Raw genomic sequence first — 99370 nt, forward strand, 5'->3', positions numbered from 1 at the left:
ACACCATGACCTGCCTGACCGCCCTGCTCCCCGCCGCCCAGGGCGTCGCCGCGTACGCCGCGTTGTGCCGGGACGCCGACACCGCCCGCTCGAACGGGGATCACCGGTCCCGGGGCCAGGTCATGGCAGACACCCTCGTCGAACGCGTCACCGGCACCCCCGGCGGGATCAACGGGGTCCAGATCCAGCTCGTCATGACCGACCACACCCTCCTGCAGGCCGGCGCCGAACCCGCACGGCTGCCCGGCTACGGCACCATCCCCGCCGAACAGGCACGAACCATCGCCCTCACTGGCGGATCCCCCGTGGCCACGGCCCCGGCGGCTGGGCCGGCGGGTGCGGAGGAACTGAAGCTGTGGGTGCGCCGGCTCTATACCGCTCCCGGCACCTGCGAGTTGGTGGCGATGGACTCCACAGCCCGGCTCTTCCCGGCGGGGTTGAAGCGCTTCCTCCAGGTCCGGGATGACACCTGCCGGACCCCCTACTGCGACGCCCCCATCCGCCACCACGACCACATCGCCGCCTGGCACGACGGCGGCCCTACAAGCACCCGTAACGGGCAGGGCCTCTGCGAAGCCTGCAACCACACCAAAGAAACACCAGGATGGACCGCACAAACTGTCCCCGGCCCGCGGCACACGGTAGCGACCTGCACCCCAACCGGCCACATCTACCACTCCACCGCACCACCACTGCCCGGCACCGGCATGGGTAAGCGGCTCAAGGAACAGCTTCTGCACGGGGAGTCCTCCCCACCCTGCCCTCCGGCACGAACCCTCTCCGTCCAGGTCCTGGGGCGGGTCCTGCCCTCCAAACCGGTCCGGCGTCCGGCTGAACCGGAACGACGACATAACGAGCTTCGGACCAGGCGAAGGGAACGCGCCGCCCCATAAAAGCTGCGCCATGGAACGCGGCTGCTCAATTCCACCACCCCGCCCGGGCAGCCTGACAACTGCGCTTTAAACAGCTCCACCCCGGAAGGAACCATGGGTTCCTTCCGGGGCAGAGCTGCCACACGCCGTCGGACGTCTGTAATGAGGAGGCACCATACAAACGGTCCGGAGCCGTGTCGGCGGGGTGGGGACTAGCTGCTGATGGCGGACTTCATTTCATCGGTCGCCTTCTTGCCGGCATCCTCCGGGGACAGCCGTTCAAAGAGGACTTCGGAGGTGTAGCGCTTGATGATTTCCTGGATGGCGCCCGCACCCTTCGGCGGCGGCGCCGGCGCCTCGCCGAGTTCGTCCTTGATCTGGTCGATGAAGTTGACCACCTTGACGTCGGCGGGGGTCAGTTTCGGCTGGATGGCTGCCCGGACCTCGGAGTTGGGGTAGACGCCGCGGTCTGCAAGCAGGGCCTCGCCGGCCTTGACGTTGTTGGTGAGGAAGTTGATGAACTTGGCGGTTTCCTGCGGGTGCTTGGTGCGCGATGATGCTGACCAGAACTGTGAGGCCTTGTACCAAAGCTCGGTGTCCGCGGATGATCCGGTCTTGGTGGGGAACCGCAGGATCTTCAAGTCCCCGCCGCTCGCCTTTTCGAGGGCCGGGGCCTGGTTGGACCACCAGAAGGCCATGCCGTTCTTGCCTGTTGCCAGTCCGCTCTGGTCGAGCGGTGCAGCCTCGGCCTCCACCACCTCGGATGCGGATGGCACTGCCTTGTCCTTGCTGAGCTTCTTCAGGAAGGCCCACCACTCGGTGATGTCGCCCGGCTCGAAGCCCAGCTTGCCGTCGGACGTATACAGTGACTTGCCGTCCTGCCGGAGCCAGACTCCCAGGGAAGCCTCGTCCGTTCCGTAGGCCGCCGCGCCATAGGTTCCCTTGGGCGACTTTGCAGTGATCTCGGCGGCGATGCGGCCAAAGTCTTCCCACGTCCACTTGGTGTCGTCCGGAAGTGGGACTCCGGCAGCCTGGAAGACGGCGGGGTTGGCCAGGATGGTTGCGGCATTGATGCCGGCGGCGATGCCGGTCAGGCCTTTTTCGCCCTTGCCTGCGTTCAGTGCTGCCTCATCCAGCTTGGACGTGTCGATGTCGTACTTGGACAGGTCCAGAAGGGCACCCCGGCTTGAGTATTCCGTGATGTACTTTTCGTCCATCTGGATAATGTCGGGGGCATCGTTGGCCGCCACCTGCGTGGCCAGTTTGTCCCAGTAGCCGCTCCAGTCCCCAAACTCCGGCTTGATCTTGATCTTGGGGTTTTCGGCCTCGAACTGCTTGATTGCTTCCTGCGTGAGCTGCGCGCGCTTATCACCGCCCCACCACGAGAAGCGGAGCTCGACGGTGCCGTCCGCACTTTGCGGTGCGGCTCCTCCACCGCAGGCACTGAGGGCCATAACGGCGGCGACGGCGGCGGCAACCGCGCCGGCCTTGCGGGTCCGGACACTGCGGGTGTGGGCACCGCGGCGTTGGGGGTCAGGGCCTGAAGCGGGTGCCCCTGCTGTTTGCTTGGCAGCAGATGCAGGACGGGGAAAAAGCGGCACTGTGTACTCCGATCTTCGTTGATCCAGGTGCGGGTGATGGGTCTCAGCTGTGTGGTTGAGGGGCAAAACTCGGCGGCGGGACAGCAGCCTCCCGGCTGTGCGAAGGTTCCTGAAAGCGCTTTCTGGTACAGATACTATAAGTTCAATACTTGTAATACAAGATGCGTCGTGGCCGGAACCGGAAATGTCTTGCCCAACGGCAAACGGCCCGCCACCAGGGCGGGCCGTTCAGACCGGGATTGTCTTTGAGGGTTACTTGATGCCCGTAGTCGCGATGCCCTTGATGAGGAACCGCTGGCCAAAGAGGAACACCAGGAAGACCGGCAGCAGCGAGACGATGGACATGGCAAACAAGGAACCCCAACTCGTGGCCGACTGGGAATCCACGAAAGCCCGGAGGGCCACCGGAACGGTGAACATGTCCGGATCCGTGAGGTAGATCAGGGCACCAAAGAAGTCGTTCCAGGTCCAGATGAAGGTGAAGATGGTGGTGGTGGCCAGCGCCGGCACCATCAGCGGCAGGATGACCCGCAGGAAGATGCGCGGATGGCCGGCACCGTCAATTCGTGCAGCTTCATCGAGTTCGCGTGGAATACCGCGGATGAACTGAACCATGAGGAAGACGAAGAACGCGTCCGTGGCCAGCAGCTTGGGCACCAGCAGCGGCCAGAAGGTGTTCACCCAGCCGATCTGCGAGAACAGGATGTACTGCGGGACGATCACCACGTGGAACGGCAGCATGATGGTGAGAAGCATGATGCCAAAGAACAGCTTCTTTCCCGTGAACTGGAGCCGGGCAAAGGCGTAGGCGGCCATGGAACAGGAAACGAGGTTTCCCAGAATGGAGCCGATCACCACGATGGCCGAGTTCAGCATGTAGTGGCCAAAGGGGTGGGTCAGGGCTGACCAGCCGGAGGTGTAGTTGCTCATTTCCAGGCTGTTGAGCCAGAGGCCCGGCTCCCGGAAGATCATCTCGTTCGGCCGCAGCGACGACACCACCATCCACAGGAGTGGATAGATCATCAGCGCGCCGGCCAGGATCAGGATGCCGTGCTTCATGAGTGATTTGCCCCGCTGGGCCCGGCTGAAGGCCAGGGTTCCCCGGGACTCGCGGACCCGCGGCTTGCGGTTGTTAGGCTTGCCGGCACCCGCGGTCTTCTTGTCCGCGGCGGGCAGCGTCTCCAGGTTAGTCGTCATAGAAAACCCAATACTTAGAAGCGATGAAGTTGATGGCGGTAAAGACGCCGATGATGAGCAGCAGCACCCACGCCATGGCGGACGCGTAGCCCATGTCGAACTGGCCGAAGCCCTTTTGGTACAGATACAGGGTGAAGAACATGGTGGAGTCCGAGGGCCCGCCATTGCCGCCGGAGACGATGAACGCCTGCGTGAAGGACTGGAAGGACCCGATGATCTGCAGCACCAGGTTGAAGAAGATGATCGGGCTCAGCATCGGCATGGTGATCCGCCAGAACTGCTGGAGCGTGCTGGCGCCATCCACCTTGGCGGCCTCGTAGTACATGGCGGGAATCTGCCGCAGGCCTGCCAGGAAGATGATCATGGGTGCGCCGAACGTCCAGACGTGCAGCAGGATGATCGATCCCAAAGCGGTGCTGGGGTCCGAGATCCAGCCCGGACCCTGGATCCCGAACATGGCCAGGACCTGGTTGACCAGGCCCGTGGTGCCAAATATCTGCTTCCACAGGATGGCCACGGCGACGGATCCGCCCAGGAGGGACGGCAGGTAGAACACCGAACGGTAGAACGGGAGGCCGCGGAGGCCCTTGTCCAGCACGAGGGCTATGAGCAGTGCAACGGCGAGCTGCAGGGGGACGCCGACGAAGACATAGGTGAAGGTGACCCGCAGGGAGTTGTGCAGTCGGGCGTCACTGAGCATGCGGGTGAAGTTGTCCAGCCCGGTCCATTCCGGCGGCTGGAGCAGGTTATAGTCCGTGAAGGACAGGTAGAGCGACATCAGCATCGGGCCGATGGTGATGGCCACCAGGCCCACCAGCCATGGCAGCAGGAAGATGTAGGCGGCCTTGTTGTCCCGCCTGTTGGCCTTCTTTTCCTCGGCGGTGACTCTGCCCTTCCGCCGGGTGATGGAGCTGAGCTCACTGATGGCGCTCACCGAAGCTGCTCCGTCCGAGACAGGCACACTGCGTCCGGCACCAGGGCCGGACGGTGCGTCCTCGGGATGTGTTTTGCGGCCATGTGGTCTCCTTTGGTCATCGTGGCCTCCACGTTGCGGTCATCGCCAGGCGAAGGGGTATGCGGCACCTCCGGCACGGTCAGCTGCTGCCGGGAATGGCTGCGGATTCCGGCGCCGCGGGTGCCTTCGAAAATGCGGCTCCGTACCAAAGTAAACGCTTTCTTGACTCCTGTATAGCCCTTTGTTAGTTTTTGAGAAACCGTTTTCTGCTGGACGCATCACTCCACCCTAAATGAGAAGCCGAGGGGCACAACAATGAAGTTTGGTCTCAGAAAATCCGCCGTCGGAGTAACCGGCGCCATTGCCGCCCTGGCCATTGCCCTGACCGGCTGCGGCAACAGTCCCCAGGCGGGAAAGGTGGGGACGGCGGAAGATCCCGTCACCATCCGGTTCGCCTGGTGGGGCAATGACTCCAGGGCCAAAACCACGATGGAGGTCATCAAAGCCTTCGAAGCCGCCAACCCCACCATCAAGGTCCAGGGCGAAAACACCGAATACAGCTCCTACTGGGACAAGATGGCCACCCAGATCGCAGGTGGAACAACGCCCGATGTCATTGCCATGAGCGGCGCTTACCCCAGTGAGTACGCCAGCCGCGGCGTCCTGCTGAACCTGGACAAGGTCAAGGACCAGATCGACACGTCGAAGTTCGCGGAAGGCACCGTGGACCTGGGCAAAATCGATGGCAAGCAGTACACCATCACCGCAGGCGTCAATTCCATGTCGATGGTCCTGGACCCCAAGGTGTTTGAAGCGGCAGGCGTCCCCATGCCGGATGACGAAAAGTGGACCTGGGACGACTACGCGCAGATCGCCGCCGAGATCACCAGTAAATCCCCTGCCGGCACGTTTGGCACCACCCCCATGGCCAACGACTCCTTCCTTGCGGTCTGGGCCCGCCAAAACGGCGAGGACCTCTACACCGACGACGGGAAGAAAATGGGCATCAGCGAGGACACCCTGACCCGCTGGTTCGAGCTCAACAAGAAGCTGATGGATACCGGCGGCGCCCCTTCCGCATCACAGACGGTGGAGGACGGGTCCGCGCAGCCCGAGATGACCCTGATGGGACAGGGAAAACAGGGCATGAAGATCTCCTGGAGCAACCAGATGACGTCCTATTCCGGGGCGCCCCTGGTCATGGCCAAGCTGCCCGGCGAAAGCAAGCAGCCCGGCGCCTGGCTCCGGTCCTCGATGGAATACGCCATCTCATCCAAGTCCGCACAGCCCAAGGAAGCGGCCCTCTTCATCAACTACCTGGTCAACAACATGGACGCCGCTTCAAAAATCAAGAGTGACCGCGGCATGCCCGCCAACACCGAACTCAAGGCCGGCATCACTCCCCTGCTGAAGGAAACCCAGCAAAAGGAAGCCGCCTACCTGGACCGCATCGCCGCCCTCAAAGTCCAGGCCCCCAAGCCGTTCCCGGCGGGATCATCGGCAACCATGGAAGTTTTGAACCGTTACAACACGGATGTACTCTTCGGGAAGATCTCTCCGCGCGACGCGGCCAAGGGCATGATCTCCGAGGTAAACCAGAACCTCTCCTGACCGCAGCGCCCCACGGCGGCAGCAGGCAGGACCATCACCGAAAGGAGCCGGCCACCATGACTCCAGCACGGCCCAGCGCCATCGCGGGCTATAACGACTGGCCGGCCTACGTAAGAAACAACCCGCGCCATCAGGCCCCAACCGCCGCGGCGCAGGAGCTTTCGGACGCGCTGGGCGTACCGGGCGCGGGCGCACTGCCGGAGGTCACGGTGCACTGGGAGGAAACGTACGACGGCGCCACCACCTCCCAGCTCAGCTGGCAGTTGGGTTTCGGGCCACGGACCACGGGCTGGCTGGTGCGGCCGGCTGGACGTCCTGGTCCCCTGCCGGGCGTCCTGGCTCTCCACTGCCATGGCGGCAACAAGTTCGGCGGCGCGGACCGGCTGGTGGACCTCCCGGAAAGCCACCCGTCGGCGGCCGCCGCCCGTGCCGGGCTCTATGACGGGCGGGCCCTGACCACGGAGATCGCCCGCCGCGGTTTCGCAGTGCTGGCCCACGACACCTTCGCCTGGGGCAGCCGCAAATTCGACCTCTCAACGCCGCCGTGGCGGACCGCCGCCGCAGCGGCGGCGAGGCAGGCGCAGTGGCGGGAGGACGGCGTCGTACCCACCGACGCGGACCAATACAATGCCGCCGCCGGCTTCCACGAGGACACCGTGGCCAAGGCCGCAGGCCTGCTGGGCACCAGCCTGGCCGGCATGGTGGCGTACGACGACCTCGCAGCCCTGGAAATCCTGGCAGCCCTGCCCGGGGTCGACCCGGAGAACCTGGGCTGCATCGGGTTCTCGGGCGGAGGTGGCCGGTCGCTGGGCCTGGCAGCCCTCAGTCCCCGAATCCGGGCCGCAGTGGTGACCTGCATGATGACCACCTTCGAGTCCCTCCTCCCCGCCTACCTGGATGCGCACTCGTGGCTGCTGCAGACCCCCGGGCTGTGGAGGCTGGGCGATTGGCCGGAGCTTACCGGCCGGTCAGCGGCCGCCCGGTTCCTGGTGCAATACGCCCTGGCGGATGAGCTCTTCCCGGAGGACGGGATGCGCCAGGCGCACCACCTGCTGGAATCCCTGCACGCCGGTACGGACAAGTACACAGGCGCCCTTTGGCCCGGGGGGCATATCTTCACTGGGCCCATGCAGGACGAAGCACTCGAATTCCTGGCCCACACCCTGGCCCTCCGGCCCACCTACAACACATCCCAAGGACCGTTATGACCACACAGCACTCCGCCGCCGCGGACCAGCCGCTGCAGCAGGCCGCTTCCCCAGCCGTCCCGCGGGTAGCCCTGGTGGGCGTGCACGGCTTCGGCGAGCGCCACCTTGCCAACCTGTCCCGGCTCGAACAGGCCGGCGCCCTGGAACTGGTGGCCGTCGCCGATCCCAACCCGCCGCAAGCCGGCACCCTCGCCGCCCCGGTGGCTGTGTTCCCCGACTTGGATGGACTGCTGGCCGCCCGGCCGGGGGTCGACGTCGTCATCATTGCCACGCCCATCCAGACCCATGCCCCGCTGGCGGTAACCGCGCTGGAAGCCGGGATGGACGTCTACGTCGAGAAGCCGCCTGTGGCCTCCCTGGCACAGTTTGAAGAGGTCCTTGCCGCTGCCCGGAAAAATGGGCGGCTGGTCCAGGTTGGCTTCCAGAGCCTGGGGTCCCACGCGTTGCCTGCCATCACGGAGATGCTGGCTGCCGGGGATGTCGGCACCGTCCTGGGCATCAGCGCCACCGGCCAGTGGCTGCGGACCAAGGCGTATTTCAAGCGCTCGCGCTGGGCCGGGAAGCGCACCCTGGACGGCACCGATGTGGTGGACGGCGTGGCAACAAATGCGCTGGCCCACGCCGTTGCCACTGCACTCCACGTCGCCGGCGCCCGCACCCTGGCAGATGTGGCCTCCGTGGAAACAGACCTGTACCGGGCCCACGGGACCGAAAGCGACGACACGTCCGTACTCCGCATCCGCACGGCCAACGGAGCCACGGTGCTGTGCGCCCTGACCCTCTGCGCCCCGGAACAGCTGGACCCCACCGTGACCGTCCACGGAACCCTGGGCGACATCACGCTTTCCTACACAAAAGACGAGGTGGTCATCACCGCTGCCGATGGCGAACGCCGCGAGACATATGGCCGCACCGACCTCCTGGAGAACCTGCTGGACGCCCGCGCCACCGGGGCGCCGCTCCTGTCCGCGCTGCAGGACACCGGCGCCTTTACCGCCGTCCTCGAAGCCATCCGCACCTCCCCCGCGCCCGCCCCGATCGACCCCGGATCCATTTCCTGGGAAGGCGCGGGCGACGACGCCCACCCCGTGGTCCACGGCATCAGCGACCTCATCGGACGGGCCGTCAAAGCGCAGGCAACGTTCGCCGAGCTCGGTGCCCCGTGGGCGCGGGCCATTCCGCCCGTCCGCACAATGACCGTGGACGGACGGCCGGTGGCGGACTGCCAGGATGGCAGCCACATCCGCGCGGTCTCCTCCCCGCGGCCCTACCTGCACCCCGTCAGGACCCTGGGCGGCACCGTGGTGACGGACCACCAGCCGCTGGACCACGTATGGCACCTTGGTGCCGGCGTGGCCCTGCAGGACGTGGACGGCGTGAACTTCTGGGGCGGCCGCACCTATACCCGGGAGGCCGGAGCGTACGTCTGGCGCCCGGACCACGGCACCATCAGCGCCACGGCCGTACAGCAGACCGATGCGGCCGGCGGGCACGGGGGCACGCTTCAGGAAACCCTGAGCTGGAACGGCCCGGACGGCGCCCCGATCCTCCTGGAGGAACGCTCCTGGGCGTGGTCCGGCGTCGCGCCCTCCACGTGGCGCCTGTCCCTCGACTTCGCGCTGTCCCCTGCCGGCAGTACGCCTGTCAGCCTGGGCAGCCCGGGCTCCAATGGCCGCTTTGAAGGCGGCTACGGCGGCTTCTTCTGGCGCCTGCCGGCCTGCGACGCCGTCACTGTCTGGACGCCCGATGGCAGTGGCGAGGCGGAGACCCACGGCAGCGTCACGCGCTGGCTCGCGTGGTCGGGAACGTTCGACGGCGGCCCGGCCACCCTGGTGTTCGTGGCCCCGGAAAGCTGCACGGATCCGTGGTTCGTCCGTGTGGAGGGCTACCCGGGCGTAGGCCAGTCGCTGGCATGGGACGCGCCCGTCATCGCCCAACCAGGCGAGCAAGTCCGGCGGAGCGTCACCGTTTTTGTGGCCGACGGCAACCTGGCCACAGCGGATATCGAAGCACTGATCAACCACCAGGGGGACCCGTCATGACCCAGACAACAACCGCAGCCGCTCCCCCGCAGGAGGCACGCCTGGCTCCCGGGTCACCGGCGGACCGCGCCGTCAAGCGCCAACGGGTGGTGGACATCCTGGACGCCGCCGGGCGCGATTCGCTGCTCCTCACCACCAATACCGCGTTGACCTGGTACCTGGACGGCAGCCGGGTCCACATCAGCCTGGCCGGCGATCCGATCGCCGCCGTGCTGGTGGACCGGGACGGCGACCACCTGGTGACGTTCAACAACGAAGCCGGCCGCATCGCCGCAGAGGAGCTCCCGCTGGGGGTCAACCTGCACACCGTTCCCTGGCACGCCAACCTCCACCAGGCCGCCGCCGCGCTTGGCACTGGTTCCCGGCCACCCCTGGTCGAAGGCGATGTCGCTGCCCAGCTGCGGGCCGCCCGCCAGCAGCTCCTCCCGGCGGAGAGTGCCCGGTACTCGCTGCTTGGCGCCGAGCTGGCCGGCATCATGACGGACGTCCTGTCCGCCGCCCGTCCGGACACCACGGAATTCGGCCTGGCCTCGGCGCTGGCCGCCCGCGTGGTGGCGGCCGGCGCCGAACCGCTGGTGCTGCTGTGCAACGGCAGTTCCCGCAGTGGCTTCCGGCATCCGCTGCCGACGCACGCACCCCTCGGCCGGCGCGCCATGGCGGTCGTGTGTGCCCGCCGGGACGGCCTGGTTGCCAACATCACCCGCTGGGTAAGGTTCGACGCCGGCACCCCGGAAGAGCGCGACGCCGAGGCCCGCATCGCCGCAGTGGAAGCGGACATTTTCGACGCCACGGTTCCGGGGTCGCGGCTGGACAGGATCTTTGGGGAGATCCAGTCCGCCTACGTTCGGCACGGTTTCGGGGCGGAGCAGTGGGAGCAACACCACCAGGGTGGTCCTGCCGGTTATGCAGGACGCGACCCCCGGGTCACCACAGATGTCTCCGACACCGTGGTGCTGGACCAGGCCTTCACCTGGAACCCGTCCGGGCCCGGCGTCAAGATCGAGGACACCGTGCAGCTCACGGAGTCCGGGCTTCACGTCCTCACCGTGGACCCGCGCTGGCCGGCAGCCACGGTGAACGGCCTGGACCGGCCCCTCACCCTGCAGCTGTAGGCAGGCCGCCAGGCACACAGAAAACCCCGGGACCGAGGTCCCGGGGTTTTCCGTTGGTGGTTGGGCTTACGGGTTCCTGGGCCTAGGGAAGCCGCAGTTCGCCGTCCACGCGGCGCGGGACGCGCAGGGGGTTGGCCTCCCGCAAGGCCGGGTGCAGCACTTCTTCCGGGGCGTCCTGGTAGGCCACCGGGCGCTGGAACCTGCGGACCGCCGTGGCGCCCACGGACGTGAACAGCGAGGTTGTGGCCGGGTACGGTCCGCCGTGCTGCTGGGCCCAGTTGACGGCAACGCCCGTGGGCCAGCCTTCGAACAGGACCCGTCCGGCGAGTCCGGCGAGCTGCTCCACCAGGGCCGCGATGTCCTCGCCGGGCTGGGCATGGAGTGTGGCGGTCAGGCTGCCCGGCACCTTGGCCAGGACGGCGGACAGTTCCTCCTGGTCCGCATACTCGATCAGCATGGTGGTGGGGCCGAAGCACTCCTCCAGGAGCTGCTCCGGGCGTTCCAGCACCTTTGCGGCAGTGGTGGAGAAGACCACCGGCGCCGCACCGTTGGCCGCAGCATCCTGGTCCACGGTGCCGCCCACCACGTCCACGCCGTCCACCGACGCAAAGCTGCGCAGGCCGTCCGGGTAGGCCTCGGCGATGCGGCTGGTGAGCATGCCGTGGGCCGGCTTATCCTTGCTCGCCTCCGCAACGTGTGCTGCGAACCCCGTCCCGGCAGGGATGAACACGACGCCCGGCTTGGTGCAGAACTGGCCCGCGCCCAGGGTGAAGGAGCCAGCCAGCCCCGCGGCAAGTTCGGAGGAGCGGGCCTGCAGGGCTGCCGCGGTGATGACCACGGGGTTCAGGCTGCCCAGTTCCCCGTAGAACGGGATGGGGTCGGGGCGTGAGGTGGCAAGGTCGAACAGGGCACGGCCGCCGGGGATGGAGCCGGTGAAGCCCACGGCCTTGATGGCAGGGTCCTGGACCAGGGCTGTGCCTACCTCGCGGCCGCTGACCAGCGCGAACAGGCCCTCGGGTGCACCGGCGCCGCGCAGGGCCCCGGACACGATTTCAGCGGTGCGTTCCGACAGGCGTAGGTGCCCGGAGTGCGCCTTGACGATCACGGGGCAGCCGACGGCGAGGGCTGAGGCGGTGTCTCCGCCGGCCACGGAGAAGGCGAACGGGAAGTTCGACGCAGAGAAGACGGCAACGGGGCCGATGGGCTTGAGGATCCGGCGGAGGTCCGGCTTTGGCGGGGTGGCTGACGGATCCGCGTGGTCGATGATGGCCTCCAGGTAGGAGCCCTCGGTGATCACGCGGGCGAACAGGCGCAGCTGCCCCGTGGTCCGGGCCACCTCCCCCGTAAGGCGCGGCACCCCCAGGCTGGTCTCGGCGTCCGCAATGTCCACCAGCTCGGCGGCGTTGGCATCCAGGGCGTCCGCTACCGCGTTCAGCCAGCCGGCGCGTTCGGCGTCGGTCGCCGCGGCGGAGGTCCTGGCCGCTTCCGTGGCGGCAGCGGTGAGCTCGGACAGGGAAAGGGTTGCAGTTGTCACGTCAGGTACCTGTTCGTCGTCGTTCGGAAAGTAGTGGTCACAGCGCCTCCCGGAAGCGGAGTCCCAGCCCCTGCCGGTCCGCCGTCGCCAGCCTGCTGTTATTGAACCGGACCGGTGACGGGCCGGCCAGGAGGCCAAGCTGTTCGAAGGATGCCTCCTCGACGTCCTCCACCATGGTGGGCTCCGCCAGGGTCAGGGCCAGCTGCCCGGACAGTTCCGGCAGCAGGTGCGGCATGACCTTGATGCTGTGGGTCCGTGCCAGCTCCACGATCCGCCGGAACGGGGTGATGCCACCCACCCTGATGATGTTGGGCTGGATGATGTCCACCGCCTCCGCCTCGATGAAATCGCGGAACCGGTAGATGGTGTGCAGGTTTTCGCCCAGGGCTATGGGCACCGGCGAGTGTTTCCGGAGCCTCCGGTAGGCCCAGAGGTCGTCCGCGCGGAGGGGTTCCTCCAGCCAGTCCAGCCCGTACCCGGCGAGGACGTCCAAGGCGCGGAGGGTGGTGGGCAGGTCCCACCGCTGGTTCGCATCGATCATGAGCCGGCGGTCCGGGCCCAGCACGGTGCGGACGGCGGCAACCCGTTCTGCGTCCTCACGGAGGTCCGGCTTGCCCACCTTGATTTTCACGGCTCGGTGGCCTGCGGCGACCCAGCGTTCGGTCTGTGCCACGAGCTCCTCCAGCGTGTAGTGCAGGTTCACCCCGGAGCCGTACACCTCCACCGAGTCCTGCCGCTGGCCGAGGAAGCCGGTCACCGAGGTGCCGGCACTGCGCGCCTGCGCATCCCAGAGGGCCAGGTCCACGCCTGCCATCGCGATGGTGGTGAGTCCCCCGCCACCGGCCTCGTGCAGCCGCTTCCACAGCGCGTCCCACACCGGCTCCGGCGCAGCCGGAAGGCCGGTGACAAAAGGTGCGATGTCGCAGTCCAGCAGTGCCTTGACTGCCTGGGGACCGATGGTAGGTGTCCAGGAGAAGCCAAAGCCCGTGCCGCCGTCGTCCGTGTGAAGCTCGGTGGCGATGACGTGGTTCTCCGGCGCCTCCACACCCCAGCTGCGGCGCAGCGGAACGGTGAGGAGCCTGGTGGACAGTCCGGTGATGCGGGGAACGGTGCGGACGGTTTCCGCCGCCGGTGCGCTCATCAGCGGCCGGCCAGCTCGTAGCCCCTGGCGAGGATGGCCTTGAGCTCCACCAACTGCTCCCCGCTGGGATCCACCAGCGGCGGCCGGACGGACCCGACGGGAAGTCCACCCAGCCGCAGGCCGGCCTTGATCAGGGAAACGCCGAACCCGGGCGTCTGGTCGCGGAGGCGTACCAGGGGTGCGTAAAAGCCCTCGAGCAGGGCGTTGCGGCGGTCCTCGTCCCCGGAGACGTAGGCGTCGTAGTAGGCCTTGGCGATTTCCGGGGCCATGGCAAACGCGGCCGAGGAGTACAGCGGGATGCCCAGCCCGCGGTAGGCGCCCTGCGTCAGCTCGGCGGTGAGCAGGCCGTTGAAGAATGCGAAGTCTTCCCGGCCGGAGGCCCTGACCGCGGACACGATCTCCTGGGCCAGGCCCACATCGCCCAGGCCATCCTTGAAGCCGATGACCTTCGGATTGGCAGCGAGCTTGGCCATGGACGCGGCGGTGAACCTGGCGTTGCCGCGGTGGTAGACGATGACCGGCAGGCTGCTGGCATCCGCCACGGCCTCGATGTACGCCACCAGCCCGTCGGTGGGTCCGGTTACCAGGTAGGGCGGCAGTACCAGGAGGGCGTCGGCGCCGGCCTCCTCGGCGGCGCGGGCGGCGGCGAGGGCGTGGCCCAAGGGTCCGCCGGCACCGGCCACCACGGGGACTTTTCCGGCGACAACCTCCACGGCAGCCGCCACGACGGTGCGGACCTCGTCGATGCTGAGGGCATGGAATTCGCCAGTGCCGCAGGCGGGGAACACGCCGCCCGGTCCGAAGGGAAGCCTGGAGCCGATGTGTTCCTTGAGCAGTTCCACGTCAACGGCGCCTTCGGCCGTGAACGGGGTGACAGGGAAGAACAGTACGCCGTCGAATTTCATGGTGTCTCCTTGCCTCCGCCGCCGGCGGTAACCAGGGCGGTGGCCTCGTCGTTGAGGGTGGGCGTCAGTTCGGTGCGCCAGCTGCGCCTGGGCTGCCAGCCCAGCAGCTCCCGGGCCTTTGCTATGGAAAAAGCGGGGCTGGTGCCGGTCAGGCCGGAGCTCAGCGCGTCGCTTCCCGGGAGGAATGCGGGCATCAGCTCCGCGAGCGGCGCCGTTGCGAGCGCGTCAGCTGCCCCCACGAAGAAGGTTTCCCCGTTGGGAATGTCTTCCATCTTCTGCAGCAGCACGTCCAGGAAGTCCGCAACGTCCCGCGCATCCACATAGTTGAACAGGGCCGGCGCGGAGAGGGCCGGGTCGGCGAGGCGTTCGGCGAGGGTGTGCCCCTGCTGCGTCGGGGCCCCTTCCCATTCTTCCGGCGAGATCACAAAGCAGGGCCGGAACGCTGCATAGCGGATCTTCTCCCCCTGGGCGGCGGCGAACATCTGCACGGTTTGTTCGGCAATGTGCTTGGACAGCGCGTAGGCGTTCCAGGGCTTTGGCGGCGTGCGCTCGTCCAGCGGGAACGACGGCGGCAGCCAGCCGGCCGGGCAGCCGTAACCAAGGACGGTGGGGCTGCTGGCCGTCACCACCTTGGGGACGCCCAGCTCCGTCGCCGCACTGATGACGGCGAAGGCGAGCCGGGTGTTGGTGGCGAAGATGACGTCCTCGGGCGCACTGAACGGTACGGCGATCGCCGCAAGGTGGATGACGGCGTCGGGCCTTGACGCCCCTATCAGCCGCAACGCCTCACCAGGGGCAAGAAGGTCGGCGGTTTCCTGCACGACGCCGGGCGGCAGCAGTTCCGCGGGCACGGCCTCGCGGTCCACCGAGATGACGTGGTGGCCGGCCTGGGCCAGCCCGGCCACCACGCTGCGGCCCAGGCGGCCGGAGCCGCCGGTGACAAAAATCCTCATGGTCTTCCCCTACTTCCCGCGGCGGAGATCGACGCCGAGGTCCAGGTCCTCGACCCGTACGGGCAGCGACGTCTCCAGGGACCGGTTCCCGGCGATGCCCACAGACACAGAGCGCAGCCCGTCCAGGTAGCCGGAGGGGCGGCCCAGCGGGTCTTCGCCCGGACCGTTGAAGAGGTCGGAAAGCAGCAGTTCGTCGCCGCCGCCGTGGCCGCCCTCGCCGTTGATGATGGGCACCTCATAGGCAGCGTCCCAGTGGCGTTGGACCACCAGGCGCTCGCCGTTGCGGCGGACTGCGTCCTCTTCCTCAACCGGCGTTGCGCTCGGGTCCACCACGGTCTTCTGGTCGGTGCTGTGCCGGACGGCGGCACGTTCCACCACTTCAAGCTCGGCGCGGCCCTCGGTTCCGTTGACCGCGACCCGGTAGCCCTCCCAGGGGCTGTGGGCATTCAGGGAGTAGCTCAGCCGCGGTCCGCCCTGGTATTCCACCACCAGTGCCAGGTTGTCCTCGATGGTGATGCCACCGGTGAAGACATCCTGGTCGCGGCGGTAGCCGTCGTAGTGCTCGTTGTCCAGGAACAGCGCTTTGAGCCGTTCATCTTCCCTCAGGTCCAGCGCAAAGGGGTCCTTATCCGCAGTCGGGGCATCGGCGTCGGGCGTTCCGCGTTCGGGGCGGGGTCCAAGCCCGCGCTCGGCAGCGTTCTTGTCGCCATAGAACTTCAGCCCACCAGAGGCGAAGACCCGCTCCGGCACGTCGTCGATCCACCAGTTGACCAGGTCGAAGTGGTGGGAGGCCTTGTGGATGAGGAGGCCGCCGGAGTTCTTCTTTTCGCGGTGCCAGCGGCGGAAGTAGTCCGCGCCGTGCACGGTGTCCAGGACCCAGCTGAAGTCGACGGAGGTGACCTTGCCGATCACGCCGCTTTGGATGATTTCCTTCAGCGCGCTGTTGCGTGGCGAGTAGCGGTAGTTGAAGGTGACCACCACGTTGCGGCCGGTCTCGTGGACGGCGTGGACGATGCGGCGGCAGCTTTCGGCGTCAATGGTCAGGGGCTTTTCGACGACGACGTCCGCACCGGCCCGGAGCCCTTCCACGATGTAGTCGGCGTGCGTGTAGTCCGGCGTGGTGACGATGATGCGGTCGATGTTGTTCGCCTGGACGAAACCGGTGAGCTGGGCAGGGTCGAACGACGCCACCGGTCCGGGCGCGCCCAGTTCCTGGATGAGCTTCTGGTAGAACTCCACGCGTCCGGGGTTCACGTCCGAGAAAGCCACCAGCTCGGCGGTATCCGCGTGCTTGCCGTAGATGGCACGGATGTACATCTCGGAACGGCCGCCGGTGCCGATCAGGGCAATCCGGGCTTTCCCGCCCTTCCGGGCGGCGGTGCCTGCAGCGGCAGCGGTCTCAGCGCCGGCGGCTCTGCCGGTCTCTGAAGCAGCTGCGGCCGACGTGGTCTCGGCTGTGTTGACCATTGGGGTCCCTTTCGAAAAAGCTCATGTCCCGCGGTGGGGCGGCGGTGTTCCGGCAGCGGTACTGTGCTGCACCGTGGCGGAGGGCTGAGAAAGCGTTTTCTCATTGCTCTATAAGAGTTTTATCAACCTGTCGGCGGATCCGTCAACCACTTCCAGAAAAGGAAGAAAGCGGTTTCCTGACCTTCCGCATGCAGCACCGGCACCGCCGCCGGGAAAACGGCTGGGAAAAGGATAGAAATCGGTTTCCCACTCCCGTATATGCTGTCTTCCAAAGCACCTGCCATGAAGGCCGGGGCCCCTGGACGCCAAGCAGTCCCGGGGGGCGCCGGCCGACGGCGCAAACGAAGGGTTCCCTATGGCCAGGAAATCGGCAAGCGGCCGGATCGGCATCGCGGATGTCGCCGTCAAGGCGGGAGTCTCCCACGCCACCGTTTCGCGTGTCATGAACGGCAACTTCACCGTGGACCCGGACATCGCGGCCAGGGTCCGGGCGGCAGCCGCAGAGCTGAAGTACCAGCCCAACCCGGTGGGCCGCAGCCTGGCGCTGGGCAAGACGGACACCATCGGCATCGTGGTCCCGGACCTGGCCAACCCCACGTTCCAGGCGATCCTCCGCGGCCTGAGCCGGGCCGCTGCGCAGGACGGCTACCGGGTCCTCATTGCAGACTCGTTTGAAGTGTCCAGTGAGGAATCCATCCTGGCGGGTGAAGCGCGGCGGCGCTGCGACGGGCTGGTCCTCTGCGCCCCGCGCATGACTGACGCGGAACTCGAGGAGATTGCACCCTCACTCCACCCGCTGGTGCTGATCAACCGCACCACCACGGCGCCGGGAGTCCCCAGCCTGGTGGTGGACTACGGCCAGGGCGTCCAGGACATCGCCGAACACCTGGTGGAACTCGGCCACACCCGCCTGGCCTTCCTGGCCGGCCCGCCCCGCAGCGCCTCCAACGAGATGCGGCTCAAAGGCCTGGAGACATTCAAGGCAGCCCACCCCGAAGTGGACGTCACCATGCTGGAGGGCGGATCGGACTTCGACACCGGACATGGGGCCGTGGATGCCGTCCTGGCCAGCGGGGCCACCGGAATCCTGGCCTTCAATGACCTGGTGGCCATGGGCCTGATGAGCGGCCTCCATGAGCGGGGCCTGGACGTCCCCGGCGACATCTCGGTGACGGGCTTCGATGACATCCCCTTTGCCAGATATACGACGCCGGCGCTCACCACCGGCGCCGTCCCCATCACCGAGCTGGGCGAGCAGGCATGGCACCAGCTCCGGGCGCTGATCCGCAAGGAAGGGAACGACACCCCCGGCGGCCGCTACCAGCCGCGCCTGGAAGTCCGGGCCAGCACGGGACCGGCAAAGGCGCCGCGCAGCACGGTCCACGGCTGACACCTAGGCAGCCGGCGGCTTCAGGAGCACATCAATGAACTCGCGCAGCCCGTCCGCCACGTCCACGTCCTTGTCGTAGAGCCACTGCAGCTGCAGGCCGTCGGAGACTGCCACCACCAGCTTGGCCAGGTCGCCGGCGGGCAGGTCCGAGCGCGCCACCCCGGCAGACTGGCGGCGTTCAATGTCTGCCGCCAGCACGTCAACCACCTCGGCGTAGCGCTCCTTGAAATAGGCGTGCGAATCGTGCCCCGGGTCATTGGCAGTGGCTGACGCCACGGCATACAGCGTGGTAAGCCCGGGCTCACGGCGGTTCCGCTCCGCGGAGCGCACCATCAGCGCCAACCCTGCCTCCTCGGCGCCCATTGCCGCGAGGCTGCGGCGGTCCCGCTCGGCCAGGACCGCCGTCAGCAGTTCCTGCTTGCCCCGGAAGTAGTGGAAAAGGGTGGCTTCCCTGACCCCCACCAGCTCTGCCACGCGCTTCAGCGCCGTGCCTTCAAAACCTTCAGTCGCGAAAACGTCCGTAGCCGTTTGGATGATCTGTTCGCGGCGTTCCGCTCCCTTGGCGTACTGGCCGCGCGGCTTTGATGAAGGCATCAGGCCAGTGTATTTCACGTGGAATCGACAAAACCTAGTCAGACTCGGTTTTTACCGGTACCATCTTTCGCAGGGCCCAATGGAGGGCCACTTTTTGTCAGGAGGCACCGTGGCCGTCAAGACCATCACCGGGGATTCAGCAGGGTTGCCTGCCGGAATCCCTTCAAGCAGCATTTCACCGTCCAGCACTGTTTCAGCCGCTCCCTCCGGAGCGCCCACCCGGACACCCCGCGCCTACGTGATCGGCATGCCCATTGCCAGCGCCGGGCTTTGGATGGCCGTTCTCGCTCCGGCCCTGGTGGTGCTGGCCATCAAAGTTTCAGAAATCACCACACCGGAAACGCGTGCAGGTGCGCTCAGCCTGGTGGCCGGCGTCGGAGCCCTCATTGCGCTCCTGGCCAACCCCTTCTTCGGCCGGTTAAGTGACCGCACAACATCCCGCTTCGGCATGCGCAAGCCGTGGATCGTGGGCGGGTCCCTGATTGGACTGGCATCCCTGGTCCTCCTGGGCTCCGCCACCAACGTCACCGGCGTCATGGTTGCCTGGGTCATCGCCCAGCTCGGCTTCAATGCAGCGCTGGCGGCCCTGGTAGCCACGCTTCCGGACCAGACGGCACCCGCCGAACGCGGCCGCCTCTCAGGACTGATCGGGATGACCCTGCCGGTGGGCCTGGTCGCCGCCGCGTACTTCGCCCAACTGTTCGACAACGCTTTCCAGATGGCGGTGGTCCCCGGCGTCGTAGGGACCGCCGTGACGCTCATCTTCGCGTTCACCTTCAAGGACCGTGTACTGACGGAAAAGCCGGCCCCGCTGAACCTGAAGGAAATTGCCGGCTCCTTCTACTTCAACCCCCGCACCTACCCCGGCCTCGGCTGGGCCTGGTTCACCAAGTTCCTGGTGTACGTCGGCTACTGCGCCGGACTGCTCTACCTGCCCTACTTCTTCGCCGACCACCTGCACGTAGCAGAAACCGCAGTCCCGGCCCTGGTCTTCCAGGCCACCTTGGTCAGCTCGGCCGGAACCGTGGTCACCAGCATCGCCGGCGGCTGGCTCAGCGACCGGATCGGCAAACGCAAAGCCATGGTCATCGCCTCCGCCATCATCATGATGGCTGGCCTGATTGTCATTGCCACCAGCAGCACCACGGACCAGGTCCTGGTGGGACAGGCCCTGGCCGGCCTGGGCCTCGGCTGCTTCGGGGCGGTCGATGTGGCCCTCATCGCGGACCTCCTGCCCGGGAGCCAAAGCGAGAACGCCAAGACCTTCGGCGTCTTCAACATCGCCCAGGCCCTGCCCCAGTCCCTGGTACCGGCCATCGCCTTCCCCGTCATCACCCTTGGCGGCTACCCCGCCCTCTTCATCGGCGGAGCCGTCGTCGGCATCATCGGCGCCGTCCTCGTCACCCGCATCAAAGGAGTCAAGTAAATGAATCCCACGCTCTCCCCCGCCGTCACTGCTCCCCCCGCCGGTTCACCGGATGCCGAAGCGCGCCTCCTTGACCTGGCCAAGAGCCTCACCCTCGAAGAACAGATCCAGCTGCTGACCGGCGCTGACGTCTGGGCAACCCACTCCCTGCCCTCCATCGGCCTCTCCCGCGTGGTCATGTCCGACGGCCCGGCAGGTGTCCGCGGGGAAGACTTCGACGAGCGGCACGACTCCGTTTCCCTGCCGTCGTCGTCTGCCCTGTCCGCCACCTGGAGCGTGGAGACCGCCCGCCGCTACGGCCAGGTCCTGGGCCAGGAGGCTCGCCGCAAGGGCGTCCACGCAGTCCTGGGCCCCACCATCAACCTGCACCGGTCCCCGCTGGGCGGCCGCCACTTCGAGTGCATGAGCGAGGACCCCCGCCTGACCGCCACCATGGCGGCAGGGTACGTTGCCGGCGTCCAGTCCATGGGCGTAGGGGCAACACCCAAGCACTACATTGCCAACGAGGCTGAAACCGAGCGTTTCACGTCCAACTCAGTGGTGGACGAGCGCCCCCTGCGCGAGCTCTACCTTGCAGCCTTCGAGGACGCCGTCACCGAGGCCCGCGCCTGGCTGGTGATGAGCTCCTACAACTCCATCAACGGCACCACCGCCAGCGAAAACGACCTGCTGAAGACGCCACTGTCCACCGAATGGGGCTTCGACGGCGTCGTCGTGTCCGACTGGACCGGTGTCCGATCGGTGGAGGCCGCCAACGCCAACCAGGATCTGGAGATGCCCGGGCCGGTGGGCCACTGGGGACCCAAGCTGCTGGCCGCCGTGAACGATGGCCGCGTGAGCAGGTGCGCGATCCTTGAAAAGGTGGTCCGTATCCTGCGGCTCGCCGCCCGCGTCGGCTCCCTCGAGGGCGTCTCCCCCTCCGTCACGGAACTGCCGGCACCCCTGAATGCCGCCGCCGTCGCCCGCGAAGTGGCCGTGCGCGGCGCTGTGCTGGTGCGCAACAAGGACAGCCTGCTGCCGCTGGATCCGCAGGCGCTGGCGAGCGTCGCCATCAGCGGCCACAACGCGGAGGAGGCCCGCACCCAGGGCGGCGGCAGCGCCACAGTCATGCCCAAGCAGAACATCTCACCGCTTGAAGGCCTGCGCGCGGCGCTGCCCGAAGGCGTCCGCGTCAGTTACGCCCGCGGCGCCAAGGTGGCGGAAGGCCTGCAGCCCTTCCCCCGCACCTCGCTGCACAACCCCGTATCCGGCGTGCCCGGCTTGCGGGTGACCTTCCTGGCCGGCGACGGGACCGTCATCTCGGGTGAGGACCGGCTGGCGTCGCACCTGATCTGGTTTGGCGTCGGCATCCCCGAGGGCGCAGCGGCCATCCGGATGGAAACGGAGTGGACCGCGCCGACGGCCGGCATCCACCACCTGGGCATCGGCACCGTCGGCCGGGTCCGCCTGTCCCTGAACGGTGACGAGGTGTTCAACGGCGGGCTCGAGGATGACACCGACGTGCTCGGCGCGGCCCTTTTCGACCCGCCCAAGACCGTCCACCCCGTCACCACCGACACCGCCGGGGACGCGGTCCGCATTGAGGCCGTATACGACCTCCCCGCGGACCAGGTCATCCCCTTCACGGCCATCCTCCTGGGCGAGGAAACGGTGGTGGACGACCCGCAGGCAGAGATCGACGCCGCGGTGGAGGCTGCTCGGACCGCCGATGTGGCGGTGGTGGTGGTGGGAACCAGTGCCGCCATCGAATCCGAGGGCTTTGACCGCAAGGACCTGGACCTTCCAGGCCGGCAGAACCAGCTGGTGGAAGCGGTGGCGGCGGTGAACCCGCGCACCGTGGTGGTGGTGAACTCCGGCTCGCCCGTCCTCATGCCATGGCTGGACAAGGTGGGCGCCGTCCTGCTCGGCTGGTTTGGCGGCCAGGAATTCGGCCGTGCCATCGCCGACATCCTGCTGGGCGTCGAAGAGCCGGGCGGCCGCCTTCCCACCACCTGGCCTGCGGCCCTGGCCGACGTCCCGGTCCTGGACACCACCCCGGTGGACGGCAAGGTGGTGTACTCCGAGGGCATCCACGTCGGCTACCGTGCCTGGCTCAAGCAGCAAGCTTCGGGCGGTGCCGCACCGGCCCTTCCCTTCGGCTACGGCCTGGGCTACACCACGTTCGAGCTCGGCGCCCCGCATGCGCGGGAGTCGGTCCCGGCCGGCGCCGACGTCGTCGTCCACGTTCCTGTCCGCAACACCGGCAGCCGGTCCGGCCGTGAAGTAGTGCAGGTGTACCTGGACCGGCCCGTATCCGCTGTGGAACGGCCTGTCCGCTGGCTGGCGGGCTACGCGGGCACCCACCTGGCGCCGGGCGGCACCGAGAGTGTGGAAGTCCGGATTCCGGCCCGCTCCTTTGCGCATTACGACGGCGGCTGGCAGTTTGAGCGCGGCACCTTCCGGATCCTCGTGGGCCGTCATGCCGAGGACGACTTCCAGGAATTGGCGATCGAGGTCCGCTAGCCCACTGTGCCGGGCTGGGCGGGGTTATCCCTGCCCAGCCCGGCTTCTTTGTAGAACCCTTTGATATGGCCCGACACCAGCTCCGCCGCCCGGCCGCCGTCGCCGTTCCTGACCGCAGCCAGGATGGCGTGGTGCTCGGCGTGCAGGCGCGAGGCAGTTGCCTTCCAGTCCGGCAGGTTGCCCGTCAGTTCCGCGGCGTACCCCTGGATGGATTCGCGGAGCGAGCCCATCATGGCGCTGACCACTGCGTTGCCTGCGGCGTTGGCCAGGGCCAGGTGGAACCGGACATCGAGGGCCAGGAATTCGCCCACGGGCAGGCCTTCCGGAGCGTCCATCGCCGCCAGGAGCGTGGCCGCATCCTCAAGCTGCGGCGCATCCCGTCGGGCCCTCGCAGCAGCCCACGACTCCAGCAGGACCCGGGTCTCCACAATGTCCGCCACGGGCAGGTGCTGGGTGGCCACGTGCAGCCGAAGGGCTGAGCCGAGGGCGGCGGTGGGATCCGAGATCACCACTGTCCCGGCATCCGGGCCGGAGCCAACGCCGGACCGCACCACGCCCATGGCTTCAAGAATCCGGATGGCCTCCCGCACGGAGGTCCGGGAGACCTGGAGCTGTTCTGCCAGCGCGCGCTCCGCCGGGAGCCTGCCGCCTACGGCCAGGTCGCCGGCTGACAGCCGATCCTCGATCCAGTGCAAAACCAGCTGGTGGGTGCGCATACCAAAAATAGTAGTTGATGTGGTTGGACCACATGTCCTAGAGTGTGGTTGGACCATAGGAGGACCCATGACCCACACCATCCAGCCCAACAACCCGGAGGCTACCCCGGCTCCGGAGGCCACGGACGTCCCCGCAGCCCCGGCACCTGCCAAGGCTCCGTCGTCGGCTGCCCTTCCCGGTTTGGTGCCTCCAGCACTCAAGCGCCGCGTCCCCAAGTACTCGGACCTGGCGCCCCTGATGCAGTTCAAGAAGCCCGGATTCAGCAAGGCTGCCCGGCTGCAGCGGGCCAGCACCATTTGGGAACTCCGCGACATCGCCAAACGCCGCACCCCGAAGGCGCCCTTCGACTACACGGACGGCGCCGCCGAAGAGGAAATCACCCTCCGCCGCGCCCGCCAGGCTTTCCTGGACATCGAGTTCCGTCCGGGCATCCTGCGGAACGTCTCCAGCATCGACCTCAGCACCGAGATCCTGGGCAAGCCGTCGCGGCTGCCGGTCGGCATCGCCCCCACCGGCTTCACCCGGATGATGCAGTCCGAGGGCGAGTACGCCGGCTCCCAGGCCGCGGAAGCCGCCGGCATTCCCTACACGCTGTCCACCATGGGCACCGCCTCCATCGAGGATGTGGCCGCCGCCGCGCCCAACGGCCGCAACTGGTTCCAGCTGTACCTGTGGACGGACCGGGACCGCTCGCTGGAACTGATCGAACGCGCTGCCAGGGCAGGCAACGACACCCTCATGGTCACGGTTGACACCGCCGTGGCCGGTGCCCGGCTCCGGGACGTCCGCAACGGTATGACCATCCCGCCGGCGCTGACGCTCAAGACCGTCCTGGACGCCTCCTACCGGCCGGCCTGGTGGTTCAACTTCCTGACCCATGAGCCCCTGACGTTCGCCTCACTGTCCCGCTACACCGGCACGGTGGCGGACCTGATCAACTCGATGTTCGATCCCACCCTGACCTTCGGGGACCTGGACTGGCTGCGGGAAACCTGGAAGGGCAAGCTGGTTGTCAAGGGCATCCAGACGGTGGAGGACGCCCGCCGCGTGGTGGATCACGGCGCCGACGGCATCATCCTGTCCAACCACGGGGGACGCCAGCTGGACCGGGCCCCTATCCCGTTCCATCTGCTCCCCGAGGTCAAGCAGGCCTTCGCTGCGGACAACGCCACGGCGGCCATCATGCTGGACACCGGGATCATGAGCGGCGCGGACATCGTGGCGGCGCTGGCCCTGGGCGCCGACTTCACGCTGATCGGCCGCGCCTACCTTTACGGACTGATGGCCGGCGGCCGCGCAGGCGTGGACCGGACCCTGCAGATCCTGGAAAAGGACATGGCCCGCACCATGGCCCTCCTGGGTGTCAGCCGCGTTTCCGAACTCACCCCGGAGCACGTGCGGCTGCTGGCCAGGTAGGCCCTGCTTCTTCCGGCCGGGCCCTACTTCTTGCGTCCGAATTTCGGCAGGTTGGGGAGGCTGGCCAACAGGTCGGCCGCCTTGGTGGCCGCCCGGCCAACGGTGCGTCCGATCTGCTGCGGAACGGTATCGTCGCTCAGCGGGGCGGCTGTCCCGCCGGGAATCACGACGGCGGGGCTCAGCTCGGTGCCTTCCCGCACCAGCAGGGGCGCGGGGACCTCTTCCCGGGGTTTCTGCGTCACCGCCGGCTGCGCCGCCCTGGGGGCCGGCGGCAACGAAGCGGCCGCAGCGGCAACGCCCTCCTGCAGGTGGGCGGGGACTTCCGGGGCGGCCTCTGCCTGCGCGGCGGGTGACGGGACTGCTGCTGACTGGTCCGCGCCGGACGGTGCGGCGGCGGCGCTGCCGGCGGTGCCGACGTCGAACGTTTCCAGCCAGCTGGCGATGCCTTCCAGCGGTCCCCGGTTCAAGGCGTAGTAGCGCTTCTGGCCCTGCGCCCGCATGCTGACCAGCTGCGCTTCACGGAGGACTTTCAGGTGCTTGGAAATGGTGGGCTGGCTCGCCGCCAGTTCCTCCACCAGTTCCCCCACGGCTTTATCTCCTGCCCGAAGGGCCACCAGGATGTCCCGCCGGGTGGATTCCGCTATGACGGCAAATACGTCGTCTGTCACCATGCCTCCCACCCTAGCGACATATACGTCTAAAGGCATCAACTATTTCGGCGGCGCGAAGTTCCGGCTTGACTAGTCGAACCAGGGATCCAGTCCGTGCAGCGGGAACACTGCCTTGCGGGTGGCCATGACGGTGCGGTCCACGGCGTCATTGGGGTCGAAGCCCACCTCCCAGGACCGCCACCAGAGCTCCACGTCATCCCCCATCAGGGCGGGCGCTTCCCTGCCGAACTTCTCCATCACGTACTGACGCCAGTCCGCCGGCACGGGGGTCCGCAGCGGTACCGGCCGCCCCGCGGCGATGGCCACCAGGTGGCTCCAGGCCCGTGGCACCACATCCAGCACGTTGTAGCCTCCGCCGCCGGTAGCGATCCAGCGGCCGCCGCAGTACCTTTCGGCCAAGTGCCCGACGGCGTTCGCTGCCTCGCGCTGGCCGTCCACGCTGAGGTTGAGGTGCGTGAGGGGGTCGCTGCGGTGCGAGTCGCAGCCGTGCTGGCTCACGATCACCCCGGGTTCGAAGGCACCCACCAGTTGCGGCACCACGGCGTAGAAGGCGCGAAGCCAGCCGGCGTCGGACGTTCCTGCAGGCAGGGCGACGTTCACGGCCGTCCCCTCCGCCACGGGGCCGCCCACCTCGTTGGCGAAGCCCGTGCCAGGAAAGAGGGTCAGCCCCGTCTCGTGCAGCGAGATCGTCAGGACCCGGGGATCGTCCCAGAAGATGTTCTGCGTGCCGTCGCCGTGGTGCGCGTCGACGTCGATATAGGCCACCTTGCCCACCCCGCCGTCGAGCAGTTTCTGCACGGCAAGGGCGGCGTCGTTGTAGATGCAGAATCCGCTGGCGCGCTCCCGGGCGGCGTGGTGCATGCCGCCGCCGAAGTTCACCGCGTGGACAGCCGAACCATCCAGCACGCGCTGGGCCGCCAGCAGCGAACCGCCGGCCAGGCGCGCCGCGGCCTCGTGCATGCCCGCGAATGCCGGATCGTCCTCGGTTCCCAGCCCGCGCGACTCGTCCGGCCGGGAAGGGTCCGTACTGACCCGGCGGACTGCTGCAACGTAATCAGCGGAGTGGACGGACTCCAGTTCCGCGTCCGATGCGACCTCCGGGGCTGCAAGGTCAACGTGGTCCAGGTCGAAGAGCCCCAGGCTGCGGGACAGGCGCGCGGTCAGGTCCATACGCTCGGGCGCCATGGGGTGGCCGGGCCCAAAGTTGTAAGCTGTCATGTCAGGACTCCACGCCACCATCGTTGGCGGCGCGGGCTGGCTGAGTCCGGGCAGGTATGTCATCAATCACAGGCTACCCGAGCCCGCGCTGCCGCCGGCCCGGCCATGGCGCGGGCTTTAGTGGTTTACTACTGAAGGAAGCCGTTTCAACCGAGGAAAACCCACACATGACGCAAAGCCAGTCGAGGCCCCGGACTCCGGCCCCCTGGCACCCCCCGGCGCAGGAGCGGGAGGGCCTCTGGATCTTCACGCGGCTGCGCGACTTCATTGACGACATCGCCAACACCTCCCCCGCACGGCTGGCACTGACCGCGTTCGCCGCTGTGTGCACGGTATTCACCTTCCTGCTGTCCCTGCCCGTATCGTCGGCTGACGGAACACCCACCCCCATCCACCAGGCGCTGTTCACGGCCGTCTCAGCCGTGTGCGTCACGGGGCTCACGGTGGTTTCGACGGCGATCCACTGGTCCTTCTTTGGCCAACTGGTAATCCTGGTGGGCATCTTCATCGGCGGCTTGGGCACGTTGACGCTGGCATCGCTGCTGGCGCTCATGGTGAGCAAGCGGCTGGGTGTGCGCGGCAAGATCATTGCCGCGGAATCCATGAACAACGCCGGCCGCCTGGGCGAAGTGGGCACGCTGCTGCGGATCGTCATCACCACTTCCGTAGTCATCGAGGGCACCCTGGCGCTCGCCCTGGTCCCGCGGTTCCTCACCCTGGGCGAACCGTTCTGGCAGTCTGTCTGGCACGGCGTCTTCTATTCCATTTCGTCGTTCAACAACGCCGGCTTCACGCCGCACTCGGACGGCATCGTGCCCTACGAGACGGACCTGTGGATCCTGATCCCCCTCATGGTGGGGGTCTTCCTGGGCAGCCTGGGGTTCCCGGTGGTGATGGTCCTGCAGCAGAACGGCCTGAACTGGAAGAAGTGGAACCTCCACACCAAGCTCACCATCCAGGTCTCCCTCATCCTGCTTGCCGCGGGCACACTCCTGTGGGCCCTGATGGAGTGGGACAACGCCCGGACCATCGGGCCGATGGCCATCGGCGACAAGATCACCCATTCCCTTTTTGCCTCGGTCATGACGCGTTCGGGTGGATTCAACCTGGTGGACCAGAATCACATGGAATCCACCACCAAGCTGCTGACTGACGCGCTGATGTTCGCAGGCGGCGGGTCGGCGTCGACGGCGGGCGGCATCAAGGTGACCACCATCGCCGTGATGTTCCTGGCCATCGTTGCCGAAGCCCGCGGCGACGCCGACGTTAAGGTGTACGGCCGGACCATCCCGCAGGGCACCATGCGGGTGGCCATCTCCGTGATCGTTGCCGGCGCCACGCTTGTTTCCGTCTCCGCCTTCCTGCTCCTGCAATTCAGCGGCGCATCACTGGACCGGGTACTGTTTGAGACGATTTCGGCCTTCGCCACGGTGGGCCTGAGCACCGGCCTCAGCGCGGAGGTTCCGCCCGAGGGCGTCTACGTACTGACAGCCCTCATGTTCGCCGGCCGCGTGGGCACCGTGACCCTCGCCGCTGCACTGGCCCTGCGCCAGCGCAGCCAGCTGTACCACTACCCCGAAGAGAGGCCGATCATTGGCTAGTTCCACAGACGCCCCCCGGCGCCCCGCCCACAATGCTCCGGTACTGGTCATCGGGCTGGGCCGCTTCGGATCATCCACCGCGGAGCAGCTGGTCAAGCAGGGCCGGGAAGTGCTCGCCATTGAACGGGACCGGAACCTGGTGCAGAAATGGGCACCCCTCCTGACCCATGTGGTGGAGGCTGATGCCACCAACATCGACGCACTCCGCCAGCTGGGCGCCCAGGAGTTCAGCTCCGCCGTCGTGGGCGTGGGCACCTCCATTGAGTCCTCGGTTCTGATTACCGTGAACCTGGTGGACCTGGGCATAGAGCACCTCTGGGTCAAGGCCATCACTCCGTCGCACGGCAAGATCCTGACCCGGATCGGCGCGAACCACGTCATCTACCCCGAGGCCGACGCCGGAGTCCGCGCCGCGCACCTGGTCTCCGGGCGCATGCTGGACTTCATCGAGTTCGACGACGACTTTGCCATCGTGAAGATGTACCCGCCGCGGGAGACCGTGGGCTTCACCCTGGACGAGTCAAAGGTCCGCTCCAAGTACGGCGTGACCATCGTGGGCGTGAAGTCCCCGGGTGAGGACTTCACGTACGCCCGGCCCGAGACCAAGGTGTCCTCCCGGGACATGCTCATCGTCTCCGGCCACGTGGACCTGCTGGAGAGGTTCGCGGCCCGGCCGTAGCCGGGCCACGCCTGGGAATCAGCCGAGCTGCCTGGTGATCTCCGCTGCCCGGTCGGCGGCGGCACGGGCGCCGGCGGCAATGATCGCGGGGATGCCCTGTTCGTCAAAGGTGGCAATGGCGCGTTCGGTGGTGCCGTTGGGGCTGGTGACGGCCTTGCGCAGCGCTGCGGGATCTGCCCCGGGCTCGGCCAGCATGAGGCCGGCGCCGGCCACTGTTTCGCGCGCCAGCAGGAGGGACAGCTCCCGGTCCAGGCCCAGCTCTTCCCCTGCGGACGCCATGGCCTCGGCAAGGTAGAACGCGTAGGCAGGACCGGAGCCGCTGATGGCCGAGAGCGCATCCACCTGCTCCTCGGGGACCTCAACCACGGTTCCTGCGCCCTGCAGCATGTCTTTGACCATCTGGAGCTGCTCCGGGGTGCAGTGCGTGCCCGGCGAGACCGAGACGACACCGCGGCCCAGCTTCGCGGGAGTGTTGGGCATGGTCCGGATCACCGGCTGCCCCGCGGGGAGTGCAGCCTCCAGCTGGGCGATGGACACGGCCGCAGCCACACTGACCACCACAGTGTCGGGCGAAAGGGCCGGGCTGATTTCTTTTGCCAGGTCCGCGATGCCCACGGGCTTGACGCCAAGTATGACTACGGCAGATCCCTTGGCGGCCTGTTTGTTGTTGTCAGGTTCTTCCTCGCCGGCGATGGCGGTGATCCCGTGGTACCGCTCGGCCAGTTCCGCGGCGCGACCGGCGCGGCGGACCGTGGCCACCACATCCCCCGGGTCCTTCCCCGCCTCCAGCAGGCCGCCAAGAATGGCTTCGTTCATGGATCCACAGCCAAGGAATGCGATTCGGTTGCTCATGCCTCCATCATTGCAGTTGCGAGGCATTCACAGGCAACTCCCATCTTCAGCGCAGGCAGCACACAACTTGGGGTCCTAACGTAGTTATTACCTCATTGAGGGTGCGAGTGATGCGGCAGGCATGGGGATGCCTGCCAAGGGCACCGGTGGCACGGCAGCAGGTTTTCCCCCATTTTCCTGTTGCCGGCCCCGGTGCTTCCGCTTTTAATGAACCTGCTGCGAAGCAGGCTGGACGCCTGTGGCTAGACTCCTGCGTCCACCGGCCGGGAAGCGGCAACATGGGGCGCCGGCTCCAGAGGTCCGGCAAAGACCAGCTGGTCCAGGCGCCGCAGGATGAGCCCTTCGCGGAGCGCCCAGGGGCAAATGCGGAGCTTCTTGAACTTGAACATTTCCAGGGCTGCCTCGGCCACCAGAGCGCCGGCAAGGAGCTGATGGGCGCGCGCCTCGGAAACACCGGGAAGGTGCAGCCTGTCTTCCGAACTCATGGCCGAGATCCGCTGGGTCCAGATGCCCAGGTCCGAGGCGTGCAGTTCCCTCTTAACGTAGGGTCCTTCCGCACTGGGGGCGGCACCGGCGATCCGGGCCAGGGAGCGGAAGGTCTTGGAGGTTCCGGCCACCACGTTTGCCCGGCCCAGGCCGTCGAATGCGCGGACGGCAGGTTTGAGCGTGGCCCTGATGTACCGCCGCAGTTCCTTGACGCTTTTGGCCGACGGTGGATCCTCGGCGAGCCAGTCCCTGGTGAGCCGGCTGGCGCCCAGCGGCACCGAGGTGGCTACTTCCGGAAGTTCGTCCTGGCCAAAGGCCATTTCAAACGAGCCGCCGCCGATGTCCAGGTTCAGGATGGGACCGGCTCCCCACCCATGCCAGCGCCGTACAGCGAAGAAGGTCATGGACGCCTCTTCGCTGCCGGTGAGTTCCTGGAGGGTCACCGTGGTTTCGTGCTTGACCCGGGCCAGGACGGCTGGGCCGTTGGTGGCCTCGCGGATGGCCGAGGTACAGAACGCCAGCAGGTCCTCGGCCTTGTGGCGCGCCGCGAATTCCCAGGCTTCCAGCACGAACTCGGTCAGCTCGTGCTGGCCCTCGTCGCTGATGCTGCCATCCGGTTCCAGGTACTGCACCAGGGACAGCGGCCGCTTATGGGACGCGAACGGGACCGGCTGCGCGCCCGGGTGGGCATCCACCAGGAGCAGATGGACAGTATTGGAACCAATGTCGAGGACGCCTAGACGCATGGGGACATTATTGCTCGTCGGCGCGCTTGAAGTCGCGCCGGATGTTGGCGACGCCCTCGGGGTTGATCTCGAAACCGTAGGCTGCGCCGGGGTTGATCACCATGCCCAGCTCATCGCCGATATTGGCGATGATGGCAGCGCCCTGCGTGCCCAGGACGTTGGGGGCGGCTTCCAGGTACTGCTGGTCCACCCGGCTGGGGTGCGAGAAAACGGCAAGGACGGGGTCGCCGTCGGCGTTGGCAAGGACCAGGGGCTCCACCTGGGAGTCGATGCCCTCAACCGTGTCCGAGCTGATGATGTAGACCTCGCTGTTGAGGAAGGACAGGATGACGTCCACCGGGTCGGCGTCGGGCTGTCCGCCGGTGGCGAGCTTCTCCTCGAGGTCGTTGAGCGGCTGGAGATCCGTGTGCGCGGGCTGTTCAGTCATTCCCCTAGCCGATCACGATACGGTGGCCGGCGCAAACGCGCCGGCCACACGCCTACTTCTTGGCCGTTGCCTTCTTCTTCGCGGGCGCCTTGCGGGTGGCGGTCCGCTTGACCGGGCCCTTGGCGCGCTTCTCTGCCAGCAACTCCACGGCCTGTTCCCGTGTGAGTTCCTCCAGCGAGGTGGCACGGGGAACCGTGATGTTGGTGATGCCGTCGGTGATGTAGGGCCCGAACCGGCCCTCCTTCACCACGATGTTCTTCTCGGATACCGGGTCCGGGCCGAACTCCGCCAGCGGCGGCACCGCGGCACGGGCGCCGCGCTGCTTGGGCTGCGAGTAGATCTCCAGGGCCTGTTCCAGGGTGATGGTGAAGATTTCCTCTTCGGAACCAATGGAGCGGGAGTCAGTCCCCTTCTTCAGGTAGGGCCCGAACCGGCCGTTCTGCACCGTGATGAGGTTGCCTTCGGCGTCCTCCCCCAGTGCCCGGGGCAGGCTCATGAGCTGGAGCGCCTCGTCCAGGGTGACGGACTCCACGGTCATCGACTTGAAGAGCGACCCCGTGCGGGGCTTTGCCTTGACGGGCTTCTTCGGCGGCTTGGGCTTGCCGTTCTTGTAGTACTCCACCGGCTGGTTGGCCAGTTCCTCGTCGGTCATCTCAGGGATGATCTCGGTGACGTAGGCGCCGTAACGGCCGTTCTTGGCCACCACGGTGTGTCCCGTATGCGGATCGGCGCCGAGCACGCGTTCTTCCGGGGCCGCCGTCTCCATCAGCTCGATGGCCTTGGCCGCGGTCAGCTCATCCGGAGCCAGGTCCTCGGGCACGTTGGCGCGCGCCGATTCCACAATCTCGCCCGTCTTCGGGTCCACCACGGCGGCAGAGCTTTCCAGGTAGGGACCGAACTTGCCCACCCGGAGCGTGATCTCGTCGGTGATTGGGATCGAGTTGATTTCCCGGGCATCGATCTCGCCCAGGTTGTTGACGATGCTCAGCAGGCCCGGATCGGAATCCTCGCCGAAGTAGAAGTGCCGCAGCCATGAGGCGCCGGCTTCCTGTCCGTTGGCGATCTTGTCCAGGTCGCCTTCCATGTCGGCGGTGAACTCGTAATCCACGTAGTCGGAGAAATGCTGCTCGAGGAGCCGGATGACGGAGAAGGCGATCCAGCTGGGCACCAGGGCTGAACCCTGCTTCCGGACGTAGCCGCGGTCCTGGATGGTGGAGATGGTGGAGGCATAGGTGGACGGGCGGCCGATGCCCTTCTTCTCCAGCTCCGCGGTCAGCGATGCTTCCGTGTAGCGCGGCGGCGGGGACGTCTCGTGGCCCACGGCCTGGATGTCCGCGGCCGTCAGGGAGTCATCCTTGGCCACATTGGGCAGCCGGCGTGCTTCGTCGGAGTCGTCGTCGCCGCGGGTCTCGTCCTTGCCTTCCTCGTAGGCGGCGAGGAAGCCGGGGAACGTTATCACGGTGCCGGAGGCGGAGAATTCCGCGTCCCGGCCATCTGCGGAGACGGCACCCAGGCGGATGGTGGCCGTTGAACCCTTGGCGTCGCCCATCTGGGAGGCGACCGTACGCTTCCAGATGAGCTCGTACAGGCGGAACTCGTCGCCGGAGAGCTGCTTGGCGACCTGGGCAGGCGTGCGGAAGGAGTCACCGGCGGGGCGGATGGCCTCGTGCGCTTCCTGGGCGTTGGCGGCCTTGTTGGAGTAGACGCGCGGCGACTGCGGAATGTATTCGGGGCCGTACAGTTCGGAGGCCTGGCGGCGGGCTGCCGTGATGGCCTCATCGCTCAACGCGGACGAGTCCGTACGCATATAGGTGATGTAGCCGTTTTCGTACAGCCGCTGGGCGATCTGCATGGTGCTCTTGGAGGAGAAGCGCAGCTTGCGGCCGGCCTCCTGCTGCAGCGTGGAGGTGGTGAACGGTGCGGCGGGACGGCGCGTGTACGGCTTGGTGTCCACCGAGCGGACGCGGAAGTCGGCGTTCTGGAGGCCTGCCGCCAGGGACGTTGCCAGTTCCTCGTTGAGGTGGGCCACGTTCCGGGACGTGAGCTCGCCGTTGTCATTGAAGTCGCGGCCCGTGGCCACCTTGGCGCCGTCCACGGCGGCCAGCTTGGCCTTGAACGAGCCGGACTCGGCGCCGAACTGGCCGGTCAGGTCCCAGTAGGAGGCAGCCTTGAAGGCCATGCGTTCGCGTTCGCGGTCCACCACCATGCGGGTGACCACGGACTGCACGCGTCCGGCGGACAGGCCGCGGGCCACCTTGCGCCAGAGGACGGGTGAGATTTCGTAGCCGTAGAGGCGGTCCAGGACGCGGCGGGTTTCCTGGGCGTCCACCAGGTCCTGGTCCACGTCGCGCAGGTTGCCCATGGCGCGCTGGATGGCTTCCTTGGTGATTTCGCCGAACGTCATCCGGTACACCGGGACCTTGGGCTTGAGTACTTCCAGCAGGTGCCACGCGATGGCCTCGCCCTCGCGGTCCCCATCGGTTGCGAGATAGAGTTCGTCGGCGTCCTTGAGCGCGGCTTTGAGCTCGGTGACCTTTTTCTTCTTGTCCGGGGACACCACGTAGTAGGGCTTGAAGTCGTGCTCGATGTCGACGGCGAACTTGCCGACGGAGGTTTTCTTCAGCTCGGCAGGGAGTTCGGACGGCTGCGGCAGGTCCCGGATGTGACCAATGGAGGCCTCTACGATGAAGCCCTCGCCGAGGTACTTGGCGATGGTCTTGCTCTTGGCCGGAGACTCCACAATCACGAGTTTCTTGCCGGTTTTGGCCTTGCTTGGCACGGTGCTCCTACAGAAAAAGGTTGCTGGGGCAGATGAGCCCATGTTCGCCTAGTTCACCATATTTTGGGGAATCGTGCGCATTCATGTGGAAAAGACGGGGCTCTGTTGAGGGCTTGAGGGGGCTTATTCCAAGGCGGGATTTCCGGCCGGGACCAGGAAGCCGTCACGGACCAGGTTGGCCACGTCGGCGAGCAGCGCACCCTGGAAAGTCCCGGCGTCGAACCCCTCCCCGCCGCCCAGGAGGGCCTCCAAAGCCCCGGCGATCTGCCCGGCGGCGAGGTCGCCGTCGCAGGCGGACACGAAGCCTGCCAGCTCCGTGCTCATCAGATTGGTGCGGCGCAGCCCGGCACCCTGCCGGAGCAGGATCACGCCGGGGTGTTCGGCGCCCGGGCGCTGGTGGCGCTCCTCGGTGACGTCCTCCGCCACGAGCAGGTGCGTGGCCGCAAGGTCATGCGCGGCGAGCCAGTCGGCGCGTTCGACGGCGGCACCCAGGTGGGGGCCGATGGGCTGCTCGATGGGGTACGTGATTTCCTCGAAGCGGCTGATGGCGGCAGCGCGGCCGTCAGCGGGGCGGCGCAGCCAGACCATGCCGAAGCCGATGCCGGCAACATCCCGGGACCCGAAATCGGCAAGGTACTGGGCATAAGACTCCCGGTAGTGCTGCCGGTCCCGGGACTCCGAGGCGTCCCGGAGCCAGGTTTCGGCGTACTGTTCCGGGCTGACCTCTTCACGCTGGATGAACCAGGCGTCCGTGCCCTGCCGCACCCAGGATTTTGGCCGCTCCTCCCAGCTGCTGCCGGCGGCGACTTCCCAGTTGCCCAGCATCTGGGCCCAACCGCCGGGCGCCAAAACGTCGGGCAGGCCCGCCACCAGGGAGGCCACGATCCCGTCGCCCGGGAGGCCGCCGTCGCGGTAGGTGAACTGGTCCGCCGCGTCCTCGCCGGCACGGCGCGGGGTGATGACGAACGGCGGGTTGGAGACCACCAGGCCGAACTGCTCCCCGGCCACCGGCTCCAGGAGCGAACCCAGTCGGAGGCTGACCCGGCCTTCGAGGTGGTCCGGGTCGACGGACAGCGCCTCCGCGTTGAGCAGGATGTTGAACCGCGCGTACGCCAGGGCACGTTCGGAGATGTCGGTGGCGGTCACATGCTGGCAGTGGTGCAGCAGGTGGAAGGCCTGGATGCCGCACCCTGTCCCCAGGTCCAGCGCGCGCTCGGTGTGGCGGCGGATGGTGGTCTGCACCAGGGTGGTGGATGCCTGCCCGATGCCCAGGACGTGGTCATGCCGGAGCACCCCGGCCTGCTGGTGGGCGGCGAGATCGCTGGCCACCCAGAGCTCCGCGCCGCCGCTGCCGTCCTCATTCTTGTCCCAGCCGTACGGCCGGAGGTCAGCTTTCGCCGTAAGGAACCCGGAGCCGGGGACGGGCTGCACCAGCCCCAGTTCAAGGAGACCGTCGGCCCCGGTGCCCGGCAGTGCGGCGTCGAGCGTTTCCTTTTCCTGCGGCTCTGCGAGGAGCCACAAGCGGACGACGGCGGCCAGCGGCGCCGTGCCGTTGTCGGCCCGCACAGCATGCTCAACAGCGAGCACCGCGGGGATGATCTGGTCCCTGTTCAGCGCGGCCGAGGCCGCCGGGCCCAGCAGCCGTGCCACGCCGTCAAGCGTGTAGTCCAGCCCGCGCAGGTCCGCGGCGAGGGTGGAAAGCAGCGCGGGGAGGTCGCTGCGGGGAGCGTCGGCGGTGTTTCCGGCGGTGAACTCATAAGGGGATCCAGGCATCGCTCAAGTTTAGTCCGGCGTGGCTGCGGGGTACGGTGGTCACATGCCTTCCCGCCTTCCCCTCCTTCCGCGCGCCCGCACGGCGGCCGCTGTGGTCCGCCGTTCGCTGCCGGTGACGGTGGTGGCCGCGGCTCTCTGCCTAACCGTGGCGGGGTGTTCACCCGTGAACTCGGTGGAGAATGCGGATGTTCCCAAGTGGCGGGCCACCGCCCTGCCCTCTACGCCGGCGGGTGTTGTGCTCCAGGATTCGGGGAAGATCCTCAACCGGAACCGCATTGTGCAGGAGGCCGCCAGGGTGCCCGCCGGCAGCTATGTACTCACGGCGGTGTGCGAAGGGACCGGCAAAGCCTTCTTCGCCGTGTCCCTGGACGGCAAAGCCGTGACGGAAGCAGGAGCAGCCTGCAACGGCCGGCAGGAAACCACCAAAATAACGCTGTCCGCCACCGGACGGGTCGAAATCAGCAGTTCCAGCGTGGACGCTCCGCTGCTCTACGCCTACCAGCTGGCACCGGCGAAATAAGCCCTCTTCCGGCTCTGGCCCGCCGCCCGCTGCGGGCTTAGAGTCTGACTATGCCCAGCGTGCGGGGAATCTCCGCGCCCCTTCCCGAAGGGACAGCACGGGCGCTTCTGGCACCGAAGCCGGGAGCCGCCGTCGCCCTTGGACTGGTGCTTGCGGCAGGTGCACTGGCCGGCTGCGAATATACGTACGACGACGGCAGGGCCGGCAGCGCGCAGGGCACCGGGACTGCTGCCCCGGCGCCTGCGTTTACCCGCGACCCGCTGCAGCAGGATCCGGTGGGCGCGGCGGAGCTGGGTGACTGGGTGTCCCGGGCCCTTCCGGGTACCACCGGTCCCGTGGTCCAGGCCGACGCCGGGCTCCTGGCTGCCGGGGAGGACCGGCTGGTCGCGTCGCCGGTGCTGGACACCGGGACCTATATTTTGTCCATCGCCTGCCGCAGCCAGCGCCGGGTGACCTTCACGGTCCGCACCGAGACCCTCACCTTGGTGGACCTTGCCCTCCGGTGCGGCATCAACCGCGAGAACGTCATTTACCTGTCAACGGACAGTGTCCTCACGGTCCGGGTGGAGGCGAGGACCGCGGCGAACTACGCGTTCCGGGTGCACAGGCTCTAAACCGGGACGACGGGCGGGCATCACGCTCCCCCAGCCCGGTTGCGGTGGGGCTCAGGCCGCCGCGCAGCCGTCCGGGCAGCGGAGCGTCTCCGGGCTGGCGGCGCACTCGGCGCAGTACAGCGTGAGGGTGCGGCAGCTCGGGTTGGAGCAGTTCTCGAATTTGCTGGTGGGCGCCGAGCAGCGGGCGCACTGGCCGATGGTCTTGGCGTCCTCGCTGAATTCCAGGTGCATGCGCTTGTCAAAGACGTACAGCGAGCCCTCCCAGAGCCCCTGGTCCTTGAAGGCTTCGCCGTACCGGACGATCCCGCCGTCGAGCTGGTACACCTCTTTGAAGCCGCGGTTCACCATCAGGCTGGAGAGCACCTCGCAGCGGATGCCTCCGGTGCAGTAGGTCACCACGGGCTTGTCCTTCAGAGAGTCGTATTTGCCGGACTCCAGCTCCTTGATGAAGTCATGGGTGGTGGCGACATCCGGTACCACCGCGTCCTTGAACCGGCCAATCTGCGCTTCGAAGGCGTTCCGGCCGTCGAAGAACACCACGTCCCCGCCTTCCTGTTTCCTGGCTTCCACGAGCTCGTGGAGCTCCTCCGGCTTGAGGTGTTTTCCGCCGCCCACCACGCCACCGGCGTCGACCTTGAGTTCGCCGGGCGCGCCGAAGGAGACAATCTCGTCCCGCACCTTCACGCTGAGCCGGGGGAAGTCCGCCGCGCCGCCGTCGGACCATTTGACGTCGATTCCCCGGAACCCGGAGTACTCGCGGGTGGTCTTGACGTACTGTTTGACGGCGCCGATTTCCCCGCCCACCGTGGCATTGATGCCGTCCTTGGAAATGAGGATGCGGCCGGTCAGTCCCAGCTTTTCGCACAGGGCACGCTGCCAGAGGCGGACGGCGTCCGGGTCAGCTATGGGGGTAAAGCCGTAAAAGAGCACAATCTTGTTCAAAGCCACGTATTTAAGGGTACCGGCTGCTTTAAGGTCAGCGGCTGCGCTGCAGGGCCGGCCCGGGTCCACGTGCGGCGGCCCGGCGTATCACAATTGCATAAGCACTTCGGCACCCCCTGTTGCTTGTGATCGGGCTGGAATAGTGTTCTTGCCATGAGCCCGGAAACCCTGGTTGAAGACATCACTGGCCTGCTCGAAGTGTGGGTTGCCGGCTGGGCCGGATGTCGCGGCTACCGGACCTCCACGGAGGGCCGTTTCCCCGCTGCGCTCCGCTCTGACACCAGCGGCGAGTGGGAAATTTTCGCGTCCGAACCCACCGATGACGAGTTCGCCGCCCTCGCGGCCAGGACTGCGGAATCCCCGGCGCGGGTACTGACCATTCTTACCAACGACCCCTCACGGTACGCCGCCCTGGCGGCCCGTAAAGGGCTGAACGTCACGTCCGATTCGCAGACGATGATGATCGTGGACATGGAGACGCAGGACGCCGAGGACCCCTGGCTGTCCGACGACGACCTGAGCCTGTCCACGTACGAGCAGGACGGCGTGCATTACGCCGAGGTCCGCTCCGGAGAAGCCCTCGCGGCCAGTGGCAGGGTGTTCGTGGTGGGTGACACCGCAGTGTTCGACAAGATCATCACCGAGCCGGCGTTCCAGCGCAGGGGCCTGGGCAGTTTCATCATGCGTGCGCTGGCGGCCCAGGCCTTCGGGCACGATGTCCGCGCCGGTTTGCTGCTGGCGTCCCTGGACGGGCAGAAGCTCTACTCCCATCTTGGCTGGACCACGGTGGCCCGGGTCCTGATGCTCTCGGCATCTCATGACGGGGCGGACCTCTCCCTGAGCTGAACGGGTTCAGCTGGGCCTGCCGTTTGTTTTCCCCGTTGGCGAACCTCGGGCGGGCGGCACAGTTACGGGTGGAAGAATGGTGGGGTGAACCCCCACGACTCCCTGATTCCTTTGCTGGGCCGCGGCCCGGAACCGGAACAGCTGCGTCATGTCCGCACCATACCGGCGCGGGAGGCAGTCCACGCGCCCTGGCCTGAATGGGTTCATCCGGACATTGCTGCGGCGTACGGGACGCTGGGCATCCTTGAGCCGTACCGGCACCAGGTTGACGCGGCCGATGCAGCGCATTCGGGCCAGCACGTTGTGGTGGCTACCGGCACTGCGTCCGGAAAGTCCCTGGCGTACCAGCTGCCGGCGTTGGATGCGATCCACCGGTCCGAACTCCGCGTGCTCGCGGACCCGGGCAAGATTCACGACGACGGCGCCGTCACCCTTTACCTCTCCCCCACCAAGGCGCTGGCGGCGGACCAGCTGAACGCCATCCGCGCCCTGAAGCTGCCCACGGTCCGGGCGGAAACTTACGACGGCGATACCGATCCCTCCGCCCGCCGGTGGATCAGGGACCACGCCAACTTCATCCTGGCCAACCCCGACATGCTGCACTTTGGCATCCTTCCCAACCACGCGTGGTGGGCCGGTTTCTTCCGCCGCCTTCGCTACGTCATCGTGGACGAGGCGCACAGCTACCGGGGCGTGTTTGGCTCACACGTGGCCAACCTGATGCGGCGGCTGCGCCGGATCTGCGCCTATTACGGTGCGGGAACGGCGTTCCCCGAGCCCGTGTTCATCGCTGCCTCCGCCACCGCGTCCGAGCCCGATGTCTCCTTTTCCCGCCTCATCGGGGCCCCCGTCAAGGCGGTGTCCCGCGACTGCTCGCCGCACGGGGCCACCACCGTGGCGCTGTGGGAACCGGCGCTGACCGAGGTCAGAGGGGAGAACGGCGCGAAGGAGCGGCGGACGGCCGTGGCCGAAACCTCCGATCTGCTGGCCAATCTGGTATCCGCCCGGGTCCGCACCATCGCCTTCATCAAGTCCCGCCGCGGCGCCGAGACCATCTCCGCGATTACCAAGCGGCTCCTCGACGAGGTGGATCCCAGCCTCCCGCAGCGGGTTGCCGCCTACCGGTCGGGGTACCTGCCGGAGGAACGCCGGGCGGTGGAGAAAGCGCTGCGTTCAGGCCAGCTGCTGGGTGTTTCCAGCACGTCTGCGTTGGAACTCGGGATCGACATCTCGGGCCTGGATGCCGTCCTGGTGGCCGGCTGGCCCGGTACGCGGGCATCGCTGTTCCAGCAGATCGGCAGGGCCGGCCGGGCGGGCCAGGATGCCATTGCGGCCTTCGTGGCCAGCGATGACCCGCTGGACACTTTCCTGGTGAACCATCCCGAGGCCATCTTCGACGTGTCGGTGGAGGCGACGGTCTTCGACCCTTCCAACCCCTATGTTCTGGGCCCGCACCTGTGTGCGGCAGCCGCCGAGCTTCCCTTGGGGCCGGGCGAGCTGGACCTCTTCGGGCCCACCGCTGAAATGCTCCTGGACCGGCTGGTTGCCCAGGGCTACCTCCGGCGGCGGCCCGCGGGCTGGTTCTGGACCCACTCGCAAAGCGCGGCGGGGATGGTCAACCTGCGGGCAGACGGTGGGGGCCCGGTCAGCATCGTCGACGCCGAGACGGGTTCCCTCCTGGGGACCATGGACTCGCCGCAGACGCACTACCAGGCACACACCGGGGCCGTGTATGTCCACCAGGGCGACTCCTATGTGGTGGAGGACCTGAATGAAGACGACCACTGCGTGATGGTCCGCCGGGCCAACCCCGACTACTACACGACGGCACGCGACGTAACCCAGATCGAGGTCCTGGACACCCTGCGGACCATGCAGTGGGGCGACGTGACCGTCCACTTCGGCGACGTGAAGGTCACCACCCAGGTTGTCTCTTTCCAGCGCAAGGCCCTGATCTCCAATGAGGTCCTGGGCGAGGAGCCGCTGGAACTCGGTGCACGGGAGCTCTTCACCAAGGCGGTGTGGTTCGTGGTGGACAACCGTTCGCTGACCGGGGCCGGCCTCATCGAAGCGCAGTTCCCGGGCGCCCTGCATGCCGCGGAGCACGCCGCGATCGGACTTCTGCCGCTGGTGGCCTCCAGCGACCGGTGGGACATCGGCGGGGTCTCCACTGCCCTGCATGCCGATACCGGGGTGCCCACCATTTTCGTGTACGACGGGCACCCCGGCGGAGCCGGCTTTGCCGAACGGGGATTCGACAAAGCCATGGTCTGGCTGGCAGCGACCCGCGATGCCATCAAGGCCTGCGAGTGCGATGCCGGCTGCCCGTCCTGCGTGCAGTCCCCAAAATGCGGCAACAAGAACAACCCGCTGGATAAGGCCGCCGCGGTTACCCTCCTGGACGTGCTGCTCAAGGACGCCACAGAAGCCACGCCGGTGGATCTGGAAGCCAGGAGCTGATTCCCCGCCCGGAGACGTGCCCTTCGATGACCCATCTCCCCCGATTCCCTGGCCCTACGGCGGAGGTCCTGCCCGGGCCCGTCCCGTCGCGGCACCCAGCAGTGCGCGCTCCCCGAGCTCAGTGCGCACCTCAATCGTCTGTCCCGGGCCCGCTGAGCAGCTGAGGACCGTGGCGGAGTGCCGCGCCGCCACCTCAACGGCCACCGCGCAGGGATCCCCCGTGGTGATGCCGCGGAGGGCATCCGCCGCGGCGAGAGCTGCCAGGTCCGCTGCTGCTGCCGCCCTGCTCGCGAGCACGGCTGACTGGGCCAGCAGCAGCATGACGGCCATGGCCGTCATGACCACCAGCGCCAGCCCCGCGGCCAGGACCGTTCCCGACCCACGTTCGCGGCCATCTGTGGCGCCTTGTGGACTCTGACCGGGACCAAAATTCCGCCGCCCTCCCCGGGCGTACCGGCGTCTTGTGGCGTGCCGGCGCCCGGGTGCAGCACGACCGGACCCAGCACAGGGATGGCCGGTCCCAATCGTGGGGTGTCGCCGCCCGTGGTCACCCATCACCTGACGCCCCCGGCATCGCCCGATCCGTCGCCGCTGCCGGCGGCGCCGGTCCCCGCAGTCTCGCTGCGTGTTGAGGCACGGGCGGTAAGGGTCCATGGGATGGAAGTTCCCAGGGGTCCGGGCACCCGGTCAGTGACCGTGACCCTGAACCAGCCACCGTCGGCGGCAACTGTCGCGGACGCCGAACTGCCGGCGAGCATCCTGACGGTCCGTTCCACGGCTGCGGGGTCATCGCCCCTGGCCACGGCCCTGGCGCCGGCCCGGGCTCCCTCTTCAATACGCAGCTGAGTCATGCCCGCGGCGGCTCCGGCGAGCAACATGGCCAGGAGTGCCAGCACGGCCGGCAATGCCACGGCGAACTCTGCCGTTACGGTGCCGCGGGCGTCGCCCGTCTTGCCTGCCTGTTCCTGGTGACCGTAGCTGGAGCCCACACCGCCGGTCACCGCTTCAAGAGTCTTCCGGGACGTCAACAGTCCTGCCGGACGCGTCACGGCAGCGCCAGGGCGGTGCGGATGAGGTTCAGCAGGAAACCACGCACTTCATCGCTGCGGAGGATGAACACGAGCAGCCCGGCAAAACCCACCGCGGCCAGGGTGGCAATGGCGTATTCGGCTGTTGCCATGCCGGCTTCCGAGCCCAGCAACCCTACGCTGCGCCGCATCCTGGGGGTGCGGCCCGCAGCCGGGTACAGCTCCACCACGTTGCCGGGCGGCGGGAAGGACGCCGCTGGAAAGGACGTACCTGAGGCCGGTGCCTGCGGAACGAGTGCGCGACTGACAGTTGTGTTGGAAGCAAGGGCACGGGATGTGGCACGGGATGTGTATTGCGTCCCGACCGCGTTGCCACGGCTGCGGGCCGGCCCCATGGCCATCGGCCTGGAAGCGGTGGCCATCTGCCTGGAAGCAGCGAGTTCGGACATTCCGGCGGAGTAATTACGGCGGTAGTGGTTGGTGGACATCTGGTTTCCTTTCCATGGGCGCCGGTGGTTTTCCCGGCTGTCTTGACTCTTCCCGGCGGAGTTGTTGCGGGTAAGGGAGGGTGTGGGCTAAGTGGAAAAGCTGGGCTGCTCCGGCGCTGTGGAGGAGGGGACGGACAGCGCGGCCGGCATAGCGGGACAGGCTGGGAACCAGGAAACCGAGGGCACCGGGACAGACTGGGAACCGGGAGCCGGGGCACCGGGAAAGGCTGGGAACCGGGGCCCGGAAGCGGCGGGGCTGGCAACGAGCCGGATTGTGAGGAGCCAGCAAGTTAGGAACCGGACGGTACCAGGGCCAGCAACACCGGAACGACACCAAGGCAGATGAAGGCCGGGAGTGAGCACAGGCCCAGGGGAACCACCAACTTCACCCCGAGCGAAGCGGCCCGCTTCTCCGCAGCCCGAAACCGCTCCCGGCGGAGCCTCGCAGCCTGGGCGTACAGAATCGCTGACGAAGGCGCGCCCGTGAGTGCGGCGAAGCCCAGCGCGTCCCGCAACTCCAGGACTTCGGGCAGCTGTATAGCGGAGCTGCGCCATGCCGTCTCCCAGTCGGCGCCAATGGCCAGCGCCGAGACCACAGGCCGCAGGGATTCCCGGTACTGCGGGGCAGCCGAAGCAGCCACCAGGTCAAGTGCCCGGCCAATGCCGCCGCCGGCATCGAGCATGGCCGCCACCAGCTCCAGCATCATGGCCGGATCCCTCAGCCCGCTGCCGGAACTCGCTGGCGCCCCTTTGGTGGCTGCCGTCGGTTCTGCCCCTGCAGCGGGAGGAAGCAGGAGGCGCAGCCGTTGGCGCGGCCTGGCGTGGCTGGAACAGGCAAGCCAGGCGCTGCCCGCGAGCAGCAGGAACAATGCCAGGCCGGGAGCCCAACCCTGGGTAATGGCACTCATGCCCCTGCCGCCGCCGAAACCAGCCGGGCAGACCATGCCCTTCCCGTCACGGTGAGGACCACCCCGCCGAACAAGGCGGCCAGTCCCAGGGGTGTTCCCAAGAGGGTAGCGAGGGGATCCACGCCGAGGGCGGCACCAAGTCCAAGACCCATCAAGGGGAGCCAGGTCAGGAGCCGAACGGTGGCTTTGGGCCCTGCGAGCGCCGTCTGCCGGGCCGCATCTGCGTCATCCTCCGCTTCCAGTTGGGCCGCGAACCGGGTCAGTACGTCGGCGAGCGGACACCCGCTGGCCTCCGCAATGTCAAAGCAGGCGGCCAGCTCCAGCCAGGTCCTGGCCTCCCTGTCCCGGGGCTGGAACGCTGTGGAAACCGCGCGCCGGATGGATTCCGAAACGGGAGCTCCGGTCGCGGCGGCAGCACGCGCGGATGACAGAACCGCAGCTGATCCCTCTGACAGCATCGCCCCGGAAACGGGTGCACGCTCTTGAAGCCGCTGCCCGTTTCCGCCATCGCCGTAAACCGTCCACAGCTCGTCCCACAACCGCCCCGGCGTCCGTCCGCCCTGGAGCAGTGCCGCCAGTTGCTGCACCACCAGGGTCAGGCCCGGTCCCCGCCTCCGTGCCGCGCTCCTGCCGGCAGCGTTGCCCCACGGCCGTACCAGAACTCTCTTTATCCCCTGCGTGTTCTTCCTCTTGCCGGTTGCCGTGCGCAGCCGGGAAGCCGCGTCCAGGGGCGGTTTGAGGAGCAGCAGCATGGCACTGCAAAGAAGCACGATGAACAGGACCGTCACAGGGTTGCCCCGGGATCCATCCCCAACCGGGCCGCCAGCGCCGGCCACGCCGGACCCGTGATACCTGACTCCTTAATGGCCGGCACCACGGCCAGTCCTGCCGGGCCATCGGCGATGAGTCCAACGCACAGGACTTCCCGGCCCTTCGGGGTCCTTCCGACATGGATGACAACGTCGAGGGCGCTGGCGGCCTGAAGCCGCACGGCCTCCGGGCCGAGCCCGGCGAGCGCGCCGAGGGCGTTGAGCCTGGCCGGGACCGCGGCTGCCGTGTTCGCGTGGATGGTTCCGCCACCGCCACTGTGCCCGGTATTCATCGCCGTCAGGAGCTCACGGACTTCAGCGCCCCGGCACTCCCCCACCACCAGCCTGTCCGGACGCATGCGCAACGCCTGGCGGACCAGCTCCCCCAAGTCCACGGCGCCGCCACCTTCGAGATTCCCGTGACGTGATTCGAGGGCCACCACATGGGGGTGGACAGGGTTGAGTTCGGCCGCATCCTCGATCAGGACCAGCCGCTCTTCCGCGGAACAAAGGCCCAGCAGGGTGGACAGCAGCGTGGTCTTACCGGAACCCGTGGCACCGCTGACCAGGAAACTCAACTTCCTCTCCACTATCCTCTCCAGCACCGTCTGCACGCGCTGGCCGAACATGCCGCCCGTGCGCAGCTCCGCCATGCTGAAAACCCTCTCCCTGCGAATCCGGACGCTGAGCAGCGTCCCGGACGTGGACACCGGCGGCAACACGGCGTGGACACGGTAGCCGCCGGCAAGCCTGACATCGACGCAGGGCGACCCGTCATCCAGGCGGCGCCCGCCTGCAGCCACCAGCCGGCAGGCCAGCGCGCGCAGTTGGGCCTCGCCATCGAACACGACAGGTACGCGCTCGATGCCCCTGCCACGGTCCACCCACGCGGAATCGGGAGCGTTAACGAAAATGTCTGTGACGGCAGGATCCCTGGTGAGCTCCTGCAGCGGTCCCAGTCCGTTGAGTTCGGCACTGATCCGTTCCACCGCGGCAAGCGCTCCGGCGGTGCCCAACAGCTTGCCCGTGGCCTGGACAGCAGCAGCGACGCGCGACGGTGTTACCGCTCCAGCCTCGGCCATCATCGACTCACGGACGGATTCCAGCAGCCCGGAATCAACGGCCCGGCCAGTACCGGCTGCCTCACCGGCCCGCGCCTGGCGAACGGCCTGGTTCGCTTCAAGGATCCGGGCACTGCGCCGTGCACCCAGGCCCCCGGACCTTGCAGCGCTGCCCGTATCGGGAGCTGGAGGCGGAGCTGAGGGTGTACCCGACGGCCGCCTCATGCCACATCCCCCGCCTGCAGGTCCTCGCCGAGCCAATCGAGCACCGTGGCGCCGAAATGCCGGATGCTCCGCCGCTTCCCAAAGTCCAGCAGGCGCCCCGCTTCCATGGCTACCGGGACGGCCCGCAGTTCGGGGATGCGGCCCTGCACGGGCAACCCTACGGCGTCAGCAATCAGGGAACTGTCCAGCGCAGCGCCTGGCCGGCCCCGCACCAGCAAGGCAGCCTCCACGGGCGGAAGTTCCTGCAGGAGGCGCACCGTTGCGACCGCGGCCTTCAGCTGCGCCGGCACCACCACCATGATCCGGTCACAGTCCCCGGCCACCGTATGGAGCGGCTCCGCGGCCCTTCCCACATCCACAACGACCAGCTCAAAACCACGGCGGGCAGCATCGAGCACACCCGCTGCGGCGGCAGCAGGGACACGGACCGGCTGCTCCCGGGTGGCAGGCCAGGACAGGAAGGAAAAACCTCCGGCCACGGGCAGGGAGTCGGAGAGCTGCAGGGGATCAATGCTGCCCCTTGCCTCCGCGAGGTCCGGCCAGCGCAGTCCGGGGTTGTCCTCGGCAGCGAGCGCCAGTTCCAGGCCACCGCCCCAGGGGTCCCCGTCAAACAGCAGGACGCGTACCCCCAGCCCTGCCGCGGCCTGGGCTATCCAAATGGCGGCGGTGGTTGCCCCCGCCCCGCCGCAACCGCCCGTGATGCCAAGGACCAGGCCGCCGGGGCCCGGCGAGCGCGACCGGCTCAGATGGTCCGCCAGCCAGGCAGCGGCATCGGGCAGCACGGCAACGCGTTCGGCGCCCAGGGCGGCGGCGAGGTGCCAGAGGCTGTCCCCTTCGCCGTCGAGGCCCACCATGACGGCAGGGGTGCGCCGCCGCGGTGGCAGCTCCCGCACATCGCTGCCCACCAGGACGGCCGATGCAGCGTCCCAGTACCGTCCGCCCTCCACTGCATCCGGAACGACGCGCAGCTGGGCTCCGGCGGCTGCCACGATGCGCTCCACTTCGGCGCGGAGGACCCCCGAGGAGGTAACCAGCAGCACCCCGCCCGCACCGCCCGGTGCTGAACCGCCCGGCGGTGAACCGTCCGGCAGCCAGGCGGCGCCGGACGCCGGGTTGTCCGGCAACGCAGCACGGGAGGGTGACCTCCGGTCTGGTGGCCGCCGGAAGGAATCCGTGGCCTGCCCCGGCGCGGGGTGCGGTGCATTCAGCTGGTGCCTGCTCATGCAGCCACTCTGCCGCTGCAACCAAAGCCCGTTAAGGGGGCACCTCCCCTATGTGGACAAACAGGGCCACCACTCCCGGCAGGGCACAATGGGAACATGTACCTGCTGCTTGCCGCCCACCCCCGCGGTGCGGCACTGCAGGAACTGACACAGGCAGGCGACCCCCAACCGGCCAACCCCGGGCCCCGGCTGGTGGCACCCGGCGAGCTTGCCGCCGTCGTCCGTGAACTGGAAGCCCGGCGCCCCGGCGGACAGCCGCCCCGGTGGATCTGGCACCGGACGCAGGACTGGTACCCCGCGCTGCTCGCCTCCGGTGTGGAGGTGGAGCGCTGCTACGACGTCACCCTCTGCGGCAACATCCTGGCCTTCTCGCAGTTCAGCGCCCATACCGATTACGCCAGGAATACCGACAGGGTCCCTGTGGAGGATCCCATGCTCCCGCCGAAGGCTCTGCTGCCGCCGCGTCCCCCAGCGGACCAGGGAGCGCTGTTCGACGATCCGGGTGCCGGACCGGCCCCGGGGTGGGGACTTGAGGACCTCCGCGCCGAATACGCGGCCCAGCAGGCCGCCCTGGCCGGCGTGGGGATGGAGGAAAACCGCCGGCACCGCCTCCAGCTGCTGCTCGCGGCGGAGTCGGCAGCCGCCATGGTGGCTGCCGAGATGCAGCACGCGGGCGTTCCGTGGCGGGAGGACCTGCACGAACAGATCCTGGTTGACCACCTGGGGCCCCGCCCGCCCGCCGGACAGCGTCCGCAAAGACTCGAGGCGCTTGCTGCGGAACTGCGTACCCTGCTCAACTCCCCGGGGCTCAACCCCGACTCGCCGCAGGACCTGATGCGGGCCCTGCACCGCAACGGCATCGAGGTGAAGAGCACCCGGAAGTGGGAGCTCAGGGAGTCCAGCCACCCTGTCATCGAGCCGCTGCTGGAATACAAGAAGCTCTCCCGCCTCCACACGGCCAACGGCTGGTCATGGCTGGACGCCTGGGTGGACGGTGGCAGGTTCCGCCCCGAGTATGTGGTGGGTGGAGTGGTTTCCGGGCGCTGGGCGTCCCGGGGCGGTGGCGCACTGCAGATCCCGCGCCAGGTCCGCGGAGCGGTCCATGCAGACCCGGGCCACAAACTGATCGTGGCCGACGCCTCGCAGCTGGAACCGCGCGTCCTGGTGGCCCTCGCGCAGGACTCCTCCATGGCTGAGGCCGCCCGGGACCAGGACCTGTATGCCGGCATCGCCGCCAAGGGCTTCGGCGGGGACCGGGCCAAAGCGAAGATGGCGTTGCTGGGCGCGATGTACGGCGCCACCTCCGGCGAGGCCGGGCGGCTGATGCCGCAGTTGGCGCGCACCTATCCGCGCGCCGTCGACTTTGTGGAGCGTGCGGCGCGGGCGGGTGAAGCCGGCGGAACGGTGACCACGCGGCTGGGCCGCAGCAGCCCGCCGCCCTCGGAGCGGTGGTTCCTGAGCCAGCGCTCCACCACCGCCGAAGAGCAGCGGCGCGCAGAGTCCATAGCCCGGTCCCGGGGGCGTTTCACCCGGAACTTCGTGGTCCAGGGCTCCGCGGCGGACTGGGCGGCGTGCTGGCTCGCGGAATTACGACGGCGGCTGCGCACCCTTCGGACAGCGGGCACCGGCGGCAGCGGCGGGACGGTCCGGGCCGAGTTGGTCTTCTTCCTGCACGATGAGGTGATGGTGCATGCGCCCGCGGAAAGGGTTGACGCCTGCATCGCCGCCATCGAGGAATCGGCCGTGGCGGCAAAGGAGCTATTGTTCGGGCGGATCCCGGTGGAGTTCCCGGTGAGCCTCGCCGTCGTCGACTCCTACAACCTCGCCAAATAGCGGTCCCGGCGGGCGCCGGATACCTGCCCATGAGATGCAAGGTAACCTACCCGGCAGTAGCTCGACGGGCAGGGTGGCGGAGGTTACAGTCGGAGGCGGTGGCTGAAACAGACCGGTCCACACGCTGATGCAACGACGCATACCAGGGAGGTCCCCGTCCATGGCGGGAAGATTTGAAATACACCGCACAGGCGACGAGTCGTACCGGCTGCGGCTCACCGACTCCGAGGGCAACACCGTTGCGGTTTCGCCAACCTTCAAGTCCCTGACCATGCTCCGTGACGGCATCAAGGCCATGCGCGAGAACGCCGCCACCGGCATCGTGGTGGATTTGCGCCGGCAGGCCTGAGGTTTAGACCCCGATCGGATGCAGCCGGTTCCGGTCCCACGGAACCGACCAGCCGAGCTGGTCGAAGAGGCCACTGAGCACAATGCCGGTGAAGCCCCACACCACCACCCCGTTCACCGTGAACGCTGGGCTGTCGAACGTCCGCCCTGCCCGGTGGACGGTGGCCATCACCCGGTTGTCCGGGTCCAGCAGGTCCCGCACCGGGACGCGGAACACCTGGGCGGATTCACCATAGTCCACCACCCGGACCGGCGAGGGTGCCTGCCACCACCCCAGCACGGGCGTCACCAGGAAGTTGCTGTGCGCCAACCCCAGCTCCTGGAGCGTGCCCAGCACTTCCACGCCGCTGGAATCCAGTCCGGTCTCCTCCTCGGCTTCCCGGAGCGCGGCCTCCACCGGGGTTTCGTCCCTGTCGATGCCGCCGCCGGGAAAGGCCACCTGGCCGGGATGGGAACCCAGGGTGTGGGCGCGTTCCAGGAGCAGGACGTCGAGGTCGGCCGGCGCAAGTGGCTTGCCGGACGCGGCCGGGACGTCGTCAAGGACGCCAAAGAGCATCAGCACTGCGGCCCTGCGGGCGCGTGCCGCGTCGACGGTCAGGGCCGCCCAGCGCGGATCAGGAGGGCCGGCCGTTCCGGTTTTGGCCCGCCGGACCAGCCCGGCGAGGTCTTCGCGGGCGCTCACGGGGTCCTCTTCTGGGAAGCCATCCGGATCTCTGCGGCCCGGTGCTGTTCTGCCAGGTACTGCTCCAGCAATGCCTCGCTGCCGGGGGCAAGTTCGTATTTGAGGAGCTTGGCCGCCTTGACGGGGTCGGTCTCGCCCAGACCGTAGCTGGGGCACCAGTTGGCCACCGGACAGGCGCCGCAGGCGGGTTTCCTGGCGTGGCAGACCCGGCGGCCATGGAAGATCACCCGGTGGGACAGCATGGTCCAGTCCCTGCGCTCGAACAGCTCCGCCACGTCCTGTTCAATCTGGACGGGATCCTCTGACTGGGTCCAGCCGAACCGCTTGGCCAGCCGGGCGAAGTGCGTGTCAACGGAGATGCCCGGAACGCCGAAGGCGTTGGCGAGCACCACGTTGGCGGTTTTGCGGCCCACTCCGGGCAACGTGACCAGTTCCTCCATCCGCCCGGGCACCTCGCCGTCAAAGTCGTCCACCAGCCGCGTGCACAGTGCCTGGACGTTCTTCGCCTTGGCACGGAAGAACCCGGTGGGCTTGAGGATGGCCTCAAGCTCCGTGGGGTCCGCCTCCGCCAGGGCGCGGGCATTGGGCCACCGCGCGAACAGTACTTTGGTGACCTGGTTGACCGTCACGTCGGTGGTCTGGGCGGACAGGACGGTGGCCACGAGCAGTTCGAACGGATTGCGGAAATCCAGTTCCGCGTGGGCGTACGGGTATTTCTCGGCCAGGGCCTTGTGGATGCGCCGCGCCCTCCGCTTCAGCGCCAGGACGGATTCGGACGAGACCACGGGCATCCCTGCGGCCTGGCCGGTCTTGGTGCGGGCCCCGGCCACCGGCGTCAGCCGCGCTCGATGTTGCTGAGGTCGCGCAGCACGCCCAGCCGTCCATCGGTGTGCTGGACCAGGAATTCGTGGCCGCGGTCCTCAAGTGCCAGCACCCAGCCGCCGGGTTCAATCACGAACGCGGGGGCACCGGTGCGGGGGTCGAAGGCGGTGCGGTGCTGGGCAACGGCAAACCAAAAGGCCTCGTGGATCGGCTGCCCGTCCATCTCGTCGTGGCGGCTTGCCGGGTCCACCGTTGCCCCGATGGGCTGCTCGGCGCGGACCTGCTGGTGAACGGCGGTGGCAGCCGGCGGCTCCCACGCCGCCTGGGGGGCATGGGCTGCGGGGACATCCCCGTGCTGGGTCTCCTCCGCAACGGGAGCAGAAGCAGGGCGGGCGACGTCGGCTGCCTGGGTGGGCGGCCCGGCGTCCACTTCAGGGGTCCGTTCCGACGTTTCGGGGGCGGGCGCGGACGGCGACGACGCGGACGCGGCAGGCCCGTGGGCACCGGAAGCGGCGGCCGCGGCACCGGCTCCTGCAGCTGCAGCTCCGGCGGTTCCCGCGTTTGATGTCCCGGCGGCAGCCACCGGTACGGCAGCGGTAGCGGGCGGCTGCGCGGAACGGACGGGCTCAGGGCTGTGGCCGGCAGATCCCGGCTGGACAGCGGAGGAGCCGGCGCCGGCACCCCCGAAGATGCCGGCGCCCTTGAAGCCGCCCTTGGACTGGTTGGCGCCGGTCTCCGGTTTGGCCGCTTTAGGGGCCCGCGGCTTCCGGGTCGGGACCGCGGCTTCGCGGGCCACGACATGCGCCGGCATCTCGGGCCGGTCCTTGAAGTCACCGGACAGATAGGGCACGAAACGGCCCAGCACCGTGGCAGTGAACAGGATCAGGGAGCCGATCAGGCCCACCAGCAGTGTGGTCCCGTATCCGGAGGCCACCGACAGGAAGAACAAGGCGACGGCAAGGGAAGCCACCACGGAGGCGAACTGGTCGATGGAGAGCGAACCCACGCGGATCCGGGTGGCAGGGGCCAGCCGGCGGGCGGCGAACAGGGCACTGGCGATCAGCGGCAGAATGATGCCCAGTCCCAGGAAGAACAGGTTGTTCAGGTTCCACAGGTTGTACCTGGCACCGAAAAGGGGCAGCAGGGACGCGACAAACAGGATCAACGTCCCGGCGAAAACGGCCAGGTCCCGCACAGTGAACGGACCGAGGACGGCATGGTTGGCGTTGGGGTCGATCTTTCCGGAGGCAGCGTTGCGCCCTGCAGCCTGTCCCTTGGCGGCGCCGCCGGCGGCCGTCGGGTGACCTGGTCCCACAGCGGCGGATCCGGAGCCTCCGGGCCCCGGCTCGGTGTCCGGGGCCGTTCGCTGGCCGAAGCTCTGCTGGTTCATTCTGCTCTCCTTAGCGTGGCGGCACCGGGCCCGGTCCGGACCCGAAAACCGTGCCGTCTTGACATGCGGACCGGGCCCGTCCAGGCACTGTTTGCGCCTGGGCGGAGCGGTCCGAAATGAAGTCACAATTCCATCTCAGCCTAGTCAACAGCCTGGCTGATCACTAGCTGGAGCAGGCCTCCGTGGCCCCGGGAGGAGTAATGAAGACACCATTCACCGCTTAAAAAATGCCGCTCATGGCCGCACGTGTGACGGGGAGCACAGAGGGCGAGCGGCAAGCATTAGGCTAGGTTGCGGAACAGCTCTTTGCGGTACGCCCGCCCGGCTGGAGCCCAATGCCGTGCCACACGGAGGGCCCTGCCGTGCCGGTGTCCCGCGCGGCAAAGATCGATGAATGATGAGGTTCACATGTCCCAGGACACTCCCAGCTCCACGGCCACCGTTCCCTCCGCTTCCGCCCAGCCGGCAGGTCAGCAAGGCCACCAGGGCGATGCTTTTGCGAACCTGCTGCATGAGACCCGGGCCTTCCCGCCCTCCCCGGAATTCGCGGCCAACGCCGTTGTCACCGCCGCCGAGTACGGGGAAGCGGATGCCGACCGGCCGGCGTTCTGGGCAAAGAAGGCCCGGGAACTGCTGACCTGGAGCAAGGACTTCACCCAGGCGCTGGACTGGTCCAATCCGCCCTTCGCCAAGTGGTTTGTGGGCGGTGAACTCAACGCCGCCTACAACGCCCTGGACCGCCACGTCGAAGCCGGCAACGGTGACCGTGTGGCCATCTACTTCGAGGGCGAACCCGGCGACACGCGGACCTACACCTACGCGCAGCTGACCGAAGAGGTGAAAAAGGCGGCCAACGCCTTCGAGTCCCTGGGCGTGGCCAAGGGTGACCGCGTGGCCGTGTACCTGCCCATGATCCCCGAGGCCGTCATTACGCTGCTGGCCTGCGCCCGGATCGGCGCGGTCCACTCCGTGGTGTTCGGCGGTTTCTCCGCCGAAGCACTGCGTTCGCGGATTGACGACGCCGAGGCCAAGCTCGTGGTCACGGCGGACGGCACCTACCGGCGCGGCAAGCCCAGCCCGCTCAAGGCCGCCGTCGATGACGCCCTGGCCCACGACGGCCACACCGTGCAGAACGTGGTGGTGGTCAAGCGCAACGGCCAGGACGTGGACTGGACGGAAGGCCGCGACCACTGGTGGGCTGACACCGTGGGCACGGCAACGGCCGAGCACACGGCGGTGGGCCACGATTCGGAACACCCGCTGTACATCCTCTACACCTCGGGCACCACGGGTAAGCCGAAAGGCATCCTGCACACCACCGGCGGCTACCTCACCCAGACGGCCTACACCCACAAGGCGGTCTTCGACCTCCACCCGGAAACGGACGTCTACTGGTGCACGGCCGACGTCGGCTGGGTCACCGGACACTCCTACGTCGCCTACGCGCCGCTCATCAACGGCGCCACCCAGGTGATGTACGAAGGAACCCCGGACTCCCCGCACCAGGGCCGCTGGTGGGAGATCGTGGAAAAGTACAAGGTCTCCATCCTCTACACCGCGCCCACCGCCATCCGGACCTTCATGAAGTGGGGTTCGGAGATCCCGGCGAAGTACGACCTCTCCTCGCTCCGCGTGCTGGGCTCCGTCGGTGAACCCATCAACCCTGAAGCCTGGATATGGTACCGCAAGGTCATCGGCGGCGACAAGGCACCCATCGTCGATACCTGGTGGCAGACCGAGACCGGCGCGCAGATGATCGCCCCGCTTCCCGGGGTCACGGCCACCAAGCCCGGCTCGGCGCAGGTGCCGCTGCCCGGGATCGCCGTGGACGTTGTCGACGAAATGGGCCAGTCAGTCCCGAACGGGCACGGCGGCTTCCTGGTCATCCGGGAGCCCTGGCCGTCCATGCTGCGCGGGATCTGGGGTGATCCGGAGCGCTTCAAGGACACCTACTGGTCCCGGTTCGAGAACATGTACTTTGCAGGCGACGGTGCCAAGAGGGACGAAGACGGCGACATCTGGCTGCTGGGCCGGGTGGATGACGTCATGAACGTCTCGGGGCACCGGCTCTCCACCACCGAGATCGAGTCCGCCCTGGTGAGCCACCCGGCCGTGGCGGAGGCCGCCGTCGTCGGTGCCACGGACGAAACCACCGGCCAGGCCGTGGTGGCGTTCGTCATCCTCCGTGGCGACGCCGCCAACAACGGTGACGCCACCGTCCAGGAACTGCGCAACCACGTGGGCAGGGAAATCGGACCGATCGCCAAGCCCAAGAACATCCTGGTGGTCCCGGAACTGCCCAAGACCCGGTCCGGCAAGATCATGCGCCGCCTCCTCAAGGACGTGGCGGAAGGCCGCGATCCGGGCGACGCCACCACCCTCTCGGACCCGACCATCATGCAGCAGATCGCGGCGTCGCTGCGGAAGTAGCGGTATCCGTTTGGCGACGGCGCTGCCCGGCCTGGGTGGCGCCGTCGCCGTATGCTGGGAGCAACCCTGTAATACCAATGAAGGAACCCGCTCACATGCTTGCAGCTGCCCGACACCAGGCCATTGTGGATGCTGTCCAGCGGGAGCGGGTGGTGCGGGTTTCAGACCTGGCCGCGCAGCTGGGTGTGTCGCTGATGACGGTGCGGCGGGACATTGAGCAGCTTGAAGAGGGCGGGAAACTGGAGCGCATCCACGGTGGGGCGAAACTTCCCGGTGATGCCAGTGCCCATGAGCCCGGCTTCGAATTGAAATCCACACAGTTAACGGCGGAGAAGCGTGCCATTGCCGTGGCCGCCGCGGGGCTGGTGCAGGAAGGCATGGCGGTCGGCTTGAGCGCAGGCACCACCACGTGGGCGCTGGCCCGGGAATTGACCGGCGGCCCGCGCATCACCGTGGTGACCAATTCGATGCGGATTGCCGATCTTTTCCACCCCGGCGGGTCCACCGTGATCCTGATAGGCGGCGAACGCACGCCGTCGGACGCCCTGGTTGGCCCGATCGCCACCGGGGCCCTCAAGCAACTGCACCTGGACGTCCTGTTCCTGGGCGTCCACGGAATGGATGCAGACGCCGGGTTCACCACCCCAAACCTGCTCGAAGCCGAGACGGACCGTGCGTTCGTGGCAGCCGCACGGAAGACGGTGGTCCTTGCCGACCACACCAAGTGGGGCATGTTGGGCATCAGCTCCATCGCAGCACTCGATGACGTGGATGAGGTCATCAGTGATGCGGGGCTCAGCGCCGAGGCCCAGCGCGTCCTTGGCGAACGGGCCAAGCTGCGTGTAGTGGCCGCGTAAGCGCGGTCAGGCTGATCCGCGCCACATGATGGTGGTCTCGAGGACCCGCGGCGTGCCCGGCAGCCCCTGGAGCTGTGCCAGGACGAGTTCAGCGGCGGTGCTCCCCAGAAGGTCAGCCGGCTGGCGGACGGTGGACAGCTGGGGCCTGCAGCGAAGGGCCCAGCTGCTGTCGTCGAAACCTACAATTCCCACATCCTCCGGGACGCGCCGCCCGGCCTCCTGCAATGCCGTCATGGCTCCGGCGGCCACGGCATCCGAGGCCGCGAAAACTCCGTCCAGGTGGGGAGCGCGCCGGAGCAGTTCCTGCATGCCTTCCAACCCGGCAGCGTAGGTGTACAAGGGGTATTCCACCACCAGGTTGGGGTCAAATCGGTCGCCCATCGCGGCCCGGAAGCCGGCAAGCCGGTCCTTTCCTGAGTCGCGGTCCAAGGCACTGGCGATCATGCCCACCTGTTCCCGCCCTGTTTCCAGCAGCCTTTTGGTGATGCTCCGTGCGGCCTCAACGTTGTCAATGGCGGCGTACGGCAGCGCGGGCGTCCCTTCCGGGTGGCCGACGAAGGCCGCAGGCAAGCCAATGTCCGCTATGGCTGCCGCAATGGGATCGGACGCGCGCGCTGAGATGATGACGGCGCCGTCGACCAGGCCGCCCCGCAGGTAATCCGCCACCCTGCGGCTGTCACGGTCAGAATCAATGATCAGCGAAACCAGTTGGTAGTCAGCCTTCGACAGCACCTCGTTGGCGCCCAGCAGGATGGAGCCAATATTGGGGTCTTCGAACAACAGCGAGTGGGGTTCGTGAATGATCAGCCCGATGGCCCGGGATTCCTGGGTGACCAGGTTGCGGGCTGCGTTGTTGCGGACGTATCCCACCCGGGCGATGGCTTCTTCGACGGCCTGCTTGGCCTCATCGGAGACGTATTTTTCCCCGTTCATGACCCGTGAAACAGTCCCCCGGGAAAGCCCGGCGGCGTCCGCGACATCGTTGATGGTGGCGCGGCGGGCACGGGTGCGTGTCAGCGACATATTTGTACTGTAGCGGAGTCTGGACGGGGTACGTCCTCCCGCAGGCATTGACACGGCCCTGACCGCCGCCGTACTCTGGGAACGTTCCCAGATGACCTGCATCACTATTTGCGGCGCCCGTCTGGGAACGTTCACAGAGATCGTTGAGACAACAGCGTCCAAGAGCAGGGGCTTCCCCGTCTTGCACGTTTGCCGCAAGCCGAAGGAGCAGGGTTGAGCCCCACCAAAACGTCAGTTGCCGAGCTTTCCGGGAACGGACAGCTCGTTTACGGCTGCGACTACAACCCCGAGCAGTGGGATCCCGCCGTCTGGCAGGAAGACGTCCGGCTCATGAAAGAGGCGGGGGTCAACCTCGTTGCGGTCAACATTTTCGGCTGGGCCGAACTGGAGCCCTCCCCCGGGACCTACTCCTTTGAACGTCTCGACCAGGTGTTGGATTTGCTGCACGCCAATGGCATCGGGGCCAACCTCGGCACCGGGACCTCGTCCACCCCTGCGTGGCTGACAACCCTGCATCCGGAAATCCTCCCGGAGTCCGCAGCAGGAGTCCGGGCATGGCCGGGCGGCCGGCAGGCATGGTGCCCCAGTTCCCCGCGCTACCGGGAGTATGCCCTCCGGCTGGTGGACGAAGTAGCACGACGGTACGGCACGCACCCTGGAGTACGGCTGTGGCATGTTTCAAACGAACTGGGATGCCACAACGCCCTGTGCTACTGCGACGTCTCCGCCGCTGCGTTCCGCACCTGGCTGACTGCGCGCTACGGCACCCTGGACGCCCTCAACAGCGCCTGGGGCACCGCCTTCTGGTCCCAGCGCTACTCCGCCTGGGAGCAAATCCTGCCCCCGCGAATCACGGTCTCCACCAACAACCCCACCCAGCTGCTCGACTTCCACCGCTTCAGCTCCGACGAACTGCTGGGCTACTACCAGGCGGAGGCGGACGTGCTGGGGAAGCACAGCACCATCCCGGTCACCACCAACTTCATGGTCGCCGCGCACATCCGCAACCAGGACTACTGGGCGTGGGCGCCCCACATGGACATCATCGCCAACGACCACTACCTCGACCACCGGCTCGAGGACCCCACGGTGGAGCTGGCCTTCGCCGCAGACGCCACCCGCGGACTTGCCCAGGGCCAGCCCTGGCTGCTGATGGAACATTCCACCTCTGCCGTGAACTGGCAGCCCCGCAACATTGCCAAGGCCCCCGGCCAGATGCTCCGCAACTCACTCACCCACCTGGCGCGCGGAGCGGACGGACTCTGCTTCTTCCAGTGGCGGGCCTCCGTCCAGGGCAGCGAAAAATTCCACTCGGCCATGCTCCCCCACGCCGGAACAGACTCGCGGGTCTGGCGGGAAGTCAAAGAGCTCGGCCACATCCTCGAAAAGCTCGCCGGGGTGGCCGGCACCACGGTGAAAGCCGAAGCTGCACTGGTTTTCAGCTGGGAAGCGTGGTGGGCCTACGACCAGGAGTCACACCCTTCCTCGGACGTACGGTACCTGGACCAGGTGCACTCCCTCTACAAAGCGCTTTGGGACAACGGCATCACGGTGGACATCGTGGCCCCCGGCTCTGACCTCTCCGGCTACAAGCTGGCACTGGTTCCCGGACTCTACCTCGTCCGTGAGCAGGAATCCGCGGCCCTGTCAGACTTTGTCGGCAGCGGAGGCCACGCCGTGGTTACCTACTTCAGCGGCATTGTCGACGAAAACGACACAGTACTGACCGGCGGCTACCCGGGCGCGTTCCGGGACCTCCTCGGCGTCCGCTCGGAGGAATTCCTGCCCATGCCGCCCGGACAGCTCCTGCCGCTGGATACCGGAGCCACGGCCGCCCTGTGGGCCGAGGCCCTGCGCCTGGAGGGCGCGGAGGCAAAAGCGTCCTTCACTGAGGGCCACCTCACCGGCACCCCGGCAGTGACCCGCAACCGGTACGGCGCCGGGAACGCCTGGTACATCGGCACAGTGCTCGATCCCCAAGCCCTCCGCGATGTTGTGGCCGGAGCCGCCGCCGAAGCCGGTGTCGCTGTGCAGGTAACCGCGGCAGGGCTGGAAGTCATTGCCAGGTCAGACGCGGAGCACACGTACACCTTCCTTATCAACCACTCGGACGATGAGCACAAATACCCTGCACCCGGATACGAACTGATCGCGGGGGAAGAAGTCTCCACCGCCGTCGTCATTCCTGCCGGCACCGTGCGCGTCGTCCGCAGCTTCAGCTCAGCACCCCCAACCACTGGCCGCATCACCGGCCTTAAGGATGATGAAAGTGACTAGACACCAAACTGCTCCGGCAATGGCCGCGGGGGCACCGCCAGCCCGGAAACCCAGGACGTCGGCCGCCCAGCGCCGCGCCGTCCTCCTGTTCGTTGCGCCGTTCGGCCTGCTCTTCCTGGCCTTCTATGCGGTGCCGATCGTCTTCGCCGTGGTCCAATCCCTCCTCACCGTGGAACGCAAGGGCACCTTCGGGCCTCCCCAACAGGTCTTCGGCGGACTCGTCCAGTACCAGCAGGTGTTCCAGAACACCGAATTCTGGGAATCCGTGGGCCGCGTCCTGCTCTTCGGAGTGGTCCAGGTGCCGATCATGCTCGGTCTTGCCCTCCTGTTTGCCTTGCTGCTCGATTCGCCCCTCCTGAAGGGTAAGAAGTTCTTCCGGCTGGCATTTTTCGCCCCCTACGCAGTACCGGGCGTTATCGCCGCGATCATGTGGGGCTTCCTCTACTCCCCGTCGCTTTCCCCCTTCGGCGCCGTTACGTCACAGGTGAACTTCCTCTCCGCGGACCTGGTTCTCTGGGCCATCGCAAACATCGTGACCTGGGTCTACGTCGGCTACAACATGCTGATCATCTACTCGTCGCTGCTGGCCATCCCCACGGAGATCTACGAGGCAGCAAAACTGGACGGCGCCAGCAACCTGCAGATCGCCTGGCGGATCAAGATACCGCTCGTGGTTCCGGCCATCATCCTTACCGGAGTGTTTTCCATCATCGGGACCCTCCAGCTCCTTGCCGAGCCGCAGACCCTTCGCAGCTTCAGTTCCGCCATCAGCAGCACGTTCACTCCGAACCTGGCCGTCTACACAACGGCGTCGGTGCCGAACTACAGCCTGGCAGCAGCGTTCTCCGTGGTGCTGGCGCTGGCCACATTCGTTCTTTCCTTCGTCTTCCTCAAGGCGACCCAGCGGAAGGTTTCCCAGTGAGCGCAGCAACAGCCGTGACCACAACCAAGAAGACGTCCCCCGTATCCGGCAGCCCCCGGGGCCCGCGGCACAGCATCATGTCACGCGGTGCGGCGATGCTCATCATGGGTGTCTTCACGCTCTACTTCCTGACCCCCATCTGGTGGCTGCTGGTCTCCTCCTCCAAAACGGGAGGGGACATCACCGGCACGGCGCCGCTCTGGTTCACCGCGGACTCCATCCCCACGTTCTTTGCCAACCTTGGCAACCTCTTCACCTACAGCGACGGTGTCTTTGGCCGGTGGCTTCTGAACAGTGCGCTCTACGCCGGCCTCGGCGCCCTGCTGGGCACCGTCATCGCCGCCATGTGCGGCTATGCCTTGGCCAAGTACGAATTCCGCGGCCGGGAGGCCATCTTCAACGTCGTACTCAGCGGCGTCCTGGTCCCCGCCACAGCCCTGGCCCTCCCCCTGTTCCTGATCTTCAGCCAGGTGAAACTGACCAACACCCTCTGGGCCGTCTTCCTGCCCAGCCTCGTCAGCCCGTTCGGCGTCTACCTCGCGCGGATCTATGCCGCTGCAAGTGTTCCCACGGAACTGCTGGAGGCTGCGCGCCTCGATGGTTCCTCGGAAGCCAGGACGTTCTTTACCGTGTCCACCCGCCTGATGGCTCCCGCCCTGGTCACCATCTTCCTGTTCCAGTTCGTCGCCATCTGGAACAACTTCTTCCTGCCCCTGATCATGCTGCGGGACCAGGCCCTGTTCCCGGTCACGCTGGGACTGTACGCATGGAACAGCCAAATCAGCCAGATTCCGGAGCTGCGGGTCCTGGTCATCGTCGGCGCCCTGGTCTCGATCCTTCCGCTCATCGCGACGTTCCTGGCGCTGCAGCGCTTCTGGAGCAGCGGCCTGGGCGCCGGCAGCGTCAAATAACCCCCTGCAGATTTCCCCCCATCACACGTCCCGCGGCGCCCCGCCCCGGTACACCCCCCACTAATAAGGAATAGAAATGCGCGTGCGTTACGGAAAAGCCACTGCCGCCTTTGCCATAGTCTCGGCGCTGTCCCTTGCGGGCTGCTCCAGCGGCGGAAGCACCTCCGCGTCCCAGGACACGTCCTGCAAGCCCTCCTCCGGACCGGTCGAATTGTCATTCACCACCTGGGTACCCGGCATGGACAAGGTGGTGGACCTCTGGAACAAGGACCACCCGGACATCAAGGTGAAGGTCCAGACGGGCCCCAACGGCAACTCGGGCACATACCAGAACTTCTTCAACCAGCTGCAGGCCGGCAACGCCCCGGACCTGGGCCAGATCGAATACGATGCGCTGCCGAACTTCCGGGTCCAGGACGGTCTGGAGAACATAGCCGCATGTGAGGGAGTAGCCGGCGCCAAGGACAAGTTCGTCGACTGGACCTGGGGCCAGGTGACGTTCGGGGAGGACAAGGCCGTCTACGCGATCCCGCAGGACAGCGGTCCAATGGCGATGTTCTACCGGGCCGACCTCTTCAGGGAGGCGGGCATCAAGGTCCCCACCACGTGGGACGAATATGCTGCAGCCGCTGAGCAGATCAAGGCCCGCGGCTCCTACATCACCAACTTCCCCCGCAGCGACGTCAACTGGTTCGCCGGCAATGTCTGGCAGGCGGGCGGGCAGTGGTTCTCCAACGCCAACGACAAGTGGGAAGTCAACCTGACCGGCAAGGAGTCCGAGAAGGTGGCCAACTACTGGCAGAAGCTGCTGGAGAAGGGCCAAGTATCCACCCTTCCCTCCTTCTCCGATGAGTGGAACGCCTCCTTCAACAAGGGCCAGCAGTGGACCTGGGTTTCTGCCGTGTGGGGCGCCTCAACCCTGCAGAGCGGAGCGCCGGATACGGCCGGGAAGTGGGCGGTTGCCCCGATGCCGCAGTGGGACGCCGGCGGAAAGGCCGCAGGCAACTGGGGAGGTTCCTCCACCGCAGTCCTGAAGGGCTCAAAGCACCCCTATGAAGCGTCCAAGTTCGCCCTGTGGTTGAACACCGATCCGGAGGCGCTGGCGCTGGCCAATAAGCTCGGCGGCCTCTACCCCGCCGCGAAGTCGGCCAAGGACCTGGGCGCCTTCTCCGGCGGCGTGGACTACTTCGGCGGCCAGAAGATCTACGACGTCTTCGCCGACGCGTCCTCCAACGTGAACCCCAACTTCACCTGGGGGCCCACCATGACCAAGACGTACACTGACGTTTCAGACGGTTTCGGCAAGGCAACGGGCGGCAGCGGTACCCTTCTGGATGCCCTCAAGAACGGTCAGGCGAAAACCATCGAAGCCCTGAAGTCGCAGTCCATCCCCGTCAAGGAGTAACTGCAGGGCTCCCCATGAGGGAAGATTCCCTCACCAAAAAGGTCACCATCCCCGCGGCCGGCGGGGATGGTGACCTCTTGGTTTAAGGGCAGCCGCAGGACTGCCGGACGTGAAGCTTTGTGGGAAATATGTTGTGTTTCGGTTTTCCCCCGCGCCGGGCCTCCACCAGGGCGTTGACGGCGGCCTCCGCCATCGCAGCCACGGGCTGCTCCACCGTAGTCAGGGGCGGCCAGGAGTATTCGGCTTCAATCGATCCGTCGAAGGACACCACTGCGATATCCCCCGGAACTGCCAGCCCTGCCTCATGGATAGCCCGCAGCAGACCCACTGCCTGGGTATCCGAGGTGGCGAAGATGGCTGTTGGCCGGTTGATCGAGGCGACCAGGCGCTGGCCGGCCGAATAGCCGCCGGGCCAGGTGAATCCGCTGTAGACGACAGGTCCTTCCTGCAGCCCGGCCTCCTGCAGGGCCTGGCGCCAGCCCACCTCACGGCCATCCATGCTGCCCGAAACGTTGGTGCCCATGGCCAGTCCAATATTGGTGTGCCCGTGGCCGATGAGGTGCTCGACAGCGATCCGGGCTCCCGCAGCCAGGTCGACCCCGATGCTGTTGAAACCCGGGGCATCCCGTTCCTGGTTCAGCAGTACCGCCGGGATGTCCGCCGTTTCAAGCGCTTCGAGGTCCGGTTCGAAGAGGACACTGGCCAGCAGCACTCCATCCACCTGGCGGGCGGCAAGGTTGCGGATGTTGCGCCCCTCCTTGGCCAGGTTCCCGTCTGAGTTGCTGAGGACCAGGGCGTAGCCCAGATCCGCGGCGGCATCCTCGACTGCGTGGGCGAGCAGGGAGAAGAAGGGGTTTGTATTGTCCGGGATGATGAGCCCCAGGGTCTCGCTTGAGCCCAGCTTGAGTGCACGGGCCGCCGCATTGGGCCGGTATCCGAGGACGCGGATGGCGTCCTGCACTTTTGCTTCGGTGGCCGGCGCCACCTTCTTGGGGCCGCCATTAACCACGTAGCTGACGACGGCGGTGCTGACGCCGGCATACCGCGCAACGTCCTTGCGCGTCACAGGGCCGCCACGGGGAGCCTTTACTGCCGGTGATGTCATGGTCTCCATGCTAGCTACGAGTCGGCCGGGGCATCGCCAAAGTCGCGGATGGGCAGCCGGGCGCCGTTCTGCCGGGCCGATTCGTGGGCCACGATCCCGGGGAGGGTGAAACGTGCGGCCACCCAGGCGTTGACCGGGGGCAGCGTCCGGTTGTTCACCGCGGTGACGAAGTCGTCCACCAGGAAATGATGGCTGCCCTCATGGCCGTTGGGCGCTCCCTGGAACTCCACGGGCAGCCGTCCCGCGTCGTGGACCGGGGAGAGTCCCGACACGAACGCGTCCCGAAGCTCCGGCGCCACGTGGGCCAGGGACGGATCGTCCAGGGACATGCTGGGACGGGTTTCCATCTGCTCCGACATGTCGTGGACGTCCTGCTTGTCCTGCCAGACGGTGACCTTGGCGAGCTGTTCGAAACTGGCCTCGGTGCCGAAGAACCGGAACCGGGATTCTCGGATGTGCGACGGATAACCGACGCGGCGCATTTCGTTGGTGCGCATCACGCCGCCGTCATTCAGTTCGAAAAGCGCCGTGGCGTTGGAGAAGTCGTTGCCGAACATGCTGACGTCCTTGTCGAACACGCCGTCGTTCCGCTGGTCGCTGACCCCCACGCAGCTGACGCTGACGGCGTGGGCCGGGACTGCCCCGAGCACACCGCCGATGGCGTGGGTGGGGTAGAGCATGGGCGGATAGCTGGCCGTCTCTTTCCACCGGTCGCCGCCGCTGTACTGGTAGGCGTCATAGAAGCCAAGGTCCATGTCGTGGACGTAGTCACCCTCGGAGTAGAAGATCCGCCCGAACCTGCCGGCCGCGTGCTGTTCGCGGGCATAGACGGTGGCCGGGTTGTAGTAGCTGGTCTCCCCCATCATGTAGACCAGACCGGTTTCCCGGACGGCTTCAATGATGCGCTCGATTTCGTCCTCTGACACTGCCATGGGGACCGCAGAGTAGACGTGCTTGCCTGCACGGAGGGCACGTTCCACCAGCGGACCGTGCGTCCAGCGCTGCGTGAAAATTGCCACCGCATCGATGTCAGAGGCCAGGAGCGCGTCAAAGTCCGGCAGTACACCGGCGAGTTCGAGGTGTTCGGCCACTGATTCCGCACGTGCGGGCAGCTTGTCGACCATGTGGACTGCGCTGATGCCGGGGTGCAGGTTGAACAGGTGCGCGAACTGGCCGCCGAACTGGCCTGCGCCCACGATGCCGATGGAGAACGTCATTGTTTGCCTTCCGATAGGGGTTTGTCCGAGTGTTTCACTCGGATCTACTCGAGTCAATATCCATAGAATGGCAAAAATACGTGGTGTAGAAACATTTCGACGTAGGCATTGCCGAGCTAAATCTACTCGTGTAGATTACATCGCAGCTTGTTACTTCCATCACACTCGCCGAAAGGGTCGACGATGACCACCCTTACCAGGAACGCCAGCCCGGCAGAGCACTCAGTGCGCCGGCCGCTGAAGCGCGGGGGACAAAGCGACCTGAAGACCGCACTGTTCTTCATCGCCCCCGCAATGATCGGATTTATCGCCTTTTACCTGGTGCCCACGCTTCGCGGCATCTACCTCAGCTTCACCGAATACAGCATCCTCGGGGATCCCACCTGGATCGGGACCGCCAACTATGAGGCCATCGGCAAGGATCCCCTTTTCTGGAACGCCCTCGCGGTCACCACGCAGTACGTCCTGATCAACATCGTCCTGCAGACGGCGCTGGCCCTGGGCCTGGCCCTCCTGATGCACCGCGTGGCCAAATCAACGTTCATCCGGGGGACCCTGCTCCTCCCCTACCTGATGGCCAACGTGATCGCCGCACTGCTGTGGTTCTGGCTGCTGGACTACCAGATCGGCATCGTCAACTACTTCATCGATGCCCTGGGCATGCCCAAGGTAGCTTTTTTCGGCAGCGAAGAATGGGCCATCCCCACGCAGGCCCTGATCAACACCTGGCGGCACATGGGCTACACCGCACTGCTGATCTTCGCCGGCCTGCAGGCCATCCCGCACCATGTCTACGAGGTTGCCAACCTGGACGGCGCCTCCCTATGGCAGACGTTCCGGAAGATCACCCTGCCCCTGCTGCGCCCGGTCCTGGCCCTGGTCCTGATCGTCACCATCATCGGTTCCTTCCAGGTCTTCGACACCGTCGCCGTCACCACCCAGGGCGGACCGGTCAACGCCAGCCGCGTGCTGCAGTTCTACATCTACCAAAAGGCCTTCACGGAATCGGACTTCGGTTACGGGTCCGCCCTGGCCGTCATCCTCTTCGTCATCCTCGCCCTGGTGGCCTTCATCCAAATGAAGTTCCTCAAGGGCAATGAATCGGACCTGGACTAAGGACGCCCCATGACCACCGCAAGAGTCTCCGCCCCCGCCCGGCCGGCCGCCCGGCGTCGCCCGTTCAACTGGCGCCGCGCCGGCGCCTGGGTCCTCGTCGCCATCGCCGTCGCCGTCTCCGTCCTCCCGTTCTACTGGGTCCTGCGGACCGCGCTGTCCACCAACGGGGCCCTGGCCTCCAACGCCACCAACCTGCTCCCCGCCGAGTTCAACCTGGGTGCGTTCCAGCGCGTCTTCGGCCTGCAGTCCCCGGAGGAAGCCGTGGCCGACGGCGGTTCCGGCGCCCAGATCGACTTCTGGTCCTACCTCCGCAACTCCGTGCTGTTCGCCTCCATCACCACCATCGGGGCCGTGTTCTTCAGCGCCATGGCGGCGTACGCGTTCGCCCGGCTCCGCTGGCGGGGACGGAACGCCGTGTTCAGCCTCTTCCTGGCCACCATGATGGTCCCGCCGATCTTCACGGCCCTGCCCAACTTCCTGCTCATCAAGAACCTGGGCCTGCTGAACACCATGGTTGGCCTGGTGCTGCCCTATATCTTCATGACCCCCTTCGCCATCTTCTTCCTCCGCCAGTTCTTCCTGAACATGTCCCGCGAAGTCGAAGAAGCGGCAATGCTCGACGGCGCCAAGCACCTCCGGATCTTCTTCCAGATCATCCTGCCCAACGCCGCAGCCCCGCTCGCCACACTTGCCCTGCTCACATTCATCGGCCAGTGGAATGAATACTTCTGGCCCCTGCTGGTGGGCCAGGACGAATCCGTCCGCGTCCTCACCGTGGGCCTGGGCGTCTTCAAGTCCCAGTCGCCCCAGGGTGCACCGGACTGGTCCGGCCTCATGGCGGCAACCCTGGTCTCGGCCCTTCCGGTCCTGATCCTGTTCGCCGCCTTCGGCAAGAAGATCGTCAACTCCATCGGCTTCTCCGGCATTAAGTAACACCCCTCAGCTCCCCAGCTCCCTGACCCCGGCCGCGCCATGGCGGCGCGCCCGGAAGCACACCCTGAAAGGACCCTCATGAACAAGAAGAAAGCACTCGGTTCCCTCGCTGCAGCCGCGGCCGCCGTCCTGGCACTCTCCGCCTGCGGAAGCGGTGGCTCCGCCGAGGCCGGCAAGGGCGAGATCAACTACTGGCTCTGGGACGCCAACCAGCTCCCGGCCTACAAGCAGTGCGCCGACGACTTCCACAAAGCCAACCCGGACATCACCGTCAAGGTCACCCAGCGCGGCTGGGACGACTACTGGGGCACCCTTACCAACGGCTTCGTCGCAGGCACCGCGCCGGACGTCTTCACCGACCACCTGGCCAAGTACCCCGAGTTCGTCAAGAACAAGCAGATCCTCGCCCTGGATGACGCCGTCAAGAAGGACAACATCGACACCGGGATCTACAACTCCGGGCTGGCGGACCTCTGGGTCGGAGAGGACGGAAAGCGCTACGGACTGCCTAAGGACTGGGACACCATCGGCCTGTTCTACAACACCAAGCTGGCAGCGGACGCAGGCGTCACCCCGGAGCAGATGGCCACCCTGACCTGGAACCCCCAGGACGGCGGCACGTACGAAAAGACCATCGCCCACCTGACAGTGGACAAAAACGGCAAACGCGGCGACGAGCCCGGCTTCGACAAGGACAACGTGGCGGTCTACGGTCTTGGCCTCAATGGCTCCGGTTCCGGCCAGGGCCAGACCGAATGGAGCTACCTGACCGGAACCACCGGCTGGACGCACACGGACAAGAACCCTTGGGGCAAGCACTTCAACTATGACGACCCCAAGTTCCAGCAGAGCATCGACTGGTTCGCAGGCCTGGTGCAGAAGGGCTACATGCCCAAGCTCGAGACCACAGTGGGCGCCAGCATGGCGGACACCTTCGCGGCCGGCAAGTCCGTGATCAACGCCAACGGCTCCTGGATGATCGGCCAGTACACCGGGTACAAGGACATCAAGGTCGGCATCGCCCCTACCCCGACGGGTGTGGACGGCAAGCGCTCCAGCATGTACAACGGGCTGGCTGACTCCATCTACGCCGGCACCAAGAAGCCCGAAGCCGCCGCCAAGTGGGTCGAGTACCTCGGCTCCGCTGCCTGCCAGGACGTGGTCGCGGCCAAGGCCGTCGTCTTCCCCGCCATCAAGTCCTCCGCAGACAAGGCCGTCGAGGCGTTCAAGGCAAAGGGCGTGGACGTCACCCCGTTCAGCCAGCAGGTCAAGGATGGCACCACTTTCCTCTTCCCCATTGCGGACAAGGCAGCCAAGGTTGACGGCATCATGAAGCCGGCCATGGACGCCGTGGTCTCGGGCAAGGCCCCGGCCAGCTCCCTGACCCAGGCCAACGACCAGGTCAACGCCCTGTTCAAGTAGCCCCTCCACGTGGCTGCGTATGTGGTCGCAACCACCCCGGCCGGGTGCCGCCGTCCCCCTCGCGGCGGCGGCATCCGGCTACCCTGTCCCCATCCCTTAACTTTCAGCGCACAGCATCATCACGAAGAGAGACATTCCTATGGACCCCCTGTACCTCCGTTCCGCCGGCACCAGCCTGCTGGTCAGCTTCGACAGCGGGGAGGCCGAGGTCATCCACTGGGGCGCCGACCTGGGAGCAGACGTGCCGGACCTCGGCATCCTGGGCGCTCCGGTGGGGCACTCCTCCATTGACGCCCACGTTCCAGCCGGCCTCCTCCCCTCGGCCGCTTCCGCCTGGCGGGGCCGGCCTGCCCTGCGCGGCCATCGCATCACCGCCGGCGCCGCCGGCTTCGACTTCTCGTCCCGCCTCCGCGTCACCTCCGTGAACACTGAGGGTGCCGCCGCCACCATCGTGCAGGCCGACGCCGACGCCGGGCTCAGTGTCTCCTCCTCCCTTAAGCTTCACGACGGCGGCCTGCTGGAACTGCGCCACACCGTCACCAATGACGGCACCACCCCGTTCCAGGTGGACGAGCTGGCCACCGTCCTCCCGGTGGCACCGGACGCCGTCGAACTCCTGGACCTGACCGGGCGCTGGTGCCGGGAACGCCACCCGCAGCGGCACCGGATCCAGCAAGGCACGTGGGTCCGGACCGGACGGCACGGCCGCACCGGCCACGATTCCTCCCTGCTGTTCGCCGCCGGCACCCAGGGGTTCGGCAACCGGCATGGCAAAGTCTGGGCGACGCACCTGGCCTGGAGCGGCAACCACGAACAGTTCGCGGACACCATCGGTGACGGCCGGACCATGATCGGCGGCTCGGAGCTGCTGGGCCCCGCGGAAGTCACCCTGGAACCGGGTGGCAGCTACACCACCCCGGCACTGTTCGCCGCCTACTCGGACCGCGGCCTGGACGGCATCACCGAAGCCTTCTACAGCTGGTTCCGCTCCCGCCCCCACCACGTGCTGCCCGCCGCGTCCACCGGCCTGCCCGCAGGCAAACCGCGCCCCGTGGTGCTCAACACGTGGGAGGCCGTGTACTTCGACCACAACCTGGACACGCTGATTGAACTGGCGGAGTCCGCGGCCGGCCTCGGCGTGGAGCGCTTCGTGCTTGACGACGGCTGGTTCCGGGGCCGCCGTGACGACCACGCCGGGCTGGGAGACTGGTATGTCGACGGGACCGTCTGGCCGGACGGGCTGGCCCCGCTGATCAACGCGGTCACCTCGCGTGGCATGGAGTTCGGACTGTGGGTCGAGCCGGAAATGGTGAACCTGGACTCGGACGTGGCCCGGGCGCACCCGGACTGGATCGTGGGCCCCTCCGCCGCCGCGCACAAGGACGGCGGCCGGCTGCCCTTGGAGTGGCGCAACCAGCACGTCATCGACCTGGTGAACCCGGAGGCGTGGCAGTACGTCTTCGACCGGATCGATGCGCTCCTGGCCGGGAACAACATCAGCTACCTGAAGTGGGACCAGAACCGTGACCTGGCCGAACACGGCCACGCCGGCCGCCCCTCGGTCCACGCACAGACCCTGGCCGCGTACCGCCTGTTTGACGAGCTCCGGAAGGCCCATCCCGGCGTGGAAATTGAGAGCTGCTCTTCCGGCGGCGGACGTGTCGACCTGGGCATCCTGGAGCGGACCGACCGTATCTGGGCTTCCGACTGCAACGACGCGCTGGAGCGGCAGACCATCCAGCGCTGGACCGGTGCGGTGGTTCCGCCCGAATTGGTGGGCAGCCACATCGGCCCAACCACCTCGCACACCACGGCCCGCACCCACGACCTGTCCTTCCGGGCCATCACGGCACTGTTCGGTCATTTCGGCATGGAGTGGGACATCCGGGGCGTCCAGGGCAAGGACCGCGAGGAGCTGCGGCGCATTGTGGGCCTGTACAAGGAGCACCGGGACCTGATCCACGGCGGCCGCCGGGTCCATGCGGACCTCACCGACGACTCGTTGCTCCTGCACGGCGTGGTGGCCGGTTCTGCCGGGGACGGCATCGAAGTCCAGGAAGGGACGACGGCGGGCCTGTTCGCCCTGGTCAGCACGCGCACCTCGGCAGCGGAGGCACCGGGCCGCATCGGCATCCCGGGGCTCGACGCCGGCCGCAGCTACCGGGTGGAAGCGCTCTTCCCCACCACGGACGACGCCGACCACGCCCACACGTACACGCAGGTCGAGCCGCCCGCCTGGCTGTCCGGCGGCGCAGAGGCCAGCGGCAGGTTCCTGGCAGAGGTGGGGCTGCCCATGCCCATCCTCAACCCGGAGCACGCAGTACTGCTGAAGGTCACGGCCCTCTGACATCCATTGCCGCGTACTTGTCGTTTTGGAGCTTCAGAACGACAAGTACTCAGCAGTCGATGGTGTATGCCGGCGTAAGAATGCGCGGCAGGGATGGCCAACCGATAGATTTGCAGGCATGACTGAAGCCTCCTCCACTGTCGAAGCCGGCCGCGGCACCATCCTCGTAATCAATGGCCCCAACTTGAACATGCTGGGTACGCGGGAGCCGGAAAAGTACGGCACCTCCACCCTTGCCGACGTCGAACAGCTGGCTGCGGCCGCCGGGAAGAACCACGGATTCGCCGTGGAGTGCGTCCAGTCCAACCATGAAGGCGTCCTGCTGGACGCCATCCACGCAGCCCGGGGCGCCGCCGTGGGAATCGTCCTGAACGCGGGCGCCTTCACGCACACCTCCGTGGCACTTCGCGACGCCCTGGCAGCCGTGCAGCTTCCCGCCGTCGAGGTTCACATCACCAACGTGCACCAGCGGGAGGAATTCCGGCACCACTCCTACCTGTCACCGGTTTGCGCGGCAGTGATTGTGGGCGCTGGAGTGTTCGGCTACAAGCTCGCCATCGACTACCTGGCAGAGGTCCTGTAGCCGGAGGGACGCGGTGCCCTTACTTCTGGATGCAGTGCCTTATTTTTGGATGCACTGCCCGGAGGACACGGGTGAGGCCAGCGATGGCGCCTGCTCCGCGACGGGGTCCAGGTCATTCATGGTGATGGCGAACCCCACCTCGGCGTCCGAGGTTGCCTTGGCGAAAATTACGCCTGCCACCTGGCCGTCGGTGGTGAGCAGCGGCCCGCCGGAATTGCCCGGCTGGACGTCCCCGGCAAGGCGGTAGATGTCCTCCGGCGCGGGATTGTTGCCGTAGATGTCCGGGACCAGGACGGTGGCAATGTCCTGGACGGTGGCGGGCTTGGACTGGAATGGGCCGCCGTGCGGGTACCCGGCGAACGCAGCCTGGCTGCCGCCGGGTAGGTCGCGGCTCAGTTGCAGCGGCTGGGACGGCAGGTTGTCCACGGCCAGGACTGCAAGGTCGCGCCGGGTGTCGAAGTAGACCACCCGCCCGGGCATGGCCCCGCCGTCGGGCATTTCCACCACCGGCTGCGACACACCGGCCACCACGTGCGCGTTGGTTACCACGCGGTCCTCCGAGACGACGAAGCCACTGCCGGTCTGGTTCTGGCCGCATTCATAGGCCGTGCCCGCGATCCTCAGGACGGACTGGGCAGCCCTGTTGAGCGCGGGTGTATTGGTGCTGGTGTTGGGCACCTGGACGGCCTGGCCCTGGTCCAGGCCTTCGAGCAGGGTGGGGATGCCGTTGCCGATCACCGTGGACCGCAGCTCCGCCATGGTGGCCTTGACCGGGGTGGGCGTCAGCCCGTCGATGAAGCGGATCACCTTGGATTCAGCCAGCTGCTGGGACACCACGGGCACGCCGAGCGAGCTAACGCTGAATGCCAGCATGGACATCACCAGGGCGGACACCACAAGGTTCAGCGCCCCGCCCACCAGCCGGTCCACCGCCCGCAGCGGCCGGATCCGCACCACGCCGCGGAGTTGGCGCCCCACCATGGTTCCCAGGCCATGCCCCAGTGCCATCAGGACGACGGCGGCAGCGATGATGGCGGTGAGCCTCCACCCGGAGTCCTCAACAAAGGTGCTGACGAGCGGGACGGCAAAGAAAGCGGCAATGGCGCCGGCGGCAAAGCCTGCAAGGCCGCCGACAGTGACCAGGAACCCATTGCGGAGGCCGTAGACCAGGTATGACAGCAGCGCCAGGATCAGGACAATGTCCAGGACAGTCAGGCCGACCACAAAGGCTCCTTATTTACAGTTGAACCCCCATTCTAGTGGCGGACGCTGACAATCTTCTGTGGGGTGCAGCGGCCTCCGGCGGACCGCCGGCGGGCTGCCTGCGGGCGTTTCCCATGCCAAGTTCGTCACAGAACCTTGAAAATTCTGAAACAATGGCAAAAGCGCCCACAGCCGATACTTTTACTCAGGAGATTTCATGGACATCGAGGTACTGCGCCGAGCACCCCTTTTCGCCACGCTCGACGACGACGCATTCCGGCTGCTGACGGACGAACTCACCGAGGTGGACCTTTCCCGCGGCGCATCAGTGTTCCGCGAAGGTGACCAGGGTGACCAGCTGTACTTCATCGTCTCCGGCAAGGTGAAGCTCGGCCGCACCTCCCCGGACGGCCGTGAGTCGCTCCTGGCCATCCTCGGCCCCGGCGAGCTCTTCGGCGAGATGGCGCTGTTTGATCCCAGCCCCCGCACCGCCACCGCCACCGCGGTGTCCGAAACCCGGCTGGCCGGGCTCAAGAACGAGAGCCTGAACGCCCTGCTGCGCACCCGCCCCGAGGTCTCGGCCCAGCTGCTGCAGGCCCTGGCCCGCCGCCTGCGCCGCACCAACGACTCCCTCTCGGACCTCGTCTTCTCGGACGTCCCGGGCCGCGTGGCCAAGGCCCTGCTGGACCTTGCCGACCGCTTCGGCCGCCCGGCCACCGACGGCGTCCTGGTGGCGCACGAGCTCACGCAGGAAGAACTGGCGCAGCTGGTGGGCGCCTCCCGCGAAACCGTCAACAAGGCCCTGGCCGAGTTTGTCCAGCGTGGCTGGCTCCGGCTCGAGGCCCGCGCCGTGGTGATCCTGGACATGCAGCGCCTCCGCCAGCGCTCCCGCTAGGACCACACAAAAAAGGCCGCCCCACGGGGCGGCCTTTTTTGTTGCGCAGCTGCGGGAGTCAGTTTTTCACCACGTCCAGTTCGACGACGGCCCACGACAACGCAGGAAGGCTGAGGCGCAGCTCAGAGCCGTTTGCCTTGGCACCCTCCAGCGGCTTCAGGCCCACGCGGTCCTGGTTGTCCTGGTTGTTGATGGTGAAGCGGTCACCGCCGTCAGGGATTTCCAGCACTTCCGCCCTGACCACCCGCTGCGCGTCGAAGCCCCGCAGGCTGACCTCCACGTCCGCCGCCTCCTCGAGGCCGCGGTTGGCAAGGAACAAGGCCACCCGGCCCGTCTCCTCGTTCCAGGTGGCGCTCACATCGACCAGGTCCGTATCGCCAAACCGGGTATTGGCGTACTTGTCGGAGTCGACGGACAACCGCAGGATCTGGCCCTTCGCCAGCTCCGCAATCCTGGAGAACGGGTGGAAGATCGTTTGCCGCCAGGCCGGACCGTTCTCCTCGCTGAAGATGGGGGCGATGACGTTGACCAATTGCGCCTGGTTGGCGATCTTGACGCGGTCGCCGTGACGCAGCAGTGAGTTGAGCAAAGTTCCGACGACGACGGCGTCCGTCACGTTGTACTTGTCCTCGATGACCCGGGGGTGCTCACGCCAGCCGGCCTTGGACACGTTGTGCGGCTGGTCCTCCGTGTCCAGGCCCCGCTGGTACCAGACGTTCCATTCGTCGAAGGACAGGTTGATGTGCTTCTTGTGCTTGCCCTTGGCGCGGACCGCGTCTGCGGTGGCAATGACCGATTCGATGAAGTAGTCGGTGTCGACGGCGCTGGCCAGGAAGCTGCCGACGTCACCGTCGTGCTCCTGGTAGTAGGCGTGCAGGGAAACATAGTCGACTTCGTCGTAGGCGTGGGTCAGGACGGTCTGCTCCCAGGCTCCGAACGTGGGCATCCGCGAGTTGGAGCTTCCGCAGGCCACCAGTTCGATGTCCGGGTCAACGAACCGCATGGCCTTGGCCGCCTCCTGGGCCAGCCGGCCGTACTCCTCTGCCGTCTTGTGGCCGATCTGCCAGGGGCCGTCCATTTCATTGCCCAGGCACCAGAGCTTGATGTTGAAGGGGTCCTTGTGGCCGTTTTTGGCGCGCAGGTCCGAAAGGCGGGTGCCGCCCGGGTGGTTGGCGTATTCGACGATGGCGCGGGCTGCGTCCACTCCCCGGGTTCCCAGGTTGATGGCTTCCATGATTTCGGTACCGGCCTGGCGGGACCAGTCCACGAACTCGTGGAGGCCGAAGGCGTTGGTTTCCAGGGTGTGCCAGGCCCCGTCAAGCCTGCGCGGCCGGTCTTCGCGGGGGCCAATTCCGTCTTCCCAGTCGTAGCCCGAGACGAAGTTGCCGCCGGGATAGCGGACCACTGTGGCGCCAAGCTCCTTGACGAGTTTGAGGACGTCCTGGCGGAAGCCGTTTTCGTCGGCCTCCGGGTGGCCCGGTTCGTAGATGCCGGTATAGACGCAGCGGCCCATGTGCTCCACGAAGGAGCCAAAAAGGCGCCGGGGCACTTCGCCGATGGTGAAGTCGCGGTCGAGGGTGATTCTGGCGCGGGACATAAGAATGATCTCCTTGGTTGAACGTCAGGCAGGTGGTGGAAAGCGACGGTGGGCGTCAGGTGCCGGCGAGCCCCGTCGTCGCAACGCCCTTGATGATCTGGCGCTGGAAGAACAGGAAAAGCAGGATCAGCGGCAGGGCCGCGAGCAACGCGGACGCCATGTTCTGGGCGTACTGGATGCCGTAGGCGCTCTTGATGGTCTGCAACCCCACGGGGAGGGTCAGGACGGACCCGTCATTGGTAGCGATGAAGGGCCAGAGGAAGTTGTTCCAGGCGCCGATGAACACGAAGATTGCCACGGCCGCGAGGATGGGGCGGGACAGCGGAAGGATGACCTGGAGGAAAATCCGCATCCGGCTGGCACCGTCCATGACCGCGGCTTCTTCGAGTTCGCGCGGGATCTGGTCGAAGAACTTCTTGAGCACGAACACCATGGCGGGATGGATGACCTGCGGCAGGATGATGGCCCAGGAGGTATCGATCATGTGCAGTGCCACCATTTGGTAGAACAGCGGGATGATCAGGACCGGCGGGGGAACGATAATGGACGCGATGATCACGGTCATCAGGACCTTCTTGCCCCGGAAGTCGATGCGGGACAGCGCGTAGGCCACCAGCGCGGAAATGACCAGCGTGATCACTGTGATGGCCGCCGAGGTGTACAGGGAGTTCCAGGTCCAGAGCGGGATGTTGCCGTCCTGGAACACCTTGACGAACGCATCGGCGGTGAAGCCCGACGGCGGGATCCAGCTGATCTTCGGAGCGGCGGCATCAGTTTCGCTCTTGAAAGCGGTGACGGTTGCCCAAGCGAAGGGCACCATCCAGAGGACGGCCAGCAGGGCGGCGACTGCCAGGACCGCAACGCGGCCGGGGCTCATCCTGCGGCCGTTCCTGCCGCCGGCGGACGGCGCGGCCGTGGAGGGAACAGGGCGGGCGAGGGTTTCAGTTGCCATGGCTATGCACTCCTGCGGCGGGTGATGAGGAACTGGATGACCGAGACAGCCACGATCAGTCCGAAGAAGATGTAGGAGATGGCTGCCGAGTAGCCCAGGCGGTATCCGGTAAAGCCGGTTTCGAAGATGTACTGCACCACGGGCCGGGTGGCGCCGCCGGGGCCGCCGGCTGTCATTTGGTAGACCTGGTCGAAAATCTTCAGCGAGGCCAGGATCTGGAGGAGCACGATCATCACGGTGGTGGGGGCCAGCTGCGGCAGGGTGATGGAGAAGAACTGCCGCCAGGCACCGGCGCCGTCCAGCGACGCCGCCTCATAATGCTGGGCGGGGATGTTCTGCATCGCCGCCAGGTACAGGAGGAAGTTGAAGCCCACCGTCCACCACAGTGTGGCGATGACGATTGCCCACATCGCGACGCCGGGGTCGTTCAGCCACGCAACTTTCGGCAGCCCTATTTTGGCCAGCGAGTCGTTGATCAGGCCCAACTGGGGGTTGTACATCCAGGTGAAGAACAGGGAGACAACGGTGGAGGCCAGCAGGTACGGGGCAAAGTAGGACAGCCGCCACAGCCATTGCGCGGGCAGTCCGACATTGACCAGGGCGGCCATCACCAGGGCGACGACCACCAGCGGGACGGTGCTGATGACCGTGAAGTAGAGGGTGTTGCCCAGCGAATGCCACATGTCGGAGTCGGCGAGGGCTTCGCTGTAGTTCGCCAGCCCAATCAGGCTGTCGTTGGCGCCGGTAAGGGACTTGCCGGTCAGGCTCATGTACAGCCCGTAAAGGAGGGGCCAGACGAGGAAGACCAGGAAGAATGCCAGGAACGGTGCGGCGAAGGCCCAGCCGTTGAGGTTGTCCCTGCTTCCCTGGGAACGGGACCCGGCGGTCCTCGACCCCGTCTGCCTGGACATTCTTTGGCGGGACAACCCGGGCAGCGAACCCGCCGGACCCTCGCTGCTGTGTGAAGTTGCTACGGAACTCATTTGGACTCCTGTGTCGCTTGGCGGTTCAAACCGGGTTGGGACGGGAAAGCAGGGTATTGGTGCGCCGCACGAAGGCATCCCAGCCATCAGTTGCCTTGTCGCGGCCGAGGAGCACGTTCTGCACGGTCTCCGCAAAGTACGTTTGCCAGTCGGAGCCCGATCCGCTGAACCAGGCCTCCGGGTCGTAGGCGATGATGTCTGCGGCGTTGGCGTAGTGGATCTGGGGCGTGAGTTCGCGGTAGGCCTGGGATTGCACCACCGGCTGGAAGGCGGGGATATGCCCTGCCTCAGCCCAGGACAGCGAGCCCTTGAGGATGTCGCTGACGAATTTGTAGACGTCGCGGCGCTTGGCGTCGTCGACGTTCAGCTGCCGGGGAAGCACGAAGGAATGCGAGTCAGCGTAGGCGGCCGGCGTTCCAAACAGCGTGGGGATGGTGGCGGCGTCAACGGGCAGGTTTGCCTTCTTGAAGGTGGGCAGCTCCCAGACCCCGCTGAAGAGCATGCCTGATCCCCCGCGGGCGAATTCCGCGATGCCGGTGCTGATGTCGCCGCTTTGCGCCGCGATGGTGTCATCGAACAGAGAGGTCATGAATTCCAGGGACTCAACGGCGGCCTCGTTGTCGGCCACCATTGGCTTGCCGGGGGTCAGTTCCATGCTTGCCCCGTGCTGCCGGTAGAGGGTGTAGAAAAGGCGCCACATCTGTGACCCGCTGCCGAGGTACCCGAAGGACAGACCGTGCGCCTGGGTCACTTTCTGCATTTCCCGCGCGATGCTGATGAATTCCTGCGGGGACTTCGCTTCCTGCAACTGCCCGTTGCTGCCAAGCAGTCCTGCCTTTCCCGCCACGTCACGGTTGTAGAACATGACAAAGGGGTGCGAATCCAGGGCGATGGAGAAGACTTTGCCGTTGTTCTGGCTCTTGTCCCAGATCCTGGGCGCGAAGCTCTGGCTGGTGACGCCGAACTCTGACAGCAGGTCCAGGTCCCATGGGTCGATCAGGCCGCCGGGCGCATAGCCGGGAACGCGGGTGGCATGCATGATGGCCAACTGCGGCGGACGGCCGCCGGCCGATGCCATGGCCAGCTTGGTGTAGTACGGCGGCCCCCAGGCAAGAACTGTCGGGTGCACCTTGAACGCCGGGTTGGCGTCGTTCACCTTGCTGATCATGTTCTGCATCTTGATGCCGTCGCCACCGGACAGGAGATGCCAGAACTGGATATCCCTGGGGGCCGCGGCGGAGGCATTTCCGCCGCACCCGGACAAGGCCGCCGCGGCGAACACGCTTCCCAACGCTGCGCTTCCGGACAACAGCCGGCGCCTGGACAGTTGCCTGTCGTCGAAAAAATCAAACTGCTTCACCCGTCACTCCTTTGGATGGGTCCGCTGAAAGTCATTCCGTTGCCACAACCGTTGCTGCCGGGTGTCCCTCATCGCAGTCCCGCAAGCTCCGGTGTGACGCACGCCTCACATTACATCGATGTAATGTGTCCCGCAACGAAAATTGTTAGCGTTCGCAAAGTGATTCCGCTGTCTCGCTTCGACGCCACGCCAGTGGCCGGCGCTGCGTGCAGGGCCTAGGAAGAGGTGCTTTCCCGCTCCACGACTTCGTAATCGACGGCCACCACCCGCTGCGGGCCCTCGCGGTCCTGCATGCGTTCGGTGAGGAGCCGCAGGGCCTCGCTGGCCACCCTGCGCTTGTCGAACGAGACGGTGGTCAGTGACGGCACCGCGTACTTCGCATCCGCGATGTCGTCGAAACCCGCAACGGCCACATCGTCGGGAACCCGAAGGCCGCGCTTCCACAACACGCTCAGGGCACCGATCGCCATGGAATCGGTGAAACAGAACAGCGCCTCGGGCACCGGGTGCGCGTCAAGGTAGGCGGAAAGAGCATGGGCTGCCGTATCCGGGCTCCACTTTTCGCACGGGATGATCAACGAGTCGTCCCAGGGGATGCCGAGTTCGCCAAGCGCGGCCTGGTACCCGCGGGTGCGGAGGACGGCTGCCGCGGAGCCCCTGCCCTCGGCGGCGCCCAGGACCGCGATACGCCGCCTGCCCGTCCTGCCGAGCGCCAGTGTCATGTCACGGGCGGCGGCGACGCTGTCCACCCACACACGGTCGGCCAGCTTCTGGGACACTTCCCCAAGCAGGACCACGGGGGGCAGGGCGACGCCCACTTTGACGGCACTCTCGTCCAGCACCACGGGGTTGAGGATCAACCCGTCTATCAGGTTGGAGCGCGCGCGGGACATCAATTCGTACTCGCGGGTGGGATCGGATCCCGTCTCCTCGATCTGCACGCTCCAGCCCTGTTCATGGGCTACTTCCACCACGCTGTGCGCAATTTCGGCAGAATACGGCGTGGCCAGGTCCGGCAATGCCAGGGCAATGACGCCAGACCTGCCGTTGCGCAATCCCCGGGCCGAGAGGTTGGGCACGTAATCCAGTTCCGCCATGGCCTGCTCCACCTTGAACCTGGTGGGGCCGCTGACGGGAACAATTCCGTTCATGACGTTCGAAACCGTCTTTGGCGAAACCCCGGCGAGGCGCGCGACGTCCTTGACCGTTGCGCGCAAACGCGCCCCCTTGCTCCCGGTGTGGTTTTGCTGACGAGTTTATACTCCGGCCCGGCGAAGCATCAGCGCTCGCGCTGGTGATCCCCCGCTACAGTCTTGGCCGCTTCGACTTCAAGCATGAGCCTGCCGTCCTCTTCGACCAGGACCGGCTGGTACACGTGCGGCTTGCGCTTGTAGCTCAGATACGCGATGCAGCCGTTGGCCGTCGCCATCTTCTCGAGCATGATCTCGGAACCCGGCACAAGCAGTTCGCCCAGGGGCCGGCCCACGGTGTTCTCCTGGCCTGCCTCGTCACCGAGCTTGCTGGTGTTCCGCTCCCGAACCACCTCCGCGGCGTTCACCCACCTGCCCCACACGCCTTTGCCCTCAAGCAGCGACGGTTCCTGGCCAAGCGGCTGGGTGGCCGCAAAGTAGCGGGTGTCGAACCTGCGGTGTGCAAAGTCGGGGCTGCGCCAGTTGACCAGGGACTTGAGCAGGTCGGTGCGCAGGGAGAGCCCGCGCTTGCCCAGCACCTGGGCCAGGGTCTTCTCCTGGTCCGCAACCGCAACGCGTGCACGCATCCATTCGGAGGTTGAGGTGGCTTCGACCGTATTGGACATGTCCGGGCCGGCCAGCAGGATGCCTGTTTCCTCGAAGAGCTCCCGGATGGCGCCCACCACGTGGCGCCGCGCCAGCCCGACGTCGTCCGTTCCCATCTGCTCAGCCCAGTGCTGCGGCGACGGGCCCAGCCAACCCATGGGCTCGTCGTCGGACGGGTCGAGGGACCCACCGGGAAACGCGAGGACCCCCAGCGGCGAGGAGCCGGGCCGGTAACCCAGCCACGTCTCCAGGCCGGTGGGGGAATCACGCAGGAGGACTACGGATGATGCGTAACGGGCGGCCCTGGGGGTCCGCTCGCCGTGTTCGAGCCAGCTTTGTGCTGCCCCTTCAAGATCCTGGGGCAGTGCAAAAAGGCGTCGTGCGAGGTGAGGCAAGGGAAGTGTCCGGTCTTAGCTGAATTCGGCGATCAGCTCGACCTCTACGGGAGAGTCGAGCGGAAGAACGGCAACGCCGACGGCGGAACGTGCGTGCTGCCCGGCGTCGCCAAGGACGCGGCCCAGCAGTTCCGAAGCGCCATTGACAACCGCGGGCTGGCCCGTGAACGTCGGGTCCGAGGCGACGAATCCCACAACTTTGACGATGCGGGTGATGCGGTCAAGGTCCCCGATGACGCTCTTGACGGCAGCCAGTGCGTTGACCGCGCAGACAGCCGCGTGGCGCTGGGCGTCCTCCGGGGAAACGGTGGGTTCGTCGGCGAACCCTTCCGTACCGGCGGACACCTTGCCCGTAGCTTCGAGTTTGCCGTTAATAAACGGCAGCTGGCCCGAGGTGTAGACGTGGTTGCCGGAGACGACGGCAGGGACGTAGGAGGCTACCGGCGCGGCAACCTCGGGAAGGGTGAGGCCAAGTTCGGCGAGGCGCTGTTCGACGGCGGATGCCGGCGCCGTTGCGGCGCTGGACTGGGCTTCTGCGGGGGTGCTCATGCTACTGCTTCTCCCTCTTGAGGTAGGCGACAAGGCCGTTGCCGTCAGGTCCGGGGACTACCTGGACGAGCTCCCAGCCGTCCTCTCCCCACTGGTCCAGGATCTGCTTTGTGGCGTGGATGATGAGCGGAATCGTCGCGTACTCCCATTTGGTCATGAGAGAAAGCGTAGCCCTTGCCGGTAAAGTGGAAAACATGGCGACTCGCAACAACCCCTTATTCGACACTGCCACCACACTGGGTAAGATCCTTCTTTTCCTTGGTGTGAGCGCGATTTGCGGTGTCCTCGTGGCGGGCCTGCTGGTCCCTGCCGCCGCCGTCTCCGGCAGCGCGGCAAGCGGTTCCATCGATTTCTTCGATTCCCTTCCGGCGGAACTGAAGGTTGATCCGCCGAGCCAGACCACCAGGATCCTGGCTGCCGACGGCAGCGAGATCGCCAGCGTGTACACGGAGAACCGCACAAAGGTTCCGCTGGACCAGATTTCACCGAACATGAAGAACGCCATCATCGCGGTGGAGGACAGCAGGTTCTACGAGCACGGCGGTGTGGACACCACCGGCATCCTCCGCGCGCTGGTCGCCACCGCCCGCGGCAACAAGCAGGGTGCGTCCACCATCACGCAGCAGTACGTCAACAACGTCCTCAACGCCAACCTCGCAGCCGCCGGCGAAGAGGACCAGATCAAGCTCAACGGCGTCAACAAGGGCGTGGGCGACAAGCTCCGCGAAATGAAGCTCTCCATCGCGCTGGAGAAGGAGTTCACCAAGGACCAGATCCTTGAGGGCTACCTGAACATCGTGTTCTTCAACCGTGACGCCTACGGTATTGAAGCGGCGTCCCACTACTTCTTCAGCACCACCGCCAAGGACCTGACCCTGCCGCAGGCGGCGCTCCTGGCAGGCCTGGTAAACAGCCCCTCGGCCTTCGATCCGATCACCAACCCGGAGAAGTCCAAACAGCGCCGTGACTTGGTGCTGGGCCTGATGAAGGACCAGAACAAGATCACCGCGGAGGAGTACCAGGCCGCCGTGGCCACCCCGGTGGAGCCCAAGGTGACCCAGCCGAAGCAGGGCTGCGCTTACGCCGCTTCCGCCCCGTACTTCTGCGACTACATCCTGCACCTGCTGGAGAACAACCCGGCCTACGGAGCGGACGTCAAGGAACGCCAGCGCCTGATCTACGGCGGCGGCCTGACCATCACCACCACCCTTGACCCCAACGCCCAGGCCACGGCCCAGGAACAGGTCAACGCCGCCACCGGGGCCAACCCCGATAAGTGGGGCTCCTCGATGGTGTCTGTGCAGCCGGGTACAGGCAAGATCGTCTCGATGGCCCAGAACACCACGTTCCTGCCCGGCCAGGGCTTTGATTCCCAGTTGAACTTCAATGTGGACAAGCTGGACAAGGACGGCAACGACCTCAACGGCGTGGGCGGTTTCCAGCCCGGATCCACCATGAAGCCCTTCACCTTCGCCGAGTGGCTCAATGAGGGGAAGACCATGAACACGGTGGTCAACGCAGCCCAGCGCGTCTATCCGCTCAACTACCCGTGGAAGAACACCTGCGGCAAGGTCAACGGCGCGTACAACACGGCGCAGAAGTCCTTGGGCGCTGCGGACGACCTCCAGAACGCTGAGCCGCAGTGGTACCGCCCGCTCACCGTCCTTGAGGGCCTCTACAACTCCATCAACACCGTGACGTTCGCGTCGGCAGCGCAGCTGGACTTCTGCGGCATCCAGAAGATCGTCGACGCCGTGGGCCTGCACAGCGGACTGCCCTCGGCAGACGGCAGCGAACCGCACCCCAAGGTGGACATGATGACCTTGGGCAACCTGCTCGGTTCCACCCAGACGTCACCGCTCACCATGGCCAGTGCATTCGCCACGTTTGCGAATGACGGCAAGTACTGCGAACCCATCGCCATCACCTCGGTTGTGGACGCCACCGGCAAGCAGCTCCCGGCGCAGTCCAGCAGCTGCCGCGATGCCATCAAGCCCGAGGTTGCCCGCGGCGTGAACTACGCGCTGCAGGAAGTCATGAACCAGGGCTCCGGCTCCCTGATCCGGCCGCGCCTTTCGACCAAGACCAGCTTCCCCATCGGCGCCAAGACCGGTACCTCCAACAACAACGGTTCCACCTGGGTTGTCGGCCACACCACCGGCCTGGCCACTGCCGCCTGGTTCGGTGACCCCCTGGGCGGTCAGAGCCGCGCGGGACAGAACATCACCGTCAACGGCAAGTTCTACCCGGGCATCGACGGTTACATGATCGCCGGGCCGATGTTCTCCAACTTCATGACCAAGATCGCTCCGGCGTACGGGACCAACCCGTTCCCCGCGCCCCCGAGCAACATGATCAACGGCACCACCCGCAACACCACCCCCGCCACCACTGCGCCGCAGGCCACCCAGGCCCCGGCCCCGGCCCCCTCAACGCAGGCACCCCAGGCTCCCGCAACCCAGGCGCCGGTACCTGCCCCCAGCAACAACGGCAACGGCAACGGCAAGGGAAACGGCTAAACACGCATGAATATCGATAGCCTGGCAAGCCGCGCCCGTTCAATCGGGCGCGGCTTTGCCGTCACTGCCGGAGCCGGGGCAGCGGCTGGAATGGCCGCTTTCGGGTATGGCCTGTGGGAGAAGAACCAGTTCGTCCTCCGCGAGGAAACCCTGGCCATCCTCCCGCCCGGCAGGGCTCCTTTCCGGATCCTGCACCTGAGCGACATCCACTTCGTGCCCGGGCAGAAGAAGAAGGCTGACTGGCTTGGTTCCCTGGCCGACCTCCGGCCGGACCTGGTGGTGAATACTGGCGACAACCTCAGCCACGTCAAGGCTGTGGACCCGCTGCTGGATGCCCTGAAGCCGCTGCTGCGGTTCCCCGGCGTCTTCGTCCCGGGTTCCAACGACTACTTCGCACCCAGCCCGAAGAATCCCGCGTCCTACCTGCTGGGACCGTCCAAGGTGAAGCCCAAGCCGGTTGCGCTGGACTGGCCGCGCCTGCGTTCAGGGTTCGGCATGGGCGGCTGGGTGGACCTGACCAACCGTCATCAGTCCGTTGTCCTCAACGGCATGCGCTTCGATTTCTCCGGCGTCGATGATCCGCACCTGAACCGGGAAAGGTATGCCGGCTGGCCCCGGGGAACGGTCAACCAGGATTCGAATGACCACCTCCGGATTGCGGTCATCCATGCGCCGTACCAGCGGGTGCTGGACCACTTTACGGAAGACGGCGCAGACCTGCTGCTGGCGGGCCACACGCACGGCGGCCAGCTGTGCATCCCCGGTTACGGCGCCATCATCGCCAACTGCGACATTCCCACCTGGCGCGCCAAGGGCCTCAACGACTGGTCAAGCAACGGAAGCACGACGCCGGTCAACGTCTCGGGCGGGATCGGCACCTCACGTTTCGCCCCCGTCAGGATTGCCTGCAAGCCGGAAGCCGTCCTGCTGACCCTGACCTCCCCCAGCTGACCTTCGCATTACAGAGTGCAATAACTGGGGAAGCCGCCAGCGGGCCGCGGCATCCCTGTGAATCGTCTCACTCCATGGCTTAGGGTTGTTGCTAGAGGAAACTACATTCGTTTTAGAGCTTGAGAAGCGGGCATGGCCAAGCAGACTCCCTTTTTCCGATCCATCAGCCGTCTTTATCCGCACGTCCGGCCGATTATCCCCAGGCTTTTGCTCGGCCTCCTCTGCGCACTCCTGGCCAGCGTGGTGGCCTTGACCATCCCCCAGGTGCTGCGGGTCCTGGTCAACACTGCCCTGCAGCCCGGGGGTTCGGCGGAGGCAGTCTGGACCTCTGCAGGCGTCATCCTGGTGCTGGGCGTCGCCGAGGCGGGACTGGTGGCCCTGCGCCGGCAGTTCGTGATCAACCCCGCCACCACCGTGGAAACGCGGATGCGGGTGTCGCTCTATGACCATCTCCAGGAACTGACCGTCTCCTTCCACGACCGCTGGGGCTCCGGGCAGCTGCTGTCCCGGGCCATGACCGACCTGAACTTCCTCCGGCGGTGGATGGCCTTCGGTGCCATCATGCTGGTGGTCACCACCCTTACCGTGGTCATCGGCATCGTGGCCATGTTCGCAATGAGCTGGCAGCTGGCCCTGATCTTCCTTGCCGCCGCCGTTCCCATCATCATCAACAGCTTCCGGTTCCGCACCCGGTTCAGCAAGGTTGCCAGGCGCAGCCAGGACCAGGCCGGCGACCTTGCCACCACGGTGGAGGAATCCGTCCACGGCATCCGCGTGCTCAAGGCGTTTGGGCGGAGCCGCGAAGCCCTGGAAAACTTTAACGAGCAGGCTGAGGAACTGCGGCAGACAGAGATTGAGAAGGCACGCCACCAGGCAACGTTCACCCTGGTGGTCACCTTGCTTCCCGAGCTGGCGCTGGGTGCCGGCCTGGTGGTGGGTGTCATGCTGTGCGCCAGCGGCGAATTGAGCATCGGCTCCCTGGTGGCGTTCTTCGCCACTGCGGCAGTCATCGCCTCCCCCGTGGAGTTCTCCGGCATGCTGCTGGCCATGGCACTTACCGCCAAGACCGCCGTCGACCGACACTACGAAGTGATGGACACCCGGAACACCATCACCAGCCCCGCGGAGCCCCGGCGGCCAGGGGAACTGGCCGGTGCGCTTCAGTTCACCAACGCCACCTTCGCTTTCGAGGATGCCCCGGACAAGCCGATCCTCAAGGACATCAACCTCGACGTCAGGCCCGGGGAAACCATGGCCCTGGTTGGCATCACGGGCAGTGGCAAAAGTGCGCTGATCCAGCTGGTGCCGCGCCTGTACGACGTCACCAGCGGGGCCATCAGCATCGACGGCGTGGACATCAGGGACTTCGAGGTGGAGGAACTGCGCAGGATTGTGGGCGTGGCGTTCGAGGACACCACGCTCTTCTCCAACTCGGTGCGGGACAACGTCCTGCTCGGTGCGCCCGTCCGCTCCGAGGAGGTCCTGGACGAGGCCCTCGACGTGGCGCAGGCCCACTTCGCCTACTCCCTGCCCCAGGGCGTTGACACCCTGATCGGCGAGGAGGGCCTGAGCCTGTCCGGCGGCCAGCGGCAGCGCATCGCCCTGGCCCGGGCCATCGCCGCCCGTCCGCGCGTCCTGGTGCTGGATGATCCCCTGTCCGCCCTGGATGTCCACACTGAGGAACTGGTCGAGGCACGCCTCCGGGAGGTTTTGGCGGACACCACCACCCTCATCGTGGCCCATCGGCCGTCCACGGTGGCCCTCGCTGACCGTGTGGCGCTGCTGGAAAACGGGCGCATCGCCGCGGTGGGAACGCACACCGAACTGCTGGGCCGCAACCAGCACTACCGCTACGTCATCGCCAGCCTGGACCGGGAGCCGCGGGACCTGGACACCGAACTGTCGGCACTTGAGGACCAGGCTGAGGAAGTGACCCGATGACAACCGCATCGTTCGGCACAGCCAACGAAGACAACGCCCACCTCACCAAGGCGGAGAGCCGGGCAGTACGACGCCGGTCGCTCGCCTTGCTGGGGTCGCTCATCCGTCCCGTGCGGGTACGGTTCTGGCTGACGATTGCCATGGTGGTGCTTTCCCAGGCCGCGCGGGTGGCGGGTCCTGCCCTGATCGCCTTCGGCATCGACCATGCCCTCCCAGCGCTCCAGGCCGGCAACAACCTTCCCCTGGTGTTCACCGGCGTCGCCTACCTGCTGGCAGCGATCGCGACGGCGGGACTCACCGCCCTGTACGTCACCTCCACCGCGCGGCTCAGCCAGGCCATGCTGCTGGACCTCCGGGTCCGCGTGTTCCGCCACACCCAGCGGCTCAGCCTGGAGTTCCACGAAAAGTACACCTCCGGCCGCATCATCGCACGCCAGACCTCTGACCTGGAGGCGCTGCGGGAGCTCCTTGACTCGGGCGTCAGCTCGCTGGCCTCCGGAATATTGTTCATGGCCTTCACCGCCGCCACCATCTTTGCGCTGGACTGGCGGAGCGGGCTGCTGGTGCTGGCCGCCGGCGTGCCCATGTTCTTCCTGTCGCGCTGGTACCAGAAGCACTCGCAGATCGCCTTCCGGGAATCACGCGTGGTCTCTGCCCGGCTGATCGTGCATTTCGTGGAAACCATGACCGGCATCCGCGCCGTGAAGGCCTTCCGCAAGGAGAAGGAGAACTCGGAGCGCTACGGGAAACTGGCAGAGGACTACCGACTGGTGACCGTCCGCTCCATCAACCTCAACGGCATCTTCCAGCCAGGCCTGGTGCTGATCGGCAACGTCTGCGTCGCCGTCGTCCTGCTCTTCGGCGGGTTCCGCGTGCTGGGCGGCGGCCTTGCCGTGGGCGTGCTCCTGGCCCTCATCCTGTCCACCAAGCGGTTCTTCCAGCCCGTGGACCAGATGGCCATGTTCTACAACTCGTTCCAGAGCGCGCAGGCAGCCCTGGAGAAGGTCTCCGGACTCCTCGAAGAGGTGCCAACGGTCCGGCCGCCCAAAAACCCGGTTGCCCTGCCCAGCGCCACCGGGCGTATCGATTTCAACGACGTCGAGTTCCGCTACGGCGACGGCCCCGTGGTGGTGCCCACCCTGGACCTGCACATCCCCGCCGGGCAGACCGTGGCGCTGGTGGGCCAGACGGGTGCCGGGAAATCGACCCTCGCCAAGCTCATCGCCCGGTTCTATGACGTCACCTCCGGCACGCTCACCCTGGATGGTGTGGATCTCCGGGACCTGGCCACGTCCGACCTCCGCCGGAACATCGTCATGGTCACCCAGGAAGCGTTCCTCTTCAGCGGCTCCGTGGCGGACAACATCGCTTTGGGCAGGCCGGAGGCGTCACGCGGTGAAATCGAAGAGGCTGCCAAGGCAGTGGGAGCACACGAGTTCATCCTGGAACTTCCGGAAGGCTACGACACGGACGTCAACAAGCGCGGCGGCAGGGTCTCCTCCGGCCAGCGCCAGCTGATCAGCTTTGCCAGGGCCTTCCTGGCGCGGCCGGCGGTGCTGATCCTGGATGAAGCCACCTCCTCGCTGGACATCCCCTCCGAACGCCTGGTGCAGGCCGGACTGGCCAGGCTGCTTGCCGGCACGGAGGCAGCGCGGAGGACTGCGCTCATCATCGCCCACCGCCTTTCCACAGTGGAGACGGCGGACCGGGTCCTGGTGGTCCACGACGGCAGGATCGTGGAGGACGGTACGCCCGAAGAACTCATTGGCGGGGGCGGCCGGTTCGCTGACCTGCACGGGGCGTGGAAGGATTCGCTGGTTTAGGGTTCCCGCGGGTGCCCGGCGTCCGGATTTCGCATCGGGACCCTCGATCGGCTATCCTTGTAAAGTTGCTTTTGCAGCGGATCGGGATGTAGCGCAGCTTGGTAGCGCGCTTCGTTCGGGACGAAGAGGTCGCAGGTTCAAATCCTGTCATCCCGACCATAACGAAAAGAGGGTCTCCTTGCGGAGGCCCTCTTTTTTGTATCTCGATGTGGTTACGGCAAATCCCCCAGCGAGTGTCACCGGCAGTTAAAAGGAACGGCCCCGGAGCTGTCGCTCCGGGGCCGCCTTCGCCTCCTTTTGTGAGGAAGCTATTTAGACGGGGTCAGGCCAGTTGCCGGTGTAGGTGACGTAGCTTGTGTCGGTGGTGGTGGTGCTCTTCTTGTCTTTCTTCACCTTGCCGGAAACAGGATCAGGCCAGTTGCCGGTGGCTACAGCTACATGCTCGGAGTCGGCAAGGGAACCTGCCGCCAGAACGGCCGGGGCGGCCGCCGAAAATGCCAAGGCACCAGCCAGAACGGCTGCCGCTGCAATCTTCTTCAACATATAAGTTCCTCAATACGAGTCGGATTCGTTACAAAGCCAGCACTGTCCTTGTTGACACACATTGTAAAATGTTTTCCACAGGGGCTGTCAAGCCCCCGTGCACGAAGTCCGGAAGAGGAGGAGTCCCGTGGGCAATGGATTCGGGGAAAAGCTCAGGGCGGAGCGGCTCGAGCGGGGCATGACCCAGGCTGAGCTGGGCAAAGACCTTTATTCACCCAGCTACATCTCCCTACTCGAAACCGGGCGTCGTGAGCCAACGGCCGAGGTCATTGAGGAATTAGCCCGAAGGCTCGAATTGGCGCCGAAGGCCCTGGAAGCGTGGAGCCAACCCATCTCCGTCAGCGACGCTGAATATGTTCTCGCGGGCCTGTATGCCCGCCAGGCCTGGGACCTCAGGGACTACCCCTTGGCGGCCAGTCATGCTGCCTCCGCCGCCCAAATAGCACTCGAAGGCAGGAACACGAGCGCCTGGTGGAACATGAGCTACATGCAGGCGGAGTGCCTGCTGAAACATGGAGATCTGCTCGAGTGCCGGCAGTTGACCGAGAGGCTTCTGGAACACCCGATGGCACGGGAGTCCGCGGGGCTGGGGGCGCGTGCCCGCCAAATGCTGGCTGTGGTGTACCAGCGCCAGGGCCAGCTGACAACAGCCGTCGATCTCGCCACTGATGCCGTAGCGGTCGCGCAGCAATTGTCCAAGGGCTCAATAATCACTGTCGGCGCATACAGGGCACTGATTGGTGCCTTGGCCGAAAGTGGCCGCCTCGACGATGCCTGGAAGTACTGTCAGGATCTGCTTGGACAAGTCGATGAAGACGCGATGACGCAACTGGCCGGAGAAGTCGCTTGGGTGGTCGGCAATGTGGCGTTCATGCGCCACGACTACACCGAGGGCGTGAAGCACCACGAGCGGGCGGCCCGCCTGCTCTCCCCCGCCAATGACATCGAGTTGTGGGCGCGGTTCAACAAGGCGTCTGCGGCAGTCAGGCTTTCCTCAGGCATCGTCGAGCCGGAAACGCTGGCTGCGATCGAGCGCGCCGAGCTGGCGTTCTCCATTGTCAGCGGCACCAAGAGCGACGAGCTCGAAGTCGCCTTCATCCGCGCACGATGGCTCTATTTGACGGGGGACATTGTCGCCGCCGTCGAAAAACTCCGCGAAATCCACGCGGAGCGTGCAGAGCTCGCCAAACACACCGCGGGTGAAGTTTCGCTCCTCCTGGGCAAGTCACTCAAAGCATCCGGAGAACTCGATGAGGCACTCGTGCATCTGGAAGAAGCCCGGAAGGCCTTCGCTACAGCCGGTGCGCAGGACCGGGTGCAGCAGGCGCTGGACGCCATCCTTGAAATCAAGCTGGCGCAGAAACGCGCGGCCGCGTCCTCAAAAGCCAGCTGACCACAGGGCCCGCAAGCCAGAAGGCCAGTCAACCGAAAGACCAATTAACTCAAAAGCCAGGCAAGCCCGCGGACGGCGGGCTCACCTGGCTTTTGGTTGCGTCCTAGGAAAAGGTCTTTCCGGTGATCTTCTCGTACGCCTCGACGTACCGGCTGCGGGTACGGTCAACCACGTCTGCCGGAAGGGCCGGCGGCGGGGTGTCGGATGACTTGTCCCAGCCGGATTCGGCCGAGGTCAGCCAGTCACGCACGTACTGCTTGTCGTAGGACGGCTGGGCCTGTCCCGGCTTGTAGGTGGCTGCGTCCCAGAAGCGCGAGGAATCGGGGGTCAGCACCTCGTCGCCCAGGGTGATCGAGCCCGAGACGGCGTCATACCCGAATTCCACCTTGGTGTCCGCCAGGATGATGCCGCGCTCCCGGGCGATCTTTTCCGCCGTCGTGTAGATCTTCAGGGTCAGCTCGCTGAGGCGGCCGGCGATGTCGTCCCCCACCAGGGCCACCACGGCGTCGTAGGTGATGTTCTCGTCGTGCTCGCCGATCAGTGCCTTGGCCGACGGGGTGAAGATCGCGTGCTCCAGCCGGGATCCGTCCACCAGCCCCTCCGGCAACGGGATGTTGCACACCGTTCCGGACGCCTTGTATTCCACAAGACCGGAACCGGTGAGGTAGCCGCGGGCAATGCACTCCACCGGGAACATGTCCAGCTTCTTGCAGATCATGGCCCGGCCTTCAACCTCGGCCGGAACACCGTCCTCAACGGTGGAGCCGAGCACGTGGTGTTCAACGCCCAGCTGGTCGAACCACCAGAGGCTCAGCTGGGTGAGGATGCGTCCCTTGTCGGGGATTTCGCTGGACAGCACGTGGTCGTAGGCGCTGATGCGGTCGCTGGCCACCACCAGCACGCAGTCCTGCCCGAACCGCTGAAGGACGGCTTCGTCGGCGGGCTCGTAGAGGTCGCGGACCTTGCCGGAATAGATGTGCTTCCAGCCGGGCAGGTCCAAGGTGTCGGTGGCGTAGCCGCGGTTCTCGGGAGTAGTCATGTCAGGCCTTTGCTTTCACGATGGGCATGGAGCCCGTGGCGCCGTAGGGCACCTTGATTTCGCCGCGGGCGGCCTTGCGGGCGATGTCGCTGCGGAACTGCGAGCCTTCCAGCTGAACCAGCTCCACGCCGTCGTACGCCCGTTCGCGCGCCTCCACCAGGTCGCTGCCCAGGGCGACGACCGCCAGGACGCGGCCGCCGGCCGAAACCACCTTGCCGTCCCCGTCCAGGGCGGTTCCGGCATGGATGACGTGCACGCCGTCCAGGGCTTCCACCTTCTTGAGCCCGCGGATGCGGTCGCCCGTGCGGGGCTTGTCCGGGTAGTTCTCGGAGGCAATGACGACGGCGACGGCGGTTTCCTTGGCCCACCGCAGCTCTTCTGCCTTGTCCAGTTCGCCCTTGGCCGCCGCCATCAGCAGCGCACCGAGGGGGGTCTTGAGCCGGGCGAGGACCGCCTGCGTCTCGGGGTCACCGAAACGGACGTTGAATTCGATGACCCGGGTACCACGGGAGGTGAGGGCCAGGCCCACGAACAGGACGCCAACGAAGGGGGTTCCGCGGCGGGCCATTTCATTGACCGTGGGCTGGGCTACCCGTTCGAGGACTTCCTGCACCAGGCCCTCGGGGGCCCACTCGAGCGGGGTATAGGCACCCATGCCGCCGGTGTTGGGCCCTTCATCGTTGTCGAAGATGCGCTTAAAATCCTGGGCGGGCGAGAGCGCCACGGTGTTCTGGCCGTCGCAGAGGACAAAGAGGGAAACCTCGGGGCCGTCCAGGAATTCCTCGATGACCACGGAGCCGCCGGCGTCGAAGCAGGACTGGGCGTGGGCCAGGGCTTCGTCACGGTTCCTGGTGACCACTACGCCCTTGCCGGCAGCCAGGCCGTCGTCCTTCACCACGTACGGGGCACCAAAGGTGTCCAGGGCGGACGCTGCTTCCTCGGCGTTGGTGGCCACAAGGGCCATGGCAGTGGGGACGCCGGCCTCCGCCATGACCTCTTTGGCGAAGGCCTTGGAGGCCTCCAGCTGGGCGGCAGCCTTGCTGGGTCCGAAGACGGGGATACCGGCTTCACGAACGGCGTCGGAGACACCCGCAGCCAGTGGAGCCTCGGGGCCCACCACCACCAGGTCCACGGCGAGCCGGGTGGCCAGTTCCGCAACCGCATCGGGATCGTTGCCGTTGATGTTGTATGTGGGGACCAGCTTGCTGATCCCGGCATTGCCGGGCGCCGCGTGGACTTCGGACACGTTGGGGTCGGCAAGCAGGGAGCGGACAATGGCGTGTTCGCGGCCTCCGGGGCCAATGACGAGTACCTTCACAGTGTCCAAGGGTACTTTGTGCACCCTTTCCGCTCCTAAGCTGTGTCCTTGCCCGCCCGGTCAATCCGTGCCGCCCGCCGCTCCGAACCATACACATGACAAAGCTTCGAAACCGGATTACGGGCCCCGCCCCCCTGGCCGCACTGGCAGGCGTGGTGGCGGCCGCCGTCGTACTTGCCGTTGCGGAGCTGATCGGCGCATTCTTCACCGCCCGGGCAACGCCCCTGTTTGCCTTGGGCTCGACGTTCATCGACTTCACCCCGCCGTGGATGAAGGACTTTGCGATCGCCACCTTTGGGACCAATGACAAGGCCGCCCTGTTCGTGGGCATGGGCCTGACCATCGCTGTGCTGGCCTGCATCCTGGGCGTGGTGGCCTACCGGAAGTGGGCTCTGGGAGTCCTGGGGGTCCTGTTCATGGGGGCCGTGATCGTGGCCTGCGTGGTGACCCGCTCCGGCGTCAGCGGCGCGGACGCCATCCCGTCCATTCTGGGAACTGTTGCCGGCCTGGCGGTCCTGCGCCGGCTCATGGTGCCGCTGTGGGGGCTGAAGACGTGGCCTGAAGCGCCGGCGGACCAGGCGGACGACGACGACGCCCCGCAGCAGGGTGCGGGCACCAACCGCAGGCGCTTCTTTGCCACTGCCGGGGTTACCGCGGTGGCCGCCGGTATCGCCGCCACCGGCGGGAGGCTACTGGGTGCCGCCCGCAGCAACGTCGCCAAGGCACGCGAAGCGCTAACGCTGCCGGCGCCGGCAAAGGCGGCGTCCCCCGTACCGGCCGGGGTCCAGTCCCCGGTCCCGGGCGTCACCTCGTGGCTGACACCCAACAACGACTTTTACCGCATCGATACGGCCCTGAGCGTCCCGGAAATCAACATTGATGACTGGCAACTGCGCGTGCACGGCCTCGTGGAGCAGGAGATCACGCTCACCTTCAAGGACCTGCTGGACGCACAGCTGATCGAATCCCATGTGACCCTCACCTGCGTGTCCAACCCGGTGGGCGGCAACCTCGCCGGCAACGCCAAATGGCTGGGACTTCCCATCCGCGAGGTCCTTGCCCGCGCCAAGCCCAAGGACGGTGCGGACATGGTGCTGTCAAAATCCATCGACGGTTTCAGCGCCTCCACTCCCCTGGAGGTCCTGCAGGATGACAGGGACGCCATGCTGGCTATCGGCATGAACGGCGAACCGCTGCCGCTGGAGCACGGCTACCCGGTGCGGATGGTGGTTCCCGGGCTCTACGGCTTCGTCTCCGCCACCAAGTGGGTGGTGGACCTGGAGGTCACCCGTTTCGCGGACAACAAGGCCTACTGGACCGAGCGTGGCTGGTCCGAGCGGGGTCCCATCAAGACCATGGCCCGCGTGGATGTGCCCAAGTCCTTCGCCAAAGTGCCTGCCGGGAAGGTGGCCGTGGGTGGTACCGCCTGGGCCCAGACGCGCGGCATCGCCAAGGTGGAAATCCAGATCGACAACGGTGACTGGGCGGAAGCCACGCTTTCCACCGAGGCTTCCACCGTCACCTGGCGCCAGTGGTCCTACGAGTGGGATGCCACGCCGGGCCCGCACTACATCAAGGTCCGCGCCACCGACGGCACCGGGGAGGTCCAGACGGACAAGCGTGCCGATCCGGTTCCCGATGGCGCCTCCGGCTGGCAGTCGGTAATGGTCACGGTTCAGTAGCCACGGTTCAGCAGAAGGTCACGGTTCAGTAGATGGCCACTCCCGCGTAGATGACCACGGCTCAGCAGGGGCTGGCCCATAGACTGGCCGTATGCCGCACAATCCGCACGCAACCTTTACCGTGGACTCCGCCGTCGAACTGGCTGTGATTGAACGCAGCGGCTTCGTGGAGTCGCGGCACATCGGCTCCGCCGTCCTCCTGTCCGCCGACGGCGCGGTGGTGACCGAGCTGGGCGACATCAATACGCCCATCTACGCCCGGTCCGCCCTGAAACCGTTCCAGGCGCTGGCGTCCATGCAGTCCGGCGTTCCGCTGCGTGGCGCCCAGGTGGCCATCGCGTGCGGAAGCCACACCGGGTCCCTGGACCACATGGACGTGGTGGCTGGAATGCTCAAGGCGGCCGGTGTCCGCGAAGACCAGCTGCAGTGCCCGGAAGCGTGGCCGCAGGACGAAACGGCCCGGAACTGGCTGGTGCGCTCCGAGAAGGGAAAGTCGCGGCTGGCCTACAACTGTTCGGGAAAGCACGCCGCTTTCCTTTGGGCCTGCACGGAGAACGGGTGGGATACGCACAGCTACCTGGAGCCCAACCACCCCCTGCAGCAGCGGGTCCGCAGCGTCATCGAGGAATACACCGGCGGGAAGATCGCCCATCTTGGGATTGACGGCTGCGGCGCCCCCGTAGCGGCCGTTTCCCTCAAGGGCCTGGCCCAGGCATACTCACAGCTCGCCAAGGCCCCGGGCGACCACAGCTACAGCGCCAGGGCCGCAACGATCGCCACGTCGATGCTCGATTATCCGTGGGCCGTCCAGGGCCGCGGCGAAGCCAACACCGTGGTCATGGACGAGCTGGAGATCATCGCCAAGATCGGGGCCGAGGGTGTGCTCGCAATGGCCACGCCCCAGGGGGTCTCGGTCGCCGTGAAAATCCTGGACGGGAACGTCCGGGCAACGTCGCTGGTGGCCCTGACCTTGCTGGCCGCTGCCGGCGCGGTCGAGATCCCGGGGGTTGCCAGCGCCTTGGAGAAGGTGGTGGAACCCGTGCTGGGCGGCGGCCGGCCGGTCGGCAAGATCCGGTTGGGGCCGGCGGTTTCGGCACTCCTGGACTGACACCCGTCTCCACCCGACGCGAAAGGAAGACTGAGAGCATGGCCGTAGCCCGCCGTCGTATTGACGTCCAGGAAGGCAAGGCAGCGCTGAAGGCATGGCTGGAAGCTGCGCAGCCGCCGTCGGGCACTCCCCTGCCTCGGACCGTCCTGGCCACTGCCGTGCGGTACTCCCTGGAGGAGTTGACGGCGCGGGCGCCGGGCAACTCGGTCGAAGTGCGGGTTCCGCCCTTTGGCGTCACCCAGTGCGTGGAAGGCCCACGGCATACGCGCGGGACCCCACCCAACGTCATTGAGTGCGACGCCGCCACCTGGCTTGCCATGGTCACCGGCCGGATGGCGTGGGCGGACGCGGTCGCTGCCCACAAAGTGGCGGCGTCCGGCCTGCGTGCGGACCTCTCGGCTCTGCTCCCCCTCTAACCTGGCCCCACCCGCGGGTCAGATGGAACGGGCAGCCGGATCCACCTCGGCCGGGCGCGCCGCTGCATGCGGGACCCGGTTCTGCAGCCGGGTGGACAGCGCCGCCACCACGGCAAAGGCAAAAGCGCCGAGCGCGATCAGGACCGACATCACGGCGACCGTGCCGTAGCCGGCAGCCCTCGGATCAAGGAATGGGTACGGGTACCAGTCCACGATGGGGCCCCTGACCAGGCTGTAGGCAAGGTAGAGGACCGGAAACGAGAGCCACACCAGGGAGGTCCGGACCGGGATCCGGGTCCGGGGCAGGTCCACCAGCCAGTCGATGACCATAACGGTGGGGATGGTGTAGTGCAGCACTACGTTGATCCACGGGATGGGTGTGTTAACGTCCACGTCACTGAGCAGCAGGCTGTACGTGATCCCGGTAATGGTCATGTAGACGGTGGCGGCGCCGCGGAGCAGTTCGAGCCACCGCGGGCTGCTGCCTTTCCACGCGTACCAGCCCGCGGTCGCCAGGGTCACGAAGGCGATGATGTTGGACTCGATGGTGAAGTAGCTGAAGTAGTTTCCGGCTTTGGCCCCGGGCACGTTCTGGACCAGGTGCAGGAACTGGAACAGCACCGCCACGAAGCCCAGCAGTGCGAACCAGAAGCGGAAAAGGGCCAGTCCCCTGTTTGCGGTCATGGCCTGATCCTAGGGCCTTCTTTATGGCCGGCCCCGCAGCACTGCCCGGGGTGGCTACCCGCGTCCGATGAAGGGCATGCCCGCGGCGGTGACCACTAGCGAGCCCACGCTGGCCGAGGCGGGCATGTTGGCCATCATCAGCACCGCGCGCGCCGCGTCCGCCACCGGGAACATGGGTTCCACCTTGCGGCTGCCGTCCGCCTGCAGCGCCCCGGAGCCGACGCCGATGGTGTCCATGATCTCCGTGGCCGTGTTGCCGATGTCGATCTGCCCGCAGGTGATGCCGTAGCCGCGGCCGTCCAGTTCAATGCTCTTGGTCAGGCCGGTCATGGCGTGCTTGGTGACGGTGTAGGCTACAGTCCTGGGGCGTGGCGAATGCGCGGAGATGGAGCCGTTGTTGATGATCCGCCCGCCCTGCGGCTCCTGCGCCTTCATGGCCCGGACGGCTGCGGCGGCACACAGCATGGATCCCGTGAGGTTCACGGCCAGCGTTGCGTTCCAGTCCTCCAGGCTGATTTCGTCCACACCGGCCGCCGGGCCAAAGACGCCGGCGTTGTTGAACAGCACGTCCACCCGTCCCCACTGTTGCCTGGCCGCCTCGAAAAGCCGTTCGACGTCGTCGGGCCGGGTGACGTCGCACGGCACCACCAGCGCGTCCGGGCTGCCATCCGCGGTTTCCTTCAGCTGCGCCTCCCTGCGGCCGGCAAGTGCCACGCGGTAGCCGTCGGCCAGCATCTGCCGGGCAACCTCCCTGCCGATGCCGGATCCGGCCCCGGTGACGACGGCTACTCTTCGGACCTGCTGGGGGGTGCTCACGGTGTTCTCCTGGCTCAGAGCTGTGCCGGCACGGCCGGCGTGTTCAGTGGCCAGCCTATGACGGTCTTGGGCCTTGGGGCAGCGAAGGTCCGCACCTTGGAGGTGGACAGGCGCATCCTGACCAGTGATTCAGCGATGGTCACCGCGGCGGCCACACCGTCCACCACGGGAACGCCGGCCCGCTGCCTGATCTGTTCGTCCAGCCCGGCCATGCCGCCGCAGCCCAGGACAATGACCTCGGCCTTGTCCTGGGTGACCGCCAGCATGGCCTGGTTGATGATGGCTTCCACGGCGCGGTCCGGCTCCTCCTCAAGCTCCAGCACGGCCATGCCGCTGGCCCGGACTGAGGCGCACCTGGCGTCCAGCCCGGCCAGCTTCAGCCGGTCCTCAATGAGGGGAACCGTGCGGTCCAGGGTGGTGACCACGGAGTATTTGTGGCCCAGGAATATGGCCGTGCTGGCGGCGGCTTCCGTGATGTCCACCACCGGCACGTCCAGGAGCTCCTGCAGCCCTTCGCGGCCGTGTTCGCCGTAGCCGGCCTGGATAACAGCGTCGAACGGTTCCGGGTAGGAAGTGACGGCATCCATGACGGCGATCGCAGCCAGGTAGCTTTCGAAGTTTCCTTCGCAGGAGTCAGCGCCAAACCTCGGGGTGATGCCGACGATTTCCGTCCCGGCTGCGGCCACGCTGCGTGCAGAGGACGCAATCGAGTCGGTCATCGACGAGGTGGTGTTGACGTTTGCGACGAGTATACGCATGGGAAGGTCCTTTGTCCTGCGGCTCAGTGGGTGCTGGCGACGGCGATGGCCTCGCCGTCGTGGTCCACGAGTCTTTGGTTGCGGTCGGCGATGAAGAAGTAGAGCGCCGCGGCGATACCGGCGGCAAAGAACCAGGCGAACGGCGCCGCGGCGGCCAGCCCCGGAACGAAGGCGATGAGGAGGGCCAGGACGGCAGCGGGAACCATGGCGATGATCGCCCTGGGGTTGACGCCCTTTTTGTAGAAGTACGCCCCGTCCGGGGACGCCGTATACAGTTCCGGCACGTTGACCATGCCACGCCGGATCAGCCAGTAGTCAGCCATGACGACGCCGAACAGCGGGCCGAGCAGCGCACCGAGGCCGCCGAGGAAGTACACAATGACCAGTGGGTTGTTGTAGAGGTTCCAGGGCAGGATGAGAAGGCCGATCGTGGCCGATACCATCGCCGCCTTGCGGAAGTTGAGCCGCTTGGGGAACAGGTTGGTCAGCGCATAGACGGGGGCCACGAAGTTGGCCATCAGGTTCACTGCGATGGTCAGGATCAGCAGGGCAAGGCAGGCCAGGACCAGGAACAGCGTGTTGGGGATGGTCTGGACGATGTCCGACGGGCTCTTGATGATGGTGCCGTTGATCTTGAACTGGCCGCCGGCCATCACCACCACAATGGCTCCGAAGAGCAGCATGTTGATGGGGATGCCCCAAAAATTGCCGCGCACTACAGCCTTCTTGGATACCGCGGAGCGGGTGAAGTCGCAGAAGTTCAGGACGAAGGTGCCGTAGATGGAGACCCACAGGGCGCCGCCGGCGAAAATAGTGAGCCACATTTCCGGCCCTTCCAAGGCCTTGTCCGAGGACCAGGCAATGCTTCCTCCTGCTTCCACGAAGATCCAGACGGCCATCGCGGCCATGGTGGCAAGGATGACGGGGCCGGCGAAGGCCTCGTACTTGCGGATCATTTCCATCCCGAAGCTGACGATCACCAACTGGACCACCCAGAGGGTCACGAATGCCATCCAGCCCAGCGTGGACAGGCCCAGGATGGAGTCTTTGTCCACGTCTGCCAACGCAGGAAACATGGCTACGAGCATCACGCGGAACACCACGGAAGCGAGGTACGTCTGGATGCCGAACCAGGCCACAGCCACGGCACCGCGGAGGAGGCTGGCAATCTGCGCTCCCCTGATACCAAAGCTGATGCGGCTCATGACCGGAAAGGGAACACCGGTTTTGACGCCCATGAATCCGGAAAGCGTCAGGAGTCCGAACAGCAGCGCCGCGCCAATGCCGAGCGCCATGAGGATCTGCCACCCACCCAGGCCCAAGGCAAACAGTCCAATGGCAAAGGCGTAGTTGCCCAGGCTGTGCACGTCATTCGCCCAGAGGGTGAAGATGCTGTAGCTGGTCCAGCTGCGGCCGGCGCGCTTGGTTGGGGCAAGATCGGAGTTGTACAGGGAAGGGCTGATGGCCGTGCCCGAGGCGGCGCTGGCTGATTCGCAGAGGGCTTCAACGCTGCCGGCGGGATGTGCTGCAGGAGCTGACGGCACTGTCACGCCCTGCTCAGCATCAACGCCCGCCGTGGGAGGGGTTTGCATAGGGGTCTCAATTCTTTGGAGTATTCCGCGTGGTGAGGCCGACCTGCGTCGTTTCTGTTATTCCACATTGCGGAAACGAGATATTGAATAGTGAAATAAGAGTATGAGCTGGGTCACTGCGGGTCAAGTGCCGCAGGGTGCCCGCCCGGTCACAATGCGTTCCCTCGGGGCCGCGCGCGGCAATCCCCGCGCTGGTGGCACCCATCACGTTGACCGGCCGACAGGCTGGCAGTAATCTCATCTAGCAATAATATTTTCTCGCAATACGAAAATATTGCCTAACGCATTCAATGACGAAAAGAGGCTGCCGTGGCTGCAGGAGAAGATACCTCCCATATCCTCAGCGGGTTGACTAACCAGCTGCCTGATCGTGATCCGGAAGAGACTGCCGAGTGGGTTGAGTCCCTGGACGCGTTGATCAGGGAACAGGGCACC

The 99370-nt window shown here is 66.5% G+C and carries 84 protein-coding genes and 1 tRNA gene; 38 read left to right on the forward strand and 47 right to left on the reverse strand.

All coding sequences use genetic code 11. The annotated features are described in order from the left end of the window. Positions 1 to 893, forward strand: an 893-nt coding sequence (locus tag PUN51_RS18665) for an HNH endonuclease (RefSeq protein WP_275182101.1), incomplete at its 5' end; no start/stop codon positions are given. Positions 894 to 1084: 191 nt separating this feature from the next. Here the strand turns inward: PUN51_RS18665 and PUN51_RS18670 are convergent. The 3 genes from PUN51_RS18670 to PUN51_RS18680 form a co-directional block, all read right to left on the reverse strand. Next, positions 1085 to 2473, reverse strand: coding sequence for an ABC transporter substrate-binding protein (locus tag PUN51_RS18670; RefSeq protein WP_275182103.1), 1389 nt, complete (start codon positions 2471 to 2473; stop codon positions 1085 to 1087). Between the two features lie 252 nt (positions 2474 to 2725). After that, entirely contained in the window at positions 2726 to 3670 is a 945-nt protein-coding gene (locus PUN51_RS18675) for a carbohydrate ABC transporter permease (protein WP_159630781.1), read from the reverse strand. Continuing rightward, the gene (locus tag PUN51_RS18680; RefSeq protein WP_159630779.1) at positions 3660 to 4604 is read right to left on the reverse strand and encodes a carbohydrate ABC transporter permease; all 945 of its coding nucleotides are present in this window, start codon (positions 4602 to 4604) and stop codon (positions 3660 to 3662) included. The genes PUN51_RS18675 and PUN51_RS18680 overlap by 11 nt, the downstream gene beginning before the upstream one ends. A gap of 336 nt (positions 4605 to 4940) precedes the next feature. Here PUN51_RS18680 and PUN51_RS18685 point away from each other — a divergent pair, with 336 nt between their 5' ends. Genes PUN51_RS18685 through PUN51_RS18700 form a run of 4 tightly spaced genes read left to right on the forward strand, consistent with a single transcriptional unit; the run spans position 4941 to position 10598 of the window. Further along, complete coding sequence (locus tag PUN51_RS18685) at positions 4941 to 6236, forward strand: ABC transporter substrate-binding protein (RefSeq protein WP_275182104.1); 1296 nt, start codon at positions 4941 to 4943, stop codon at positions 6234 to 6236. A gap of 56 nt (positions 6237 to 6292) precedes the next feature. After that, entirely contained in the window at positions 6293 to 7444 is a 1152-nt protein-coding gene (locus PUN51_RS18690) for an acetylxylan esterase (protein ID WP_275182105.1), read from the forward strand. Beyond that, positions 7441 to 9486 (forward strand): DUF6807 family protein, encoded by a 2046-nt coding sequence (locus PUN51_RS18695; protein ID WP_275182106.1) that lies wholly within the window; start codon positions 7441 to 7443, stop codon positions 9484 to 9486. Before PUN51_RS18690 ends, PUN51_RS18695 begins: the two co-directional genes overlap by 4 nt. Then, positions 9483 to 10598: a M24 family metallopeptidase gene (locus tag PUN51_RS18700; RefSeq protein WP_275182107.1), complete on the forward strand. Its 1116-nt coding sequence runs from the start codon at positions 9483 to 9485 to the stop codon at positions 10596 to 10598. Before PUN51_RS18695 ends, PUN51_RS18700 begins: the two co-directional genes overlap by 4 nt. An 82-nt stretch (positions 10599 to 10680) precedes the next feature. On the opposite strand, the gene PUN51_RS18705 is transcribed toward PUN51_RS18700, so the two are convergent. The 5 genes from PUN51_RS18705 to PUN51_RS18725 are packed head-to-tail and all read right to left on the reverse strand — an operon-like array spanning position 10681 to position 16598. Then, complete coding sequence (locus PUN51_RS18705) at positions 10681 to 12132, reverse strand: aldehyde dehydrogenase (NADP(+)) (RefSeq protein WP_275182108.1); 1452 nt, start codon at positions 12130 to 12132, stop codon at positions 10681 to 10683. 37 nt (positions 12133 to 12169) lie between these two features. Next, positions 12170 to 13273: a mandelate racemase/muconate lactonizing enzyme family protein gene (locus PUN51_RS18710; RefSeq protein ID WP_275182109.1), complete on the reverse strand. Its 1104-nt coding sequence runs from the start codon at positions 13271 to 13273 to the stop codon at positions 12170 to 12172. After that, positions 13273 to 14178, reverse strand: coding sequence for a 5-dehydro-4-deoxyglucarate dehydratase (locus PUN51_RS18715; protein WP_275182111.1), 906 nt, complete (start codon positions 14176 to 14178; stop codon positions 13273 to 13275). The genes PUN51_RS18710 and PUN51_RS18715 overlap by 1 nt, the downstream gene beginning before the upstream one ends. Continuing rightward, the gene (locus PUN51_RS18720; RefSeq protein ID WP_275182113.1) at positions 14175 to 15131 is read right to left on the reverse strand and encodes an NAD-dependent epimerase/dehydratase family protein; all 957 of its coding nucleotides are present in this window, start codon (positions 15129 to 15131) and stop codon (positions 14175 to 14177) included. The genes PUN51_RS18715 and PUN51_RS18720 overlap by 4 nt, the downstream gene beginning before the upstream one ends. 9 nt (positions 15132 to 15140) lie before the next feature. Further along, on the reverse strand, positions 15141 to 16598 hold the full coding sequence (locus tag PUN51_RS18725) for a Gfo/Idh/MocA family protein (RefSeq protein ID WP_159630759.1): 1458 nt from the start codon (positions 16596 to 16598) through the stop codon (positions 15141 to 15143). A gap of 355 nt (positions 16599 to 16953) precedes the next feature. Here PUN51_RS18725 and PUN51_RS18730 point away from each other — a divergent pair, with 355 nt between their 5' ends. Then, positions 16954 to 17988 carry a LacI family DNA-binding transcriptional regulator gene (locus PUN51_RS18730; RefSeq protein WP_159630757.1) on the forward strand — a complete coding sequence of 345 codons (1035 nt, stop codon included), beginning with the start codon at positions 16954 to 16956 and terminating at the stop codon, positions 17986 to 17988. A 3-nt stretch (positions 17989 to 17991) separates the two neighbouring features. Here the strand turns inward: PUN51_RS18730 and PUN51_RS18735 are convergent, their stop codons facing one another. Next, complete coding sequence (locus PUN51_RS18735; RefSeq protein WP_275182116.1) at positions 17992 to 18582, reverse strand: TetR/AcrR family transcriptional regulator; 591 nt, start codon at positions 18580 to 18582, stop codon at positions 17992 to 17994. Between the two features lie 109 nt (positions 18583 to 18691). Here PUN51_RS18735 and PUN51_RS18740 point away from each other — a divergent pair, with 109 nt between their 5' ends. Next, positions 18692 to 20008, forward strand: a complete 1317-nt coding sequence (locus PUN51_RS18740; RefSeq protein WP_224027009.1) for an MFS transporter — start codon at positions 18692 to 18694, stop codon at positions 20006 to 20008. Continuing rightward, positions 20009 to 22510, forward strand: coding sequence for a beta-glucosidase family protein (locus PUN51_RS18745; protein WP_275182117.1), 2502 nt, complete (start codon positions 20009 to 20011; stop codon positions 22508 to 22510). It abuts the gene before it with no gap. Here PUN51_RS18745 and PUN51_RS18750 read toward each other — a convergent pair. Further along, on the reverse strand, positions 22507 to 23226 hold the full coding sequence (locus PUN51_RS18750; protein ID WP_275182118.1) for a FadR/GntR family transcriptional regulator: 720 nt from the start codon (positions 23224 to 23226) through the stop codon (positions 22507 to 22509). The two genes, PUN51_RS18745 and PUN51_RS18750, sit on opposite strands and share 4 nt — an antisense overlap. Positions 23227 to 23293: 67 nt before the next feature. Between PUN51_RS18750 and PUN51_RS18755 the strand changes: the two genes are divergently transcribed. After that, positions 23294 to 24643, forward strand: a complete 1350-nt coding sequence (locus PUN51_RS18755) for an alpha-hydroxy acid oxidase (RefSeq protein ID WP_275182120.1) — start codon at positions 23294 to 23296, stop codon at positions 24641 to 24643. Positions 24644 to 24666: 23 nt separating this feature from the next. On the opposite strand, the gene PUN51_RS18760 is transcribed toward PUN51_RS18755, so the two are convergent. Together PUN51_RS18760 and PUN51_RS18765 are read right to left on the reverse strand one after the other, a co-directional pair. After that, positions 24667 to 25314, reverse strand: coding sequence for an ArsR/SmtB family transcription factor (locus PUN51_RS18760; protein WP_275182122.1), 648 nt, complete (start codon positions 25312 to 25314; stop codon positions 24667 to 24669). Between the two features lie 69 nt (positions 25315 to 25383). Then, the gene (locus PUN51_RS18765; RefSeq protein ID WP_224027013.1) at positions 25384 to 26595 is read right to left on the reverse strand and encodes an acetoin utilization protein AcuC; all 1212 of its coding nucleotides are present in this window, start codon (positions 26593 to 26595) and stop codon (positions 25384 to 25386) included. A gap of 104 nt (positions 26596 to 26699) precedes the next feature. Here PUN51_RS18765 and PUN51_RS18770 point away from each other — a divergent pair, with 104 nt between their 5' ends. Both PUN51_RS18770 and PUN51_RS18775 read left to right on the forward strand, forming a co-directional pair. Further along, on the forward strand, positions 26700 to 28133 hold the full coding sequence (locus tag PUN51_RS18770; RefSeq protein WP_275182124.1) for a TrkH family potassium uptake protein: 1434 nt from the start codon (positions 26700 to 26702) through the stop codon (positions 28131 to 28133). After that, positions 28126 to 28812: a potassium channel family protein gene (locus PUN51_RS18775; protein WP_026265713.1), complete on the forward strand. Its 687-nt coding sequence runs from the start codon at positions 28126 to 28128 to the stop codon at positions 28810 to 28812. Before PUN51_RS18770 ends, PUN51_RS18775 begins: the two co-directional genes overlap by 8 nt. Before the next feature lie 18 nt (positions 28813 to 28830). On the opposite strand, the gene proC is transcribed toward PUN51_RS18775, so the two are convergent. From proC to PUN51_RS18800, 5 genes are all read right to left on the reverse strand, one after another. Then, a complete protein-coding gene (gene proC, locus PUN51_RS18780) occupies positions 28831 to 29664 on the reverse strand; it encodes a pyrroline-5-carboxylate reductase (RefSeq protein ID WP_159630749.1) in 834 nt (277 codons plus the stop codon). A gap of 242 nt (positions 29665 to 29906) precedes the next feature. Further along, a complete protein-coding gene (locus PUN51_RS18785) occupies positions 29907 to 30896 on the reverse strand; it encodes a Ppx/GppA phosphatase family protein (RefSeq protein ID WP_275182131.1) in 990 nt (329 codons plus the stop codon). Between the two features lie 7 nt (positions 30897 to 30903). Beyond that, entirely contained in the window at positions 30904 to 31323 is a 420-nt protein-coding gene (locus tag PUN51_RS18790; RefSeq protein ID WP_159630745.1) for an SseB family protein, read from the reverse strand. Between the two features lie 52 nt (positions 31324 to 31375). Continuing rightward, positions 31376 to 34102 (reverse strand): type I DNA topoisomerase, encoded by a 2727-nt coding sequence (gene topA / locus PUN51_RS18795; RefSeq protein WP_159630743.1) that lies wholly within the window; start codon positions 34100 to 34102, stop codon positions 31376 to 31378. A gap of 123 nt (positions 34103 to 34225) precedes the next feature. Further along, positions 34226 to 35875 (reverse strand): DUF7059 domain-containing protein, encoded by a 1650-nt coding sequence (locus tag PUN51_RS18800; RefSeq protein WP_275182132.1) that lies wholly within the window; start codon positions 35873 to 35875, stop codon positions 34226 to 34228. Positions 35876 to 35918: 43 nt separating this feature from the next. Here PUN51_RS18800 and PUN51_RS18805 point away from each other — a divergent pair, with 43 nt between their 5' ends. Both PUN51_RS18805 and PUN51_RS18810 read left to right on the forward strand, forming a co-directional pair. Beyond that, on the forward strand, positions 35919 to 36395 hold the full coding sequence (locus PUN51_RS18805; protein ID WP_275182133.1) for a hypothetical protein: 477 nt from the start codon (positions 35919 to 35921) through the stop codon (positions 36393 to 36395). Between the two features lie 50 nt (positions 36396 to 36445). Then, on the forward strand, positions 36446 to 37009 hold the full coding sequence (locus PUN51_RS18810) for a hypothetical protein (protein ID WP_224027016.1): 564 nt from the start codon (positions 36446 to 36448) through the stop codon (positions 37007 to 37009). A gap of 51 nt (positions 37010 to 37060) precedes the next feature. On the opposite strand, the gene trhO is transcribed toward PUN51_RS18810, so the two are convergent. Further along, a complete protein-coding gene (gene trhO, locus PUN51_RS18815; protein ID WP_159630737.1) occupies positions 37061 to 37957 on the reverse strand; it encodes an oxygen-dependent tRNA uridine(34) hydroxylase TrhO in 897 nt (298 codons plus the stop codon). A gap of 147 nt (positions 37958 to 38104) precedes the next feature. Here trhO and PUN51_RS18820 point away from each other — a divergent pair, with 147 nt between their 5' ends. Together PUN51_RS18820 and PUN51_RS18825 are read left to right on the forward strand one after the other, a co-directional pair. Beyond that, positions 38105 to 38797 (forward strand): GNAT family N-acetyltransferase, encoded by a 693-nt coding sequence (locus PUN51_RS18820; protein ID WP_224027018.1) that lies wholly within the window; start codon positions 38105 to 38107, stop codon positions 38795 to 38797. A gap of 84 nt (positions 38798 to 38881) precedes the next feature. Next, positions 38882 to 41257, forward strand: a complete 2376-nt coding sequence (locus PUN51_RS18825) for a DEAD/DEAH box helicase (RefSeq protein WP_224027019.1) — start codon at positions 38882 to 38884, stop codon at positions 41255 to 41257. A 54-nt stretch (positions 41258 to 41311) separates the two neighbouring features. Here the strand turns inward: PUN51_RS18825 and PUN51_RS18830 are convergent, their stop codons facing one another. The 7 genes from PUN51_RS18830 to ssd all read right to left on the reverse strand — a co-directional run bounded on the left by PUN51_RS18830 (position 41312) and on the right by ssd (position 46813). Next, the gene (locus PUN51_RS18830; protein ID WP_308209026.1) at positions 41312 to 41911 is read right to left on the reverse strand and encodes an Rv3654c family TadE-like protein; all 600 of its coding nucleotides are present in this window, start codon (positions 41909 to 41911) and stop codon (positions 41312 to 41314) included. Next, the gene (locus PUN51_RS18835; RefSeq protein WP_308209027.1) at positions 41812 to 42306 is read right to left on the reverse strand and encodes a TadE family type IV pilus minor pilin; all 495 of its coding nucleotides are present in this window, start codon (positions 42304 to 42306) and stop codon (positions 41812 to 41814) included. Before PUN51_RS18835 ends, PUN51_RS18830 begins: the two co-directional genes overlap by 100 nt. After that, a complete protein-coding gene (locus tag PUN51_RS18840; protein WP_275182134.1) occupies positions 42303 to 42773 on the reverse strand; it encodes a DUF4244 domain-containing protein in 471 nt (156 codons plus the stop codon). The genes PUN51_RS18835 and PUN51_RS18840 overlap by 4 nt, the downstream gene beginning before the upstream one ends. Before the next feature lie 290 nt (positions 42774 to 43063). Continuing rightward, the gene (locus PUN51_RS18845) at positions 43064 to 43672 is read right to left on the reverse strand and encodes a type II secretion system F family protein (protein ID WP_374114985.1); all 609 of its coding nucleotides are present in this window, start codon (positions 43670 to 43672) and stop codon (positions 43064 to 43066) included. 5 nt (positions 43673 to 43677) lie between these two features. Further along, positions 43678 to 44469, reverse strand: a complete 792-nt coding sequence (locus tag PUN51_RS18850) for a type II secretion system F family protein (protein ID WP_224027020.1) — start codon at positions 44467 to 44469, stop codon at positions 43678 to 43680. Beyond that, positions 44466 to 45776 carry a TadA family conjugal transfer-associated ATPase gene (locus PUN51_RS18855; RefSeq protein ID WP_275182136.1) on the reverse strand — a complete coding sequence of 437 codons (1311 nt, stop codon included), beginning with the start codon at positions 45774 to 45776 and terminating at the stop codon, positions 44466 to 44468. Before PUN51_RS18855 ends, PUN51_RS18850 begins: the two co-directional genes overlap by 4 nt. After that, positions 45773 to 46813 carry a septum site-determining protein Ssd gene (gene ssd / locus PUN51_RS18860; RefSeq protein WP_224027217.1) on the reverse strand — a complete coding sequence of 347 codons (1041 nt, stop codon included), beginning with the start codon at positions 46811 to 46813 and terminating at the stop codon, positions 45773 to 45775. The genes PUN51_RS18855 and ssd overlap by 4 nt, the downstream gene beginning before the upstream one ends. Before the next feature lie 282 nt (positions 46814 to 47095). On the opposite strand from ssd, the gene PUN51_RS18865 reads away from it, so the two are divergent. Both PUN51_RS18865 and PUN51_RS18870 read left to right on the forward strand, forming a co-directional pair. Further along, entirely contained in the window at positions 47096 to 48832 is a 1737-nt protein-coding gene (locus PUN51_RS18865; protein WP_224027022.1) for a bifunctional 3'-5' exonuclease/DNA polymerase, read from the forward strand. A 160-nt stretch (positions 48833 to 48992) separates the two neighbouring features. Beyond that, entirely contained in the window at positions 48993 to 49181 is a 189-nt protein-coding gene (locus tag PUN51_RS18870) for a YegP family protein (RefSeq protein ID WP_255173254.1), read from the forward strand. 3 nt (positions 49182 to 49184) lie between these two features. Here PUN51_RS18870 and PUN51_RS18875 read toward each other — a convergent pair whose 3' ends face one another. From PUN51_RS18875 to PUN51_RS18885, 3 genes are read right to left on the reverse strand one after another with little or no spacing between them, the layout of a single operon-like run. Then, positions 49185 to 49862: an NUDIX hydrolase gene (locus PUN51_RS18875; protein ID WP_159630722.1), complete on the reverse strand. Its 678-nt coding sequence runs from the start codon at positions 49860 to 49862 to the stop codon at positions 49185 to 49187. Continuing rightward, positions 49859 to 50653: an endonuclease III gene (gene nth, locus PUN51_RS18880; RefSeq protein WP_275182157.1), complete on the reverse strand. Its 795-nt coding sequence runs from the start codon at positions 50651 to 50653 to the stop codon at positions 49859 to 49861. The genes PUN51_RS18875 and nth overlap by 4 nt, the downstream gene beginning before the upstream one ends. Positions 50654 to 50697: 44 nt before the next feature. Continuing rightward, positions 50698 to 52074 carry a hypothetical protein gene (locus PUN51_RS18885; RefSeq protein WP_275182137.1) on the reverse strand — a complete coding sequence of 459 codons (1377 nt, stop codon included), beginning with the start codon at positions 52072 to 52074 and terminating at the stop codon, positions 50698 to 50700. Between the two features lie 408 nt (positions 52075 to 52482). Between PUN51_RS18885 and acs the strand changes: the two genes are divergently transcribed. Together acs and PUN51_RS18895 are read left to right on the forward strand one after the other, a co-directional pair. Next, entirely contained in the window at positions 52483 to 54504 is a 2022-nt protein-coding gene (gene acs, locus PUN51_RS18890) for an acetate--CoA ligase (RefSeq protein ID WP_275182138.1), read from the forward strand. 95 nt (positions 54505 to 54599) lie between these two features. Continuing rightward, positions 54600 to 55361, forward strand: coding sequence for a DeoR/GlpR family DNA-binding transcription regulator (locus PUN51_RS18895; protein ID WP_275182139.1), 762 nt, complete (start codon positions 54600 to 54602; stop codon positions 55359 to 55361). Between the two features lie 6 nt (positions 55362 to 55367). Here the strand turns inward: PUN51_RS18895 and PUN51_RS18900 are convergent, their stop codons facing one another. Then, positions 55368 to 56384 (reverse strand): LacI family DNA-binding transcriptional regulator, encoded by a 1017-nt coding sequence (locus PUN51_RS18900; RefSeq protein WP_159630714.1) that lies wholly within the window; start codon positions 56382 to 56384, stop codon positions 55368 to 55370. A 213-nt stretch (positions 56385 to 56597) separates the two neighbouring features. On the opposite strand from PUN51_RS18900, the gene PUN51_RS18905 reads away from it, so the two are divergent. The 4 genes from PUN51_RS18905 to PUN51_RS18920 all read left to right on the forward strand — a co-directional run bounded on the left by PUN51_RS18905 (position 56598) and on the right by PUN51_RS18920 (position 61899). Continuing rightward, positions 56598 to 58661, forward strand: a complete 2064-nt coding sequence (locus PUN51_RS18905; protein ID WP_275182140.1) for a beta-galactosidase — start codon at positions 56598 to 56600, stop codon at positions 58659 to 58661. Next, positions 58648 to 59583, forward strand: a complete 936-nt coding sequence (locus PUN51_RS18910; protein ID WP_159630710.1) for a carbohydrate ABC transporter permease — start codon at positions 58648 to 58650, stop codon at positions 59581 to 59583. The genes PUN51_RS18905 and PUN51_RS18910 overlap by 14 nt, the downstream gene beginning before the upstream one ends. 77 nt (positions 59584 to 59660) lie before the next feature. Continuing rightward, positions 59661 to 60494 carry a carbohydrate ABC transporter permease gene (locus PUN51_RS18915; protein ID WP_159635169.1) on the forward strand — a complete coding sequence of 278 codons (834 nt, stop codon included), beginning with the start codon at positions 59661 to 59663 and terminating at the stop codon, positions 60492 to 60494. 76 nt (positions 60495 to 60570) lie between these two features. Then, positions 60571 to 61899 (forward strand): ABC transporter substrate-binding protein, encoded by a 1329-nt coding sequence (locus PUN51_RS18920; RefSeq protein ID WP_275182141.1) that lies wholly within the window; start codon positions 60571 to 60573, stop codon positions 61897 to 61899. Between the two features lie 82 nt (positions 61900 to 61981). Here PUN51_RS18920 and PUN51_RS18925 read toward each other — a convergent pair whose 3' ends face one another. Both PUN51_RS18925 and PUN51_RS18930 read right to left on the reverse strand, forming a co-directional pair. Continuing rightward, positions 61982 to 63004 (reverse strand): LacI family DNA-binding transcriptional regulator, encoded by a 1023-nt coding sequence (locus PUN51_RS18925; RefSeq protein WP_275182142.1) that lies wholly within the window; start codon positions 63002 to 63004, stop codon positions 61982 to 61984. 14 nt (positions 63005 to 63018) lie between these two features. After that, the gene (locus tag PUN51_RS18930) at positions 63019 to 64221 is read right to left on the reverse strand and encodes a Gfo/Idh/MocA family protein (RefSeq protein WP_275182143.1); all 1203 of its coding nucleotides are present in this window, start codon (positions 64219 to 64221) and stop codon (positions 63019 to 63021) included. Between the two features lie 183 nt (positions 64222 to 64404). Here PUN51_RS18930 and PUN51_RS18935 point away from each other — a divergent pair, with 183 nt between their 5' ends. The 5 genes from PUN51_RS18935 (at position 64405) to aroQ (ending at position 70622) form a co-directional block, all read left to right on the forward strand. Then, entirely contained in the window at positions 64405 to 65337 is a 933-nt protein-coding gene (locus PUN51_RS18935) for a carbohydrate ABC transporter permease (protein ID WP_275182144.1), read from the forward strand. Positions 65338 to 65346: 9 nt separating this feature from the next. Next, positions 65347 to 66270, forward strand: a complete 924-nt coding sequence (locus tag PUN51_RS18940) for a carbohydrate ABC transporter permease (RefSeq protein WP_224027029.1) — start codon at positions 65347 to 65349, stop codon at positions 66268 to 66270. Positions 66271 to 66348: 78 nt separating this feature from the next. Next, a complete protein-coding gene (locus tag PUN51_RS18945; RefSeq protein WP_275182145.1) occupies positions 66349 to 67692 on the forward strand; it encodes an ABC transporter substrate-binding protein in 1344 nt (447 codons plus the stop codon). A gap of 139 nt (positions 67693 to 67831) precedes the next feature. Continuing rightward, entirely contained in the window at positions 67832 to 70039 is a 2208-nt protein-coding gene (locus PUN51_RS18950; protein ID WP_275182146.1) for an alpha-galactosidase, read from the forward strand. A gap of 118 nt (positions 70040 to 70157) precedes the next feature. Then, complete coding sequence (aroQ, locus tag PUN51_RS18955) at positions 70158 to 70622, forward strand: type II 3-dehydroquinate dehydratase (protein WP_159630704.1); 465 nt, start codon at positions 70158 to 70160, stop codon at positions 70620 to 70622. Between the two features lie 39 nt (positions 70623 to 70661). Here aroQ and PUN51_RS18960 read toward each other — a convergent pair whose 3' ends face one another. Further along, on the reverse strand, positions 70662 to 71846 hold the full coding sequence (locus PUN51_RS18960) for a MarP family serine protease (RefSeq protein ID WP_159630702.1): 1185 nt from the start codon (positions 71844 to 71846) through the stop codon (positions 70662 to 70664). 196 nt (positions 71847 to 72042) lie between these two features. On the opposite strand from PUN51_RS18960, the gene PUN51_RS18965 reads away from it, so the two are divergent. Then, positions 72043 to 72720: a Crp/Fnr family transcriptional regulator gene (locus PUN51_RS18965; RefSeq protein ID WP_011775987.1), complete on the forward strand. Its 678-nt coding sequence runs from the start codon at positions 72043 to 72045 to the stop codon at positions 72718 to 72720. A 58-nt stretch (positions 72721 to 72778) separates the two neighbouring features. On the opposite strand, the gene arfA is transcribed toward PUN51_RS18965, so the two are convergent. The 8 genes from arfA to PUN51_RS19005 all read right to left on the reverse strand — a co-directional run bounded on the left by arfA (position 72779) and on the right by PUN51_RS19005 (position 80509). After that, a complete protein-coding gene (arfA, locus tag PUN51_RS18970; RefSeq protein ID WP_275182147.1) occupies positions 72779 to 74317 on the reverse strand; it encodes an arabinosylfuranosidase ArfA in 1539 nt (512 codons plus the stop codon). A gap of 55 nt (positions 74318 to 74372) precedes the next feature. Beyond that, positions 74373 to 75269, reverse strand: coding sequence for a carbohydrate ABC transporter permease (locus PUN51_RS18975; protein WP_275182148.1), 897 nt, complete (start codon positions 75267 to 75269; stop codon positions 74373 to 74375). Positions 75270 to 75271: 2 nt separating this feature from the next. Next, positions 75272 to 76180, reverse strand: coding sequence for a carbohydrate ABC transporter permease (locus PUN51_RS18980; protein WP_275182158.1), 909 nt, complete (start codon positions 76178 to 76180; stop codon positions 75272 to 75274). 97 nt (positions 76181 to 76277) lie between these two features. Further along, the gene (locus PUN51_RS18985; protein WP_275182149.1) at positions 76278 to 77612 is read right to left on the reverse strand and encodes an extracellular solute-binding protein; all 1335 of its coding nucleotides are present in this window, start codon (positions 77610 to 77612) and stop codon (positions 76278 to 76280) included. A 215-nt stretch (positions 77613 to 77827) separates the two neighbouring features. Next, positions 77828 to 78829 (reverse strand): LacI family DNA-binding transcriptional regulator, encoded by a 1002-nt coding sequence (locus PUN51_RS18990; RefSeq protein ID WP_224027034.1) that lies wholly within the window; start codon positions 78827 to 78829, stop codon positions 77828 to 77830. A gap of 62 nt (positions 78830 to 78891) precedes the next feature. After that, complete coding sequence (locus tag PUN51_RS18995; RefSeq protein WP_224027035.1) at positions 78892 to 79803, reverse strand: NUDIX hydrolase; 912 nt, start codon at positions 79801 to 79803, stop codon at positions 78892 to 78894. A gap of 15 nt (positions 79804 to 79818) precedes the next feature. Next, the gene (locus PUN51_RS19000; RefSeq protein WP_224027036.1) at positions 79819 to 80352 is read right to left on the reverse strand and encodes a RidA family protein; all 534 of its coding nucleotides are present in this window, start codon (positions 80350 to 80352) and stop codon (positions 79819 to 79821) included. A gap of 1 nt (position 80353) precedes the next feature. After that, on the reverse strand, positions 80354 to 80509 hold the full coding sequence (locus tag PUN51_RS19005) for a DUF4177 domain-containing protein (protein WP_009359196.1): 156 nt from the start codon (positions 80507 to 80509) through the stop codon (positions 80354 to 80356). A 37-nt stretch (positions 80510 to 80546) separates the two neighbouring features. On the opposite strand from PUN51_RS19005, the gene PUN51_RS19010 reads away from it, so the two are divergent. From PUN51_RS19010 to PUN51_RS19030, 5 genes are all read left to right on the forward strand, one after another. After that, positions 80547 to 82871, forward strand: a complete 2325-nt coding sequence (locus PUN51_RS19010) for a transglycosylase domain-containing protein (protein WP_224027037.1) — start codon at positions 80547 to 80549, stop codon at positions 82869 to 82871. A gap of 6 nt (positions 82872 to 82877) precedes the next feature. Then, a complete protein-coding gene (locus PUN51_RS19015) occupies positions 82878 to 83822 on the forward strand; it encodes a metallophosphoesterase (RefSeq protein ID WP_275182150.1) in 945 nt (314 codons plus the stop codon). Between the two features lie 132 nt (positions 83823 to 83954). Next, entirely contained in the window at positions 83955 to 85763 is a 1809-nt protein-coding gene (locus PUN51_RS19020; protein ID WP_159630686.1) for an ABC transporter ATP-binding protein, read from the forward strand. After that, a complete protein-coding gene (locus PUN51_RS19025; RefSeq protein ID WP_275182151.1) occupies positions 85760 to 87586 on the forward strand; it encodes an ABC transporter ATP-binding protein in 1827 nt (608 codons plus the stop codon). Before PUN51_RS19020 ends, PUN51_RS19025 begins: the two co-directional genes overlap by 4 nt. A gap of 82 nt (positions 87587 to 87668) precedes the next feature. Continuing rightward, positions 87669 to 87745 (forward strand) — tRNA-Pro (locus PUN51_RS19030). Between the two features lie 153 nt (positions 87746 to 87898). Here the strand turns inward: PUN51_RS19030 and PUN51_RS19035 are convergent. Beyond that, positions 87899 to 88129 carry a hypothetical protein gene (locus PUN51_RS19035; RefSeq protein WP_159630682.1) on the reverse strand — a complete coding sequence of 77 codons (231 nt, stop codon included), beginning with the start codon at positions 88127 to 88129 and terminating at the stop codon, positions 87899 to 87901. 127 nt (positions 88130 to 88256) lie between these two features. Between PUN51_RS19035 and PUN51_RS19040 the strand changes: the two genes are divergently transcribed. Then, entirely contained in the window at positions 88257 to 89522 is a 1266-nt protein-coding gene (locus PUN51_RS19040; RefSeq protein WP_159630680.1) for a helix-turn-helix domain-containing protein, read from the forward strand. A gap of 103 nt (positions 89523 to 89625) precedes the next feature. Here the strand turns inward: PUN51_RS19040 and PUN51_RS19045 are convergent, their stop codons facing one another. Both PUN51_RS19045 and purD read right to left on the reverse strand, forming a co-directional pair. Continuing rightward, complete coding sequence (locus PUN51_RS19045; RefSeq protein ID WP_224027039.1) at positions 89626 to 90561, reverse strand: phosphoribosylaminoimidazolesuccinocarboxamide synthase; 936 nt, start codon at positions 90559 to 90561, stop codon at positions 89626 to 89628. 1 nt (position 90562) lies between these two features. Then, positions 90563 to 91879 (reverse strand): phosphoribosylamine--glycine ligase, encoded by a 1317-nt coding sequence (purD, locus tag PUN51_RS19050; protein WP_159635163.1) that lies wholly within the window; start codon positions 91877 to 91879, stop codon positions 90563 to 90565. A 95-nt stretch (positions 91880 to 91974) separates the two neighbouring features. Here purD and PUN51_RS19055 point away from each other — a divergent pair, with 95 nt between their 5' ends. From PUN51_RS19055 to PUN51_RS19065, 3 genes are all read left to right on the forward strand, one after another. Beyond that, positions 91975 to 93561, forward strand: a complete 1587-nt coding sequence (locus PUN51_RS19055) for a molybdopterin-dependent oxidoreductase (protein WP_224027040.1) — start codon at positions 91975 to 91977, stop codon at positions 93559 to 93561. A 91-nt stretch (positions 93562 to 93652) separates the two neighbouring features. Next, the gene (locus tag PUN51_RS19060; RefSeq protein ID WP_275182152.1) at positions 93653 to 94669 is read left to right on the forward strand and encodes an asparaginase; all 1017 of its coding nucleotides are present in this window, start codon (positions 93653 to 93655) and stop codon (positions 94667 to 94669) included. Between the two features lie 38 nt (positions 94670 to 94707). Beyond that, positions 94708 to 95085, forward strand: coding sequence for a sterol carrier family protein (locus PUN51_RS19065; RefSeq protein WP_159630672.1), 378 nt, complete (start codon positions 94708 to 94710; stop codon positions 95083 to 95085). A gap of 18 nt (positions 95086 to 95103) precedes the next feature. Here PUN51_RS19065 and PUN51_RS19070 read toward each other — a convergent pair whose 3' ends face one another. The 4 genes from PUN51_RS19070 to PUN51_RS19085 are packed head-to-tail and all read right to left on the reverse strand — an operon-like array spanning position 95104 to position 98935. Then, a complete protein-coding gene (locus PUN51_RS19070) occupies positions 95104 to 95769 on the reverse strand; it encodes a Pr6Pr family membrane protein (RefSeq protein WP_159630670.1) in 666 nt (221 codons plus the stop codon). A 54-nt stretch (positions 95770 to 95823) separates the two neighbouring features. Beyond that, positions 95824 to 96585, reverse strand: a complete 762-nt coding sequence (locus tag PUN51_RS19075; protein WP_275182153.1) for an SDR family oxidoreductase — start codon at positions 96583 to 96585, stop codon at positions 95824 to 95826. A 14-nt stretch (positions 96586 to 96599) separates the two neighbouring features. Continuing rightward, complete coding sequence (locus tag PUN51_RS19080) at positions 96600 to 97343, reverse strand: aspartate/glutamate racemase family protein (protein WP_275182154.1); 744 nt, start codon at positions 97341 to 97343, stop codon at positions 96600 to 96602. A gap of 23 nt (positions 97344 to 97366) precedes the next feature. Beyond that, positions 97367 to 98935: an NCS1 family nucleobase:cation symporter-1 gene (locus tag PUN51_RS19085; RefSeq protein ID WP_275182155.1), complete on the reverse strand. Its 1569-nt coding sequence runs from the start codon at positions 98933 to 98935 to the stop codon at positions 97367 to 97369. Positions 98936 to 99370 lie beyond the last annotated feature (435 nt).

This window comes from Arthrobacter sp. NQ4, assembly GCF_029077345.1.
Classification (GTDB): Bacteria; Actinomycetota; Actinomycetes; order Actinomycetales; family Micrococcaceae; genus Arthrobacter.

Excerpts from the sequence above, each read along its gene's own strand:
- PUN51_RS18675 (WP_159630781.1), bottom strand. The coding sequence starts at position 3,670 with ATGACGACTAACCTGGAGACGCTGCCCGCCGCGGACAAGAAGACCGCG.
- PUN51_RS19055 (WP_224027040.1), top strand. The coding sequence starts at position 91,975 with ATGACAAAGCTTCGAAACCGGATTACGGGCCCCGCCCCCCTGGCCGCA.
- PUN51_RS18920 (WP_275182141.1), top strand. The coding sequence starts at position 60,571 with ATGCGCGTGCGTTACGGAAAAGCCACTGCCGCCTTTGCCATAGTCTCG.
- PUN51_RS18730 (WP_159630757.1), top strand. The coding sequence starts at position 16,954 with ATGGCCAGGAAATCGGCAAGCGGCCGGATCGGCATCGCGGATGTCGCC.
- arfA (WP_275182147.1), bottom strand. The coding sequence starts at position 74,317 with ATGTCCCGCGCCAGAATCACCCTCGACCGCGACTTCACCATCGGCGAA.
- PUN51_RS18975 (WP_275182148.1), bottom strand. The coding sequence starts at position 75,269 with ATGGCAACTGAAACCCTCGCCCGCCCTGTTCCCTCCACGGCCGCGCCG.
- PUN51_RS18805 (WP_275182133.1), top strand. The coding sequence starts at position 35,919 with ATGCCTTCCCGCCTTCCCCTCCTTCCGCGCGCCCGCACGGCGGCCGCT.
- PUN51_RS18910 (WP_159630710.1), top strand. The coding sequence starts at position 58,648 with ATGAAAGTGACTAGACACCAAACTGCTCCGGCAATGGCCGCGGGGGCA.
- PUN51_RS18950 (WP_275182146.1), top strand. The coding sequence starts at position 67,832 with ATGGACCCCCTGTACCTCCGTTCCGCCGGCACCAGCCTGCTGGTCAGC.
- PUN51_RS19000 (WP_224027036.1), bottom strand. The coding sequence starts at position 80,352 with ATGAGCACCCCCGCAGAAGCCCAGTCCAGCGCCGCAACGGCGCCGGCA.
- PUN51_RS18755 (WP_275182120.1), top strand. The coding sequence starts at position 23,294 with ATGACCCACACCATCCAGCCCAACAACCCGGAGGCTACCCCGGCTCCG.
- PUN51_RS18820 (WP_224027018.1), top strand. The coding sequence starts at position 38,105 with ATGAGCCCGGAAACCCTGGTTGAAGACATCACTGGCCTGCTCGAAGTG.
- acs (WP_275182138.1), top strand. The coding sequence starts at position 52,483 with ATGTCCCAGGACACTCCCAGCTCCACGGCCACCGTTCCCTCCGCTTCC.
- PUN51_RS18965 (WP_011775987.1), top strand. The coding sequence starts at position 72,043 with ATGGACATCGAGGTACTGCGCCGAGCACCCCTTTTCGCCACGCTCGAC.
- PUN51_RS18745 (WP_275182117.1), top strand. The coding sequence starts at position 20,009 with ATGAATCCCACGCTCTCCCCCGCCGTCACTGCTCCCCCCGCCGGTTCA.
- PUN51_RS19045 (WP_224027039.1), bottom strand. The coding sequence starts at position 90,561 with ATGACTACTCCCGAGAACCGCGGCTACGCCACCGACACCTTGGACCTG.
- PUN51_RS19005 (WP_009359196.1), bottom strand. The coding sequence starts at position 80,509 with ATGACCAAATGGGAGTACGCGACGATTCCGCTCATCATCCACGCCACA.
- PUN51_RS18810 (WP_224027016.1), top strand. The coding sequence starts at position 36,446 with ATGCCCAGCGTGCGGGGAATCTCCGCGCCCCTTCCCGAAGGGACAGCA.
- PUN51_RS18750 (WP_275182118.1), bottom strand. The coding sequence starts at position 23,226 with ATGCGCACCCACCAGCTGGTTTTGCACTGGATCGAGGATCGGCTGTCA.
- PUN51_RS18765 (WP_224027013.1), bottom strand. The coding sequence starts at position 26,595 with ATGACATACCTGCCCGGACTCAGCCAGCCCGCGCCGCCAACGATGGTG.
- PUN51_RS19015 (WP_275182150.1), top strand. The coding sequence starts at position 82,878 with ATGAATATCGATAGCCTGGCAAGCCGCGCCCGTTCAATCGGGCGCGGC.
- PUN51_RS19060 (WP_275182152.1), top strand. The coding sequence starts at position 93,653 with ATGCCGCACAATCCGCACGCAACCTTTACCGTGGACTCCGCCGTCGAA.
- PUN51_RS18715 (WP_275182111.1), bottom strand. The coding sequence starts at position 14,178 with ATGAAATTCGACGGCGTACTGTTCTTCCCTGTCACCCCGTTCACGGCC.
- PUN51_RS18695 (WP_275182106.1), top strand. The coding sequence starts at position 7,441 with ATGACCACACAGCACTCCGCCGCCGCGGACCAGCCGCTGCAGCAGGCC.
- PUN51_RS18865 (WP_224027022.1), top strand. The coding sequence starts at position 47,096 with ATGTACCTGCTGCTTGCCGCCCACCCCCGCGGTGCGGCACTGCAGGAA.
- PUN51_RS18785 (WP_275182131.1), bottom strand. The coding sequence starts at position 30,896 with ATGCGTCTAGGCGTCCTCGACATTGGTTCCAATACTGTCCATCTGCTC.
- PUN51_RS18870 (WP_255173254.1), top strand. The coding sequence starts at position 48,993 with ATGGCGGGAAGATTTGAAATACACCGCACAGGCGACGAGTCGTACCGG.
- PUN51_RS19035 (WP_159630682.1), bottom strand. The coding sequence starts at position 88,129 with ATGTTGAAGAAGATTGCAGCGGCAGCCGTTCTGGCTGGTGCCTTGGCA.
- PUN51_RS18720 (WP_275182113.1), bottom strand. The coding sequence starts at position 15,131 with ATGAGGATTTTTGTCACCGGCGGCTCCGGCCGCCTGGGCCGCAGCGTG.
- PUN51_RS18685 (WP_275182104.1), top strand. The coding sequence starts at position 4,941 with ATGAAGTTTGGTCTCAGAAAATCCGCCGTCGGAGTAACCGGCGCCATT.
- PUN51_RS18710 (WP_275182109.1), bottom strand. The coding sequence starts at position 13,273 with ATGAGCGCACCGGCGGCGGAAACCGTCCGCACCGTTCCCCGCATCACC.
- PUN51_RS18725 (WP_159630759.1), bottom strand. The coding sequence starts at position 16,598 with ATGGTCAACACAGCCGAGACCACGTCGGCCGCAGCTGCTTCAGAGACC.
- PUN51_RS18915 (WP_159635169.1), top strand. The coding sequence starts at position 59,661 with ATGTCACGCGGTGCGGCGATGCTCATCATGGGTGTCTTCACGCTCTAC.
- proC (WP_159630749.1), bottom strand. The coding sequence starts at position 29,664 with ATGAGCAACCGAATCGCATTCCTTGGCTGTGGATCCATGAACGAAGCC.
- PUN51_RS18830 (WP_308209026.1), bottom strand. The coding sequence starts at position 41,911 with ATGGACCCTTACCGCCCGTGCCTCAACACGCAGCGAGACTGCGGGGAC.
- PUN51_RS18840 (WP_275182134.1), bottom strand. The coding sequence starts at position 42,773 with ATGTCCACCAACCACTACCGCCGTAATTACTCCGCCGGAATGTCCGAA.
- PUN51_RS18935 (WP_275182144.1), top strand. The coding sequence starts at position 64,405 with ATGACCACCCTTACCAGGAACGCCAGCCCGGCAGAGCACTCAGTGCGC.
- PUN51_RS19025 (WP_275182151.1), top strand. The coding sequence starts at position 85,760 with ATGACAACCGCATCGTTCGGCACAGCCAACGAAGACAACGCCCACCTC.
- PUN51_RS18945 (WP_275182145.1), top strand. The coding sequence starts at position 66,349 with ATGAACAAGAAGAAAGCACTCGGTTCCCTCGCTGCAGCCGCGGCCGCC.
- PUN51_RS19070 (WP_159630670.1), bottom strand. The coding sequence starts at position 95,769 with ATGACCGCAAACAGGGGACTGGCCCTTTTCCGCTTCTGGTTCGCACTG.
- PUN51_RS18930 (WP_275182143.1), bottom strand. The coding sequence starts at position 64,221 with ATGACGTTCTCCATCGGCATCGTGGGCGCAGGCCAGTTCGGCGGCCAG.
- PUN51_RS18800 (WP_275182132.1), bottom strand. The coding sequence starts at position 35,875 with ATGCCTGGATCCCCTTATGAGTTCACCGCCGGAAACACCGCCGACGCT.
- PUN51_RS19010 (WP_224027037.1), top strand. The coding sequence starts at position 80,547 with ATGGCGACTCGCAACAACCCCTTATTCGACACTGCCACCACACTGGGT.
- PUN51_RS19085 (WP_275182155.1), bottom strand. The coding sequence starts at position 98,935 with ATGCAAACCCCTCCCACGGCGGGCGTTGATGCTGAGCAGGGCGTGACA.
- PUN51_RS18895 (WP_275182139.1), top strand. The coding sequence starts at position 54,600 with ATGCTTGCAGCTGCCCGACACCAGGCCATTGTGGATGCTGTCCAGCGG.
- PUN51_RS18980 (WP_275182158.1), bottom strand. The coding sequence starts at position 76,180 with ATGTCCAGGCAGACGGGGTCGAGGACCGCCGGGTCCCGTTCCCAGGGA.
- PUN51_RS18770 (WP_275182124.1), top strand. The coding sequence starts at position 26,700 with ATGACGCAAAGCCAGTCGAGGCCCCGGACTCCGGCCCCCTGGCACCCC.
- PUN51_RS18900 (WP_159630714.1), bottom strand. The coding sequence starts at position 56,384 with ATGTCGCTGACACGCACCCGTGCCCGCCGCGCCACCATCAACGATGTC.
- PUN51_RS18790 (WP_159630745.1), bottom strand. The coding sequence starts at position 31,323 with ATGACTGAACAGCCCGCGCACACGGATCTCCAGCCGCTCAACGACCTC.
- aroQ (WP_159630704.1), top strand. The coding sequence starts at position 70,158 with ATGACTGAAGCCTCCTCCACTGTCGAAGCCGGCCGCGGCACCATCCTC.
- nth (WP_275182157.1), bottom strand. The coding sequence starts at position 50,653 with ATGCCCGTGGTCTCGTCCGAATCCGTCCTGGCGCTGAAGCGGAGGGCG.
- PUN51_RS18700 (WP_275182107.1), top strand. The coding sequence starts at position 9,483 with ATGACCCAGACAACAACCGCAGCCGCTCCCCCGCAGGAGGCACGCCTG.
- PUN51_RS18940 (WP_224027029.1), top strand. The coding sequence starts at position 65,347 with ATGACCACCGCAAGAGTCTCCGCCCCCGCCCGGCCGGCCGCCCGGCGT.
- PUN51_RS18690 (WP_275182105.1), top strand. The coding sequence starts at position 6,293 with ATGACTCCAGCACGGCCCAGCGCCATCGCGGGCTATAACGACTGGCCG.
- PUN51_RS18925 (WP_275182142.1), bottom strand. The coding sequence starts at position 63,004 with ATGACATCACCGGCAGTAAAGGCTCCCCGTGGCGGCCCTGTGACGCGC.
- PUN51_RS19065 (WP_159630672.1), top strand. The coding sequence starts at position 94,708 with ATGGCCGTAGCCCGCCGTCGTATTGACGTCCAGGAAGGCAAGGCAGCG.
- PUN51_RS18885 (WP_275182137.1), bottom strand. The coding sequence starts at position 52,074 with ATGAACCAGCAGAGCTTCGGCCAGCGAACGGCCCCGGACACCGAGCCG.
- PUN51_RS19080 (WP_275182154.1), bottom strand. The coding sequence starts at position 97,343 with ATGCGTATACTCGTCGCAAACGTCAACACCACCTCGTCGATGACCGAC.
- PUN51_RS18855 (WP_275182136.1), bottom strand. The coding sequence starts at position 45,776 with ATGAGGCGGCCGTCGGGTACACCCTCAGCTCCGCCTCCAGCTCCCGAT.
- PUN51_RS19020 (WP_159630686.1), top strand. The coding sequence starts at position 83,955 with ATGGCCAAGCAGACTCCCTTTTTCCGATCCATCAGCCGTCTTTATCCG.
- PUN51_RS18735 (WP_275182116.1), bottom strand. The coding sequence starts at position 18,582 with ATGCCTTCATCAAAGCCGCGCGGCCAGTACGCCAAGGGAGCGGAACGC.
- PUN51_RS18760 (WP_275182122.1), bottom strand. The coding sequence starts at position 25,314 with ATGGTGACAGACGACGTATTTGCCGTCATAGCGGAATCCACCCGGCGG.